Origin of the sequence: Inquilinus ginsengisoli (assembly GCF_031453975.1) — a bacterium.
GTDB classification, from domain to species: Bacteria; Pseudomonadota; Alphaproteobacteria; order DSM-16000; family Inquilinaceae; genus Inquilinus; species Inquilinus ginsengisoli_A.
Genome location: NZ_JAVDPW010000013.1, coordinates 56190 through 166811, shown reverse-complemented (window position 1 = coordinate 166811; position 110622 = coordinate 56190). Strand labels below are relative to the sequence as shown.

112 protein-coding genes (1 of these 112 cut by a window edge) are annotated in these 110622 nt (G+C 70.4%); 56 read left to right on the top strand and 56 right to left on the bottom strand.

What is annotated here, in order from left to right:
- From E9232_RS31175 to pnp, 13 genes are all read left to right on the top strand, one after another.
- On the top strand, positions 1-852 hold the 3' portion of the coding sequence (locus tag E9232_RS31175) for a hemolysin family protein (protein ID WP_309800940.1). It extends 3 nt beyond the left edge of the window; 852 of the gene's 855 nt are visible here — the last part of the coding sequence; the start codon falls outside the window, past its left edge; its stop codon occupies positions 850-852.
- Positions 788-2428, top strand: a complete 1641-nt coding sequence (gene lnt, locus E9232_RS31170) for an apolipoprotein N-acyltransferase (RefSeq protein ID WP_309800938.1) — start codon at positions 788-790, stop codon at positions 2426-2428. The genes E9232_RS31175 and lnt overlap by 65 nt, the downstream gene beginning before the upstream one ends.
- 176 nt (positions 2429-2604) lie before the next feature.
- Entirely contained in the window at positions 2605-3018 is a 414-nt protein-coding gene (locus E9232_RS31165; RefSeq protein WP_309800936.1) for a helix-turn-helix domain-containing protein, read from the top strand.
- A gap of 143 nt (positions 3019-3161) precedes the next feature.
- Positions 3162-4328: a methionine adenosyltransferase gene (gene metK / locus E9232_RS31160; RefSeq protein WP_309800934.1), complete on the top strand. Its 1167-nt coding sequence runs from the start codon at positions 3162-3164 to the stop codon at positions 4326-4328.
- Between the two features lie 4 nt (positions 4329-4332).
- Positions 4333-5049: a tRNA (guanine(46)-N(7))-methyltransferase TrmB gene (gene trmB / locus E9232_RS31155; RefSeq protein WP_309800932.1), complete on the top strand. Its 717-nt coding sequence runs from the start codon at positions 4333-4335 to the stop codon at positions 5047-5049.
- A 172-nt stretch (positions 5050-5221) separates the two neighbouring features.
- Complete coding sequence (gene rimP, locus E9232_RS31150) at positions 5222-5773, top strand: ribosome maturation factor RimP (RefSeq protein WP_309800931.1); 552 nt, start codon at positions 5222-5224, stop codon at positions 5771-5773.
- Positions 5774-5786: 13 nt separating this feature from the next.
- Positions 5787-7277 carry a transcription termination factor NusA gene (gene nusA / locus E9232_RS31145; protein WP_309800929.1) on the top strand — a complete coding sequence of 497 codons (1491 nt, stop codon included), beginning with the start codon at positions 5787-5789 and terminating at the stop codon, positions 7275-7277.
- Entirely contained in the window at positions 7250-7975 is a 726-nt protein-coding gene (locus tag E9232_RS31140; RefSeq protein ID WP_309800928.1) for an RNA-binding protein, read from the top strand. The genes nusA and E9232_RS31140 overlap by 28 nt, the downstream gene beginning before the upstream one ends.
- A 21-nt stretch (positions 7976-7996) precedes the next feature.
- Positions 7997-10693, top strand: coding sequence for a translation initiation factor IF-2 (gene infB / locus E9232_RS31135; protein WP_309800927.1), 2697 nt, complete (start codon positions 7997-7999; stop codon positions 10691-10693).
- Between the two features lie 123 nt (positions 10694-10816).
- Complete coding sequence (gene rbfA / locus E9232_RS31130) at positions 10817-11251, top strand: 30S ribosome-binding factor RbfA (protein ID WP_309800925.1); 435 nt, start codon at positions 10817-10819, stop codon at positions 11249-11251.
- Entirely contained in the window at positions 11241-12182 is a 942-nt protein-coding gene (truB, locus tag E9232_RS31125) for a tRNA pseudouridine(55) synthase TruB (RefSeq protein WP_309800924.1), read from the top strand. The genes rbfA and truB overlap by 11 nt, the downstream gene beginning before the upstream one ends.
- A gap of 13 nt (positions 12183-12195) precedes the next feature.
- The gene (gene rpsO / locus E9232_RS31120; RefSeq protein WP_309800923.1) at positions 12196-12465 is read left to right on the top strand and encodes a 30S ribosomal protein S15; all 270 of its coding nucleotides are present in this window, start codon (positions 12196-12198) and stop codon (positions 12463-12465) included.
- A 246-nt stretch (positions 12466-12711) separates the two neighbouring features.
- On the top strand, positions 12712-14838 hold the full coding sequence (gene pnp / locus E9232_RS31115) for a polyribonucleotide nucleotidyltransferase (RefSeq protein WP_309800921.1): 2127 nt from the start codon (positions 12712-12714) through the stop codon (positions 14836-14838).
- A 61-nt stretch (positions 14839-14899) separates the two neighbouring features.
- Here pnp and E9232_RS31110 read toward each other — a convergent pair whose 3' ends face one another.
- The 3 genes from E9232_RS31110 to E9232_RS31100 form a co-directional block, all read right to left on the bottom strand.
- Positions 14900-17107 carry a xanthine dehydrogenase family protein molybdopterin-binding subunit gene (locus E9232_RS31110; RefSeq protein WP_309800920.1) on the bottom strand — a complete coding sequence of 736 codons (2208 nt, stop codon included), beginning with the start codon at positions 17105-17107 and terminating at the stop codon, positions 14900-14902.
- Positions 17107-17586, bottom strand: coding sequence for a (2Fe-2S)-binding protein (locus tag E9232_RS31105; RefSeq protein ID WP_309800919.1), 480 nt, complete (start codon positions 17584-17586; stop codon positions 17107-17109). The genes E9232_RS31110 and E9232_RS31105 overlap by 1 nt, the downstream gene beginning before the upstream one ends.
- Before the next feature lie 171 nt (positions 17587-17757).
- Entirely contained in the window at positions 17758-18843 is a 1086-nt protein-coding gene (locus E9232_RS31100) for a DUF2218 domain-containing protein (RefSeq protein WP_309800917.1), read from the bottom strand.
- A 161-nt stretch (positions 18844-19004) separates the two neighbouring features.
- Here E9232_RS31100 and E9232_RS31095 point away from each other — a divergent pair, with 161 nt between their 5' ends.
- Positions 19005-20264, top strand: coding sequence for a lytic murein transglycosylase (locus E9232_RS31095; RefSeq protein ID WP_309800915.1), 1260 nt, complete (start codon positions 19005-19007; stop codon positions 20262-20264).
- A gap of 109 nt (positions 20265-20373) precedes the next feature.
- Positions 20374-23766, top strand: a complete 3393-nt coding sequence (locus E9232_RS31090) for an AAA family ATPase (protein ID WP_309800913.1) — start codon at positions 20374-20376, stop codon at positions 23764-23766.
- 26 nt (positions 23767-23792) lie between these two features.
- Here E9232_RS31090 and E9232_RS31085 read toward each other — a convergent pair whose 3' ends face one another.
- Positions 23793-24686, bottom strand: coding sequence for a LysR substrate-binding domain-containing protein (locus E9232_RS31085; protein WP_309800911.1), 894 nt, complete (start codon positions 24684-24686; stop codon positions 23793-23795).
- An 86-nt stretch (positions 24687-24772) separates the two neighbouring features.
- Between E9232_RS31085 and E9232_RS31080 the strand changes: the two genes are divergently transcribed.
- The gene (locus E9232_RS31080) at positions 24773-25681 is read left to right on the top strand and encodes a DMT family transporter (protein ID WP_309800910.1); all 909 of its coding nucleotides are present in this window, start codon (positions 24773-24775) and stop codon (positions 25679-25681) included.
- Between the two features lie 79 nt (positions 25682-25760).
- Here the strand turns inward: E9232_RS31080 and E9232_RS31075 are convergent, their stop codons facing one another.
- The 9 genes from E9232_RS31075 to hisB all read right to left on the bottom strand — a co-directional run bounded on the left by E9232_RS31075 (position 25761) and on the right by hisB (position 33981).
- Positions 25761-27719: an FAD-dependent oxidoreductase gene (locus E9232_RS31075; protein WP_309800908.1), complete on the bottom strand. Its 1959-nt coding sequence runs from the start codon at positions 27717-27719 to the stop codon at positions 25761-25763.
- A 92-nt stretch (positions 27720-27811) separates the two neighbouring features.
- Positions 27812-29677 carry an adenylate/guanylate cyclase domain-containing protein gene (locus E9232_RS31070; protein ID WP_309800906.1) on the bottom strand — a complete coding sequence of 622 codons (1866 nt, stop codon included), beginning with the start codon at positions 29675-29677 and terminating at the stop codon, positions 27812-27814.
- Positions 29674-30045 (bottom strand): histidine triad nucleotide-binding protein, encoded by a 372-nt coding sequence (locus tag E9232_RS31065; RefSeq protein WP_309800904.1) that lies wholly within the window; start codon positions 30043-30045, stop codon positions 29674-29676. Before E9232_RS31065 ends, E9232_RS31070 begins: the two co-directional genes overlap by 4 nt.
- Positions 30046-30197: 152 nt before the next feature.
- Positions 30198-30548, bottom strand: a complete 351-nt coding sequence (locus E9232_RS31060; protein WP_309800902.1) for a phosphoribosyl-ATP diphosphatase — start codon at positions 30546-30548, stop codon at positions 30198-30200.
- Positions 30545-31306 (bottom strand): imidazole glycerol phosphate synthase subunit HisF, encoded by a 762-nt coding sequence (gene hisF / locus E9232_RS31055; protein ID WP_309800900.1) that lies wholly within the window; start codon positions 31304-31306, stop codon positions 30545-30547. The genes E9232_RS31060 and hisF overlap by 4 nt, the downstream gene beginning before the upstream one ends.
- A 3-nt stretch (positions 31307-31309) precedes the next feature.
- The gene (gene hisA / locus E9232_RS31050) at positions 31310-32068 is read right to left on the bottom strand and encodes a 1-(5-phosphoribosyl)-5-[(5-phosphoribosylamino)methylideneamino]imidazole-4-carboxamide isomerase (protein ID WP_309800899.1); all 759 of its coding nucleotides are present in this window, start codon (positions 32066-32068) and stop codon (positions 31310-31312) included.
- Entirely contained in the window at positions 32065-32625 is a 561-nt protein-coding gene (locus tag E9232_RS31045; protein WP_309800897.1) for a GNAT family N-acetyltransferase, read from the bottom strand. Before E9232_RS31045 ends, hisA begins: the two co-directional genes overlap by 4 nt.
- Complete coding sequence (hisH, locus tag E9232_RS31040) at positions 32622-33260, bottom strand: imidazole glycerol phosphate synthase subunit HisH (RefSeq protein ID WP_309800896.1); 639 nt, start codon at positions 33258-33260, stop codon at positions 32622-32624. Before hisH ends, E9232_RS31045 begins: the two co-directional genes overlap by 4 nt.
- Positions 33261-33276: 16 nt before the next feature.
- Positions 33277-33981 carry an imidazoleglycerol-phosphate dehydratase HisB gene (hisB, locus tag E9232_RS31035; protein WP_309800894.1) on the bottom strand — a complete coding sequence of 235 codons (705 nt, stop codon included), beginning with the start codon at positions 33979-33981 and terminating at the stop codon, positions 33277-33279.
- 148 nt (positions 33982-34129) lie between these two features.
- On the opposite strand from hisB, the gene E9232_RS31030 reads away from it, so the two are divergent.
- From E9232_RS31030 to aidB, 5 genes are all read left to right on the top strand, one after another.
- Positions 34130-34387 carry a CopG family ribbon-helix-helix protein gene (locus E9232_RS31030; protein ID WP_309800892.1) on the top strand — a complete coding sequence of 86 codons (258 nt, stop codon included), beginning with the start codon at positions 34130-34132 and terminating at the stop codon, positions 34385-34387.
- The gene (locus E9232_RS31025; RefSeq protein ID WP_309800891.1) at positions 34387-34707 is read left to right on the top strand and encodes a type II toxin-antitoxin system RelE/ParE family toxin; all 321 of its coding nucleotides are present in this window, start codon (positions 34387-34389) and stop codon (positions 34705-34707) included. The genes E9232_RS31030 and E9232_RS31025 overlap by 1 nt, the downstream gene beginning before the upstream one ends.
- A 110-nt stretch (positions 34708-34817) precedes the next feature.
- Positions 34818-35366: an ATP-dependent protease subunit HslV gene (gene hslV, locus E9232_RS31020; protein WP_309800889.1), complete on the top strand. Its 549-nt coding sequence runs from the start codon at positions 34818-34820 to the stop codon at positions 35364-35366.
- A 52-nt stretch (positions 35367-35418) separates the two neighbouring features.
- Positions 35419-36735, top strand: coding sequence for an ATP-dependent protease ATPase subunit HslU (gene hslU / locus E9232_RS31015; RefSeq protein ID WP_309800887.1), 1317 nt, complete (start codon positions 35419-35421; stop codon positions 36733-36735).
- Positions 36736-36847: 112 nt separating this feature from the next.
- Positions 36848-37681, top strand: coding sequence for an AidB family quorum-quenching N-acyl homoserine lactonase (aidB, locus tag E9232_RS31010; RefSeq protein WP_309800885.1), 834 nt, complete (start codon positions 36848-36850; stop codon positions 37679-37681).
- 272 nt (positions 37682-37953) lie between these two features.
- On the opposite strand, the gene E9232_RS31005 is transcribed toward aidB, so the two are convergent.
- Together E9232_RS31005 and E9232_RS31000 are read right to left on the bottom strand one after the other, a co-directional pair.
- Positions 37954-39342 carry an esterase-like activity of phytase family protein gene (locus E9232_RS31005; protein WP_309800883.1) on the bottom strand — a complete coding sequence of 463 codons (1389 nt, stop codon included), beginning with the start codon at positions 39340-39342 and terminating at the stop codon, positions 37954-37956.
- 107 nt (positions 39343-39449) lie between these two features.
- Positions 39450-40106, bottom strand: coding sequence for an FMN-dependent NADH-azoreductase (locus E9232_RS31000; protein WP_309800880.1), 657 nt, complete (start codon positions 40104-40106; stop codon positions 39450-39452).
- A 110-nt stretch (positions 40107-40216) separates the two neighbouring features.
- Here E9232_RS31000 and E9232_RS30995 point away from each other — a divergent pair, with 110 nt between their 5' ends.
- The gene (locus E9232_RS30995; protein ID WP_309800879.1) at positions 40217-41143 is read left to right on the top strand and encodes a LysR substrate-binding domain-containing protein; all 927 of its coding nucleotides are present in this window, start codon (positions 40217-40219) and stop codon (positions 41141-41143) included.
- Here the strand turns inward: E9232_RS30995 and E9232_RS30990 are convergent.
- Positions 41115-41627 carry a Smr/MutS family protein gene (locus E9232_RS30990; RefSeq protein WP_309800878.1) on the bottom strand — a complete coding sequence of 171 codons (513 nt, stop codon included), beginning with the start codon at positions 41625-41627 and terminating at the stop codon, positions 41115-41117. The two genes, E9232_RS30995 and E9232_RS30990, sit on opposite strands and share 29 nt — an antisense overlap.
- A 133-nt stretch (positions 41628-41760) precedes the next feature.
- Entirely contained in the window at positions 41761-42447 is a 687-nt protein-coding gene (locus tag E9232_RS30985; protein ID WP_309800876.1) for a Tim44/TimA family putative adaptor protein, read from the bottom strand.
- A gap of 198 nt (positions 42448-42645) precedes the next feature.
- Between E9232_RS30985 and E9232_RS30980 the strand changes: the two genes are divergently transcribed.
- Both E9232_RS30980 and secB read left to right on the top strand, forming a co-directional pair.
- Entirely contained in the window at positions 42646-43176 is a 531-nt protein-coding gene (locus E9232_RS30980; protein WP_309800873.1) for an FxsA family protein, read from the top strand.
- A gap of 141 nt (positions 43177-43317) precedes the next feature.
- On the top strand, positions 43318-43821 hold the full coding sequence (gene secB, locus E9232_RS30975) for a protein-export chaperone SecB (protein ID WP_309800871.1): 504 nt from the start codon (positions 43318-43320) through the stop codon (positions 43819-43821).
- An 88-nt stretch (positions 43822-43909) separates the two neighbouring features.
- On the opposite strand, the gene dnaQ is transcribed toward secB, so the two are convergent.
- The 5 genes from dnaQ to E9232_RS30950 all read right to left on the bottom strand — a co-directional run bounded on the left by dnaQ (position 43910) and on the right by E9232_RS30950 (position 47753).
- On the bottom strand, positions 43910-44587 hold the full coding sequence (gene dnaQ / locus E9232_RS30970) for a DNA polymerase III subunit epsilon (protein WP_309800869.1): 678 nt from the start codon (positions 44585-44587) through the stop codon (positions 43910-43912).
- Positions 44587-45231: a dephospho-CoA kinase gene (coaE, locus tag E9232_RS30965; protein ID WP_309800867.1), complete on the bottom strand. Its 645-nt coding sequence runs from the start codon at positions 45229-45231 to the stop codon at positions 44587-44589. The genes dnaQ and coaE overlap by 1 nt, the downstream gene beginning before the upstream one ends.
- On the bottom strand, positions 45231-46076 hold the full coding sequence (locus E9232_RS30960) for a shikimate dehydrogenase (RefSeq protein WP_309800866.1): 846 nt from the start codon (positions 46074-46076) through the stop codon (positions 45231-45233). The genes coaE and E9232_RS30960 overlap by 1 nt, the downstream gene beginning before the upstream one ends.
- A gap of 250 nt (positions 46077-46326) precedes the next feature.
- Complete coding sequence (locus E9232_RS30955) at positions 46327-46923, bottom strand: Maf family protein (protein ID WP_309800864.1); 597 nt, start codon at positions 46921-46923, stop codon at positions 46327-46329.
- Positions 46920-47753: a pyruvate, water dikinase regulatory protein gene (locus E9232_RS30950; protein ID WP_309800862.1), complete on the bottom strand. Its 834-nt coding sequence runs from the start codon at positions 47751-47753 to the stop codon at positions 46920-46922. Before E9232_RS30950 ends, E9232_RS30955 begins: the two co-directional genes overlap by 4 nt.
- 366 nt (positions 47754-48119) lie before the next feature.
- On the opposite strand from E9232_RS30950, the gene hemE reads away from it, so the two are divergent.
- The 5 genes from hemE (at position 48120) to E9232_RS30925 (ending at position 52766) form a co-directional block, all read left to right on the top strand.
- On the top strand, positions 48120-49190 hold the full coding sequence (gene hemE, locus E9232_RS30945; RefSeq protein ID WP_309800861.1) for a uroporphyrinogen decarboxylase: 1071 nt from the start codon (positions 48120-48122) through the stop codon (positions 49188-49190).
- Positions 49191-49192: 2 nt separating this feature from the next.
- The gene (gene hemH / locus E9232_RS30940; protein ID WP_309800859.1) at positions 49193-50230 is read left to right on the top strand and encodes a ferrochelatase; all 1038 of its coding nucleotides are present in this window, start codon (positions 49193-49195) and stop codon (positions 50228-50230) included.
- Between the two features lie 14 nt (positions 50231-50244).
- Entirely contained in the window at positions 50245-50679 is a 435-nt protein-coding gene (hemJ, locus tag E9232_RS30935) for a protoporphyrinogen oxidase HemJ (RefSeq protein WP_309800858.1), read from the top strand.
- 264 nt (positions 50680-50943) lie between these two features.
- Positions 50944-52200: a transcription termination factor Rho gene (gene rho, locus E9232_RS30930; protein ID WP_309800857.1), complete on the top strand. Its 1257-nt coding sequence runs from the start codon at positions 50944-50946 to the stop codon at positions 52198-52200.
- A 206-nt stretch (positions 52201-52406) separates the two neighbouring features.
- Complete coding sequence (locus E9232_RS30925; RefSeq protein ID WP_309800855.1) at positions 52407-52766, top strand: hypothetical protein; 360 nt, start codon at positions 52407-52409, stop codon at positions 52764-52766.
- A 13-nt stretch (positions 52767-52779) separates the two neighbouring features.
- Here E9232_RS30925 and E9232_RS30920 read toward each other — a convergent pair whose 3' ends face one another.
- Complete coding sequence (locus E9232_RS30920; protein ID WP_309800852.1) at positions 52780-54372, bottom strand: DHA2 family efflux MFS transporter permease subunit; 1593 nt, start codon at positions 54370-54372, stop codon at positions 52780-52782.
- Positions 54369-55457 (bottom strand): HlyD family secretion protein, encoded by a 1089-nt coding sequence (locus tag E9232_RS30915; protein ID WP_309800850.1) that lies wholly within the window; start codon positions 55455-55457, stop codon positions 54369-54371. The genes E9232_RS30920 and E9232_RS30915 overlap by 4 nt, the downstream gene beginning before the upstream one ends.
- 129 nt (positions 55458-55586) lie before the next feature.
- On the opposite strand from E9232_RS30915, the gene E9232_RS30910 reads away from it, so the two are divergent.
- On the top strand, positions 55587-56231 hold the full coding sequence (locus E9232_RS30910; RefSeq protein ID WP_309800848.1) for a TetR/AcrR family transcriptional regulator: 645 nt from the start codon (positions 55587-55589) through the stop codon (positions 56229-56231).
- A gap of 159 nt (positions 56232-56390) precedes the next feature.
- Here the strand turns inward: E9232_RS30910 and E9232_RS30905 are convergent, their stop codons facing one another.
- Both E9232_RS30905 and E9232_RS30900 read right to left on the bottom strand, forming a co-directional pair.
- Positions 56391-56828, bottom strand: coding sequence for a DUF1801 domain-containing protein (locus E9232_RS30905; protein ID WP_309800847.1), 438 nt, complete (start codon positions 56826-56828; stop codon positions 56391-56393).
- Positions 56829-56913: 85 nt separating this feature from the next.
- Positions 56914-57570: a DsbA family oxidoreductase gene (locus E9232_RS30900; protein WP_309800845.1), complete on the bottom strand. Its 657-nt coding sequence runs from the start codon at positions 57568-57570 to the stop codon at positions 56914-56916.
- Positions 57571-57818: 248 nt separating this feature from the next.
- On the opposite strand from E9232_RS30900, the gene E9232_RS30895 reads away from it, so the two are divergent.
- Entirely contained in the window at positions 57819-58259 is a 441-nt protein-coding gene (locus E9232_RS30895) for a hypothetical protein (RefSeq protein WP_309800844.1), read from the top strand.
- A gap of 99 nt (positions 58260-58358) precedes the next feature.
- On the opposite strand, the gene E9232_RS30890 is transcribed toward E9232_RS30895, so the two are convergent.
- Positions 58359-58949, bottom strand: a complete 591-nt coding sequence (locus E9232_RS30890) for a TetR/AcrR family transcriptional regulator (RefSeq protein ID WP_309800842.1) — start codon at positions 58947-58949, stop codon at positions 58359-58361.
- A gap of 90 nt (positions 58950-59039) precedes the next feature.
- Between E9232_RS30890 and E9232_RS30885 the strand changes: the two genes are divergently transcribed.
- Positions 59040-59948 carry an SDR family oxidoreductase gene (locus E9232_RS30885; protein ID WP_309800841.1) on the top strand — a complete coding sequence of 303 codons (909 nt, stop codon included), beginning with the start codon at positions 59040-59042 and terminating at the stop codon, positions 59946-59948.
- A 9-nt stretch (positions 59949-59957) separates the two neighbouring features.
- On the opposite strand, the gene E9232_RS30880 is transcribed toward E9232_RS30885, so the two are convergent.
- The 3 genes from E9232_RS30880 to E9232_RS30870 all read right to left on the bottom strand — a co-directional run bounded on the left by E9232_RS30880 (position 59958) and on the right by E9232_RS30870 (position 61732).
- Positions 59958-60863 (bottom strand): aminoglycoside phosphotransferase family protein, encoded by a 906-nt coding sequence (locus E9232_RS30880; RefSeq protein ID WP_309800839.1) that lies wholly within the window; start codon positions 60861-60863, stop codon positions 59958-59960.
- A gap of 79 nt (positions 60864-60942) precedes the next feature.
- Positions 60943-61299 carry an ArsR/SmtB family transcription factor gene (locus E9232_RS30875; protein ID WP_309800837.1) on the bottom strand — a complete coding sequence of 119 codons (357 nt, stop codon included), beginning with the start codon at positions 61297-61299 and terminating at the stop codon, positions 60943-60945.
- Positions 61286-61732, bottom strand: coding sequence for an SRPBCC family protein (locus E9232_RS30870; RefSeq protein WP_309800835.1), 447 nt, complete (start codon positions 61730-61732; stop codon positions 61286-61288). The genes E9232_RS30875 and E9232_RS30870 overlap by 14 nt, the downstream gene beginning before the upstream one ends.
- A 110-nt stretch (positions 61733-61842) precedes the next feature.
- On the opposite strand from E9232_RS30870, the gene E9232_RS30865 reads away from it, so the two are divergent.
- The 4 genes from E9232_RS30865 to E9232_RS30850 all read left to right on the top strand — a co-directional run bounded on the left by E9232_RS30865 (position 61843) and on the right by E9232_RS30850 (position 64342).
- Positions 61843-62652, top strand: coding sequence for a helix-turn-helix transcriptional regulator (locus tag E9232_RS30865; RefSeq protein WP_309800833.1), 810 nt, complete (start codon positions 61843-61845; stop codon positions 62650-62652).
- Between the two features lie 74 nt (positions 62653-62726).
- Positions 62727-63611, top strand: a complete 885-nt coding sequence (locus E9232_RS30860; RefSeq protein WP_309800831.1) for a DMT family transporter — start codon at positions 62727-62729, stop codon at positions 63609-63611.
- Between the two features lie 45 nt (positions 63612-63656).
- Complete coding sequence (locus E9232_RS30855) at positions 63657-63947, top strand: DUF7684 family protein (RefSeq protein ID WP_309800828.1); 291 nt, start codon at positions 63657-63659, stop codon at positions 63945-63947.
- An 8-nt stretch (positions 63948-63955) separates the two neighbouring features.
- Entirely contained in the window at positions 63956-64342 is a 387-nt protein-coding gene (locus E9232_RS30850) for an ester cyclase (RefSeq protein ID WP_309800827.1), read from the top strand.
- A 14-nt stretch (positions 64343-64356) separates the two neighbouring features.
- On the opposite strand, the gene E9232_RS30845 is transcribed toward E9232_RS30850, so the two are convergent.
- From E9232_RS30845 to E9232_RS30830, 4 genes are all read right to left on the bottom strand, one after another.
- Complete coding sequence (locus E9232_RS30845) at positions 64357-64743, bottom strand: DUF1801 domain-containing protein (protein ID WP_309800826.1); 387 nt, start codon at positions 64741-64743, stop codon at positions 64357-64359.
- A gap of 15 nt (positions 64744-64758) precedes the next feature.
- Positions 64759-65220 carry a GNAT family N-acetyltransferase gene (locus E9232_RS30840; RefSeq protein WP_309800824.1) on the bottom strand — a complete coding sequence of 154 codons (462 nt, stop codon included), beginning with the start codon at positions 65218-65220 and terminating at the stop codon, positions 64759-64761.
- A gap of 164 nt (positions 65221-65384) precedes the next feature.
- Positions 65385-66359 carry a quinone oxidoreductase family protein gene (locus E9232_RS30835; RefSeq protein ID WP_309800823.1) on the bottom strand — a complete coding sequence of 325 codons (975 nt, stop codon included), beginning with the start codon at positions 66357-66359 and terminating at the stop codon, positions 65385-65387.
- Positions 66360-66368: 9 nt separating this feature from the next.
- Entirely contained in the window at positions 66369-67064 is a 696-nt protein-coding gene (locus E9232_RS30830; RefSeq protein WP_309800822.1) for a dienelactone hydrolase family protein, read from the bottom strand.
- A gap of 518 nt (positions 67065-67582) precedes the next feature.
- Here E9232_RS30830 and E9232_RS30825 point away from each other — a divergent pair.
- Both E9232_RS30825 and E9232_RS30820 read left to right on the top strand, forming a co-directional pair.
- Positions 67583-67828 (top strand): type II toxin-antitoxin system VapB family antitoxin, encoded by a 246-nt coding sequence (locus E9232_RS30825; protein WP_309800820.1) that lies wholly within the window; start codon positions 67583-67585, stop codon positions 67826-67828.
- Positions 67828-68229 carry a type II toxin-antitoxin system VapC family toxin gene (locus E9232_RS30820; protein WP_309800818.1) on the top strand — a complete coding sequence of 134 codons (402 nt, stop codon included), beginning with the start codon at positions 67828-67830 and terminating at the stop codon, positions 68227-68229. The genes E9232_RS30825 and E9232_RS30820 overlap by 1 nt, the downstream gene beginning before the upstream one ends.
- Positions 68230-68378: 149 nt before the next feature.
- On the opposite strand, the gene E9232_RS30815 is transcribed toward E9232_RS30820, so the two are convergent.
- A complete protein-coding gene (locus E9232_RS30815; RefSeq protein WP_309800816.1) occupies positions 68379-68870 on the bottom strand; it encodes a methylated-DNA--[protein]-cysteine S-methyltransferase in 492 nt (163 codons plus the stop codon).
- On the bottom strand, positions 68870-70894 hold the full coding sequence (locus E9232_RS30810) for a thioredoxin domain-containing protein (protein WP_309800814.1): 2025 nt from the start codon (positions 70892-70894) through the stop codon (positions 68870-68872). The genes E9232_RS30815 and E9232_RS30810 overlap by 1 nt, the downstream gene beginning before the upstream one ends.
- A gap of 119 nt (positions 70895-71013) precedes the next feature.
- Between E9232_RS30810 and E9232_RS30805 the strand changes: the two genes are divergently transcribed.
- Both E9232_RS30805 and mnmE read left to right on the top strand, forming a co-directional pair.
- Positions 71014-71262, top strand: coding sequence for a DUF6489 family protein (locus E9232_RS30805; RefSeq protein WP_309800812.1), 249 nt, complete (start codon positions 71014-71016; stop codon positions 71260-71262).
- A gap of 244 nt (positions 71263-71506) precedes the next feature.
- Complete coding sequence (gene mnmE, locus E9232_RS30800) at positions 71507-72826, top strand: tRNA uridine-5-carboxymethylaminomethyl(34) synthesis GTPase MnmE (RefSeq protein ID WP_309800809.1); 1320 nt, start codon at positions 71507-71509, stop codon at positions 72824-72826.
- A gap of 31 nt (positions 72827-72857) precedes the next feature.
- Here the strand turns inward: mnmE and E9232_RS30795 are convergent, their stop codons facing one another.
- Complete coding sequence (locus E9232_RS30795; RefSeq protein WP_309800807.1) at positions 72858-73415, bottom strand: SecDF P1 head subdomain-containing protein; 558 nt, start codon at positions 73413-73415, stop codon at positions 72858-72860.
- Positions 73416-73483: 68 nt separating this feature from the next.
- Between E9232_RS30795 and mnmG the strand changes: the two genes are divergently transcribed.
- The 4 genes from mnmG to E9232_RS30775 all read left to right on the top strand — a co-directional run bounded on the left by mnmG (position 73484) and on the right by E9232_RS30775 (position 77839).
- Complete coding sequence (gene mnmG / locus E9232_RS30790) at positions 73484-75367, top strand: tRNA uridine-5-carboxymethylaminomethyl(34) synthesis enzyme MnmG (protein WP_309800805.1); 1884 nt, start codon at positions 73484-73486, stop codon at positions 75365-75367.
- Positions 75368-75496: 129 nt separating this feature from the next.
- Positions 75497-76126 carry a 16S rRNA (guanine(527)-N(7))-methyltransferase RsmG gene (rsmG, locus tag E9232_RS30785; RefSeq protein WP_309800803.1) on the top strand — a complete coding sequence of 210 codons (630 nt, stop codon included), beginning with the start codon at positions 75497-75499 and terminating at the stop codon, positions 76124-76126.
- The gene (locus tag E9232_RS30780; protein WP_374710676.1) at positions 76119-76952 is read left to right on the top strand and encodes a ParA family protein; all 834 of its coding nucleotides are present in this window, start codon (positions 76119-76121) and stop codon (positions 76950-76952) included. Before rsmG ends, E9232_RS30780 begins: the two co-directional genes overlap by 8 nt.
- Positions 76949-77839, top strand: coding sequence for a ParB/RepB/Spo0J family partition protein (locus tag E9232_RS30775; RefSeq protein WP_309800801.1), 891 nt, complete (start codon positions 76949-76951; stop codon positions 77837-77839). Before E9232_RS30780 ends, E9232_RS30775 begins: the two co-directional genes overlap by 4 nt.
- Positions 77840-78177: 338 nt before the next feature.
- Here the strand turns inward: E9232_RS30775 and holA are convergent, their stop codons facing one another.
- From holA to E9232_RS30750, 5 genes are all read right to left on the bottom strand, one after another.
- On the bottom strand, positions 78178-79203 hold the full coding sequence (gene holA / locus E9232_RS30770; protein ID WP_309800800.1) for a DNA polymerase III subunit delta: 1026 nt from the start codon (positions 79201-79203) through the stop codon (positions 78178-78180).
- A complete protein-coding gene (gene lptE, locus E9232_RS30765) occupies positions 79200-79712 on the bottom strand; it encodes an LPS assembly lipoprotein LptE (protein WP_309800798.1) in 513 nt (170 codons plus the stop codon). Before lptE ends, holA begins: the two co-directional genes overlap by 4 nt.
- Complete coding sequence (gene leuS, locus E9232_RS30760) at positions 79699-82278, bottom strand: leucine--tRNA ligase (protein WP_309800796.1); 2580 nt, start codon at positions 82276-82278, stop codon at positions 79699-79701. Before leuS ends, lptE begins: the two co-directional genes overlap by 14 nt.
- Before the next feature lie 145 nt (positions 82279-82423).
- A complete protein-coding gene (locus E9232_RS30755) occupies positions 82424-82960 on the bottom strand; it encodes a DUF3576 domain-containing protein (protein ID WP_309800795.1) in 537 nt (178 codons plus the stop codon).
- Positions 82961-83034: 74 nt separating this feature from the next.
- Positions 83035-84207: a porin gene (locus E9232_RS30750; protein ID WP_309800794.1), complete on the bottom strand. Its 1173-nt coding sequence runs from the start codon at positions 84205-84207 to the stop codon at positions 83035-83037.
- A 364-nt stretch (positions 84208-84571) separates the two neighbouring features.
- On the opposite strand from E9232_RS30750, the gene E9232_RS30745 reads away from it, so the two are divergent.
- The gene (locus E9232_RS30745; protein ID WP_309800792.1) at positions 84572-85279 is read left to right on the top strand and encodes a YggS family pyridoxal phosphate-dependent enzyme; all 708 of its coding nucleotides are present in this window, start codon (positions 84572-84574) and stop codon (positions 85277-85279) included.
- Here E9232_RS30745 and E9232_RS30740 read toward each other — a convergent pair.
- Positions 85254-85766, bottom strand: coding sequence for a L,D-transpeptidase family protein (locus tag E9232_RS30740; protein WP_309800791.1), 513 nt, complete (start codon positions 85764-85766; stop codon positions 85254-85256). The two genes, E9232_RS30745 and E9232_RS30740, sit on opposite strands and share 26 nt — an antisense overlap.
- Before the next feature lie 56 nt (positions 85767-85822).
- Here E9232_RS30740 and E9232_RS30735 point away from each other — a divergent pair, with 56 nt between their 5' ends.
- The 3 genes from E9232_RS30735 to E9232_RS30725 all read left to right on the top strand — a co-directional run bounded on the left by E9232_RS30735 (position 85823) and on the right by E9232_RS30725 (position 88459).
- A complete protein-coding gene (locus tag E9232_RS30735) occupies positions 85823-86524 on the top strand; it encodes a winged helix-turn-helix domain-containing protein (RefSeq protein WP_309800789.1) in 702 nt (233 codons plus the stop codon).
- A 214-nt stretch (positions 86525-86738) separates the two neighbouring features.
- Complete coding sequence (locus tag E9232_RS30730) at positions 86739-87572, top strand: MBL fold metallo-hydrolase (RefSeq protein ID WP_309800787.1); 834 nt, start codon at positions 86739-86741, stop codon at positions 87570-87572.
- Positions 87569-88459: a class I SAM-dependent methyltransferase gene (locus tag E9232_RS30725; RefSeq protein WP_309800785.1), complete on the top strand. Its 891-nt coding sequence runs from the start codon at positions 87569-87571 to the stop codon at positions 88457-88459. The genes E9232_RS30730 and E9232_RS30725 overlap by 4 nt, the downstream gene beginning before the upstream one ends.
- Before the next feature lie 110 nt (positions 88460-88569).
- Here the strand turns inward: E9232_RS30725 and E9232_RS30720 are convergent, their stop codons facing one another.
- The 11 genes from E9232_RS30720 to E9232_RS30670 all read right to left on the bottom strand — a co-directional run bounded on the left by E9232_RS30720 (position 88570) and on the right by E9232_RS30670 (position 101437).
- The gene (locus E9232_RS30720; protein WP_309800783.1) at positions 88570-89757 is read right to left on the bottom strand and encodes an ABC transporter permease; all 1188 of its coding nucleotides are present in this window, start codon (positions 89755-89757) and stop codon (positions 88570-88572) included.
- Entirely contained in the window at positions 89754-90752 is a 999-nt protein-coding gene (locus E9232_RS30715) for an ABC transporter permease (protein ID WP_309800781.1), read from the bottom strand. Before E9232_RS30715 ends, E9232_RS30720 begins: the two co-directional genes overlap by 4 nt.
- 37 nt (positions 90753-90789) lie before the next feature.
- The gene (locus tag E9232_RS30710) at positions 90790-92703 is read right to left on the bottom strand and encodes an ABC transporter substrate-binding protein (protein ID WP_309800778.1); all 1914 of its coding nucleotides are present in this window, start codon (positions 92701-92703) and stop codon (positions 90790-90792) included.
- Entirely contained in the window at positions 92700-94586 is a 1887-nt protein-coding gene (locus E9232_RS30705; protein WP_309800777.1) for an ABC transporter ATP-binding protein, read from the bottom strand. Before E9232_RS30705 ends, E9232_RS30710 begins: the two co-directional genes overlap by 4 nt.
- A gap of 19 nt (positions 94587-94605) precedes the next feature.
- A complete protein-coding gene (locus E9232_RS30700) occupies positions 94606-95172 on the bottom strand; it encodes a hypothetical protein (RefSeq protein WP_309800774.1) in 567 nt (188 codons plus the stop codon).
- Complete coding sequence (locus E9232_RS30695) at positions 95169-95963, bottom strand: polysaccharide deacetylase family protein (RefSeq protein WP_309800773.1); 795 nt, start codon at positions 95961-95963, stop codon at positions 95169-95171. The genes E9232_RS30700 and E9232_RS30695 overlap by 4 nt, the downstream gene beginning before the upstream one ends.
- Before the next feature lie 125 nt (positions 95964-96088).
- A complete protein-coding gene (locus E9232_RS30690) occupies positions 96089-97243 on the bottom strand; it encodes a glycosyltransferase family protein (RefSeq protein WP_309800771.1) in 1155 nt (384 codons plus the stop codon).
- A complete protein-coding gene (locus E9232_RS30685; RefSeq protein WP_309800769.1) occupies positions 97240-97824 on the bottom strand; it encodes a histidine phosphatase family protein in 585 nt (194 codons plus the stop codon). Before E9232_RS30685 ends, E9232_RS30690 begins: the two co-directional genes overlap by 4 nt.
- A complete protein-coding gene (locus E9232_RS30680; protein WP_309800766.1) occupies positions 97821-98930 on the bottom strand; it encodes a glycosyltransferase family 4 protein in 1110 nt (369 codons plus the stop codon). The genes E9232_RS30685 and E9232_RS30680 overlap by 4 nt, the downstream gene beginning before the upstream one ends.
- On the bottom strand, positions 98927-100213 hold the full coding sequence (locus E9232_RS30675; RefSeq protein WP_309800764.1) for a glycosyltransferase family 4 protein: 1287 nt from the start codon (positions 100211-100213) through the stop codon (positions 98927-98929). Before E9232_RS30675 ends, E9232_RS30680 begins: the two co-directional genes overlap by 4 nt.
- Positions 100214-100234: 21 nt before the next feature.
- The gene (locus E9232_RS30670; RefSeq protein WP_309800762.1) at positions 100235-101437 is read right to left on the bottom strand and encodes a glycosyltransferase family protein; all 1203 of its coding nucleotides are present in this window, start codon (positions 101435-101437) and stop codon (positions 100235-100237) included.
- 295 nt (positions 101438-101732) lie between these two features.
- Here E9232_RS30670 and E9232_RS30665 point away from each other — a divergent pair, with 295 nt between their 5' ends.
- Genes E9232_RS30665 through E9232_RS30655 form a run of 3 tightly spaced genes read left to right on the top strand, consistent with a single transcriptional unit; the run spans position 101733 to position 105373 of the window.
- Positions 101733-104387, top strand: a complete 2655-nt coding sequence (locus E9232_RS30665) for an ABC transporter transmembrane domain-containing protein (protein ID WP_309800759.1) — start codon at positions 101733-101735, stop codon at positions 104385-104387.
- Between the two features lie 30 nt (positions 104388-104417).
- Positions 104418-104870, top strand: coding sequence for a cyclic nucleotide-binding domain-containing protein (locus tag E9232_RS30660; protein ID WP_309800757.1), 453 nt, complete (start codon positions 104418-104420; stop codon positions 104868-104870).
- An 8-nt stretch (positions 104871-104878) separates the two neighbouring features.
- Positions 104879-105373 (top strand): class I SAM-dependent methyltransferase, encoded by a 495-nt coding sequence (locus tag E9232_RS30655; RefSeq protein WP_309800755.1) that lies wholly within the window; start codon positions 104879-104881, stop codon positions 105371-105373.
- A 153-nt stretch (positions 105374-105526) separates the two neighbouring features.
- On the opposite strand, the gene E9232_RS30650 is transcribed toward E9232_RS30655, so the two are convergent.
- Entirely contained in the window at positions 105527-106321 is a 795-nt protein-coding gene (locus E9232_RS30650) for an exodeoxyribonuclease III (RefSeq protein WP_309800753.1), read from the bottom strand.
- Between the two features lie 100 nt (positions 106322-106421).
- Positions 106422-107705, bottom strand: coding sequence for an MFS transporter (locus E9232_RS30645; protein ID WP_309800751.1), 1284 nt, complete (start codon positions 107703-107705; stop codon positions 106422-106424).
- A 246-nt stretch (positions 107706-107951) separates the two neighbouring features.
- Between E9232_RS30645 and E9232_RS30640 the strand changes: the two genes are divergently transcribed.
- From E9232_RS30640 to E9232_RS30620, 5 genes are read left to right on the top strand one after another with little or no spacing between them, the layout of a single operon-like run.
- Positions 107952-108323 carry an AtpZ/AtpI family protein gene (locus E9232_RS30640; RefSeq protein ID WP_309800749.1) on the top strand — a complete coding sequence of 124 codons (372 nt, stop codon included), beginning with the start codon at positions 107952-107954 and terminating at the stop codon, positions 108321-108323.
- A gap of 3 nt (positions 108324-108326) precedes the next feature.
- Positions 108327-109049, top strand: coding sequence for a F0F1 ATP synthase subunit A (locus E9232_RS30635; RefSeq protein WP_309800747.1), 723 nt, complete (start codon positions 108327-108329; stop codon positions 109047-109049).
- A gap of 60 nt (positions 109050-109109) precedes the next feature.
- The gene (locus E9232_RS30630) at positions 109110-109337 is read left to right on the top strand and encodes an ATP synthase subunit C family protein (RefSeq protein WP_309800745.1); all 228 of its coding nucleotides are present in this window, start codon (positions 109110-109112) and stop codon (positions 109335-109337) included.
- 60 nt (positions 109338-109397) lie between these two features.
- Positions 109398-109889 (top strand): F0F1 ATP synthase subunit B family protein, encoded by a 492-nt coding sequence (locus E9232_RS30625; protein ID WP_309800744.1) that lies wholly within the window; start codon positions 109398-109400, stop codon positions 109887-109889.
- Positions 109886-110467: a F0F1 ATP synthase subunit B family protein gene (locus E9232_RS30620; protein ID WP_309800742.1), complete on the top strand. Its 582-nt coding sequence runs from the start codon at positions 109886-109888 to the stop codon at positions 110465-110467. The genes E9232_RS30625 and E9232_RS30620 overlap by 4 nt, the downstream gene beginning before the upstream one ends.
- The last annotated feature ends 155 nt before the right edge of the window (positions 110468-110622 follow it).

The following is a 110622-nucleotide window of genomic DNA, read 5'->3' as shown; positions in this document are numbered from 1 at the left end:
CGCAGCTGGCTGCGCAGCCTGCTGCGCGGCAAGAGCGAGGACGCCTGGCGCGAGACCATCGAGGAGCTGATCGAGGATGGCGAGGAGGGCGAGGACGACGCCTCGGTCGCCCGTCATGAGCGGGTGCTGCTGGGCAACATCCTGCGGCTGCGCGGCCGCACCGCGATCGACGTGATGGTGCCGCGCGCCGACATCGTCGGGGTCGAGGTCGACACCCCGCTGCCCGGCGTGCTGGACATCCTGGCGCGCGAGGCCCACAGCCGCATGCCGGTCTACCGCGACAACCTGGACGACGCGCTGGGCATGATCCACGTCAAGGACGTGGTCTCGGCCCTGAGCCGGGCCCGCGGCGGCGACGGCGACGCGCCGAAGTCGCTGACCGAGATCCTGCGCCCGGTCCAGATCGTCGCACCGTCGATGCCGGTGCTCGACCTGCTGCTGCAGATGCGCGAGAAGCGCCAGCACATGGCGCTTGTCATCGACGAGTTCGGCGGCATCGACGGGCTGATCACGATCGAGGACCTGGTCGAGGAGATCGTCGGCGAGATCGAGGACGAGCACGACATCGACGAGCCGCCGCAGCTGGTCGAGAAGCCCGACGGCACGTTGATCGCCGACGCCCGCCTGCCGATCGAGGCCTTCGAGGCCAAGGTCGGCGCGGTGCTGGAGGAGGATGAGCGCGACGACATCGACACGCTCGGCGGCCTGGTCTTCGCCCTGGCCGGGCGGATTCCGGCACGGGGCGAGCTGCTGACCCACCCCAAGGGGTTCGAGTTCGAGGTGATCGATGCCGATCCGCGCCGGATCAAACGCCTCCGCATCCGCCGCAAGGGCGGCGCCGACGCTGCCTGAGCCGGCGGCGGGAGAGCCCGTCCCGCACCATATCGCCAGGATCGCCGCCGGCTTCGCCGGGCTGGCGCGCTGGCGCCGCTTCGGCGCCGCGGTGCTGCTGGGCGCCATCGCCAGCCTGTCGGTGCCGCCGCTCTACGCCGTGCCGCTGCTGTGGATCGCCTTCCCCGGCCTGTACTGGCTGCTGGCCAGCGCCCGCGGCGGCTGGTCCGCCTTCCTGACCGGCTGGGCCTTCGGCTTCGGCTTCTTCGTGCCCGGCCTGTACTGGGTGTCCTGGGCGCTGACGGTCGATCCGCGCTTCTTCTGGCTGATCCCCTTCGCCATGGCCGGGCTGCCGGCGCTGCTGGGCCTGTTCACCGGCCTCGCCGGCTTCGCCTTCCACCGGCTGAACCGGATCGGCTGGGGCGGTCCCCTGGCCCTGGCCGCGACCTGGGCGCTGGCCGAATGGCTGCGCGGCCATGTCCTGACCGGCTTCCCCTGGAATCTCATCGGCTATGGCTGGGTCGGCTGGCTGCCGGTGCTGCAGGGCGTCTCGGTGGTCGGGATCTATGGCCTGAGCCTGCTGACCGTCGCCGCCGCCACCCTGCCGGCGACCCTGGTCGGGCCGCGCCGCCGTGGGCTGGCCGCCACCGCCGCCGGCATCGCCCTGTTCGTCGCGATCGCCGCCTGGGGCGGCTGGCGCCTGGCCGGCGACGACGGCGCCGTGGTGCCCGGCGTGACCCTGCGCCTGGTGCAGCCGAACATCGCCCAGGCCGACAAATGGTCCGGCGAGAAGATGCGCGACAACTTCCGGCAGCAGTTGGAGATGTCGCAGGCCCCCGGGCTGGACAAGGTCAGCGCCGTGATCTGGTCCGAGACCGCGGTGCCCGGCGTGCTGTCCTGGGACCCCGGGGCGCAGCAGGCGCTCGGCGCCATCCTGCCGCCCGGCGCGCTGGCCCTGGTCGGCGCGGTCCGCGCCACCCCCTATGGCAGCGAGCCGCTGGAGATCTGGAACAGCGTCTTCGCGATCGACCGCACCGGCACGGTCCTGTCGAGCTACGACAAGGCGCATCTGGTGCCGTTCGGCGAATACGTGCCGCTGCACGCCTTCCTGGCCCGGTTCGGGGTCGAGAAGATCACCGCCGGCTCGGTCGACTTCACCGCTGGCCCCGGGCCGCGGACGCTGGACCTGCCGGGCCTGCCGCCGGTCAGCCCGATGGTCTGCTACGAGGCGATCTTCCCCGGCGAAGTGCTGGACCCGGCGGGCGCCCGGCCGGGCTGGATGCTGAACGTCACCAATGACGGCTGGTACGGGCTGACCAGCGGCCCGCACCAGCATTTCGCCATCGCCCTCACCCGCGCGGTCGAGGAAGGGCTGCCGCTGGTGCGCGCCGCCAACACCGGCGTCAGCGGCGTGATCGACGCCTATGGCCGGGTGAAGGGCGAGATCGCCTTGGGGCAGCAGGGCATCCTCGACGCCGCCCTGCCCGCCGCCCTGCCGGCGACGCCCTATGCCCGCTGGGGCGAGGCCGGTTTCTGGCTGCTGCTGCTGGCCGGCCTGCTGGCCGGCCGGGCCTGGCGCACCGCACCACAGCAATAACCCAGCGGAGCGGAGCGCGATCACCGCCTTGAAGTTGCCCGGCCAGGGGCCTTAGGATGCGCGCCTCGCGAAACGATCGCACTCGGCCCCTTGCGAATTGCTGCGGAGATGATGTGGCCGCCTTCGACGCCCCGAAACGGCCCCGCGGTCGTCCCCGGAACGACGAGCCCAGCCCGTTGGACGTGCATATCGGCGGCCGCATCCGTTTGCGCCGGACCCTGCTGGGCTTCAGCCAGGCCAAGCTGGCGACAGCGGTCGGCCTGACCTTCCAGCAGATCCAGAAATACGAGCACGGCTCGAACCGCATCGGCGCCAGCCGCCTGCACCAGCTGAGCCGGGTGCTCGAGGTGCCGGTCGACTTCTTCTTCGAGGATGCGCCGCCGATCGCCGGGACACTGCCGCAGGGCCTGGCCGACGAGGCCGAGCCCTATGATGCCGGGCCGGACCCGATGCAGCGGCGCGAGACGCTGGAGCTGATCCGCGCCTATTACCGGGTCGAGGACCACGCCACCCGGCGCCGCGTGCTCGACCTGCTCAAGGCGATGTCCGGCGCCCGCACCGACGAGGCCGGCACCGACGGCGAAACCTGAGGCTCCGGCGCGCTTTGCCTCCCCCGGCGGCCGAGGCTGATTGCAGCTCCCCTTGACCGCATGCCGCACCCCTGCGAAAAGACCGGTCGCCGTCGCACGATATTTTCCGCAACTTTCCCTTCAGGGCAGCCCAGGGGTTCGACGTGGCCAAAGGCAATTACATCTTCACCAGCGAATCCGTCGCGGAAGGTCATCCCGACAAGGTTTGCGACCGGATTTCCGATTCCATCGTCGATCTGTACCTGGGCGCCGACCCTGAGGCGCGCGTCGCCGTCGAGACGCTGGCCACCACCAACCGCGTCGTGATCGCCGGCGAAGTCCGCGGTCCGGCCTCGATCACCCCTGACCTGCTGGAGCAGGCCGCCCGCGACGCCGTGCGCGACATCGGCTACGAGCAGGACGGCTTCCATTGGCGCAACGCCAAGGTCGAGGTGCTGGTGCACCAGCAGTCGGCCGACATCGCGGTCGGCGTCGACGCCGCCGGCAACAAGGATGAAGGCGCCGGCGACCAGGGCATCATGTTCGGCTATGCCTGCCGCGAGACCGACGCGCTGATGCCGGCGCCGATCCAGTTCTCGCACCAGATCCTCAAGAACCTGGCCGACGCGCGCCATTCCGGCCGCGCGCCCCAGTTCGGCCCCGACGCCAAGGCGCAGGTGTCGCTGCGGTACGAGAACCACAAGCCGGTCGCCGCGACCTCGGTCGTGGTCTCGACCCAGCATGCCGAAGGCCTGGACCAGGCCGAGGTGCGCGAGATCGTGCGGCCCTACGTCCTGTCCGTCCTGCCCGAGGGCTGGATGTGCGACGAGCCGCATTTCTACGTCAACCCGACCGGCCGCTTCGTCATCGGCGGCCCGGACGGCGATGCCGGCCTGACCGGCCGCAAGATCATCGTCGACACCTATGGCGGCGCGGCCCCGCATGGCGGCGGCGCCTTCTCCGGCAAGGACCCGACCAAGGTCGACCGTTCGGCCGCCTACGCCGCGCGGTATTTGGCCAAGAACGTGGTCGCGGCCGAACTGGCGGACCGTTGCGTCATCCAGCTCAGCTACGCCATCGGCGTGGCCCATCCGCTGTCGGTCTACATCGACACCCAGGGCACCGGCCGGGTCGACGAGGACAAGCTGTCGGACGTGCTGCAGCAGCTGGTCAACCTCAGCCCGCGCGGCATCCGCACCCATCTCGGCCTGAACCGGCCGATCTATGCCCGCACCTCCTCCTATGGCCATTTCGGCCGCGCCCCGGAGGCCGATGGCGGCTTCTCGTGGGAGCGGACGGACCTGGTGGACGAGCTTCGCTCGGCCTTCTGATCCCATGACCGAGACGGACGGCGCCGAGGGGACCTCCCCGAAGCGCCGCAACTTCCACGGCCGGCGCCAGGGGCGAAAGCTCCGCGCCGGCCGCGCCGCTTTGATCGAGACCCTGCTGCCGCAGCTGACGGTCGCGCTGCCCGCGGATGGCGGGGCGCTCGACCCCCTGTCGCTGTTCCCGCGCCCGGCCCGCGAGGTCTGGGTCGAGATCGGCTTCGGCGCCGGCGAGCACCTGGCCTGGCAGGCCGGCCACCACCCCGATGTCGGCATCATCGGCTGCGAGCCCTACATCAACGGCATGTCGACCCTGCTGGCGGCCGTCGCGGGCGAAGGGCTGGACATGGTGCGGCTGTGGGCCGACGACGCCCGGCCGCTGCTCGACCGCCTGCCGGACGGGTCGATCTCCCGCATCTTCCTGCTGTTTGCCGATCCCTGGCCGAAGGCGCGCCACAGCAGCCGGCGCTTCATCCAGGACGCCACCGTGGCCGACCTGGCCCGCCTGCTGCGCGATGACGGCGAGCTGCGCATCGCCACCGACGACGCCCCGCTGCTCGACTGGTCGCTGGAGCGTGTCCGCCGCAACCCGGCTTTCACTTGGACGGCACAAGGTCCGGGTGACTGGCGCGAGCGCCCGGACGACTGGCCGCCGACCCGATACGAGCAGAAGGCGCTGCACGGACGCCCCTACTACCTGCGATTCCGGCGCCACGCGCGAAACTAGACGCGAATCGGGTTGCGTATTGCGGGTGGATCGCTATATATCACCGCAGTTACCCATAGCGTTCGGCTCGAATGTTATTCGGTCGATCGGTCGATTAGGGTGGGCTGCGGCCCGCCTTTTTTGTTGTGGTGACGGCTTTCCATGGCTCTGGACGCGGGGAATGCCGGAGAGAATGACGCAAGTGGATCAAGTGCGCGCGATCGTGGCACCGTCGCTGGAAGCGATGGGCTATGAGGTCGTGCGCGTCCTGATGATGGGCAGCGAGCATCGGCCGCAGCTTCAGATCATGGCCGAGCGGGTCGACCGCCAGGGCATGACCGTGGAGGATTGCGCCGACATCAGCCGCGCCGTGTCGGCGATCCTCGACGTCGAGGATCCGATCAAGAGCGCCTACACGCTCGAGGTCTCCTCGCCCGGCATCGACCGCCCGCTGACCAAGCCCGCCGACTACGAACGCTTCCTCGGCCATGAGGCGCGGATCGAGACCCGGATCGCCGTCGCCGGCCGCAAGCGGTTCCGCGGTACCCTCACCGGGGTCGAGGGCGAGGCGGTGCTGCTTCGCCCGGAGAAGGAGGACGAGGTGGTTCAGGTGCCCTTCGCCGAGATCCAGCGCGCGAAGCTGATCCTCACCGACGCCCTGATCGAAGCCGCTGCGGCGGAAGCCGAGCAGGCCGCCGCCGTTGCGGCAGCCGCTGCCCCGCAGCCTGACGCACAAGACGCATAGGAACGCCCAAGGCATGGAACTCCTTCATGTTGCCGATGTCGTGGCCCGCGAGAAGAGCATCGATCGCGACGAGGTGCTGACCGCCATGGAGCAGGCCATCCAGAAGGCCGGTCGCTCCAAATACGGCCATGAGCACGACATTCGTGCCCACATCAACCGCAAGTCCGGCGAGATCGAGCTGCGCCGCTATCGCCAGATCGTCGAGACTGTCGAGGACGAGGCCACCCAGCTGGCCGCCCCCGACGCCGCCAAGCGCTGGCCGACCATGAAGGTCGGCGAGTTCGTCATCGACGACCTGCCGCCGATCGATTTCGGCCGCATCGCCGCGCAGACGGCGAAGCAGGTCATCGTGCAGAAGGTGCGCGAGGCCGAGCGTCACCGCCAGTTCGAGGAATACAAGGACCGGGTCGACGAGGTCGTCAACGGCGCGGTCAAGCGCGTCGAATACGGCAACGTCACCGTCGATCTCGGCCGCGCCGAGGGCGTCATCCGCCGCGACGAGCTGCTGCCGCGCGAGCATTTCAAGGTCGGCGACCGCGTCCGTGCCTACATCTACGACGTCCGCGAGGAAGCCCGCGGCCCGCAGATCTTCCTGTCCCGCGCCCATGGCCAGTTCATGGCCAAGCTGTTCGCGATGGAAGTGCCGGAGATCTATGACGGCATCATCGAGATCAAGTCGGTGGCCCGCGACCCGGGCAGCCGCGCCAAGATCGCGGTGATCTCGAAGGACAGCTCGATCGACCCGGTCGGCGCCTGCGTCGGCATGCGCGGCAGCCGCGTCCAGGCCGTCGTCGGCGAACTGCAGGGCGAGAAGATCGACATCATTCCGTGGTCGTCGGATCCCGCCACCTTCGTGGTCAACGCGCTGGCCCCGGCCGAGGTCGCCAAGGTCGTGCTCGACGACACCCAGAACCGCATCGAGGTGGTGGTGCCGGACGACCAGCTGTCGCTGGCGATCGGCCGCCGCGGCCAGAATGTCCGCCTGGCCTCGATGCTGACCGGCTGGGACATCGACATCCTGACCGAGGCCGAGGAGAGCGAGCGCCGCCAGGAAGAGACCCGGACGCGCAGCGAGCTGTTCATGGAGGCCCTGGACGTCGACGACGTCATCGCCCATCTGCTGGTGGCCGAAGGCTTCCGCCAGGTCGAGGAGATCGCCTACACCCCGCTGGACGAGCTGGCGGAGATCGAAGGCTTCGACGAGACCGTGGCCGGCGAGCTGCAGCAGCGCGCGCTGCGCTGGCTCGAGGAGCGCGACCGCAAGCTGACCGAACGCTACCGCGAGCTGGGCGTCACCGACGACCTGGCCGCGATCGAGCAGCTGACGCCGGCGATCCTGGTCAAGCTGGCCGAGACCGGCGTGAAGACGCTGGACGACCTGGCGGACCTGGCCGGCGACGAGCTGGTCGAGACGCTCGGCGAAAAGACAATCTCGCTCGATGAGGCCAACGCCCTGATCATGCAGGCGCGGGCCCATTGGTTCGAGGAGGAGACCAAGGCCTGAGCGACACGACCACCCTTCCCCCGGACGACGACGCGGCCGAGCCCGACGCGAACGGGCCGCTGCGCCGCTGCATCGCGACCGCCGCCGTGCGGCCGAAGGCGGAGCTGATTCGCTTCGTCGTCGGCCCTGAGGGGGAGATCGTGCCCGATCTGGCCGAGAAGCTGCCGGGCCGGGGACTGTGGGTCGCGGCCGACCGCGCGGCGCTGCAGCGGGCGGTGACCAAGAAGCTGTTCGCCCGGGCGGCGCGGGAATCGGTCAAGGTGCCCGACGATCTGGTCGAACGGGTCGAGGCCCTGCTGTTTCGGAACTGCATCGATCTCATCGGAATGGCACGCCGCGCGGGACAGGCGGTGGCCGGATATGAGAAAGTGCATGCTTGGCTGGTCGAGGGTCGCGTCGCGGTCCTGCTCGGGGCGTCTGACGGCGCCATGGACGGGCGGGGCAAGTTGGCCGCGCTGGCTTCGTCGATCCCGTCGCAACCTCGCCTGGTGGAGACGTTCTCTGCGGATACGCTGGGGATGGCCTTTGCCCGGGACAGAATGGTACATGCCGCGGTAGCGCGCGGTGGGTTGTCGAAACGGCTGCTCGCGGAAGCGCTGCGGTTGGACGGAATTCGTGGTCGAGCCGACGGACCGGCTGGACGTGGTGTGGTCGACGAGGCATCCAATGCCGCGCCGGCCTTCTCTGTACAGGGATAGCGGCGGATCACGCTGGACGATATGACGGATAGCAAGGAACAAGATCGCAAGACGCTGTCGCTGGGCAGTGCCAAGCCGAAGCTGACCCTTAGCGGGAAGCCGGGCGATTCAGGACAGGTGCGCCAGCAATTCAGCCACGGCCGTTCGAAGGCGGTGACCGTCGAGGTCAAGCGCCAGCGCGGCGGCACCAACACGGCCCTGGCCGATGGCGGCGCCGCAGCCCGGCGTGCGGCCGAAGGCGGCGGCCAGCCTGGCCGCAGCGGCCGCGGCGGTGGTGGCGGTGCCGGTGGGCGGGTCCTGTCGCAGGCCGAACGCGAGGCGCGGCAACGCGCCCTGCAGGGGGCCTTGCGCGAGGAGGAAGCCCGGCGCCTGTTGCCGGACGAGCCCGAGCAGGAGTTCGTCGAGGACTCGGCTGCGCCCGTCGAGACGGCGGCGCCCGAGCCGGCCGCCCCGCTGGATCCCGAATCCCTGCGTCGCCGCGAGCTCGAAGAGCTCAACGCGATCGAGGACGAGGCCAAGCGCAAGATCACCGAGGAACGCTTCCTGCTCGACGAGGAGCAGAAGCGCCGCGATGGCGAGCGCGCCGCCGAGGACGCCCGCCGCAAGGCTGTGGCCGACCGGTCCGGCCAGGCGGCCGCCGCCCGTGCCCCGGCCGAGGTGCCCGGCGCCCGCGTCGCGGCCACGGCCGATGACGAGGAAGATCCGCGCCGCAAGGCTGGCGGTGGTCGCGGGGCCCCTGCTGGCCGTGGCGCCCTGCCCGGCCGCGGTGCGCCGCCCAGCCCGCCCCGGCGTGCACCCGGCCCGGGCAAGTCCGAGCCGAAGCGCCGCTCCGGCAAGATGACCGTGGTCCAGGCCCTGAGCGACGACGGCGAGACCCGCGGCCGCAGCCTGGCGGCGATGCGCCGGGCCCGCGAACGCGAGCGTCTGGCCCAGCTGAGCCAGAACCAGGAGAAGTTCTCCCGCGAGGTGGTGATCCCCGAGGTCATCACTGTGCAGGAGCTGGCCAACCGCATGGCCGAGCGTGGCGGCGACGTCGTCAAGTCGCTGATGCGCATGGGTGTGATGGCGACGATCACCCAGTCGATTGATGCCGACACGGCCGAACTGGTGGTGGCGGAATTTGGACATAAGGTAAAACGCGTGGCCGAATCCGACGTCGAGATCGGCCTGCGGGGCGACGAGGACGAGGCGGAGCATCTCCAGCCGCGGCCCCCGGTCGTTACCATCATGGGCCATGTCGACCACGGCAAGACCTCGCTGCTCGATGCGCTGCGGCACACCAATGTCGTGTCCGGCGAAGCCGGCGGCATCACCCAGCACATCGGCGCCTATCAGGTTCAGGTCGCATCCGGCCAGCGCGTCACCTTCATCGACACGCCGGGCCACGCCGCCTTCACCGAGATGCGCGCCCGCGGCGCCAACACCACGGACATCGTCGTCCTGGTGGTCGCCGCGAATGACGGCGTCATGCCGCAGACGGTCGAGGCGATCCGTCATGCCCGCGCCGCTGGCGTGCCGATCATCGTCGCGATCAACAAGATCGACCTGCCCGACGCCAAGCCCGAGCGCGTGCGCACCGAGTTGCTGCAGCACGAGATCGTGGTCGAGGAGATGGGCGGCGAGACGCTGGACGTTCCGGTGTCGGCCAAGACCCGCGAAGGCCTCGACAAGCTGGTCGAGACCATCCTGCTGCAGGCCGAAGTGCTCGACCTCAAGGCCAACCCCGACCGCCCGGCCGAAGGCTCGGTGATCGAGGCGAAGCTGGAGCGCGGCCGCGGTTCGGTCGCGACCGTCCTGATCCAGCGCGGCACCGTCAAGGTCGGCGACATCTTCGTCGCCGGCGGCGAATGGGGCCGCGTGCGCGCCCTGCTCGACGACCGCGGCCAGAACCTGAAATCGGCCGGGCCCGCCCAGCCGGTCGAGGTGCTGGGCTTGAACGGCACGCCGCTGGCCGGTGACGACTTCGTCGTCGTCGACAGCGAAGGCCGGGCCCGCGAGATCACCGAGTTCCGGACCCGCAAGCGGCGCGAGGCCTCTCACGTCGCCACCGCGCGCGGCTCGCTCGAGCAGATGTTCGAGAAGATCCGCGAAGGCGAGGCGAAGGAGCTGCCGGTCATCATCAAGGGTGACGTGCAGGGTTCGGTCGAAGCCATCGCCGGGTCGCTGGAGAAGGTTGCCGGCGACAATCTCGAGGTGAAGGTCCGGGTGCTGCATTCCGCGGTCGGCGCGATCACGGAAAGCGACGTCACCCTGGCCGCATCGACCGGGGCCATGCTGATCGGCTTCAACGTCCGCGCCAACCCGCAGGCGCGCGAAATGGCGAAGCGCGATGGGGTCGAGATCCGCTACTACTCGATCATCTACAACGTGATCGACGACGTGAAGGCGGCCCTGACCGGCCTGCTGGCGCCGAAGATGCGCGAGAACTACATCGGCAACGCCGAGATCCGCGAAGTCTTCAACATCACCAAGGTCGGCAAGGTCGCCGGCTGCATGATCACCAGCGGCGTGGTCAAGCGCGGCGCCGGTGTCCGCCTGCTGCGCGACAACGTCGTGATGCATGAAGGCACGCTGAAGACCCTCAAGCGCTTCAAGGACGAAGTCCGCGAAGTCCGCGAAGGTTACGAATGCGGCATGGCCTTCGAGAATTACGACGACATGCGCACCGGCGACGTCATCGAGTGCTTCGAACTGGTCGAGGAAATCCGCCAGCTGTAAGGCCGGGCTTCCTGATTTCCTGCACCACCGCCGCCGATCGGGCTTACCCTCGGTCGGTGGCGGATGGATCCTTCCCCCCGGTCCGGCATCACTGCCGGACCGCGGCGTTTTGAGAACGACCCCATGCGACACACCACTCCCCAAGGCCCGAGCCAACGCCAGCTGCGCGTCGGCGAGGAGCTGCGCCATTCCATCGCCGCCATCCTGATGCGGGACGAGCTGCACGACCCCGACCTTGCCGGCATCTCGATCACCGTCTCCGAAGTCCGCCCCAGCCCGGACATGAAGCATGCCGTCGTCTTCGTCACCACGCTGAACGGCGAAAAGATGGACACCGTGCTGCCGGCGCTGCGCCGGGCCGCATCGTTCCTGCGCGGCCAGGTGGCCAAGACCGTGCGGCTGCGCCACACGCCGCAGCTGAGCTTCCAGGCCGACACCTCGTTCGACTACGCGCAGAAGATCAACACGCTGATGCACCGGGACGTGATCGCCCGCGACCTGACCGACGACGACGAAGAGCCGTCGAAGGACAGGACGGACGACACCGATGGCGCGTAAGAAAAGGGGCCGCCCGGTCCATGGCTGGGTGGTGGTCGACAAGCCGGTCGGCGTGACCTCGACCCAGGTGGTCGGCCGCATCCGCCGGCTGTTCGACGCCGAGAAGGCCGGCCATGCCGGGACCCTGGACCCGCTGGCCAGCGGCATTCTGCCGATCGCCCTGGGCGAGGCGACCAAGACGGTGTCCTACGCCATGGACGGCGAGAAGACCTACCGCTTCACCGTGCGCTGGGGCGAGGCGCGCGACACCGACGACACCGAGGGCAAGGTCACCGCGACCAGCGACGTCCGGCCCGACCCGGCCGCCATCGCCGCGATCGTGCCCCGCTTCATCGGCGAGATCAGCCAGGTGCCGCCGGCCTATTCCGCGATCAAGGTCGATGGCGAGCGCGCCTACGACCTGGCCCGCAGCGGCGAGACGGTGGAGTTGGCGGCCCGGCTGATCCGGATCGACGACCTGCGCCTGGCCGAGATCCCCGATGCCGACCACGCCACCTTCGACGTCCAGTCGGGCAAGGGCGCCTATATGCGCGGCCTGGCCCGCGACATCGCGCTGGCCCTTGGCACGGTGGGACACATCGTCGCATTGCGCCGCACGCGAGTCGGGCCCTTCGGCCTTGACGCGTCGGTCCCCTTGGCGCATATCGACGCGCTGGCCGAGCAATCGGCCCTCGACAGCATTCTGCTTCCGATCGCGACCCCGCTGGACGACATCCCGGCGGTGGCCTTGACGGAAGCTGAAGCGCATCGGATGCGGCACGGCCAACCGGTCGCGCTGCTACGACGCTCGGATCGGGAGCGGATCGCCGCCCTCGATCTCGATCCGGACAACCCGGACGCCATCGTGTTGGCCACCTGCGGGAACACTCCCGTGGCCCTGGCCCGCATCGACGGCGGCGAGATCCGGCCGGTGCGCATCCTCAACCTCTGATTAGGAGACCACGATGTCGATTACGCCGGAGCGCAAACAAGAGGTCATTGGCACTTATGCCCCCAAGGCCGGGGACACCGGTTCGCCGGAAGTGCAGATCGCCATCTGGTCCGAGCGCATCACGAACCTGACCGAACACCTGAAGACCCATCCCAAGGATTTCCACAGCCGCCGCGGCCTGCTGATCATGGTCGGCCGCCGCCGCAGCCAGTTGGATTATCTCAAGCGCAAGAACGTGGCGCGCTATGAGACGATCATCAAGAGCCTCGGCCTGCGCCGCTGATCCGACGCATGCCGGTCCACTGCCTTTGCCCGGGTCGCCAGATGATCGGGTTCCCACCGATCATGCGGCCATCCGCGGCGAAGGTTCGTGGCGGTCCAGCACCAGACGAAGATTCCGTTTCGTGACATCAGCGCCGCCGGCATCCGTGCCGGCGGCGCTTGTCGTATTTCGCCCCCGGGCCCGGCGTGGAGCGGCCCGACCCCGATAGGCACATCAAGGCACGGGGTGTCCGAGGAAGGAAAAGCGATGTTCAACATCTATCGCAAAGAGATCATCTGGGGCGGCCGCAAGCTGATCCTCGAGACCGGCAAGATCGCCCGGCAGGCCGATGGCGCCGTGCTGGTCACCTATGGCGAGAGCGTCGTGCTCTGCACCGCGGTCGGCTCGAAGCAGAAGTCGAAGTTCGATTTCTTCCCGCTGACCGTGAACTACCAGGAAAAGGCGTTCGCCGCCGGCAAGATCCCGGGCGGCTTCTTCAAGCGCGAAGGCCGCCCGTCCGAGAACGAGACGCTGGTCAGCCGCCTGATCGATCGCCCGATCCGCCCGCTGTTCCACCCGAGCTACCGCAACGAGACCCAGGTCGTCGCCACGGTGCTGAGCCACGATCTGGAGAATGATCCTGACATCGCGGCCCTGGTCGGCGCCTCCGCCGCCCTGACCATCTCGGGCATCCCGTTCCTGGGCCCGATCGGCGCCGCGCGCGTCGGCTACATCGACGGCCAGTACATCCTGAACCCGACGATCGCCCAGACCGCCGAGAGCAAGCTGGACCTCGTCGTCGCCGGCACGACCGAAGGCGTGCTGATGGTCGAGTCCGAGGCCAGCGAGCTGACCGAGGAGATCATGCTGGGCGCCGTCGCGTTCGGCCACGCCGCCGCCCGTGAGGTGATCCAGGCGATCATCGAGCTGGCCGAGCTGTGCGCCAAGGAGCCCTGGGCCCTGACCGAGGAGCCGGCCGAGGTCGGTGCCGTCCGCGGCAAGTTCCAGAGCGTCGCCGGCGAGCTGCGCGACGCCTACAAGATCGTGCGCAAGCAGGATCGCTATGCCGCCGTCGACGCGGTGAAGCAGAAGGCGCTGGCGCTGCTCGAGGGCAACGACGCCGAGCTGGCCGTCGGCTCGAAGGTGTTCAAGGATTTCGAGAGCGACATCGTCCGCGGCAACGTGCTGGACACCGGCCTGCGTATCGACGGTCGCGACACCAAGACGGTCCGCCCGATCGTCGCCGAAGTCGGTGTGCTGAAGCGGGCCCATGGTTCGGCCCTGTTCACCCGCGGCGAGACCCAGGCGCTGGTGGTCACCACCCTCGGCACCGGGCAGGACGAGCAGATCGTGGACGCGCTCGAGGGCGAGTACCGCGAAAACTTCATGCTGCACTACAACTTCCCGCCCTATTCGGTCGGTGAAGCGGGCCGCATGGGCAGCCCCGGCCGCCGCGAGATCGGCCATGGCAAGCTGGCCTGGCGGTCGATCCACCCGGTGCTGCCGTCGAAGGAGCAGTTCCCCTACACCATCCGCGTGGTGTCGGAGATCACCGAGTCCAACGGCTCGTCCTCGATGGCGACGGTCTGCGGCACGTCCCTGGCGCTGATGGATGGCGGCGTGCCGCTGTCCAGCCCGGTGGCCGGCATCGCCATGGGCCTGATCAAGGAAGGCGACCGCTTCGCCGTCCTGACCGACATCCTGGGCGACGAGGATCACCTCGGCGACATGGACTTCAAGGTGGCCGGCACCGAGCAGGGCATCACCAGCCTGCAGATGGACATCAAGATCACCTCGATCACCGAGGAGATCATGAAGATCGCCCTGGAGCAGGCCCGCGAAGGCCGCGTCCACATCCTGGGCGAGATGGCCAAGGCGCTGGCGGGTGCCCGCGGCGAGGTCAACAAGAACGCCCCGCGCATCACCACCTTCCAGATCCCGAAGGACAAGATCCGCGAAGTCATCGGCACCGGCGGCAAGGTGATCCGCGAGATCACCGAGACCACCGGCGCCAAGATCGACATCGAGGACGACGGCACCATCAAGGTGGCGGCGGTCGACGAGACGGCGGCCGAGGCGGCGATCAACTGGATCAAGGGCATCGTCGCCGAGCCCGAGGTCGGCAAGGTCTACAGCGGCAAGGTGGTGAAGGCGGTCGATTTCGGCGCCTTCGTCAACTTCCTGGGCAGCCGCGACGGCCTCGTCCACATCTCGGAGATGCGGCCGGGCCGTGTCGCCAAGGTGGCGGACGTGCTGAAGGTCGGCGACGAGGTCAAGGTCAAGGTCCTCGGCTTCGACGACCGCGGCAAGATCAAGCTGTCGATGAAGTTCATCGACCAGCAGACCGGCGCCGAGCTGCCGCGCGACGAGCAGCGCCAGGCCGACGCCAACTGAGGCTCGCGCTTCGGCGGACACGACAAGGGGCGGCCTTCGGGCCGCCCCTTTCCGTTTGGCCCTATGCCGGGCGCTTGAACCCGGCGGTGTCGATCGGCAGCTGGCGGATGCGCTTGCCCGTCGCCGTGAAGATGGCGTTGCACAGCGCCGGGATCACCGGCGGCAGCGCCGGTTCGCCCAGGCCGGTCGGCGGGAATTCGGTGGTCACGAACTCGACCTCGATCTCCGGCAGCCCCGGGGTCCGCGGCAGCGGATAGGTGTCGAAATTCTCCTGCTCGACCCGGCCGCCGGTCAGCCGGATCGCCAGCCCCCCGAGCGCCTGGCCGAGCCCGTCGATCACCGACCCCCGCACCTGGTTCAGCGCGCCGGACGGGTTGACGACCTGGCTGCCGATGTCGCCCGCCACCCAGACCCGCGGCACCCGCACCGTGCCGTCCTGCGCCACCGCGGCCTCGACCACCTCGGCGAAATAGCCCTGGTGGCAGAAGTAGAAGGCGAAGCCCTTGGCGCTGCCGGCGGCCGGCTTGGTGGTCCAATCCGCCATCGCCAGCACCTTCTCGATCACGCCGCGGGCCCGGCCGGTGTGGAACGGGGTCCGCGACCCCTCGCGCAACGGCAGCAACCGCGGTTCGCCCAGCAGGCCCAGCGTCAGGCCCGGCAGGTCGGTGCCGGCCGCGACCGCCACCTCGTCGAGGAAGGACTGGAACGCCCAGGCCAGGGCGTTCGAGCGCGGCGCCCGCATCGGGCAGGTCGGCACCACGCTGTCGATGCCGGACTGGGCGAACAGCAGATTCGGCACCAGCAGCGCCGGCAGCTCCTGGAAGTCGAACTCGCCGCCCGAGGTCGGCTTGCCGCCCTTCGTCAGCGTCACGAAGTGGTTGCTGAAGGCCACCGGCTTGTTGTCGGCGTCGAAGCCGGCGGTGAAGCGGTGCCAGCCGGCGGGGCGGTAGAAGTCGTGCTGGATGTCCTCCGTCCGGCTCCACAGCAGCTTGACCGGCGTGCCGGGCACCTGCTGCGCGATCGCCGCCGCCTGGACCACATAGTCGTTCATCAGCCGCCGGCCGAAGCCGCCGCCGATGCGCGGCATGTGCATGGTGATGGCATCGGGCTTCAGGCCCAGCGCGTCGGCCACCAGGCCGCGCCCGCGCTCCGGCATCTGGGTCGGGGCCCACAGCTCCAGCTTGCCGTCCTGGAACAGCGCCGTGCAGTTCTGCGGCTCCAGCGGCGCATGCGACAGGAACGGGTAGGCGTAGTCCGCGCTGATCCGCCGCGCGGCCCCGGCCAGGGCGCCGTCGACATCGCCGGCGCGATAGTTCTCGCCCTGCGGCTTGCCGTCCAGCAGCGCCTTGGCCTGGGCGTCATAGGCCTCGGTGCTCTGCGCCGCGCCGGCCCCGTCGTCCCATTCGGCCTGCAGCGCGTCGCGCGCCTGGTTCGCCAGCCACCAGTTGGTGGCCAGGATGGCGACGCCGTCGACCAGGCTTTCGGGCCGGCCGTTGCCCTTGACGGTGACGACGTGCTTCACCCCGGGCCGGGCCAGCGCCGCCTCGGCATTCGCCGATTTCAGCGTGCCGCCGAACACCGGGCTGCGCTCCAGCACCGCGTACAGCATGTTGGGCAGCCGGGTGTCGATGCCGAAGATCGGCTCGCCCCGCACGACGCGCGGGCTGTCGCAGCCGCCGGTCGGCTGGCCGATGATGCGGAACGCCGCCGGGTCCTTCAGCGTCAGCGTCTTCGGGTCGGGCGCCGGCAGCGCCGCGGCCGCCGACGCGATCTCGCCATAGCCCAGGCTGCGCCCACTGGCGGCGTGCAGCAGCCGCCCGGACCGGGTGGTGACGCTGTCGGCCGGGACGCCCCAGCGCTGCGCCGCCGCCGCGACCAGCAGCGCCCGCGCCGCGGCGCCGATCTGGCGCATCGGCATCCAGTTGGTCGGCGTGGCCTGGCTGCCCCCGGCCATCTGGGTGCCGTAGACGGCCTGGTCCGCCATCGCCTGGACCACGGTGACCTGGTCCCAGTCGACGTCGAGCTCGTCGGCGATGATCATCGACAGCGACGTCTTGATGCCCTGCCCGATCTCGGGGTTCTTGCCGGTGATCGTCACCCGCCCGTCCGGCGCGATGGCGATGAAGGCGCCGAGCGTTCCGCCCTGCCCGTCATCGGCCGTGGCCAACCCCGGCAGGGTCACGTCGATCAGCAGCCCGCCGCCGACCAGCAGCGAGGTCTTGAGGAAGGCGCGCCGGCCGATACCGGTCTCCGGAAGCACGTGGCCCATCAGCCGGCCCCCCCTGCCGCCGCCTTCCGCTCTGCCGCCTTCAGGATGGCGGCGCGGATGCGGGTGTAGGTGCCGCAGCGGCACAGATTGCCCGCCATGGCGTCGTCGATGTCGGTCTCGTCGGGCGCTGGTTTGGTGTTGAGCAGCGCCGCGGCGGACATGATCTGCCCGGCCTGGCAGTAGCCGCACTGCATCACATCGAGCGCGAGCCAGGCCTGCTGCAGCCGGGCGCCGATGTCGGTGTCGCCGATCGCCTCGATGGTGACGATCTTCGAGGGGCCGACATCGCCGATCGCGGTCTGGCAGGCGCGCACCGCCGCGCCGTCGAGATGCACGGTGCAGGCGCCGCACAGCCCCGCGCCGCAGCCGAATTTGGTGCCGACCAGCCCGAGCTCGTCGCGCAGCGCCCACAGCAGGGGCATCTCCGGCGGCGCCTCGATCCGTTCGGTCCGACCATTGATATTGAGTTCGACAGCCATGGACAGCTCCGTCACTACGACTGGCCGCGCACGGAGGGATCGCCGCCTGCGCGCCGAGTCCTGGGAGGTTACGATCCGTCTGTCGCAGAACTGTGCCAGGGTTTGTCACAGCCGTCACAGCCTGTCGGCCGGCTGGGACATTTGGTCCCTTATGGCGGCGGGGGATGCCTTTCAGGCGTCGCCGCGCTTGTCGAACTCGCCTTCGGCCTTGCCGCGACGCCAATAGGCCACGGCGAGGTGGCGGCTCTTGTCGAGGCCGTGATCCTCGCGCCAATGCGCCCGCAGCGTCCGGAAGGAATCGAACTCCACGCCCGCCCAGGCGAAGACCCGCCCACCGTCGCGCGGCCAGGCCACCCTGCGCACCGCATCCTGCAGCCGGGTGGTGGTGCCCGCCGCGGCGCCGCGGCGGTGCAGCCAGACCAGCTCGACCCCCGGCGGGCGGACGAGCGCCTGCTCCTCCGCCGCGTCGGCGACCTCGACGAAGGCGTGGCCGCGCGCGTCGGACGGCAGGGTCTCGAGGATGCGGCCGATCGCCGGCAGCGCCGTCTCGTCGCCGGCCAGGAGATACCAGTCGGCGGCGCCGACGGTGCCGCCGCCGGGGCCGAGCATGCCGACCAGGTCGCCCGGCTGGGCCCGTTCGGCCCAGGCGCTGCCCGGGCCCTCGTCGCCATGCAGGGCGAAATCGATGTCGACCCGCCCGGCGGCCACGTCGATGCGGCGGATGGTGTAGGTGCGCAGCGCCGGCCGCGCCGGGCCCGCGGGCCACACCGGCAGGCCGTTCGGACCCATGACCGGCCATTCCGGCGCGACCATCCCGGCCGGCGGGATCAGCAGCTTCACATGCAGCCCGCCCGAGGCGTAGCGGGCGAGGTCCGGCCCGGCCAGCGTCACCCGGCGCATATGCGGCGTAACCGCGGAGGCGCCCAGCACCCGCATCTCGCGGAAGTTCGGCGGCCGCGCCACCGCGGCGGCATCGCCGGTCCAGACGATCTGCGCTTCGGCCGCCAGCTCCAGCAGATGGGTGGCCAGGGCCATCTTCACCGTGACCAGCGCCGCCTCGTCCTCAGCCTCCGCCGCCAGGACCATCAGGCCGGGCTCGGCCCGCATGGTGGCGACGCCGGCGCCGAGCACGGCGCGGCCGGACCCCGCCGCCTCGCTGACCTCGACCTCGTGCCGCGCCAGGGCGGCGCAGAGGCGGGAGATGATCGGACCGGGCGCGTCCAGCCGGATCCGCGCCTCGGCCTTCAGCCTGGCCATGTCTCGCTGTCTCCTCGACTTCGGGGCCCCATGGCCGCCGCAAGCTGTAGGGCAGATAAGAATGATTCGCAAGAAAGGCAACATCCGATGCCTTCCGGCCTTGATCTCCGGCCGCTTTGCCGCGACCTTCACCCACTGATTCGGAAATTGCGGAGAGGCCCATGTCGATGACCACGCGGATGGCGATCCTGGGCGCGGCGATGCTGCTGGCCGGGTGCCAGACCTCGGGCATGAGCCAGACGGTCGTGCCGACCCCGGTGCCGGGCGGCACGCCGGCGACGTCGTCCCTGTCGGACGCCCAGGGCTTCCAGCAATGGGTCGCGGCGTTCCGCGCCGAGGCCGCCGGCCGCGGCATCAGCCAGGCCACCCTGGCCACCGCCTTCGACACGGTGCAGTTCCTGCCCAAGGTGATCGATTCCGACCAGTCGCAGTCGGAGTTCACCAAATCGGTGTGGACCTATCTCGACAGCGCCGTGTCGCCCGACCGCATCCGCAACGGCCAGGCGATGCTGGCGCAGTGGTCTTCGGCCGCCAATTCGGCCGAGCAGCGCTACGGCGTGCCGAAGCAGGTCATCGTCGCGATCTGGGGGATCGAGAGCAATTACGGCCAGAATTTCGGCAACATCGAGATCATCGATGCCCTGGCCACCCTGGGCTATGAGGGGCGGCGCCAGGATTTCGCCAAGACCGAGCTGTACGCCGCGCTGCAGATCCTGCAGCAGGGCGACATCAGCCGCGACCGCATGCTCGGCTCCTGGGCCGGCGCCATGGGCAACACCCAGTTCCTGCCCTCGGTGTTCCTGAGTTCCGCGGTCGACGCCGATGGCGACGGCCGCCGCGACATCTGGGGCAGCATCCCCGACGTGATGGCGTCGACCGCCAACTACCTCGCCCAGTCCGGCTGGCAGCGCGGCCAGCCCTGGGGCGTCGAGGTCACGCTGCCGCCCGGCTTCGACTATTCGGTGGCGGAGCTGACGACCAAACTGCCGGTGGCGCAATGGGCGGCGATGGGCGTGAAGCCAGTGTCCGGCCGCACCCTGCCGGCGCTGGGCGACGCCTCAGTGATCACCCCCGCCGGCGCCCGCGGCCCGGCCTTCCTGGTCGGCCCGAACTTCGGCGTGATCATGAAGTACAACGCCTCCACCAGCTATGCGCTGGCGGTGGGCCACCTGTCCGACCGGCTGGCCGGCGGCGGCCCGATCGCCGGGGCCTGGCCGCGGGACGAACAGCCGCTGTCGCGCAACGAGGTGATCGAACTGCAGACGCTGCTGGAGGCCAAGGGCTTCTCCACCGGCGGCACGCCGGACGGCCTGCTGGGCCCGGCGACGCGCAAGGCGATCCGTGGCTGGCAGGTGTCGAAGGGCCAGATCCCCGACGGCTTCGCCACCACCGCCCTGCTGCAGGCGGTCCGCGCAGGGTAGGGTCGGGCGCGAGGGGTAGGCCGGGCGCGTCACAGCCGGAACGCCCTCTTGCCAAACGCCCGGTTTACCGGCGGAGTGAGTCCGCCGGTTCCCTGACGACGACTCGCCCATGTCCGACCTGCTGCTGTACGCCCTTCTCGCCGGTGCCGTGGGCGGCATCCTGTCCAGCCTTGTGATGCGGTTGAAGCCGGAGGCGTCCCGCACGTCGCACGCCCCCGAACCGGTCCCCGGACCTGAGGCAACGGACCCAGCGGATGCGGTCGCCGCACCCGGGCCAGCGACGACGGCGGCCGCCATCCTCCAGCAGCTCAGCCAGGGGTTGGCCGATAAGGGCGAGGAGATCCGCAATCCGGGAGAATTGCTGGGTATCCCGGAGTTCCAGGTGGCTCTCGACGCGATGCGGCGCCCGGATGCCGATTTCGACCTGCTGCATCACCACGCATTGGGCCCCAACTGGCCACTCGCCTGCGCCGCATTCACGGTGCTGCAGGACCACCCGGACCGGCAATCGCTGGCCGAGGCGGTGCTGCGGCACGTGCCGCACACGCGCCCCTTCGTCCTGCCCGATGCGTTGCGGTTCCTGACCACGCTCGATCCCCGCCCTCTCATCGGGCAGGTGGTGATGGCCGTCCCGGAGTGGTGGGAGCGCAACCCGGTCATCCCCCGCTTCTTCGAGGCCTATTTCAACCGCAGCGCCGAACTCGGCGACACCCCGAGCTTCGGCGCTCTCCTCGGCCGGTATGCCGATCCCGACCTCGGACCCGTCCGGACCCTGCTGCATAAGATCCAGCACCCCTTCGCCGCGCGCCTGCTCGAGGAGCTCAGGACCTGGCAGGATACGCGGATCGACCGCGGCTTCCTTTCCGGCGTCGGCAGGTTGTGGAGCGAGGACGAGGACGACCGGTTCCTGATCTCGCCTGCCGTCTGGCAGGAGCAGCTTTCCGTCGCCGAAACCGCGATCTCCGCGCCGCGTCCGCGCTCGGTCCTGGTCAGCGGCCCCCCGCGCATCGGCAAGAGCTCGTTCCTGCGCCTGCTCGGCATGCGGCTGCACGACGCCGGCTGGCAGCTGTTCATGGCGAGCGGCCACGAACTGATGGCCGGCCAGATGTATATCGGCCAGCTCGAAGGACGGATCCGCCAGCTGGTCGAGGCGCTGCATGCCCGCCGCAAGATCGTCTGGTATGTGCGCGACCTCGGCCAGCTCGCCGGCAGCGGCACCCACAGAGGGCAGGCGGCCAGCATCCTCGACCAGATCATGCCGGCGTTGGTGGCCGGCGACCTGATCGTGGTGGGCGAAACCGGGCAGGCGGCCGCGATGCGGCTGTTCCAGGCCTACCCTTCGCTGCGTTCGGTGATCGAGACCGTCGCGCTGGAGCCGATGAATGAAGGCCAGACGCTGGAGCTGACGACGGAACTCGGCCGGCGCATTGCCGACACCGTCGGCGTGACCGTGTCGGAGCAGGCCGTCACCACGACCATGGAGCTTGCCCAGCACTATCTCGGCAACGGCCAGCTGCCCGGTGCCGTCCTGGAACTTCTCAAGCGCGCCACCGCCCGCTCGGTGCATGCCGGTGAAGAGACGCTGACCGCGGCCAGCGTGATCGCCACCCTGTCGCAGATCTCCGGCCTGCCGTCGGTGATCCTCGACACCAGCCAGCGCGTGGAACTGGCCACCATCCGCGACTATTTCAGCAGCCGCGTCATCGGCCAGGACGAGGCGGTGCAGGCGGTGGTCGACCGCATCGCCATGCTCAAGGCCGGCCTGACCGATCCAAGCCGCCCCATCGGCGTCTTCCTTCTGGCCGGCCCGACCGGCACGGGCAAGACCGAGCTGGCCAAGACGCTCGCCTCCTTCCTGTTCGGCGCGCCCGACCGGATGGCGCGGCTGGACATGAGCGAGTTCCAGACGGCGGAGTCCACCGGCAAGATCCTCGGCACGGGCGGCCAGGGCGACACCGATTCGCTGATCGCGCGCGTCCGCAAGCAGCCCTTCTGCGTGATCCTGCTCGACGAATTCGAGAAGGCCCATCCCAACTGCTGGGACCTGTTCCTGCAGATCTTCGACGACGGTCGCCTGAGCGATGCGGATGGGCGCGAAGCCGATTTCCGCCACAGCTTCATCATCCTGACCTCGAATCTCGGAGCGACGGCCCATCGCCGGCAGAGCTTCGGCTTCCTGTCGAACCCGCAGGCCTATGGCGAGGACCAGGTCCTGACCACCATCGGCCGGACCTTCCGCCCCGAATTCGTCAACCGGCTGGACAAGATCATCGTGTTCCGCCCGCTGTCGCGCGAGCTGATGCGCAACATCCTGCACAAGGAGCTCGCCCAGGTGCAGGAGCGCCGGGGCCTGCGCGAACGCAGCTGGGCGGTGGAATGGGAAGCGGGCGCCATCGAATTCCTGCTCGACCGCGGCTTCACGCCGGAGATGGGCGCCCGGCCGCTCAAACGCGCCATCGACCAGCTCGTCCTGGCCCCCCTGGCCGCCACCCTGGTGGAGCACCGGTTCCCCGAAGGGGACCAGTTCCTGTTCGTGCGCTCGGACGGCAAGGCCATCCAGGTGGAGTTCGTCGACCCCGACGCCCAGCCTGCAGGCGAGGCCTTGGCGGACACCGAACTCGACGACGCGCTGTCCTTGCCGGCGATCATGCTGCGGCCGAACGGCTCCCAGGCCGAACGGGCCTTCCTCGACGCCAGCTGGCTGGCCATTCGCCAGGAGATGGACGGCCCGGAATGGGCCGCGCTGGGCGACAGGTTGCGGTCCGAACTCGCCGATCCCGACATCTGGTCGCGGGACGACCGCCACGCCGTCTTCTCTCGCCTGGCACTGATGGATCGCATCCGGGAGGCCGCCCGCACCGGCGAAAGGCTGGACGGGCGCTACGCACACACCGCCGGGGCTGCGCAACGGGCGTCCCGGGAACTGGCGTCGCGGCTGGCGTTGCAGCTCTACAATCTGCGCGGGGGTCTCGACGATCTCGCCGCCGGCGCGCCCATCGATGCCCTGCTGCGCATCGAACCCGCCCTCGACGCCGGCGGTGGCAGCAGCCATGCGGACCAGTGGTGCCGGAGGCTGACCGACATGTATCGCGGCTGGGCCGACCGGCGCCATATGCAGCTGCTGGAATACGCCGCGCCCGGCGGCAAGGGCCGGCCCATTCTGCACATCACCGGTTTCGGGGCGTTTCGCATCCTGGCCGGCGAGAATGGCCTGCACGTCCTCGAGGACCCCGCCCCGGACAGCAGCCAGCGCACCGTGGCCCGCGTCTCGGTGGCTGCCGGCCCGGATCAGGACCTGCCGGACGGCAGGGAATACGACGCCGCCAGCAAGCGGCTGGCCGCGTTGCCGGGCACGGCGACCATCGTGCGCCGCTACCGCGACGGGACATCGCCACTGGTGCGCGATGTCACCGGCGGCTGGCGCAGCGGGCGGCTGGATGCCGTGCTCGGCGGCGATTTCGACCTGATGAGCGCGGTCGCCAGGAAACAGCCGGCAGAATAGGGAAAGATCCGGCTCGGCCGTCGCCGCTAGGTCCGGCTCGCCAGGGCCATCATCCGGTCGGCCAGCACCCCGGCCGCCGGGCGGGCCTCGCCCGGCCGGGTCAGCAAGTGGTAGGCGAGCGGGTTCGGCACCTCCTGCTCGCCGACCCGCACCAGGCCGTTGTCCTGCACCGCGCGGTCCGAGAACGGCGCCCGCGCCAGAGCGACGCCCAGACCGGCCCCGGCCGCCGCCAGCACCACCGTGTAGTCCTCGAAGCGCCGGTCCTGCAACCGCGGCTTCAGCGCGATGCCGCAGGCCGCGAACCAGGCGCGCCAGCCGGTGGCGTCGGAATCATGCAGCAGCGACGCCTGCAGCAGCGCCTCCGGTGCGGAGCCCAGCCGGCGCGCCAGGTCGGGATGCGCCACCGGGTACAGGCGTTCCGGCAGCAGCTTCGCCACCGCGACATTGCGCCAGCCGCCGGCGCCGTAGCGCACCGCCAGGTCGACCTCGCCACGCTCGACATCGGCGTTGCGGCCTTCGACCGCGATCTCGATCCGCAGCGGCGGCACGCCCTGCTCCAGCGCGGCCAGCCGCCCGAACAGCCAGAGCTTGGCGAAGCCCGGCACCACGCTGATCCGCACCACCTCCGGCCCGCGCCGCGGGCGCCAGCGGTCGGCCGCGTCGTCGATCAGCCGGAACGCCGCCTCGACCCGCGCCAGGAAGCGCTGGCCGTCCGGGGTCGGGCGCACGCCCCGGCCGTGGCGTTCGAACAGGCGCAGGCCGAGCCAGGCCTCGACCGCCGCGACCCGCCGGCTGACCGCGCCATGGGTCAGGCCCAGCGCCTCCGCCGCAGCGCTGAAGGAGGCGTGGCGGGCGACGACGCAGACGGTGTCCAGGCCATCCAGCGGCGGGCGTTCCGGGCGTGGAGAGCTGTGATCCATATGCACAGCTCGCTCTCGATCGGTGCCATATGTCAACAGCCCGGCGCGTGCCAGAACGGACGGCCTCCAACCGCCCCGGTGCCGCCGTGACCTTCCGCGCCCCCCTTGCCCATGCCGCCGTGGCGGTGACCGTGCTGTCCTGGGCCTCGGCCTTTCCGGCCATCCGCCTGGCGCTGCGCGAGCTGGCGCCGATCCCGCTGGCCTCCGCCCGCTTCGCGGTCGCCGCGCTGCTGGTGCTGGGCTGGCTGGCCTGGCGGCGCCCGGCGCTTCCGTCCCTGGCCGATGGGCTGCGCTTCACGGCCTGCGGCCTGATCGGCATCGCCGCCTACAACATCCTGCTGAACACCGGCGAGCAATCCGTGGCCGCCGGCGCCGCCAGCTTCATCGTCAACACCGCCCCGATCATCACCGCCCTCCTGGCCCTGCTGGTGCTGGGCGAACGCTTCGGTGCGCGGGGCTGGGCTGGGACGCTGGTCAGCTTCGCCGGCATTTCCCTGATCGCCTCGGGCCAGCCCGGCGGCCTGTCCTTTGGCGCCGGGGCCAGCCTGGTGGCGGGCGCCGCCCTGTGCATGGCGGTCTACGTCGTGGTCCAGAAGCCGCTGATCGCGCGGCACGGCGCCCTGGCCTGCACCGCCTACACCCTGCTGGCCGGGGCGGTGCTGCTGTCGCCCTGGCTGCCGCAGGCGGCGGACGAGCTGTCCGGGGCCAGCGGCATCACGGTCGCCGCGGTGGTCGCGCTCGGGGTGCTGCCGGCGGCGATCGGCTATGCCACCTGGACCATCGCACTGGGCCATTTCGGCGCGGCGCGGGCGGCGAACTTCCTCTATCTGGTGCCGCCGGTCGCCACCCTGATGGCCATACCGCTGCTGGGCGAGGTGCCGGGGCTGCAGACCCTGCTGGGCGGCGCGGTGGCGATCGCCGGGGTGGTCGTGGTCAACACACGGGGACGGGTCCGGGCCGTGGCCGGCTCACCGGCCCTCCCCGAACGGACCTGATCCTTCCCCGCCATCGCGAAGCGCCGCCTGGCATGGATTGCGTCGCTGCGCTCGCGATGACGGAGGGGGATTGGCTCCTTTACAGCCCGAGCTTGTCGCGCGGCGGCCCGGGGAAGTCGGCGAAGGCTGGGGCGCCGTCGGGGGTGCCGAGCAGTTCGCGCACCGCCCGCGTCGCCTGGTCGATCGCCGAATGAGCATAGGCGTAGGCGCCGGCGTCGGAATTGGCGATGGCGATCCGGCCCCAGGGCTTGCGCGAGGTCTGGATCGGCAGCGGCCCATCCGGCCAGAAGCTGTCCCACGGCCGCATGTACTCATAGGCATAGCCATGCGACCAGCGGTTGGCGGTGATCGCCTCGATGTCGCGCGCCGGGTCGAAGCCGCCGCCGGACAGGGCCCGGCCGAGCAGGTCGCGGATCTCGCGCTCCATCTCCTCGAAGGTCAGCTGGGTCAGCTGGATGCGGCCAGCCAGCGACTGCTCGCGCGTCGACAGGCCGGGCTGCAGCGGCATCTTGCTGAGGTGCAGCAGCACCGGGTCCTCCGGCTTGTCGGCGAAGCTGTAGCCGCCCATGGTGACGGGGTAGTCGATCTCCGCCCCCGACCAGAAATGGCCCGGCGAATCGAAGCCCTCGATGCCGAGCTTGGCGAAGGCGGTCCAGTTCCGGATCAGCACGTTGGTGTAGATCAGCGGCACCTTCTGCTGGTCCTGCAGCGCGGTGACCTGGGCGGCCGGCAGCTCGTCGGTCAGGAACGGGATCACCCGGTGCCAGCAGGCCAGCACGACATGGCCGGCCTCGACCGTGCGCAGCTTGCCGCCCTGGACATAGGCGATCTCGACCGACTTGGCCGAGGCCGGGTCGCCCTGGTGCTTCACCCGCACCACGGTCGAACCCAGCCGGATCCGCGCCGGCTGGCCGTCGACGTCCAGCTTGCCGTAATCGGCCTGGGCGAGGACCAGGTCCTCCATCGTGCTGCCCGGCACCGCGGCGGGGACCAGCGCCCGCACCAGCGCCCGGGCCACCCCGGCGTTGCCGTCGGGGAAATGGTAGATGTATTCGTCCGGATCGGTGCGGACCAGCCGGCCGCTGGGGCTCATGGTCGGATAGACGCCTTCGCCCAGATCCATCCCGTCGAAGCCGGGATTGCCGTTGGCCCAGGCGTCGAGGCAGGTGGCGCCGTCGATGCCGATGCCGAAATAGCCTTCGGTCGAGCCCTGGAAATAGGCGACCAGCTGCGGGTCGGCCTTGACCAGGTCGGTCAGGAACCTGGCGTAGGTGGTCTTCGACAGCCGGTCCAGCTTCTCCGCCCGCGACAGGCCGGGCAGGTAGTCGCCGGGTTCGTCGATCAGGGCGATCAGGTCCTGCTTGGCCTTGTCGGTCAGCGGCGTCTGCGGCACCCAGTCGGCGGCCTTATCGGCCTGCTTGACCAGCGCGTCGGCGCCGAACGTCTCCTTGCCGAAGAACACGGCGCGGGACAGCTCGCGCTTCTCGGCCCAGCCCTGGTCGTAATAGCCCTCGAACCGCTTCGGCTCGATGCCGATATCGGCCAGGAGCGCGTTCACCGCCGGGCTGAAATAGCTGGGCGTCTGCAGCGACTGCGACCCGCCATAGCCGATGATGGTGCGGCCGCCGGCGGTGGTGAATTCGTTGCGCTTGGCGTGGCCGCCGAAATCGTCGTGGTTCTCCAGCACCAGGATGCGGGCGCCCGCCCCGGCCTGCTTGCGGTACTGGAGCGCGGCGGCGAGGCCCGAGATGCCGCCGCCGACCACCACCAGGTCATAGCGCTCGCCGGTCGCCTCCGGCGCCCCGGCCTTGCCCCAGAAGGTGCCGTCGCGCACCGAATGCATGACGTTGTAGGAGCCTTCGTGATGGCCGCGCAGGCCGGTCAGCTTCGGCGGATAGGCGGCGGCGGGCGCGGCTGCGAAGGCGCTGCGGGTGACCGACCCGCCCAGCGCCGCGGCGCCCACCGTCAGGGCGACACCGTCGAGAAAGTCCCGCCGGGTGATGTTGCGGCCCATCCCGAGATCGCGTGCAGATGACATGGTTGTTCCCCCTCCCTGGCTGAACCCGATCAGACGGTGGCAAGGTGGCGGAAATGCGGTGCGAAGCGTGGCGGTGTGTGAGAGTCCGGCTCTCAGGCCGCGGGCTTCAGGCCGGTCAGGCGGAAGATCTCGACCTCGCCGTGGCGGCCGCGGACGCGGCGGGGGCCCAGGCTTTCCATCACGAATTCCGGACCCAGCAGCGCCGCGGTCTCGGCGCTGATCAGGATCGTGGTGTCGTCGTCGCGCGACAGCACCTTGCCCAGCTGCTCCAGCCGGTTGCCGATGTTCACGGTGTCGCCGACGATGGTGTAGTTGGTGCGCCCCGGCGCGCCGATGTTGCCGACCACGACCGGGCCGCTGTGCAGGCCGATGCGCAGCCGCAGCCGCGGCCGGCCGACGGCGGCCCGGCGGTCGTTCTCGGCCCGCATCGCCGCGGCGATGGCCAGCGCCGCCCGGGCCGCCCGCGGGGCATGGTCCTTCATCTTCTCCGGTGCGCCCCAGAACGCCATCAGGCAGTCGCCGATGAACTTGTCGATGGTCCCGCCCTCGGCCTCGACGCAGCGCCCCAGCAAGGCGAAATGCTCGTTGAGATAGGCCGCGATCCGCGCCGCCGGCAGCCGTTCCGCCGCGCCGCTGAAATTGGCGATGTCGGTGAACATCACGGTCAGGATGCGTTCGATCGAGACCACGTCCTCGCCGTCACCCTTGACGATCAGCCGTCGCACCAGGCTTTTCGGGACGTAGGTCTCGAGCCAGCGCAGCCCCACCAGCATGGTGTTGAAGGCCTGGGCGCCCTCGTTCAGCTCCTTGAACACGCTGCCGGGCAGCGGCTTCAGCTTGCCGAAATCGAGCGTCCCGACCGCCCGCGCCTGGTCGGAGAAGGCGCGCACCGGCCGCGCGATCATGCGGCCGACGAAGACGCCGACGACGATCGCCAGCACCATCACCGCCAGGCCGGCCAGCCCGGCCCGGAACACGCGCTGGACCTCGGCCCCGACCGCGTCGCCCGGCACATGGATGCCGAGGGTCAGGGGGGTCGGGCCGAAGCCGTAGATCTTGCGGTAGAGGAAGATCTCGTCCTTGTCGCCCATCTCGACCTCGCGGATCCGCACCCGCGGGTTGCGCACGGTGACCGGCGTGCCCTTGGTCCACAGCGCCGCCAGCAGGTCGTCGCCGATCTGGTCCAGCCGCGGCAGCGGTTCCGCCACCGAGGCGGGCGGCGGGTCGGCGGCCATGCGCGGATGGGCCAGGACCCGGTCGTCGCCATAGAGGATGAAGGGCACCTGCGACGGGTCGCTGGACACCCGCGCCAGGAATTTCGACAGGTCCTGGACCGTCACCACCGCGAACATCACGCCGACCAGCTGGCCATCGCGCCGCACCGGCTGGCGCAGGTTCAGCACCGTGGCGTGCGGCCCGTCGCCGAGATACAGGATCTCGCCCCAATAGGATCCGACCTTGCCGGCCGCCTCGGCCAGCGCCTCGCGGCCGCGGTCGCTGTCGTCCTTGTTGTCGAAGCTGTAGTAGGTGCCGTCCGGCTGGCGCGACACGCCGCGGACATGCATGTCCTCGGTCAGGTAGGCGATCGAGTTGACCTGGGGCGACGCCGCCAGCGCGCCGGTCAGTATGGTCGAGAACCGGCTGGCGTCGTCGGCGTCGAGCCGGTCCTGCTGCAGCATCAGGGCCAGGCTGCCCAGCGCGTTCGACACCGGCTCGAGATGCTGCCGCAGCTGCGCCTCGACCGAGGCAACACCGATTTCGGCCTGGGTGGTCAGCAGGTCGAAGGTGGTGCGCGCCGCGGTGGTCCAGTAGATCGCCAGCACCGCCGCGACCGCGATCGCCACCAGGCCGCCGATGGCGACGGCCAGCGTCCGCGCCAAGGTGATGGTGCGCTTGCGCCGCCCGGCGCGCTGGGGCGCCGCCGCGACGTCGGTGTCGGCGGGGACCGGCACGGTCATGGGGCGATGGCGGGATCCAGCATGCGGCCGAGCGGGCGGCCGCCGAAGATGTGGATGTGGAGGTGCGGCACCTCCTGGTGCCCGTCGCCGCCGATGTTCGACAGGATGCGGTAGCCGGGCTGGGCCAGGCCGAGGTCACGGGCGATCCGCCCGACCGCCCGGGTCAGCGCCGCGATCTCGGCATCGCTGGCCCGGTCCGAGAAGTCGTCCATCGAGACATAAGCGCCCTTCGGGATCACCAGCACATGCACCGGCGCCCGCGGGCTGATGTCGTGGAAGGCCAGGACATGCTCGTCCTCGTAGGCCTTCTTGCAAGGCAGCTCGCCGCGCAGGATGCGGGCGAACACGTTGCCGGGATCATAGGCCATTCTTCGTCCTCTTCACCGGTCCCTCTGTGCGGGCGAATCACGGCGAAATTCCGCGCGCGCCGCACGCGATCGACAACTGGAAAAAGACCAGGACGGCCGGCCTCATGACGTGGACGGCCCGCAACGATGCCGTCCAGCACGGCCGACGGCCGTCATTCCGTCGGTCGCGACGCTTTTTCCGCGAGCCCGCCGATCCCCTCGCGCCCCGCCAGCGCCGCCCACACCGCCGCGGGCGCCACCCCGGCATCCGCCCACAGCACCAGCAGATGATACAGCAGATCGGCGCTTTCCGAAGCGATGGCCGCCTTGTCGCCGCGCATCGCCTCGATCACGGTCTCGACCGCCTCCTCGCCCAGCTTCTGCGCGATCTTCGGCCGGCCGCGCGCGAAGAGCTTGGCGGTGTAGCTGGTCGCCGGGTCGGCGCCCTGGCGCGACCGGATCACGGCGAACAGCCGGTCGAGCACCCGGGCATCGGCCGCCGCCGCGTCGGGCACGCCTGTCATATCGGCCGCACCGGCAGCCCGGCCTCGGCCAGGCGCTGCTTGGCCTGGGCGATCGAATAGGTGCCGAAATGGAAGATCGAGGCGGCGAGCAGGCCGGTGGCGCCGCCGACCAGAGCGCCGTCGGCGAGGTGGTCGAGCGTGCCGACCCCGCCCGAGGCGATCACCGGGATGCTGACGACCTTGCGGATCGCTTGCAGCAGCTCCAGGTCGAAGCCCTCCTTGGTGCCGTCGCGGTCCATCGAGGTGACCAGGAGCTCGCCGGCGCCGATCGCGCCCATGCGGTCGGCCCATTCCACCGCGTCAATGCCGGTGCCGCGGCGCCCGCCATGGGTGAAGATCTCCCAATTGCCTGATGAAACCTGCTTGGCGTCGATCGCGACCACCACGCATTGCCGGCCGAACTGGATCGCGGCCTCGGACACCAGCTCCGGCCGGGCCACGGCGGCGGAGTTGATCGAGACCTTGTCGGCCCCGGCCAGCAGCAGCTCGCGGACATCCTCGACCGCACGCACCCCGCCGCCGACGGTCAGCGGCATGAACACCTGCTCCGCCGTGCGGCGGACCACGTCGAACAGCACGCCGCGGTTCTCATGGGTCGCGGCGATGTCGAGATAGACCAGCTCGTCGGCGCCCTCGCGATCATAGTGCCGCGCCTGCTCCACCGGGTCGCCGGCATCGACCAGGTTCTCGAAGTTCACGCCCTTGACCACCCGGCCGTCCTTGACGTCGAGGCAGGGGATGACCCGGACCTTCAGCATGGCTCAGGCCTCCACGGGGCCGAGTTGGACGGTTTGGGGGCCGGACAGGATGGCCAGCGCCTGCTTCGGGTCGATCCGGCCATCATAGAGGGCTCGGCCGCAGATCACGCCGGCGATGCCCGATTTCTCCTCGCGCTTGATCACCCGGAGGTCGTCGAGCGAGGAGGCGCCGCCGGAGGCGATCACCGGGGTGGTCAGGGCGAAGGCGAGGTCGGCGGTGGCCTCGACGTTCAGCCCCCCCATGGCGCCGTCGCGGTTGATGTCGGTGTAGATGATCGCGGCGACGCCGGAATCCTCGAAGCGCAGCGCCAGGTCGAGCGCCTTGACGGTCGAGGTCTTGACCCAGCCCTCGATGGCGACGAAACCTTCCCGCGCGTCGATGCCGACCGCGATCCGGCCGGGCCAGCGGCGGCAGGCCTCGCGCACCAGATCGGGGTCGCGCACCGCGACGGTGCCGAGCACCACCCGCGCCACGCCGCGCTCGATCCAGAACTCGATCCGCTCGAGGTCGCGGATGCCGCCGCCCAGCTGCACCGGCAGCGAGGTCGCCTTGAGGATGGCGCCGATCGCCTCGGCATTGGCCGGCCGGCCGGCGATGGCGCCGTTGAGGTCGACCACATGGATCCAGCTGAAGCCCTGCTCGGCGAAGGCCTTCGCCTGTTCGGCAGGGTCGAGGTTGAAGACCGTGGCTTCGCTCATCTCGCCGCGGACGAGCCGGACGCAGTGTCCATCCTTCAGGTCGATGGCGGGGTAGAGGATCATGGTGTCGGCCCGGTCAGCGGAATCAATGGTTTGTGGAAGTAGCAGCCGCCGATCAGGCGGCCGCCCACACGAGCATAATACGGATTTGTCGCCCAGCGGATGAATCCGAGGCTTTCGAAGAGACGGATCGCCGCAGCCTGGGTGTCGCGCACGTCGAGGGACAGCAGGCCGTAGCCGCGCGCCCGCGCCTCCGCCTCGCCCGCCTCCACCAGCATCCGGGCCAGGCCGTGGCCGCGGGCCCAGGGGGCGACGAAGATGCCGGTCAGGGTGGCGGCGAAGGCCTGCGCCTCGTTGTTGACCGGCGGTTCGACCAGCTGGATCGCGCCGGCGACCACCTCATCGAGCCGGCCGACGAACAGGTGGCGGCCCGGCATGGCGACGACGCCGCCCCAGTAGCGCTCCATGGTCTCGCGCGGCGGCGGGGCGACCCAGCCGAAGCCGCCGCCCTCGAGGATGGCGAGGTCGGCGGCGTCGCACAGGTCGTCCAGGTCGCTGCTGAGGAACCGCTCCAGCCGGCCGACCGAGACGGCGGGCGCCGAGGCTGACGTGTCGTTCATGGCGTCCAGGTCACGAAATTGCCCAAGAGCCGCAGCCCGGCCGCCTGGCTCTTCTCCGGGTGGAACTGAACGCCAATCCAGTTGCCGGACCCGACCGCGGCGGTCTGGGCGCCGCCATAGTCGACCGTCGCCAGCACATCGGCGGGGTCGGCCGGGACCATGACGTAGGAATGGGCGAAGTAGACGTCCTGGCCGTCGAGCCCGTCCAGCACCGGATGCGCCTCGCCCACCGCCAGGGTGTTCCAGCCCATCTGCGGCACCACCAAGTCCGGGTCGGCCGGGGCCAGCGGCACCACCGCGCCATGCACCCAGTCGAGGCCGAGGAAGTCGCCATGCTCATGGCCGACGCCGGCCATCACCTGCATCCCGACGCAGATGCCGAGGAAGGGAACGCCATCCTTGCGCACCCGCTGCTCCAGCACCTCGCGCAGGCCCGGCAGCGCCGCCAGCGCATCGCTGCAGGCGCCGAAGGCGCCGACGCCGGGCAGCACCAGCCGGTCGGCCCGGCGCACGATCTCGGCATCGGCGGTGACGACGATCTCCTGCGGCACGCCGCGTTCGGCGGCGACGCGCTCCAGCGCCTTGGCGGCCGAGCGGAGGTTGCCGGAGCCGTAGTCGATCACGGCGATGGTCATGGGCCGGTTCCCGGTGTCAGAGGCTGCCGCCGAGCGTGCCCTTGGTCGAGGGCACGGCGTCCGGGCGGCGGCTGTCGATGGCGGTGGCGGCGCGCAGGGCCCGCGCCAGCGCCTTGAAGCAGCTTTCGACGATGTGGTGGTTGTTCTCGCCGTAGAGGTTGGCGACATGCAGCGTCAGCCCGGCGTTCTGGGCGAAGGCGTGGAACCATTCGCGGAACAGCTCGGTGTCCATCTCGCCCAGCTTGTCGCGGGTGAAACGGACATCCCACACCAGATAGGGCCGGGCCGAGATGTCGACGGCGACGCGCGATAGCGCCTCGTCCATCGGCACATGCGCCTCGCCGTAGCGCTGGATGCCGCGGCGGTCGCCCAGGGCCTTGGCGAAGGCCTGGCCCAGGGTGATGCCGACATCCTCGGTGGTGTGATGGAAGTCGATATGGAGATCGCCCTCGGCCCGCACCGTCAGATCGAACAGCCCGTGCCGGGCCAGCTGGTCGAGCATGTGGTCGAGGAAGCCGATGCCGGTCCGGATGTCGGACCGGCCGGTGCCGTCGAGATCGACCGTGGCGCTGATCCGGGTCTCGCGGGTGGCGCGGTCGACCGTGGCCGAGCGGGCGGGCGGGGCCACACTGGCGAGGGCCGGGCGGCTGGCGGTCGCCGGCGCGGCCGCAGCCTTGCGGGCCGGGCTTTTTGGCGTTGGTTTGGATGCGGTTCCGTCCATGCCTCGTGTCTTATCAGGAACCCCGGCGCACCACCAGCCGCCGAGCCATGCCGGGACCGCAGGGGGCCTGCAGGCGGCGAGCAGGGAAAGCCCTTTCCGGCAGGGCCGGCTTCACCATATGGTTACATGTGAACACAAGGGATCACAGATGAGCCAAGCCCGCCCCACCGAGCCCATCACCATCCGCACCACGAAGGAAACGGTCGACGGGATCGACGCCCTGGCCGCGGCCACGGACCGGTCGCGCAACTACATCGTCAACCAGGCCCTGCGGCAGTATCTGGAGACGAATGCCTGGCAGGTCGAACGTATCGAGGAAGGCCTTGCCGCGGCGCGTGAAGGCCGAGTGCGGCCGGCTGCGGATGTGTTGGCCGGCATCGCCGCGAAGCACGGCTGGTCGCGCTGATGCGGCTGGTCTTCGCCGAGCCGGCGGAGCGCGATCTCGACAGCATCATCGACTATATCGCCCTGGACAACCCGGCGGCGGCCGAACGGGTCTATCGCGCCATCGTCGCCGCCACCGAGCGATTGGCCCGCTTTCCCGAGATCGGCCGCGCCGGCCGCCTGCCCGACACGCGCGAACTGACCGTCACCGGGCTGCCGTATCTGGTCGTCTACCAGGCCTCCGCCGACGTGGTGACGATCCTCGCCGTGTTTCATGGCGCCCGCGACCTGGCGCTGGCCTTGGCCGAACGGAAAGCCGGACTGAAGCCGCCGGACCAATAGCCACGGGCCCTTGGAGAAGCCACGAGACTTGATCCCTCCGCCGGACAGTCCAATCTAGGCGGAGCGGGCCGGACGGCCCGTTCATGACCCCTAGCGTTCCGGAAATTTGCATGTCGTCTTCCGAGAGTGCCGCCTGGCACGGCACCACCATCCTCGCCGTGCGCAAAAACGGCCATGTCGTCATCGCCGGCGACGGTCAGGTCACCGCCGGCAACACCGTGATGAAGGGCACCGCCCGCAAGGTGCGGCGCCTGGGCGACGGCAGCGTCATCGCCGGCTTCGCCGGGGCGACCGCCGACGCCATGGCCCTGTTCGAGCGGCTGGAGGCCAAGCTGGAGAAGCACCCGGGCCAGCTGGCCCGCGCCTGCGTCGAGCTGGCCAAGGACTGGCGCACCGACCGCTATCTGCGCCGGCTGGAGGCGATGATGGCGGTGTGCGACGCCCGGGTCTCGCTGATCCTGACCGGCACCGGCGACGTGCTGGAGCCGGATGACGGGCTGATCGGCATCGGCTCCGGCGGGCCCTTCGCCCTGGCCGCCGCCCGCGCCCTATTCGAGAATGCCGAGATGGATGCCGAGACGGTGGCGCGCAAGGCGATGAAGATCGCCGGCGACATCTGCATCTACACCAACCACAACGTCACGCTGGAAAGCCTGTGATCGCGGCCCTGCCCGCCTTCCGCACCGAGGCCCGAGCCGCGAAGGACCATTCATGACCGACACCGCCAATTTCAGCCCGCGCGAGATCGTCTCCGAGCTCGACCGCTTCATCGTCGGCCAGCACGACGCCAAGCGCGCCGTCGCCATTGCGCTGCGCAACCGCTGGCGCCGCCAGCAGCTGCCCGAGGCGCTGCGCGAGGAGGTGCTGCCGAAGAACATCCTGATGATCGGGCCGACCGGCGTCGGCAAGACTGAGATCGCCCGCCGCCTGGCGAAGCTGGCCAACGCCCCGTTCCTGAAGGTCGAGGCGACCAAGTTCACCGAGGTCGGCTATGTCGGCCGCGATGTCGAGCAGATCATCCGCGACCTCTTGGAGATCGCGATCAAGATGACCCGCGAGAGCCTGCGCAAGGAGGTCGCGGCCAAGGCCGAGATCCGCGCCGAGGAGCGGGTGCTGGACGCGCTGGTGGGCGACAACGCCTCGGCCGAGACCCGGCAGAAGTTCCGCAAGATGCTGCGCGAAGGCCAGCTGAACGACCGCGAGATCGAGATCCAGGTTGCCGATTCCGGCGGCGGGATGCCGACCTTCGACATTCCAGGCATGCCGGGCGCCCAGATGGGGATGCTCAACCTCAACGACATGTTCGGCAAGGCCTTCGGCAACCGCACCAAGCCGCGCCGGCTGAGCGTGCAGGAAAGCCATGTCGTGCTGATGGCCGAGGAGTCGGACAAGCTGCTGGACCAGGAGAAGGTGACCGCCGAGGCCATCCACCTGGTCGAGCAGAACGGCATCGTCTTCCTCGACGAGATCGACAAGATCACGGCGCGGTCGGAGCGCGGCGGCGCCGATGTCAGCCGCGAGGGCGTGCAGCGCGACCTGCTGCCGCTGATCGAAGGCACCCAGGTGGCGACCAAATACGGCACGGTGCGCACCGACTACATCCTGTTCATCGCCTCCGGCGCGTTCCAGCTGGCCAAGCCGTCCGACCTGCTGCCGGAGCTGCAGGGCCGCCTGCCGATCCGGGTCGAGCTGCAGGCCCTGACCCGCGACGATTTCCGCCGCATCCTGACCGAGCCGGAGCACAGCCTGGTCAAGCAGTACACCGCGCTCCTGGGCACCGAAGAGGTGACGCTGGACTTCACCGACGACGCCATCGACGCCCTGGCCGACCTGGCCGCGGAGGTCAACCGCGCGGTCGAGAACATCGGCGCCCGCCGGCTGCACACGGTGCTGGAGCGGCTGCTGGACGAGGTCAGCTTCACCGCCTCCGACCGCTCGGGCGAGACGGTGCGGATCGACGCCGCCTATGTCCAGGAGAAGGTGGGTGCGCTGACCCGCAACGCCGATCTGAGCAAGTTCATCCTGTAATAGCTGACCATCGGTCTCCGCGCCTTCCACTCGTCGTCATCGCCCGGTTAGCCTGGGCGGTGACGGGACGGGCCCGAGCGGGCAAGCAGTCCTTCTGCCAGGAGAGATCGACATGTCCGCTGCTGCCAGGCGCTTCGGCGCCTATGATCTCACCGTGCTGCTCGACGGCATCTTCGAGGCGCCGAAGACCGTGCTGAGCCACGCCGCCGGCGAGGACGCCACACGGCGGCTGGTCGATAGCTGGCCGGGCGACAAGATCAGCATCGACGTGAACTGCTATCTGCTGACCGGGCCGAACGGCGTCACGCTGATCGATGCCGGCACGGGCGACCATTGGGGCCCGATGCTGGGCAAGGCGCGCGCGGCCCTGGCGGCGGCCGGCGTGCGGCCCGAACAGGTCGACCGCGTGCTGCTGACCCATCTGCATGGCGACCACGCGCTGGGCCTGCTCGACGGCGACCGGGCCTGGCTGCCGCGGGCGGAGATCCTGATTCCGGAGCGGGACCTCGCCTTCTACGGCGACCCGGCCGTGGCCGAGACCTTCCCGCCGGCCCGGCGCGGCAACTTCAAGACCGCCGCCGACCTGGCCCGGGCCTATGCCGGCCGCGTCCGGACCATCGCCCCGGGGCCGGTCGAGGGCCTGCCGGATATCGAAGCCGTGCCGCTGCCCGGCCACACGCCCGGGCAGAGCGGCTATCGCATCGGCGAGGGCCGCGACAGCCTGCTGATCTGGGCCGACGCCATCCATCTCGGCGATCCGCAGATCGAGGACCCGGAGGTCGGCCTGACCTACGACCTCGATCCGGCGCAGGCCGTGCAGAGCCGCCGCGTCCTGCTGGAAGAGGCGGCCCGGCACGGCTGGCTGGTCACCGGCAGCCATGTCAGCCGGACCGGCCGGATCGAAGCGGGCGCGGGCGATCGGGGCTGGCGGTTCGTCGAGGACTGAGATTCCGCGGGCAGCACACGGTGCTGGAACGGCTAAGGTTAGCTTCACCGCCTCCGACCGCTCCGGCGAGACGGTTCGGATCGACGCGGCTTACGTCCAGGAGAAGGTGGGTGCGCTCACCCGGAACGCCGATCTGAGCAAGTTCATCCTGTAGCCGTCGGGGCTGACTCGTCGTGTCACCTCTCCCCGCGCCGCGGAGAGATCCTCCCCCTCCCCTCGCGGGAGGGGGCTGGGGGAGGGGGAGAGTGGAAAGGAGCGAGGCCTCGGAGGTCTTACTTCCCGTTCAGCAGCTCCGGCACGGTCAGCAGGACGAACTCGTTGTCGTCCTGCCGGTCGACGGCGCGGCCGGAGGAGAAGGGCAGGTTGTTGTCGTTGGCGACGATGATGTGGTCGGCATCGACCCGGGCCACGTTCTCGATGGTGACGAAGGGGAAGCTGAGCATGCCGCCACGCCCTCCCTGGCGCGCCTTGTGGTCGGGGTCCTTCATCGCCAGCAGGTCGATCGAGCCGATCTTGCGCAGCACGCCGTCCGCATCGGCCTGGGACAGGTCGACCAGGAAGACGCGCTTCAGCTTGGCGGGGGTGGCGAAGCAATCCGGCTTCGGGTCGCCCTGGCAGGCGCGGGCGGCGTCGCCCTCGCCCTGGTCGCGCTCGATGATCAGGCCGCGGGTGCCGCCGATCAGGTTGAAGTCGCCGATCGAGTTGCCGTTGGCCTCGAGCCGGTACTTCCAGCTCTTGCCGGTGAATTTCTTCGACGCGACGTCGAACTCGAAGATGCGCAGCAGTTCATGGCCCTGGGCGTCGGTTTCCGGCGCGCCCTTGGCCGCATCCCACAGCCCGCCTTCCAGCAGCGGGTACAGGGTCTTGCCGTCCTCGGAGGCGGCCATGCCCTCGAAGCCCTTGCTGCGCCGCGATTCGAAGGCGACCGGGCCAGGGGCGCCCGGCATGGTGATGTAGGGGTTGTCGGGCGACCGCACCGGCTTGCCGTCGGCCACCGTGTCGACCACGGTCAGCACCCGGCCGGCGGCGTCGGTCTCGATCAGGAACGGCCCCAGCTCGTCGCCGAACCAGAAATGGTCGCCGACCGGCTGGATCGATTCGATGTCGAAATCGGCGCCGGTGAGATAGCGCTCCCTGGTCGGCTCGGTGACGATCCGGAACGGGACCTTCTTGTCCGGGTCGCTCAGGAACAGGGTGTTCAGCACCGCGACCCGGCCGGTCTGCCAGTCCGGCTTTATCCGGTGCACCATCAGCATCGCGTCCGCGGAATTGGCCTTGGACCCGAAGCCGTTGTCGGTCAGCACGACATATTCGCCGTTGCCGAGCGGCTTGATGCCGCTGAAGCCCTGCACCGCCTGGCCGACGAAGGGGAAGGTCAGCCCGGTCTCGCGCACGGCGTTGCCGGAGCCGGTGGTGCCCATGACGCTGAACGGCCGGTCGATGCGGGCCAGGGTCGGGCCGGCGAACTTGCCCGAAGTGGCGAACATCGCCGGGGCATCGGCCGGCGGCACGGCGAAGGTCATCGCCGGCAGCACGGCATGGCCAGCCACCACCGCAGGGTAGGCGGCCGGGGCCGGGGCGTCGCCCGCCAGGGCACCGGCGGCGGACAAGGCGATGGCTAGGGCGGCCAGCGAAGCGGCGGCACGACGGAACGGATGCATGGGGTCCCCCTTCTCGATCTCGAAAGCGGCGAGAGAGTGGGGACGGGCGATGACGGCTGGATGACGGGCACGTGAAACTCTCGCGTCGGCGGCGTCAGCCCGTGGGATCAGGCCGCCTCGGCCCCTTCCGTCATCCGTACCACCAGCCGGTCGACCGCCGCTTCGGCCGCGCGCATCGAGGCTTCGATCCGCTCATCGGCGAATTCGTCGTATTCGGCGGCGATGGCGATGGCGTCGGTGATGCCGATATAGCGGAACACCGTGCGCAGATGCGGCTCGACATGGTTGAGGGCTTCCAGCCTCTCCCCCGGCCCGTAGCCCCAGTCGCCGCGGGCGCCGAGCGTGACCAGCCGCTTGCCGGCCAGCATCGGCCAGTAGGGTTCGCCCGGGCGGCTGCGGTCGAAGCCGAAGGTGCGGCCGACCCGGACGATGTTGTCGACCCAGGCCTTCATCCCCGCCGGCAGGCCGAAATTGTACATCGGCACCCCGGCCACGATCAGGTCGGCGCGCTCCAGCTCATCCACCAGCGCGTCGCTGACCGCGAGGGTGGCGCGCATCTCGTCGGTCCGGCGCTCGGGCCTGGTGAAGGCCGCAGCGATCCAGGCTTCGGTGACGGGCGGCGGCGGCGCCAGGCCGACATCGCGGCGGATCACCGTGTCGTGCGGGCGCCGGGCCAGCCAGCTCTCGACGAAGCGGGCGGACAGGCGGCGGCTGTGCGAGCGGCCAAGGCGGGCGCTGGCATCGATGTGCAGGATCGTGGTCATGGCGCGAACTCCGGACTGTCTTCGCCCCAGGAAATGTGCGCTTTCGGGCTTGCCGGCAAAGGCGAATCCCTCATCTTATGGCTGAGGTGAATTCATCTGCTGGAGAGGCCATGCGCCGCCTGCCGCCGCTCGCCGCCCTGCGCGCCTTCGAGGCGGCCGCCCGCCATCTCAGCTTCAAGCGCGCGGCCGAAGAGCTGCTGGTGACCCCGACCGCGGTCAGCCATCAGATCCGCCTGCTGGAGGAGACGCTCGGCCTGCGGCTGTTCGAGCGGCGGACCCGGCAGGTGGCGATGACCGATGCGGCGCAGCGCCTGTATCCGGTGCTGCGCGACGGCTTCGACGCCTTCGCCCGCACCCTCGACGGGCTGTCGGCCGAGGCCCGGCCCCGCGCGGTCACCCTGACCGCCACCCGCGCCTTCACCGCCCGGCGGCTGGTGCCGCGGATGGCGTCGCTGCAGCAGCGCCGGCCGGACATCGTGCTGCGCCTGCTGGCCGCCGACGAGCCAGTGGACCTGGCCGCCGGCACCGCCGACCTGGCCATCCGCTACGGCAGCGGCCTCTATCCCGGCCTGCGGTCGCAGCCGCTGGGCACCGACCGCATGGCACCGGTGGCGCATCCCAGCCTGGGGCTGACCGCGCCGGAGCAGCTGGCCGGCCACCGCCTGGTGCATTTCGAATGGCGCGTCGCCCATCCGGACAAGCCGAGCTGGCCGCGCTGGTTCGCGGCGGCCGGGCTGCTCGAGCCATCGGCCGGCGCGCTGCATTGCAGCGACGAGAGCCACGCCATCCAGGCGGTGGCGGCCGGGCACGGCGTCGGCCTGCTGAGCCTGACCCTGGTGGCGGAGGAGCTGGCCAACGGCACCCTGGTGCAGCCCTTCGGCCCGGCGATCGAGGGCATGGGCTTCCACCTGCTGCGCCGCCCGGGCCCGGAGAGCGAGCCGGTGGCGGCGGTGCGGGACTGGGTGCTGGCGGAGTTCGGTCAGGCGGCGGATCCCGCCGCGACGCAGGTCAGCCCTCCCGCCGCTTCTTCAGGATGACGTAGAGCGCGCCGGAGCCGCCATCCTTGGGATGGGCGGGGGTGACGGCGAGGATCTTGGCGCGCAGCGGCGCCTCGTTGAGCCAGACCGGCACATTCGCTCGCAGCACACTGTCGCCGCCGGAGAAGCTGCCCTTGCCGGTGATCACCAGCAGCGTCTTCTTGCCCGCCCGCTGGGCCGTGGCGACGAAGCCGATCAGCGCGTCATGCGCCTCGATCTGGCGCATGCCGTGCAGGTCGAGCCGGCCCTCGATCTCCTGCTTGCCGCGGCGGAGCCGGTCGGCGCGGTGGCCGTCGATGCCGGTGAGGTCGCCGGAGCGCAGGCGCTTCGGCGGTACCGCGGCCGGGTTCGGCTTCGGCGCCGCGGCGGCCGGCGTGCGGGCCGACGGCGGAGCGGGCTTAGGCTGCGGCGGCGGGGACGCCGCCTCGGGCGCAGGTGGTGGCGGCGCCGGCGCGAGCGGCCGCAACGGCACGACGTCCTGCATCACGAGACGCCAGAGTCGGCGCTCTTCCTCGCTCGGTTTTCGGGGTCTGGCCATGCCGGATCAGCGGTCGGAGTCCTTGACCGGACGGCCGCATCCCGGGCGCTGGCGGGTTGGGGCGGCCGTCATACCCGGCTCAGTGGGATTCGCGGGTCTCGACCAGCGCCCAGTTCGGGTCGGTGGCGCGAGTGTTGCGCGAGAAGGTCCAGATGTCGGTGACCTCGACCGTCTGGTCGGGGTTGCCGTCGATCACCGTGCCGTCGGCGTCGTGCAGCACCGTCTTCTGACGCGAGCCGATGCGGATGGTGACGAAGGCGGTGCGCCCGTCCATGCGGGCGTCGATGATCTCGGCCCGGTCGACCGATTCCACCGTCTCCTCGAGCGTGTGGCCGGCGGCCAGGCGCTCGCGGATCGCCTCGCTGAATTCGTCGTAGAGCTCGTCGGACAAGAGCGGCCGCAGTGTCGCGGTGTCGCCGCGGGCGAAGGCCTCGACGATCATCTTGAAGGCGGCGCGGGCACCGCCGGCGAAGCTGCTTTCGCTGAAGCTGCGGTCGGCGATCTTGATCTGGGTCAGGCCGTTGGCCATCCCGCCATCGCCGTTGGCGGCGCCGCGCGGACGGTCCGGCATGGCCACGACGTTGTCGGGGGCGCGGTCGGGCGACCGCGGCTCCGGCCGCGCCGGGGGCTGCTGCTGGGTGGCGAGCGGATTCGGACGCCGCTGCTCGGTCCCCGTGCGGCGGCCGAGCACGCTGCGCAGCCGCAGAATCAGGAATCCGGCGATCGCCGCCAGAACCAGAATATCGAGGAAAGAGCCTTCGCCCATCGGTCCCTTCACCTGTCGCGCGCCCTGCCTGGGCGAATGCGTCGCTCTGGACCCGGGCGCCGCGCGACATTACCTCTGTTGTCGGCCCGTCCGACGACCAAACCGGCGGACGGCCTTCCGGGCCAAGATGCGCGGATCAGGAACGACGCCTGCTCCCCGACAGATAGGCCGCCGACCCCCAAACGGCAAGGGAAACTCATGCCGCTGCTCGCCCTGCTGCTTCTTGTCCCGGTCCTGGCCGAGATCACCGTCTTCATCCTGGTCGGCCGCTGGCTGGGCGTTGCAGTCACCCTGCTGCTGTTCGTGGCCATCGGCGTGATCGGGTCGATCCTGCTCAAGCGCCAGGGGCTGCTGGCCCTGCGCGAGATGCAGTCGGCGCTGAGCCGGGGCGAGCCGCCGGCCGAGCCGGTGGCGCATGCAGCACTGCTGGTGCTGGCGGCGCTGCTGCTGATCTTCCCCGGATTCCTCAGCGACGCCTTCGCCCTACCGCTGCTGCTGCCGCCGGTGCGGCGCTTCGTGATCCGCTGGCTGGGAGCCCAGGCCAAGCGCCGCGGCGGCTTCACCGTCTGGCCCGGCGCCCGCGGCCCCGGGGCACGGGGCCCCGGCGGCCCGGTGATCGACGCCGACTACACCGAGGTCGACCCCAACGCCGCCGATCCCTCGCTGCCGCGGATCGAGCAGTCGCGCTGGGGAGAGGACCGCGGGTCGCACCGCGGCGACGACAAGTAGTCGCGCCGGGGTCACCGACCGAGCCGGGTCCCCTGCCCAACCCCGGTTGTCCCGGCTGCGGGTTCCGTGCTAGCGAGACGCCGTCTTTTCGCCGGCAGGAGCCCAGTCAGAGCTCCCCGCCCGAGTTTCAGGGAGATTTTCATGTCGGACGTCAACCAGCAGCCCGACGCGGCGCAGCAACTGCAGCCGTCGCTGCAGATTTCGGCGCAGTATGTGAAGGACCTGTCCTTCGAGAACCCGAACGCGCCGCGCAGCCTGACCCAGGCCGCCACGCCGCCGCAGGTGACCGTCAATGTCGACGTCCGCACCCAGCAGCTGGCCGACAACGCCTTCGAGGTGGTGCTGCACATCAAGGCCGAGGCCAAGACCGGCGACGCCGCGACCTTCCTGTGCGAGCTGAGCTATGGCGGCGTGGTCGCCCTGGCCAACGTCACCAAGGAGCAGACCGCACCGCTGCTGCTGATCGAAGCGCCGCGCCTGCTGTTCCCCTTCGCCCGGTCGGTCATCGCCGAGGCGACGCGCAACGGCGGCTTCCCGCCGCTGCTGATCCAGCCGATCGACTTCACCGAGCTGTTCCGCCGCCAGCTGGCCGCCCTGCGCGCCCGCTCGGAGGCCGAGGGCCAGCCGCAGCCGACCGTGAACTGACACGCGGCTTCGCCCGTGTGCTGAAAGGCCCCGCTCCGGCGGGGCCTTTTTGCTTTGGGCCGGGGGTGCCGGGAGCTGCCCCTTCCCCTCAGCCTTCCTTCAGCCACATCGGGTCGGCCAGGCCCTGGATGAAGGCGAGATGGGCTGCCAGCTCCGCTTCGGTCGGGGCGTGCGGCCGCGGCGGGCGGGCGACGCGCTCGATCGTGATCGTGGTCTCGGTGATCTCGACCGAGGTGCTGATGGCCAGGCCGGGCTCGCGCCCGCCGCACATCTCCAGCCAGACCTCGGCCAGCAGCTGCGCATCGAGCAGCGCGCCGTGCAGGGTGCGGCCGGAATTGTCGATGCCGAAGCGCCGGCACAGGGCGTCGAGCGAGGCCTGGGCGCCGGGGAAGCGCCGGCGGGCGATCGCCAGCGTGTCGGTCGCCCGCACCATCGGGATCGGCTTCAGCCCGAGCCGGCCGAGCTCCGCGTTCAGGAAGCTCATGTCGAAATCGGCGTTGTGGATCACCAGCTGGGCGTCGCCGATGAATTCGAGGAAGCCGTCCACCACCTCGGCGAAGACCGGCTTGTCCGCCAGGAACTCGTCGGTCAGCCCGTGCACCCGCTGCGCCTCCATCGGCACCAGCCGCTCCGGGTTGATGTAGACGTGGTAGGACGCACCGGTCGGGACGTGGTTGATCATCTCGACCCCGCCGATCTCGACCAGGCGGTCGCCGCCCAGCGCATGGAAGCCGGTGGTTTCGGTGTCCAGAACGATCTCGCGCATCACACCATATTCCCACGTTGATCGAGGGCCATCGAGGGCCGCCAGCGCCGCCCCGGCCGGGCCAAAGCCTGGCGCCGCACCGCCCGGAGGGCGAGCCGCGACGCCCTGCGGCCGAGGCCGGTCGGCACCACCCAATCCGCCCGCCGCTGTTTATCACGGTCCGGCATCTGTGCCGCCAGGATGGCGGCGAATTTCTCGGTCGTCATCCCCGGCCGCGCCAGCACCCGCTGACGCTGCAGCAGCCGCGGCGCGCTGACCACGGCGACGCCGTCGCAGAAGCGCTCGCCCCCGGTCTCGAACAGCAGCGGGATGTCGAGCACCACCAGCGCGTCGCCGCGCCGCCCGGCCTGCCGCAGGAAGCGGCGCAGCCGGCGGCGCACCAGCGGGTGCAGGATCGCCTCCAGCCGGCGCAGCGCTGCCGGGTCGCCGAACACCTGCGCCCCCAGCGCCCGCCGGTCGACCGCGCCGTCGCGCACCACCCCGGGGAAGGCCGCTTCCACCGCCGGCACTGCCGCCCCGCCACGGCGCAGCAGGTCATGCACCACCGCGTCGGCGTCGTGCACGGCGATGCCGTCGCGTCGGAACATCGCCGCCGCCGTGGACTTGCCCATGCCGATCGAGCCGGTCAGGCCCAGGATCCGCATCAGCCCTGTCCCGGTCCCAGCACCGCGGCCCGCAGCGCGGCATCGACCGCCGGCGCCACCCCGAACCAGGCCTCGAAGCCCGGCCGCGCCTGGTGCAGCAGCATGCCGATGCCGTCGACCACCTGATGGCCGCGGGCCCGCGCCGCCGCCAGCAGCGGCGTCTCCAGCGGGACATAGACGATGTCGTTGACCAGCGCCGCCCGCGGCAGCGCATCGAGCGGCAGGTCCAGCGCGGCGTGTCCCTGCATGCCCTCGGTGGTGGTGTTGACCAGCAGGGCGGCGCCGTCCAGCGCCGCAGCGCGATCGGCCCAGTCGATCACGGTGATCGGCCCGCCCAGCTCGGCCGCCAGCTTCTCGGCCCGGGCGCGGGTGCGGTTGGCCAGCCGGATCTCCGGCGCGCCGGCATCGGTCAGGGCGACGATGATGGCGCGCGAAGCACCGCCGGCGCCGATCACCACCGCCGGCCCCTGCCCGGCCGACCATGCCGGCGCCCCCGCTTGCAGGTTGGCCAGGAAGCCGAAGCCGTCGGTGTTGGTGCCGAACAGGCTGCCATCCTCGCGCACCACGATGGTGTTGACCGCGGCGATGCGGCGGGCCAGCGGGTCGAGCTCATCGACCAGGGCCATCGCCGCCTCCTTGTGCGGCACGGTGACGTTGCAGCCGCGGAAGCCGAGCGCAGGGAGGCCGCGCAGCGCCGCCTCCAGCCGGTCCGGCGCCACCGCCAGCGGCACATAGGCGCCGTCGATGCCGTGGCGCGCCAGCCAATGGCCATGCAGCTGCGGCGAGCGGGAATGCCCGACCGGCCAGCCGATCACCCCGGCCAGGCGGCCCTTTGCGGTCAGCATGGAAAATGTCCATCAGATTGCAGCAGCCGGCCGAAGCCATAGGAGTCCCCCCTCCCCTTGCGGGAGGGGGGTAGGGGGAGGGGGTTCTCTCGGCCCGATCCGGCCAAACCCATGGCATATGCGGCCATCCGCTCAATCGGACTTTTGCCGATACGCGCGCGGACGCGCGCAGACCCCTCCCCCAACCCCCTCCCGCAAGGGGAGGGGGGACTAGAAAAAGAAGGCCTGAACAAGGCCCGATCCTGTCCCCTCACGACGGCAGAACTCCCTGGTCGCGCAGGAAGCCGAGCAGCGGCAGCAGCGGCAGGCCGAGAATGGTGAAATGGTCGCCCTCGATCCGGGCGAAGAGCTGGGCGCCCCAGCCTTCGAGCTGGTAGGCGCCGACCGAGGACTGCACGGCCGGGCCGACCGCGTCGAGATAGGTCTCGAGGAACAGATGGCTGAACGATCGCATGGTCAGCCGCGCGGTGTCGGTGCTGTGCCACAGCCTTTCGCCGTCGCGCATCGCCAGCGCGGTCGAGGTCAGGGTGTGGGTGCGGCCGCGCAGCGCCAGCAGCTGGGCCCGGGCCGCGTCGCGATCCGCCGGCTTGTCGTACCAGACCCCGTCGCACTCCAGCATCTGGTCGGCGCCGATCACCAGGGCGCCGGGATGGCGCAGCGAGATCCGGCGCGCCTTCATGCCGGCCAGCATCTCGGCGACATCGCCCGGGGACGCGCCTTCGGCCTGCATCGAGGCCTTGACCTCGCCCTCGTCGATCGCGGCGGCGCTGACCGCCAGCGCGACGCCGGCCGCCTCGAGCATCGCCCGGCGGGTGGCGCTGCCGGAGGCCAGGACGATGCCGCTCACGGAATCCCCGCATTGCGGCCGCGGCGGGCCAGCAGCGACAGGATCTCCGCCGCCGTCTCCTCGATCGCGCGGCGGGTGACGTCGAGCACCGGCCAGCGGTGCTTGGCGAAATAGCGCCGGGCCTCCGCCACCTCCGACCGCACCTGCTCGGGGTCGACATAGTCGGTGGTCTGGGCCTGGTTCAGCATCTGCATCCGGTTGCGGCGCAGCTGCACCAGCCGTTCCGGGTCCTTGGTCAGCCCGACCACCAGGGGCCGGGTCACCTTGTGCAGATCCTCCGGCAGCGGCAGGCCGGGCACGAAGGGCACGTTCGCCGCCTTGACCCCGCGATTGGCGAGATAGAGGCAGGTCGGGGTCTTCGAGGTGCGGGACACGCCGACCAGGATGACGTCGGCCTGATGCAGGTCGCGCACCAGATGGCCGTCATCATGGCCCAAGGCATAGTCCATCGCCTCGATGCGGTGGAAATAGGCGGCGTCCATCATGTGCTGCCGGCCGGGCCGGCCATGCACCGCCATGCCCAGCTGCTGCGCCAGCGCCGCCATGATCGGGTCGAGCACCGAGATGCAGGGCACGCCCAGCGTGCCGCAGACATCCAGCAGGCGGTGACGCAGCCCGTCATCGACCAGGGTGAACACGACGATGCCGGGATGGGCGCGGATTTCCTCGACCACCAGGTCGAGCTGGCGGTTGGTGCGCACCAGGTTCCAGAAGTGCTCCACCGGCTCCGCCCCCTCGAACTGGGCGAGGCAGGCGCGGGCAACACTATGAATGGTGTCACCCGTCGAATCCGAAACGAGATGTAGGTGGAATGTCTTGGTCTGCGCCATAGCCCTGTTTTATCCCGAGGCTTGGGGATTGTCTGTGGGCAAAATGGGGATGGAACGCGTTTCAGGGGGGCTTGACGCGATTCCATGCCCGCTGACCGCTGATTCCTCGACTCTTCCATCAGGCTGGGGGCGAGAATCCCGACCGCTGTGCCGGGCCGCCGGGACGGCCGGATGCGACGTCGAGTCGTCCCGCACATTGTGGACAGGGGGAAGCGCGAGGGTGTAGCGAGTCGGTCGTGTCATCCCCGCTTTCCACAGGCTTTGCCGATCGGCTGGGGGCAACCCTGTGGATGGAATGGGGAAGAGTCACAATCCCCGTTATCCACAGCCATCCACTGCCTACCTCAATTCTAAAGGACTCTCTTCATGGTAAAGGATGGCCGCACCGGGGGAGAGACCGTGACCAGATCCGAGAAGCCGTTTTTGCGCGCCCTGGCCGGCGAGGCCCTGGCCCGCCCGCCGGTCTGGCTGATGCGCCAGGCCGGGCGCTACCTGCCGGAATACCGCGCCGTCCGCGCCCGGGCCGGCAGCTTCCTGGACCTGTGCTACAACCCGGAGCTGGCCGCGGAGGTGACGCTGCAGCCGATCCGCCGCTACGGGCTGGATGCGGCGATCCTGTTCTCCGACATCCTGGTGGTGCCGCACGCGCTGGGCCAGGCGCTGGACTATGTCGAGGGCGAAGGCCCGAAGCTGGCGCCGGTGACCGACGCCGCCGGCATCGGCCGGCTGTCCGCCGACCGCCTCCACGACGTGCTGGGACCGGTCTACGAGACCGTCGGCCGGGTCGCCGGCCTCCTCCCCCCCGAGGTGGCGCTGATCGGCTTCGCGGGCGCTCCCTGGACGGTGGCGACCTATATGGTCGAGGGCGGGGGCAGCAAGGAATACGCCGCGGTGAAGGGGCTGGCCTTCGGGGCGCCGGAGACCTTCGCCCGGCTGGTCGACCTGCTGGTCGACGCCACCAGCGCCTATCTGCTGCGCCAGATCGCGGCCGGGGCCGAGACGGTGCAACTGTTCGACAGCTGGGCCGGGGTGCTGCCGGCGGCGGAGTTCGACCGCTGGGTGATCGCGCCGACCCGGCGGATCGTCGATGCCGTGCGGGCCGGCGCCCCCGGCGTGCCGATCATCGGCTTCCCGCGCGGCGCCGGGCTGCTGTACGAGCGCTACCTCGCCGGCACCGGGGTCGATGCGGTCGGGCTGGACGGCAGCGTGCCGCTGGATTGGGCGGCGCGGGCGCTGCAGCCCAAGGCGGCGGTGCAGGGCAATCTGGACCCCGTCTTCCTGGTGACCGGCGGCGACCCGATGATCCGGGCCGCCGATGCGATCGTAGACGCCCTGGGCCGCGGCCCGTTCGTCTTCAACCTCGGCCATGGCGTGCAGCAGCGGACCCCGCCGGAGCATGTCGGAGCCCTGGTCGAGCATCTGCGCAGGAAGGGGTGAGCATGAGCCGGCGGATCGCCATCGTCCTGTTCAACCTGGGCGGACCCGACAATCCGGACGCGATCCGGCCGTTCCTGTTCAACCTGTTCGCCGACCCCGCCATCATCCGCCTGCCCAACCCGCTGCGGGTCATCCTGGCCTGGGCGATCGCCAGGAAGCGGACCCGGGTGGCCAAGGACATCTATGCCGAGATCGGCGGCGGCTCGCCGCTGCTGCCCAACACCGAGGCCCAGGCCCGGGCGCTGGAGGCGGAGCTGGCCGACCTGGGCGAGGTCAAGGCCTTCATCGCCATGCGCTACTGGCATCCGATGAGCCAGGAGACGGCGATGCTGGTGAAGGACTTCGCGCCGGACGAGGTCATCCTGCTGCCGCTGTACCCGCAGTTCTCGACCACCACCACCGGCTCGTCGATGCGGGTGTGGCGCGATGCCTGCAGGATCGCCCGGCTGGACGTGCCGACCCGGGCGGTCTGCTGCTATCCCACCGAAAGCCGCTTCATCGCCGCCATGGCCGCCGGGCTGCGGGCGGCCCATGCCGAGGCGGCGGCGCATGGCCGGCCGCGGGTGCTGTTCTCGGCGCACGGCCTGCCGGAGAAGATCGTCAAGGCCGGCGACCCCTATCAGTGGCAGTGCGAGCGCACCGCCGCGGCGCTGGCCGAGGCCTCGGGCATCCCCGACCTCGACTGGGTGTCGACCTATCAGAGCCGGGTCGGCCGGCTGAAATGGATCGAGCCGTCGACCGAGGCGGTGATCCATGAGGCGGCGCATGCCGGGCGGCCGATCGTGGTGGTGCCGATCGCCTTCGTGTCGGAGCATTCCGAGACGCTGGTCGAGCTGGACATCGAATACCGCAAGCTGGCTGACGAGGGCGGCGCGCCGTGCTACCTGCGGGTGCCAACGGTCGGCGCCGACGAGGGCTTCATCGCCGGCCTGGCCGACCTGGTGCGGGCCGGGCATCGCCGGGGATCGACATGCGAGGCCGGCGACGGCGGCCGGATCTGCCCGGCGGCGTTTTCGGGGTGCCCCAGCAAAGCGGCATAGGGAGCGAGAGACGGATGGCGGCTTACTACCTCTGGATCAAGGCGTTCCACGTCTTCTTCGTGATCTCGTGGATGGCCGGGATGCTGTATCTGCCGCGGCTGTTCGTCTATCACAGCCAGACCGCGCCGGGCACGCCGGAATACGAGCGCTTCTCGATCATGGAGCGGCGGCTGATGCGCGGCATCATGCTGCCCTCGGTGGTGCTGGCCCTGGTGTTCGGCATCGCCATGCTGACCATTGACCCGTCGCTGCTGCAGCAGGGCTGGCTGCATGTGAAGCTGACGGGGGTTGTGATCCTGCTGGTGCTGCACCATCTGTGCATGCGGTGGCGCCGCGCTTTCGCCGAGGGCCGCAACCAGCACAGCGAACGCTTCTTCCGCATCGCCAACGAGGTTCCGGCGCTGCTGCTGCTGATCATCGTGGTCATGGTGATCGTGCGGCCGTTCTGAACGGCCTCAGGCCGTCACCCTCCAATTCCCTTGCTCGTCATTCCCGCGAAAGCGGGAATGACGAAAATAGGACCGCCAAAGGGTCGCGTGATTGACTTGCGGCAGGTCCTTCGATAACCATCTGTTGTTCTCAACGGTCTTCCGGCGATCATCGATACGCCGACGCGGTCGAGCCCTTCGCGCCGCGAGATCGAGCTTCCTGCCGAGAAAACAATCCAAAGACGTCGCGACGCCGACGATCTGCCCACGCCCATCAGGGTCCCCATGCATCTGCAAGAACTGAAAGACAAAGCGCCCAGCGAGCTCCTGGCCTATGCCGAGGAGCTTGAGGTCGAGAACGCGAGCATGCTGCGCAAGCAGGACATGATGTTCGCCATCCTCAAGCAGCTGGCCGAAAACGACGTTGCCATTTTTGGATCAGGCGTTCTTGAAGTCCTGTCCGACGGGTTCGGATTTCTCCGCTCCCCGGAATCGAATTACCTGCCCGGCCCGGACGACATCTATGTGTCGCCGCAACAGATCCGCCGCTTCGGGGTGCGCACCGGCGACACCATCGAGGGCGAGATCCGGGCGCCGAAGGAAAACGAGCATTATTTCGCTCTGACCAAGGTCAACCAGATCAACTTCGAGGACCCCGACCGGGTCCGCCACCGGGTCACCTTCGACAACCTGACGCCGCTCTATCCCGACGAAGCGCTGCGGATGGAGCTGAACGACCCGACCAAGAAGAACGTCACCGGCCGGATCATCGATCTGGTCTCGCCCCTCGGTAAGGGCCAGCGCGCCCTGATCGTGGCGCCGCCGCGCACCGGCAAGACGGTGATGCTGCAGAACATCGCCAATTCGATCGCCGAGAACCACCCCGACGCCTTCCTGATCGTGCTGCTGATCGATGAGCGGCCGGAGGAAGTGACCGACATGGACCGGTCGGTGAAGGGCGAGGTCATCTCCTCCACCTTCGACGAGCCGGCGACGCGCCACGTCCAGGTGGCCGAGATGGTGATCGAGAAGGCCAAGCGCCTGGTCGAGCACAAGAAGGATGTCGTCATCCTGCTCGACTCCATCACCCGCCTGGCCCGCGCCTACAACACCGTGGTGCCGTCCTCCGGCAAGGTGCTGACCGGCGGCGTCGACGCCAACGCGCTGCAGCGGCCGAAGCGCTTCTTCGGCGCCGCGCGCAACATCGAGGAAGGCGGCAGCCTGACCATCATCGCCACCGCGCTGATCGACACCGGCAGCCGGATGGACGAGGTGATCTTCGAAGAGTTCAAGGGCACCGGCAATTCCGAGGTGATCCTGGACCGCAAGCTGTCGGACCGCCGGACCTTCCCGGCGATCGACATCGGCAAGTCCGGCACCCGCAAGGAAGAGCTGCTGGTCGACAAGGCCACCATGTCGAAGATGTGGGTGCTGCGCCGGATCCTGATGCCGATGGGGCCGACGGATGCGATGGAGTTCCTGATGGAGAAGCTGAAGCACACCAAGTCGAATTCGGACTTCTTCGACAGCATGAACCAGTAACGGGCGCCCCGGCGTTCGATGCCAGGCAGGCCGCCGGTCGCAGGACCGGCGGCCTTTTTGTTGTCCGCTGGCCGGTGGGGAACCCGCCTCGGGAAGAGATCTCCGCCGTGAAAACGGCCGGGCCCTGCGGTCATGCGATTGATTGGCGGGCGGGAACGCCCATCTAGGGAATGGTCCTAACCTTGAGGGTGGTTAGCGTGGCTTTCATGCGATCGATCCCGGCCGTCGCGATTCTTCTCGCCGGCACCGGCCTTGCCGCCTGCGTGTCATCCGGACCGGCGCCGGCGACGCCGGACGCCGCCCTGGTGCAGACCGTCGACCAGATGCTGGGCGGCAACCAGTGCGCGCCGCAGATCGCGGGGCAGCTTGCGGGCTACCGGCTGACCGCCGCATCGCTTGCCAGCATCTATCAGCAGCCGGTTCAGGATGCGTATATCCGGACGTTCTCGCAGCGGCAGATCTGGGTGAAGCTGGCGGGCCGCCCGGGCAGCGTGGTGGTGGTCTACGACCGTGAGAGCTGCCGCCTGATCAACAGCTACGGCGCCGACGGGGCGGTCTTCAGCTGACCGCCCGACCTTCTCAATGCGCCTCGGCCGGCGGCTTCGCCTGCTTCGGCATGCGCAGCAGCGGCATCAGCAGCAGCCCGGCATAGAACAGCAGCGCCATCAGCAGCAGGCAGTCGGCGAAGGTCAGCACCTGGGACTGCTGCAGCACCATGTTGTCGAGCGTCCTGACCGCCGCCAAGTCGGGGTTGCCGACCCCGGCCGCGGTGAACTTCTGGCTGAGATTGCCCACCATCGCCTGCACCTGCGGGTTGGTCATGGTGACATGGTCGGCGATGCGCGAGGTGTGGAACGCCGCCCGGTCGATCATCACCGTGTTGATGCCGGCCAGGCCGAAGGCGCCGCCGAGGTTGCGCATCAGGTTGTAGAGGCCGGAGGCGTTCTTGATCTTGTCCGGCGGCAGGGTGCCCAGCGCCAGGGTGTTGATCGGCAGGAACAGCAGCATCAGCGACATGCCGCGGATGGCCTGCGGCCAGAACAGCTCCCAGAAGCTCCAATCCGCGGTGATCCAGGTCATCAGGTAGACGCCGGTGCCGAAGGCCACCAGCCCGATGCCCAGCATCACCCGCAGGTCCAGCTTCTTCGACAGCATGCCGGCGATCGGCGCCGAGGCGAACTGGAACAGGCCGGTGACGAACATGATCTCGCCGATCTGCAGGCTGTTCAGGCCGCGGACGCGGGCCAGGAACAGCGGCACGATATAGACCGCGCCGTAGAGGCCGACGCCGATGATCAGGCTGAACAGGCAGCCGACGGCGAAGTTGCGGTCGGCGAAGGCGCGCAGGTCGACGATCGGATTCTTCGCGGTCAGCACCCGCAGGAAGAAGCCGATGCCGGCGAGGACGCCGATCACCGCGAAGGTGAAGATCGCGTGGTCCTCGAGCCAGTCGTAGCGCGGCCCTTCCTCGAACACGTATTCCAGGCTGCCGAGGAACGTCGCCATCAGGCCCAGCCCGGCGAAGTCGAACCCCTTGAACAGGCTGAAATTCGGCTTGTCGAAATCGACCAGGAACCAGACGCCGGCGGTGACGATCACGCCCGGCACGACATTGATCAGGAACAGCCAGTGCCAGGAGAAGGCCTGAGTCAGGTAGCCGCCGAGCGTCGGCCCGATGGTCGGCGCCATGGTGGCGACCAGGCCGATCAGCACCGAGACCCCGGCCCGCCTCTCGGGCGGGAACAGGATGAAGGAGGCGGCGAAGACGGTTGGGATCATCGCCCCACCGAGGAAGCCCTGCACGGCGCGGAACAGGATCATCGATTCGATGTTCCAGGCCATGGCGCAGGCGACGCTGGACAGGGTGAAGCTGGCCGCCGAGACGACGAACAGGATCCGGGTCGAGAACAGCCGCGACAGGAAGCCGGAGAGCGGGATCATCACCACTTCGGCGATGAGATAGGCGGTCTGCACCCAGCTGATCTCGTCCGGGCTGGCCGACAGCCCGGCCTGGATTTCGCTGATCGAGCTGGAGACGATCTGGATGTCCAGGATCGCCATGAACATGCCGACGACCATGGTGAAGAAGCCGAGGGTCTCGCGCGTCGAGGACCCGGCCTTCTTCGCCGCGGCCGGCACGGGCGCCGCCGCGGTCGCCGTCACCGCGGTCACTGACGCAGCTCGGCCGCCACCGCGGCGCCGAAGATGCCGCTGGCCAGGAGCGGGCCGGTCCCCTCCTCCCGCGTGTCGACTGAGACGCCGACCGACAGGCCGGGGCGCAGCAGGCCGCTGAGCTGGTTGTCGATCGGGAGGGCGATCCGCACCGGCACGCGCTGCACCACCTTGGTGAAGTTGCCGGTCGCGTTCTCCGGCGGCAGCAGGCTGAATTCGGCGCCGCTGGCCGGGGCGAAGCTTTCGACATGGCCGGTCAGCGACTTGCCGGGGAAGGCGTCGATGCTCAGCGCCACGCTCTGGCCCACCCGCATGTCGGAGAGCTGGGTCTCCTTGAAGTTGGCGACGACATAGACCTTCGGCAGCGGCACGATCGACAGGAGCTGGGTGCCGGCCTTGACATACTGCCCGACCTCGACCCCCTTGTTGCCGACCACGCCGTCGACCGGTGCGTGGATCACCGTGCGGTCGAGGCTGATCTGGGCCAGGTCGACCGCGGCGGTCAGCTTTTCGATCTGGGCCTGGGCCTGGCGGCGCGACGCCTCCAGGATCGCCGTCTGGCCCTGCTGGTTGGCCAGGGCGGCCTGGGCGCTGGCCAGGGCGGCGGTGGCGCGCTTCTGGTCGGTGTCGGCGGTTTCGAAGGCCTGCTGGCTGCCGTTGCGGGACTCCCACAGCCGGCGCGCGCGCTCCAGGTCGTTGCCGGACTGGGCCAGGGTCGCGGTGGCCTGGTCGACCGTGGCGGTGGCCTGGGCGATCATCGACCCCTGCAGCGCCAGCTGCTGCTCGATCGAGGCCAGCGTCGCCTGCTGGCCTGCCAGCTCCGCCTTCGCCTGCGCCACCTGGGCGCGGTAGTCCCGGTCGTCGATGCGGATCAGCGGCGCGCCGGCCTTCACCATCTGGTTGTCGGTGACCAGCACCTCGACCACCGAACCCTCGACCTGCGGGCTCAGCGTGGCGGTGTCGCTCTGCACATAGGCGTTGTCGGTGGTCTCGAGGAACCGGCCGACGGTCCACCAGTGATAGCCGAAATAGCCAGCGCCGGCGGCGGCGATCAGGGCGGCGACGACGATGATGGGCTTGCGCATGGGGGCAACCGGGCAGGGGTGAACTGAACCGTTCAGTCTTGTTGCGGGAAGGTGCGGATCGGACTATGTGTTGTCAAGATCAAACTGAACGGTTCAGTTTAGTTCAATCCCGGTGTATCCCTGAGAGCCATGACCCGCCCCCTTCTCGACACGCTTCCCCCGCCAGCCACGGCCAGCCGGAAGCCCGCCCAGATCCTGGAGGCGGCGTACACGGTCTTCCTCGAGCAGGGCTTCGGCGCGGCCAGCATGGACGCGATCGCGCGGGAGGCCGGGGTGTCCAAGGCCACGCTCTACGCGCATTTCACCAGCAAGCAGGAGCTGTTCACCGCCATGGTCGGCAGCGCCTGCCGGGTCTATGAGCTGCTGGCGGCGATGTCGCCGCCGCCGGACGACCTGCGCGCCGCGCTGATGGAGGCCGGCGGCACGCTGCTGCGCTTCATCCTCCACCCCGATGTGAACAAGGTGTACCGCAGCGTCATGGCGGAGGCCGCCCGGTTTCCGGAGCTGGGGCGGATGATGTATGACGCCGGCCCCGGCCAGGGCAAGGCGCACCTGGCCACGTTCTTCGCCGCCGCCACCGAACGGGGCCAGCTGGCGGTGCCGGACCCGGAGCTGGCGGCCGAGCAGTTCGGCGCCATGATCCTCGGCCACATGAAGATGCGTCTCGAGCTGGGCCTCGAGATTCCGAGCGAGGAGCGGATCGAGCGCGGGCTGCGCAGCGGCGTCGACGCCTTCCTGCGCGCCTACGCTGCCCCGGCCGTGCCAACACCTTAGAGGCCGTCTGGAACCACGCCGGCGCGGCCGCCTGATGGCGGTTGCTGCGCTTCCGGTGCTCACGGACCCAAACGTCCGCTGCGCGCCGGTTCTCGCAACCACCACCAGTCGACTCACGCCAACGCGGTTCCAGACGGCCTCTTCAGGCTCCCCTCTCCGTCATCTCCCGAGATGATAGGTCAGCGCGATCGCCAAACAGGCGGCCAGCGGGCTTTCCGGCAAGGGATCGGACGCGCCCAGCAGGATCGCACGGTTTCCCTCGAAGGCCAGCTCGTTGGAGAACAGCGCCCGGAATGTCGCGACCAGCGTGGTCCCGCAGTGGAAGTAGACCGCGCAGCGTTCGGGCGCGGCGCGCGGCCAGCCCAGCCTGATCGTGCTGCCGCTGCCGGTGGCCGCGGTCAGATAGGCCGGCTGGCCCCATCTGAGCGTCTCGGTGAGGGGGCCGACCCCCTCCGTCGCAGCCGCCGTCTCGAAGATCAGCCGCCGCACCGTCAGGAGCCGTGCCCGGATGGCGGGCGGACAGGCCTCGAACGCCGCTGGGACCCCGGGTGGCATCGCTGGGCCGGCGAGTGATGCGCGCTTCGGTGACGACGTCATCGCCTGCTCCCGACCTGCTGCGTCACCACTCTCTCGCACGGACCGATCTGATAAATCCTGCGGAGTTTCGGCTGAGGCCGGCCCTTCAGCCTTCCGTCGCGATCCGGCGCAGGGCCTGCTCGAACACCTCGACCGGCTGGCCGCCCTCGATCAGGTGGCGCTGGTTGAACACGATCGCCGGCACCGCGCGGATGCCGTGGTCCTGGTAGAACCGCTCCTGGGCCCGCACGTCCTCGGCGAATTCGCTGCCGGCCAGGATGGCGGCCGCCCGGTCGGCGTCCAGCCCGACCTCGCCGGCCACCCGCGCCAGCACGGCATGCGAGCCGACATCCTCGCCATCGGTGAAATAGGCGGCGAACAGCGCGTGCTTCAGCTCGCGCTGGCGGCCTTCCTGCTCGGCCCAATGCAGCAGCCGGTGGGCGTCGAAGGTGTTGTAGATGCGGCGGCGCTGGCCGAAGTCGAAGGTGAAGCCCACCGCGGCGCCGCGCTGGCGGATGCCCTCCTGGTTCTGCGCGATCTGGGCGGCGGACCCGCCGTATTTGTGGGTGAGGTGCTCGACCACGTCCTCGCCCTCGGGCGCCATTTGCGGGTTCAGCTCGAAGGGCTGGAAGTGCAGCTCGACCGCGACCTCGCCGTCCAGCCGCCGCACCGCCTGTTCCAGCGCGTTGAGGCCGATCGCGCACCAGGGGCAGGAGACGTCGGAGACGAAGTCGATCCTGATCGGGGTGGTCTGGGCCGGCATGGCAATCACTTTCCGGATGCGTCGCGCCGCCATGACCCGCATGGCGGCAGGGAGGGACAATCAGCGGAGAACAAAGCGGGCCCGCGGTCAAGCGGCGGCGGGGGATCGCATGGCTCGGATGCGCCGGTGACGGAGGTGGACGGCTCGTCCACCCGCTGGCCCCGGCATCTCGGCGCCCCGGGGAACAGGGCGGCCGGCCGCGAGTTGTGTGCTTGTCCAACGCGCCGCCATTCCGGGAGGACGAGAGCGTGACGGCTTCACTTCAGGTGGAACGAGATCATCCGGCGCGCAGGCGCCTCGGCCGCGGGGTCGCGGGCGCCCTGGCGGTGCTTTGCCTGGCCGCGCTGGCCGGCTGCCAGACGGACTATGGCGGCGGCGGATATTACGACCATGCGGCGGTCGACCCCTATCAGCCGCAGGGCTACGACGATTCGCAGCAGCAACAGCAGCAGCAGTTCTACCAGCAGGAGCAGTACCGCCAGCAGCAGGAGCAGATGCGGCGGCAGCAGGACGACGAGCAGGAGCGGCAGCGCCAGGCGCAGGACCAGCAGGAGCAGCAGGAATACTGGCAGCAGCAGCAGGACCAGCGCGAGCAGTGGCAGCAGCAACAGGAACAGCAGCGCCAGATGGAAGAGCAGCAGGAGCAGCAGGAGCGGTGGCAGGAACAGCAGCAGCAGCAATATCAGTGATCGCCTCGGGGTGCGGCCGCCGCCCGATCACGATCCGGGGGATGACGAAGCCGTCACCCCGGGGATGACGAAGCCGTCACCCCGGGGATGACGAAGCCGTCACCCCGGGGATGACGAAGCCGTCACCCCGGGGATGACGAAGGCGGCCACGAAGCGGTTGAGGCTGTCCTCGACGTAGCGGTCGACATCGCCCTGCGGGTCGAAGCTCCACCACAGCAGCGACCCCTGCCATTGCGACGCCATCAGCAGGCCGATGCCCGGCGGCGCATCGGGCACCTGCCGGAAGCAGTCCTCCAGGGCGTCGGACAGCGCGGCCTTCCAGGCGGCGCCGCGCGACCGCAGGGCGGGGTCGCGCAGATCCTCGCGCAGGATCAGCAGCCCGTCGGCATAGGCCTCGATCCCGCCATAGTCCCGCGACAGCGCCGACAGCATCCGCACCGCGCCGGCCGCGGTCCTGGGCACCGTCGCCGCCAGCCCGGCGGTCTTCTCGTCCAGCCGGTCCCAGGCCCGCATCAGCGTGCTGCGCACCAGTTGGGCCTTGCTGCCGAAGCGCTGCACCAGGGTCGAGGCCGACAGGCCGCAGGCCTGGGCCAGGGTGGCGAAGGTCAGCGCCTCCGGCCCGCTCTCGTGCATCAGCCTGTGCGCCGCCGCCAGCACCTCCTCGTCCGACAGGGTCTTGCGCCGAGGCATCTTGACTTCCGTTTATAACCGAACAATCGTTTATATACCACATCGGGCCGGGCTGCCAACCGGCCCGTGGCCCATATCCGGGAGGAATCGATGACGCTGTCGGGAAAGGTCGCCCTGGTCGCGGGCGGCACGCGCGGCGGGGGCCGGGGCATCGCGGTCGAGCTCGGCGCCGCCGGGGCCACGGTCTATGTCACCGGGCGGACGACGCGCGACCACCCATCCGAGTATGAGCGGCCGGAGACCATCGAGGAGACGGCGGAGATGGTCACGGCCCTGGGCGGCCAGGGCATCGCCGTCCAGGTCGACCATCTCGTCGCCGAGGATGTCGGCCGGCTGGTCGACCGCATCCGGGCCGAGCAGGGGCGCCTCGACATCCTGGTCAACGACATCTGGGGCGGCGAAAAGCTGATGGAGTGGAACAAGCCGGTCTGGGAGCACGACCTGCAGAAGGGTCTGCGCCTGCTGCGCCTCGGCATCGACACCCATCTGGTCACGGCGCACCACGCCCTGAAGCTGCTGATCGAGCGGCCGGGCGGCCTGCTGGTCGAGGTCACCGACGGCACCGCGGATTACAATGCCGACCACTATCGGCTGTCGCCCTTCTACGACCTGGTCAAGGTGGCGGCGACGCGGATGGCCTGGGCCCATGCCAGGGACCTCGCCCCGCATGGCGCCACCGCGGTCTGCGTCACCCCGGGATGGATGCGGTCCGAGATGATGCTGGACGCCTATGGCGTGACCGAGGAGACCTGGCGCGACGCCACCAAGGTCCAGCCGCACTTCATCATCTCCGAGACCCCGCGCTTCCTGGGGCGCGCCGTGGCGGCCCTGGCGGCCGACCCGGACCGGGCGCGGTGGAACGGGCAGTCGCTGTCCAGCGGCGGGCTGGCCCAGGTCTACGGCTTCACCGATCTCGACGGGTCCCGCCCCGACGCCTGGCGCTATGTGCCGGAGGTCCAGGATGCCGGAAAGCCCGCCGACGCCACCGGCTATCGCTGAAACGATGGCCTAAGCCAGCTCGGCATGATCGGCCAGCACGGCGTCGATCACCCGCCGGGACGTCTCCGCCTCGACCGGGTCGGGGGTGGTGCCGGGCAGCTGGGCGTAGACGATCAGGGCCTTCCACAGCGCCCAGCCGCGGGCCCGGGCCCAGGTCGCCTGGTCGCTGGGCAGGGCGGCGCGGAAGGCGGCGCGGCTGTCGCCGTCGAACAGGGTCCAGGCGATCACCAGGTCGCAGGCCGGGTCGCCCACGCCCGAGGTCCCGAAATCGATCACGGCGCTCAGCCGGCCGTCCTGCACCAGCAGGTTGCCGACGCTGATGTCGCCGTGGAACCACACGGGGTCGCCGCGCCAGGTCGCCGCCAGGGCCGCCTCCCACACCGCGGTCGCGGCGGCGCCGTCGATCCGGCCGCCGAGGGCGGCGATCGCCTGCCGGGTCTCGCCGTCATAGACGGCCAGCGACCCGCCGCGGAAGAAGTTGTGCGGCCCCGCCGGCGGCCCGCCGGTGGCATCGGCCCGCTTCAGCGCGACCAGGAACCGGCCGAGCGCGGTCGCGAACCCGCCGAGATCGGCGATCCGCCCGGCCGCCGCGGTCTCGCCGTCGAGCCAGCGATAGACCGACCACGGCCAGGGATAGCCCTCCCCCGGCGCGCCCTTGGCCAGGGGTGCCGGAATCGGCAGCGGCAGCACCGGGGCCAGCAGCGGCAGCCAGCGATGCTCCTTCTCCACCTGCAGGACATAGGCCGCGCTGCTCGGCAACCGCACGGTCATGCGGTCGCCGAGATGGAAGGTGCGGTTGTCCCAGCGGCCGAACCGCACCGGCCGGATCGGCAGATCCGCCCAATGCGGGAACTGGGTGGCGACCAGCCGGGCCACCAGGGCCTCGTCGATGCGAACCGCCTCTTCATCCGGCATCTGCGGCGACCTCGTGGCTGTGGACCGATCCACCCTGTATCCACGAGGGTCCGCGGCTTGGCAACGGCGCCGATCCCGCTCAGCCCTCCACCAGCGCGCGGAGCCGCGACAGGGCGTCGTCCCATTGCGCCGACACCGTGTCGAGATAGGACCGCGCCTCGGCGATCGGGTCGGGCCGGTAGGCGAAGCGGCTTTCGCGGCCGCGGCGCAGGCTGCTGACCAGGCCGGCATGCTGCAGCACATGCAGGTGCTTGGTCACGGCCTGCCGGGTCAGCCGGGTGTCCGCCGACAGCGCGGCGATCGACCGGCTCTGCCCGTCGCTGAGGGTCATCAGCAGCGACAGGCGGGTGGGGTCGCCCAGCGCCGCGAACACGGCGGCGGGGTGCGGGGCGGGGGCCGGATGTGGGGCGGGGGCCGCGACGCTAGGATTCGACATGGGCCCGGATGTTCCGGATCTGCTGCTCCCATCCGCCCTGGTTCATGCGCAGGGCTTCGGCCCGGCGGTGGGCCGGCAACGCACCGAAGCCGGATTCGACGATCACCAGCCGGGTCCCGGCCGCGGTCGGCGCCAGCCGGAACTCGACCAGGGTCGGCGTCTCCTGCGAATAATCCACCGCGGGATCGACGGCATAGGGATGCCAGGTGAAGGAGAACAGGCGCGGTTCGTCCATCGCCACCACCCTGGCCTCCCACACCACATGCTCGTAGCCGGGATGGGTGATGCGGCCGCGCGACAGCTGGCCGGGCACGAAGGGGCCCTCCAGCCTCACCCGGAACCAGGTGCCGAATTCGGTGGGGTCGGTCAAAGCGCGCCACACCCGCTCGACGGGCGCGCGCAGCTCGATGCTCTTCGTGATCCGATCGGTCATAAAGGCAACCTCCTTGTTGCCTATTCATGGCCGATGCCGGCCGAAAGCGCAACCGATAAGTTGCTATTCCGGATCGCGATCGCCGTCGCCGGATGCGCTAGGATCGCGGCATGCGCGCCCCCCGCACCCACCATGTCGAGCAGCACCGGTCGGCGGTGCCGGGCATCGATGCCATGACCCTGGCCTCGACCCACCATTTCCCGCGCCATTCGCACGACCAGTTCGGCATCGGCGTGATCGGCTTCGGCGCCCAGCGGTCGTGGAGCGGCATCGGCGCGGTCGAGGCCGGGGCCGGCGACGTCATCATGGTCAATCCCGGCGAGATGCATGACGGCGCGCCGGCCGGCGGCGCCGCCCGCGGCTGGCGCATGATCTATCTCGACCCGGCCCTGGTGGCCGGCGAGCTGGCCGAGGAGGCCGCGGGCCCGGTCGAGATCGTGCGACCGGTGGCGCAGGACCCGCTCTTGGCCCGGCACTTCGCCCGGCTGTTCGCCGGCCTGACCGCGGCGCGGCCGGACCGTCTGGCCGGCGAGGAGGCGCTGCTGCGCGCCCTGGCTCATGTCCAGCGCCGGCACGGCGTGGCCCCCGCCCCGTCCGGCGGCCCCGCCCCCAGCGTGGCCCGGGCCCTGCGGCGGCTGGACGGCGCGCCGGAGCTGCCGGCGACCCTGGCCGAGCTGGCGGCGCTGTCGGGCGTCAGCCGGTTCCAGCTGCTGCGCGGCTTCGCCCGCGAGGTCGGGATCACGCCGCACGCCTATCTGGTGCAGCGCCGGGTGCATCTGGCGCGGCAGCTGCTGGCCCGCGGCCGCACCCCGGCCGAGGCGGCGGCGGAGGCCGGCTTCGCCGACCAGAGCCACCTGACCCGCGCCTTCCTCCGCCAGCTGGGGGTCACGCCCGGCCGGTATCGTCGGGCTGTGGCCTGAGGGGCGGTCTCACCCACCCCGGCCTCCAATCCCGTTCAAGACGGCGGGCGGCACAGCCTGCGATAGCTGCGGCCATGACCCAGAGACTCTCCGGATATGCCTGCCTGACCCTGGCGATGATCGGCGTCGGCAGCACCGTGGTGGCCAGCCGCCTCGCCGGCGCCGGCCTGCCGCCCTTCACCGCCACCGCCCTGCGCTTCCTGATCGCCTTCCCGCTGTTCTGGCTGCTGCTGCGCGCCCGCCGGGTGCCGTGGCCGCGGCTGGGCCGGCGCGACCTGGCGCTGCTGGCGGTGCAGGCGGGGGCCGGCAGCGTCGGCTACACCGTGCTGCTGATCGCCGGCACCGGCCTGACCTCCGCCGCCGATGCCGGGGTGGTGCTGGGCACCCTGCCGGCCATGACCACGCTGTTCGCCGCGGTGGCGCTGCGCGAGCGCCAGGGCGGCCAGGACTGGGCCGCCACCGCCCTGGCCACGGCGGGAGCCGTCGCGGTCACGCTGGGCGCGCGCGGCGACGGTCCGGCCTCCACCCTCGCCGGCACCCTGCTGGTGCTGGGCGCGGTGGCCTGCGAGGCGGTGTTCATCCTGCTGAACAAGCGGCTGCACGTCGCCCTGCCGCCGCTGGTGCAGTCGGCGGTCATGACCGGGCTGGGGCTGGTGCTGTCGCTGGTCCCGGCGGTGCTGCTGGAGCGCGACTGGGCGGCGCTGGCGGCGGCGCCGACCGCCCTGGCCGCGGTGGCCTATTACGCGGTGGTGCCGACGGTGCTGGGCTTCCTGCTGTGGTTCGCCGGCACCGCCCGCACCACGGGGACGCAGGCGGCGCTGTTCACCGCCTTCGCCCCGGCCTCGGCCGTGGTCTTCGCCGTGCTGCTGCTGGGCGAACCGCTGACGCCCGCGCGGATCGCCGGCCTGACCCTGGTCCTCGCCGGCGTGCTGCTGGGCGCGACCGGGCGGCGAGGGTGAGGCGAGATTGCCGTCACCCGGACCATGCCGTAGCCTGAGAGCGCCATGCCTCTTTCGACGAAGATCGTCCTGCATTCCCCTGTCGGCGATCCCGCGCGGCTGGAGGCGTTCGTCGAACGCTGTCTCGCCGATGGAGTCCGCCTGATCGCCGTCGTCGGCGAGGGTGCCCCGGCGGTGGAGGATCTGATCGACGAGATCATCGTCGGGGACGGAACGGATCGCAGCAGATTCATCCTCACGACCTCGCATGCCGGCATGTCGGTCGCGGATGTGCTGGATCTGGTCTCGCGATGGGATATCGGGGGCGCGGCAGACGTCGAACAGGTGCAACTGTAGCGATCGCCATGACCAAAACCGAAATCTCCGCCCTCTACCGCGCCTACATCGCCTGCCTGAACGCGCAGGACTGGCCGACGCTGGGACAGTTCGTCCATGACGAGGCGAGCCACAACGGCCGCCGGATCGGGCTGTCCGGGTATCGCGAGATGCTGGAGCGGGATTTCCGGGAGATTCCGGACCTGCAGTTCACCATCCAGCTGCTGGTGGCCGATCCGCCCCATGTCGCGAGCCGGCTGGGCTTCGACTGCACGCCCAAGGGACAGTTCCTCGGCCTGCCCGTGAATGGCAGAAGAGTCTCCTTCACCGAGAACGTGTTCTACGAATTCCGGGACGGGAAGATCGCGACGGTGTGGTCCGTCATCGACAAGGCGGCGATCGAATCCCAGATCTGAAGCGCGGCCCTCGCCTACCGCGCCCCGTTCAGGGCGGCGGCCGCCCGGACCAGCGCTGCGAAGGCCTCCGCATCGATGTCCTCGCCCTCGCGCAGATCGATGGCGCGCCGGGTGTTGCCTTCGAGGCTGGAGTTGAACAGGCCCGAGGGGTCCGGCAGCGACGCCCCCTTGGCGAAGGTCAGCTTCACCACGCTCTTGTAGGTCTCGCCGGTGCAGATGATCCCGCCCTGGGACCACACCGGCACGCCCCGCCACTTCCACTCCTCGACCACATCGGGGACCGCCTGCCGGATCAGGCCGCGGACATGGGCGAGAGTCTGGCCCCGCCAGTCGCCCAGCTCCGCGATCCGCGCGTCGATCAGCCGGGAGGCGTCGCCCGTGGTGGTCGAGCAGTCCTTCATGGTGTCGCGGCTCCTTCAGAACAGCTTGCGGTAGACCACGAAGCCGGAGCGTTCGGCGAGTTTGTCGTAGAGCTGCATCGCCGTCTGGTTGGTCTCGTGCGTCTGCCAGTAGACGCGGGCGCAGCCGGCCGCCTGGGCCCGGTCGTAGACGCCCTGGATCAGCGCCCGGCCGACGCCCTTGCCGCGCGCCGCCTCGGTCGTGAACAGGTCTTGAAGGTAGCAGCTGGGCGCGATCGCGGTGGTGCTGCGGTGGTACAGGTAATGGGTCAGGCCGAGCAGCGCGCCGCCGCTTTCGGCCACCAGCGCATGCACCGGCTCATAGGCGTCGAAGAAGCGGTCCCAGGTCGTGCGGGTGATGTCGGGCGCCAGCGCGGTCGGGCCCGACCGGCCGTAGAACGCATTGTAACCGTCCCACAGCGGCAGCCACCGGTCGTAATCCTGCCGGGCCGCGGGGCGGATCGTGAGGTCGCCGGACATGCGGGGCTCCTGTGGTGGGTGGGTGCTGTTTGAGCCGCCCTTTCAGGCGCCGCCACCCCCCTTTCGTCATTGCGAGCGCAGCGAAGCAATCCATGGCGACGCCTGGCATGGATTGCTTCGTCGGCTGCGCCTCCTCGCAATGACGAAGGGGGGAAGGCCCTGCCTTACGGCAGCAGCACGGTCGAGCCGGTGGTCTTGCGCGCCTCCAGGTCGCGATGGGCCTGGGCGGTCTCGCGCAAGGGGTAGGTCTGGTTGATCGAGATCTTCACCGCGCCCTTGGCCACCACATCGAACAGCTCCGCCGCCGCCGCCTCGTATTCCGACCGGGCGGCGATGTAGGTGGCCAGCGTCGGCCGGGTCAGGTACAGCGACCCCTTCTGCGACAGCACCAGCGGGCTGATCGGCGCCACCGGGCCGGAGGCGTTGCCGAAGGTCACCATCATGCCGCGCGGCGACAGGCAGTCCAGCGAGCCCTCGAAGGTGGTCTTGCCGACGCCGTCATAGACCACCGGCACGCCCTTGCCGCCGGTGATGGCGCGCACCCGGGCGACGAAATCCTCGCTGGAATAGTCGATCACATGGTCGCAGCCATTGGCCCGGGCCAGGGCCACCTTCTCCGGCCCGCCGGCGGTGCCGATCACGGTGGCGCCGAGATGCTTGGCCCATTGGCAGGCGATCTGGCCGACGCCGCCGGCCGCGGCATGGAACAGGATGGTCTGGCCCGGCTGGACCGGGAAAGTGCGGCGCAGCAGGTACCAGCTGGTCAGCCCCTTCAGCATGATCGCCGCGGCGGTGCGGTCGTTCACCCCGTCGGGGATCTTCACCACCTTCTCGGCCGGGATCACCCGCTCCTCGGCATAGCTGCCGGTCGGGCCGTTGCCGTAGGCGACGCGGTCGCCGGGCTTGAAGCCGGTGACGCCGGGGCCGACGGCCAGCACCTCGCCCGCCGCCTCCTGGCCCAGGACCAGGGGCAGCTGCGTCTTGTACAGCCCGTCGCGGATATAGGTGTCGATGTAGTTCAGGCCGATGGCGGTGTGGCGGATGCGCAGCTCGCCCTCGGCGGGGGCCGGCACCTCGACCGCCTCCCAGCGCAGGATGTCGGGGCCGCCGGTCTCGTGGATGCGGATGGCGTGGACCATGGGGTGCTCTCAGCCGAGATGGGTCTTGAGGAAGGCGGCGGTGCGGCCGTTGGCCAGCGTGGCGCCGGCCGCGTCGTAATGGTCGCCGCCGACGCGGGCGAAGGCGTGGTCGAGGCCGGGATAGGCGTGCACCGTCACGGTCGGCAGCGACGCCATGCGGGCGCGGATCTGGGCCTGGGCCTCGGGCGGCACGAACTGGTCCTGCTCGGCGATGTGCAGCATCAGCGGCCGGGTGATGGCGCTGGCCTCGCCCAGCAGCTTGTCGATGCCGACGCCGTAGTAGCTGACGGCGCAGTCGGCATCCGAGCGCGTGGCCATCAGGAAGGCCAGGCGGCCGCCCAGGCAATAGCCCATGGCGCCGGCGCGGCCGCTGCATTCCGGCAGGTCGCGCAGCGCCGCGAGCGAGGCGATCAGGTCCTCGACCCCGGCGGTCTCGTTGAAGCTGCCGAACAGGGCGAAGGCCTTGTCCATCTCGGCCTTCGACTTGTCGGTGATGTCGATGCCGGGCTCCTGCCGCCAGAACAGATCGGGGCACAGCGCGACATAGCCCTGGGCGGCGAGATCGTCGCAGATCTGCCGCATCACCGCATTGACCCCGAAGATCTCCTGGATGACCAGGACGCCCGGCCCGGACCCCGAGGCGGGGCGCGCGAGATAGGCGTTGAAGCGGCCGCCATCGGCAGCGGTGATGGTGACTGTCGCCATGAATGCGCTCTCCCTCGAGCGTTACGGTGGACGAAGCGGTCGGTCGAAGCGGAAGGACGATACCCGGACGACGCCGCGCTTGTCACGGCGGCTGGAGGGCGGGGATCGGGAAGAGCCGCTCGCGGCCTGAACTGTCGCAATGAAGCTCAAAAGCTCGACATTTTTCCAGGTCGTGGTTGGTCTGATCCCACCTGTGCCCGGTTGAGATGGAAGCACGGACGACTGGAGAGTTTCAGGGCGCCGTTCCTTCCCTCATTTGTCATGCCACGGCTTGACCGTGGCATCCAGGGGCGGCCGGAGCGGCTCTTGAAAGCCCCTGGATTGCCCGGTCAAGCCGGGCAATGACAGGAAGAAAAGAGTACGCGCCCTTTACCCCTCGTCATTGCGAGCGGAGCGAAGCAATCCATGCCAGACCGCGGAGCCGGGCTATGGAGAGTCGCCACCCTGTCATCTTCGTGGTGAGTCGCATGCCGGGATACACTATATTGGATAGACGGATACACCAGCGAGGCTATACCGTGGCGTTCCACATCAAAAATCCGGACACCGACGCCCTGGCACGCAAGGTCGCGAAGGCCAAGGGCGTCGGGCTGACCGAGGCGGTCCATGAGGCGCTGGAGCGCGAACTCGCCCATGAGCTGGCGAAACCCCGGAAGGCCGATCTCGCGGTGCAGTTCTGCCGCAACCTGCGGGCGCTCGGCAACCCCGGAAAGGGGCAGCCGGCGGACAAGGCGTTCTTCGACGACCTCAGCGGGACACCCTGATGTTCGTCGACGCCTCCGCCCTGGTGGCCATGATGACTGACGAACAGGATGCCGCCGCCTTCGCCGACCGGCTGTCCAAGGCCGAGAAGACGCCGATCACCTCTCCCATCGCGGTGTTCGAGGCCGGCGCCGCGGTGGCGCGCATTCTCGCGCTGGACGTGGATGTGGCGGCGGACGCTGTGGCCAGGTTCCTGGACTTGATGGGCATCAACGTCCTGTCGATCCCGCCCTCGGCGGGACCGATGGCCCTGGCCGCCTTCGCCCAATACGGCAAGGGCCGGGGGCATCCTGCGCAGCTCAACCTGGGCGACTGCTTCGCCTATGCCTGCGCCCGCTACTATCGCTCGCCGCTGCTGTTCAAGGGCGACGATTTCGCGCTGACGGACATCACCCCGGCCTGAGCGGCGGACCCCCCATCGTCATTGCGAGCCCCGCAGGGGCGCGGCAATCCATGCGAGGCCGCGGGGCCGGGTGTGGCGGGGTCTGGCATGGATTGCTTCGCTGCGCTCGCAATGACGGGTGAGGAAGGGGCCTCTCCTCCAAGGCCGTCCTAGAACCGCCCCTCATACCCCTCGAACGCCAGCAGCCGGCGTTTGCGCTCCAGGCCGGAGGTGCTGCCGTAGCCGCCGAGGCTGCCGCCGGCGCCGATGACGCGGTGGCAGGGCACCAGCAGCACCAGGTCGTTGCGGCCGCAGGCCTGGCCGACCGCGCGCGGGCCGCTGTTCAGGATGTGGGCCACGCCGCCATAGGACGCCGCCTCGCCATAGGGGATGTCGATGATCGCCTGCCGCACCCGCGCCTGGAACGGGCTGGCGGCCAGCGCCATCGGCAGGTCGAAGCGGCGGCGCTTGCCGGCGAAATACTCCTCGATCTGCCGGATCGCCTTGCGCAGCAGCTTGTCCTTCGGCGGCGCGTCGTCGGGCGGATCCTGGGTGTGGTCGACCGCGGCCACCACCCCGCCGGCCACGGTGATGCGCACCGGCCCGACCGGGGTGTCGATGGTGGCGGTGGCCCGGTCTGCGGGGACGGCAGCGCGCTTCATCACCCGACCAGCTCCAGCAGCGTCTGCGGCGTGGTGACCGGCGCCTGGCACACCGGCCCGCGGCAGAGATAGGCGGTCGGCCGCCCGTCCAGCATCGTCTTGCCGGCGGCGGGATGGCCCTCCGGCAGCGCCGTGCCGGGGTCCAGCCGCAGCAGCAGCCGGCCGGGCAGCGACCGGCCGTGCACCGCGCGCAGCAGCGCCGCGGTCGCCGGGTCGTCCCGGGGGCCGATCACCACGATCTGCAGCGGTTCCATCCAGTCCTCGGCGTGGTTCAGCCAGGTGGCGAGCGGGATGAAGTTGCGCTGCAGCTCGCCGGCGAAGGCGGTGACCAGCGATTCCGCGCGCAGGCCGTAGAGGCGGTCGCCGGTCAGCAGGTGCAGCCGCGCCAGCACCCCGAGCATGGTGCCGTTGCCGGCCGGGACCGCCGCGTCGTAGACGGTCTTGGTGCGCACGATCAGCGCCTCGCCGTCATCCGCGGTCATGAAATAGCCGCCGCGCGAATCGTCCCAGAAATGGCTGTCGAGCACCGCGGTCCAGCGTCTGGCGTCTTCGAGATAGGCGGCATTCTCCGTCGCCTCGTGCAGCGCCAGCGCCGCCGCCGCCATGTCTGCATAGTCATCGAGCAGCCCGGGCGCGGTCGCCTTGCCGCGCCGCCACGCATGGGCGAGCCGATCGCCATCTCCGAGCTGCCGCACCACGGCGGCGAAGGCGGTCTCGGCCAGGGCGATCCAGTCCGGCCGGTCGAAGGCCTGGGCGGCACGGGCGAGGGCCGCGATCATCAGCCCGTTCCAATCGGCCAGCACCTTGTCGTCCCAGCCCGGCCGTACGCGTGCCCCACGGAGGTCGAGGAGTACGGCCCGGTCGGCCGCCAGCGCCGCCTCGGCCGCATCGTCGCCCAGGGCCGGGTGATGTCGGCGGTTGAGGATGTTTTTCTCCTCCCAATTGCCATGGGTCGAGACGTCGTACGTGTGCTTGAACACGGCCGACCGGTCGCCCAGCGCGGCGTCGATCTCGGCCTCGCTCCAGACATAGAAGCGGCCCTCCTCGCCCTCGCTGTCGGCGTCCAGCGTGGCGGCGAAGGCACCGCCCTCGGCGATCATCTCGCGCTCGATCCAGGCCACGGTTTCCGCCACTCTTGCGGCATAGAGCGGGTCGCGAGTCTCCTGCCAGGCCAGGGTCAGCAGGCCGACCAGCTGGGCGTTATCGTACAGCATCTTCTCGAAATGCGGCGCCAGCCATTCCTCGTCGGTGGAGTAGCGGGCGAAGCCGCCGCCGAGATGGTCGTAGATCCCGCCCTGGCTCATCGCGGTCAGCGTGCGCAGCACCGCGTCACGCCAAGACGTACGGCCCGACCCAGCATGACGCGTACGGCGCCAGCCGCGCCACAGCAGCTCGAGGATTCCGGGCTGGGGGAATTTCGGCGCGCCGCGCAGCCCGCCCCACACCGGGTCGATCAGGCCGGCCATCCGCTCCGTCACCTCGTCGAGCACGTCGCGGTCCAGCCCGGCGCCGGCGCGGTTCTCCGACTGCTTTGCCAGCGCCTCGGCCAAGGCGGTGACGTTGCCGGTCACCTTCTCCGGCTCGGTGGCATAGGTGTCGGCCAAAGCGCGCAGCACGTCGGTGAAGCCGGGGCGGCCCCAGCGGCTGGTCGGCGGGAAATAGGTGCCGCCCCAGAACGGCTCGCCATCGGCGGTCAGGAACATGGTCAGCGGCCAGCCGCCCTGCTGGCCCAGCAGCGCCAGCGCCGACTGGTAGAGGGTGTCGACATCCGGCCGCTCCTCGCGGTCGACCTTGATCGACACGAACAGGTCGTTCATCACCGCGGCCACCGCGGGGTCCTCGAAGCTCTCATGCGCCATCACGTGGCACCAGTGGCAGGCGGCGTAGCCCACCGACAGCAACACCGGCTTGTTCTCGGCGCGGGCCCGGGCGAAGGCCTCGGCCCCCCAGGGCTGCCAGTCCACCGGGTTGTCGGCGTGCTGCAGCAGGTAGGGGCTGGTCTCTTGGGCAAGACGGTTCGGCATGCGACCTGTTCCTGTGTGTGACGACCCTTGCGGCCAATCACCGGCTTCGTGGCTATACTCTCGCGGATTGCCGACGCCGCCAACCCGACCCGAAGGCATCCTATGCCCGGAGACATCAAATGAAAGTCACCGTCGATATCGACTGCACGCCGGAGGAGGCCCGCACGTTCCTCGGCCTGCCCGATGTCGCCCCGATGCAGCAGGCGCTGATGAAGGACCTGGAGACCCGGATGCGCGCCAACCTCGCGGCGATGGAGCCGGAGGCGCTGATGAAGACCTGGCTGCCGGCCAGCATCGAAGGCTTCGAGACGCTGCAGCGCGCCTTCTGGCAAGGCATGACCGGCGGCACCAAGGGCGGCAAGTCCTGATCACAGATACTCACGTGATGGACGATCAAATTAAGTCCCCCCTCCCCTTGCGGGAGGGGGTTAGGGGGAGGGGTCTGCGCGCGTCCGCGCGCGGAAACCTGGGCACCTGCAGGCGAGGAGTGCCGTTGCCGCCGATCCGCTCGGGCCGAGAGAACCCCCTCCCCCTAGCCCCCTCCCGCAGGGGGAGGGGGGACTCGTTATGGGATGTTTCACGTGAAACATCGCCCTCCCGGACCGCCACACCATGACCGCCCGCGACACCATCTTCGCCCCCGCTACCCCGGCCGGGCGCGGCGGGGTGGCGGTGCTGCGGCTCTCCGGCCCCGGGGCCGGGCCGGCGCTGGCCGCCCTGACCCGGCGCCCCCTGCCCGCCCCTCGCGTCGCGACCCTGGCCGAGCTGCGCGACCCGGCCGACGGCGCGCCGCTCGACCGCGGCCTGGTGCTGTGGTTCCCCGGCCCCGGCAGCTACACCGGCGAGGATGTGGCCGAGCTGCATCTGCATGGCGGCCGGGCCGTGACCCGCGGCGTCATCGAAGCGCTGTCGCGGCTCGACGGGCTGCGGCCGGCCGAGCCGGGCGAGTTCACCCGCCGCGCCTTCCAGGCCGGCAAGCTGGACCTGACCGAGGCCGAGGCGGTGGCCGACCTGGTCGATGCCGAAACCCGGGCCCAGCGGCTGCAGGCGCTGCGCCAGCTCGGCGGCGCGCTCGGCCGGCTCTACGAGGGCTGGCGCGCCGGGCTGATGCGGGCCCTGGCGATGACCGAGGCGGCGCTGGACTTCCCGGATGAGGGCCTGCCGCCCGACCTCGCCGCCGAGGCCGAGGCCCTCGTCGCCGAAGTCTCCGCCGCCATCGCCGACCATCTCGACGACGCCGGCCGCGGCGAGCGGCTGCGCGACGGCGTGCACATCGCCATCCTCGGCCCGGTCAATGCCGGCAAGTCCAGCCTGCTCAATGCCCTGGCCCGGCGTGACGCGGCCATCGTCTCCGACCGGCCGGGCACCACGCGCGACGTGGTCGAGGTCGCGCTCGACCTGCGCGGCTTTCCGGTGGTGCTGGCCGACACCGCCGGCCTGCGCGACACCGCCGACGAGATCGAGGCCGAGGGCATCCGCCGCTCCCACCGCCGCGCCGCCGAGGCCGATCTGCGGCTGGTGATCCGCGACGCCGCGGCGGCCGCGCCGTCCGACCCGGCGCTGGGCCCGGGGCCGGATGTGATTCGCGTCGCCAACAAGATCGACCGGGCACCCGATGCCGTGCTGGCGCCGGACGAGATCGCGATCTCGGTGCGCAGCGGCGCCGGCCTCGACCGCCTGCTCGACGCCTTGGCCGAGGCGGTGGAGCGCCGCCTGACCGGCGACGGCTCCCCCGCCCTGACTCGTGCCCGCCACCGCGCCGCCCTGCTCGACGCCGCCGACGCCCTGGCCCGGGTGCCGTCCGCGCCCTTGCCGGAGCTGGCGGCCGAAGACCTGCGCCTGGCCCTGCGCGCCCTCGGCCGCATCACCGGCCGGGTCGACGTCGAGGATATGCTCGACCTGCTGTTCGGCAGCTTCTGCATCGGCAAGTAGATGTTTCACGTGAAACATCGCCGGCGGCTCCCTACAACCCGAACCGCCCCCCCAACGCCTCAGCCAGCGAGCGCGGCTTGGCTGCGGCCCAGCCGAGCCTGTGGGCCAGGTCCTTGGCCTCCTCCAGGCTGTCCAGGCCGCTGATCTGCAGGCGGCCGGCCAGGATCGGCTCGCGGATGATCGGGGCGGTCAGCAGCGATCCGTTCACCACGATGGCGAGGGCCTGGCCGACATGGCCGGTGGTGATGCGGGCCAGCTGGTCGAGGCCGGCGGGGGTCAGCTCCAGCGAGACCACCGGCTGCCCCCACAGCGGCTCGACCTTCTGGTCGGCGGAGGCGATGTCCGCCGCGGAGATCAGGACTTCCGGGTGAAGGTAGACGGCCTGGCCCTGGCGGTCGAACCGGGTCAGCCCCGGCCCCGGCGCGGTCTCCGCCAGCCGGAACTCGATCTCCGCCGCGGGTGACGCCACGGCCGGCGCAGGACCGGCGATCGGCAGGGTCAGGGCGGTGCCGAGGGCGAAGGCGGCGCTGGCGAGGGCGGAGACGATGGACAGCACCGGGTGGATTTCCTCGAGTCCGCGATGTTTCACGTGAAACATCGGCTTTTTTCGTCGGGCGCATTTGACCCTGCCCCGCCGCCTCCGTAAAGTCCGCCGCCATGGAACGGCCCCTCAACAGATATGATGTGATCGTGGTCGGCGGCGGCCATGCCGGCTGCGAGGCCGCGGCCGCAGCGGCCCGGTTCGGCGCGCGCACCGCCTTGGTCACCCAGCGGCTCGACTCGATCGGCGAGATGTCCTGCAACCCGGCGATCGGGGGCCTGGGCAAGGGCCATCTGGTGCGCGAGATCGATGCGCTGGACGGCGTCATGGGCCGGGTGATCGACCGCGCCGGCATCCAGTTCCGCGTGCTCAACCGCAGCAAGGGCCCGGCGGTGCGCGGCCCCCGCGCCCAGGCCGACCGCAAGCTGTACCGCCAGGCGATGCAGGCGGTGCTGGCCGAGCAGTCGGATCTCGACCTCGTCGCCGGCTCGGTCGAGGACCTGGCCTTCGATTCGGCCGGTGCCGTCTCCGGTGTCGTCCTGGCCGATGGCCGCACGCTCGGCGCCGGCGCGGTGGTGCTGACCACCGGCACCTTCCTGCGCGGCCTGATCCACATGGGCGAGGAGCAGATCCCGGCCGGCCGCGTCGGCGACGCGCCGTCGATCGGCCTGGCCGACACGCTGCACCGGCTCGGCCTCACCCTCGGCCGGCTCAAGACCGGCACGCCGCCGCGGCTCGACGGCCGCACCATCGACTGGGCGGCGCTGGAGGAGCAGAAGGGCGACGACCCGCCGGTGCCGTTCTCCGACCTCACCGACCGGATCACGGTGCCGCAGATCTCCTGCTTCATCACCTACACCACCCCGGCCGGACACGACCTGATTCGCGCCAATTTGCACCGGGCGCCGATGTATTCCGGCCAGATCGACAGCGTCGGCCCGCGCTACTGCCCCTCGATCGAGGACAAGGTGGTGCGCTTCGCCGACAAGCAGCGGCACCAGATCTTCCTGGAGCCGGAGGGGCTGGACGACCCGACGGTCTACCCCAACGGCATCTCCACCTCCCTGCCCCGCGACGTGCAGGAGGGGCTGGTGCGCGCCATCCCGGGGCTGGAGCGGGCGGTGATCCTGCGCCCCGGCTATGCCATCGAATACGATTTCGTCGACCCGCGGCAGCTCGACCGGTCGCTGATGCTGCGGGCGGTGCCGCGGCTGTTCCTGGCCGGCCAGATCAACGGCACCACCGGCTATGAGGAGGCGGCGGCCCAGGGGCTGCTGGCCGGGCTGAACGCCGCCCGCGCCGTGGCCGGCAGCGACCCGCTGGTCCTCGACCGGGCCGAGGCCTATGCCGGGGTGATGATCGACGATCTGGTGACCCGCGGCGTGCCCGAGCCCTACCGCATGTTCACCTCGCGCGCCGAATACCGGCTGGTGCTGCGCGCCGACAACGCCGACCAGCGGCTGACCGCCAAGGGCATCGCCGCCGGCTGCGTCGGGGCCGAGCGCCAGGCGCTGTTCGCCCGCAAGAGCGCCGCGCTGGCGGCGGCGCGGGGCCGGATCCGGGAGCTGTCGCTGACCCCGAGCGAGGCGCGGCGCCACGGCCTGGCGGTCAACCAGGACGGGGTAAGGCGCGATGGCATGGACCTGTTGCGGCTGCCGGAGATCGACCTCGCCGCCCTGTCGGCGATCTGGCCGGAGCTGGCGGAATGGCCGGCGGTGGTGGCCGAGCAGGTCGAGATCGAGGCCAAGTATTCCGGCTATCTCGACCGCCAGGAGGCCGACATCCGCGCCTTCCGCCGCGACGAGGGGCTGGCCTTGCCGCCGGAGCTGGACGTCGACGCCATCGGCAGCCTATCGACCGAGATCCGCCAGATCCTGAAGCGCTCGCGCCCGCCGACGCTGGGGGCCGCGGCGCGGCTGCCCGGGGTGACCCCGGCGGCGCTGGTGGCGCTGCTGAAGCATGTCCGGCGAGAGGGGGATGACCGTCGTGCCAGGGCTTGAGCGCGGCCGTCTCCTCTTCCCTCGTCATTGCGAGCGCAGCGAAGCAATCCATCGTGCAGCCCAGAGCGGGCATGGATTGCTTCGTCGGCTTCGCCTCCTCGCAATGACGAAAGGGGGGCTGAGGGCATCATGACCGCCGCCCCCGAAGCCGCCCCCCTCCCCCCGGACCTCGCCGAAAAGCTCGACCGCTACGAGGCGCTGCTGCGCAAGTGGCAGGGGGCGATCAACCTGGTGGCGCCGTCGACGCTGGCCGATCTGCGGCGCCGGCATTTCGAGGATTCGCTGCAGCTGGTGCCGCTGATCCCGGCCGCGGCCCGCGTGCTGGTCGATCTCGGCAGCGGCGCCGGCTTTCCCGGGCTGGTGCTGGCGCTGGCCACCGGCCTCGAGACCCATCTGGTGGAGAGCGACCAGCGCAAGGCCGAGTTCCTGCGCGTTGTTTCACGTGAAACATCGGCGCCGGTCACGGTGCACGCCAAGCGGATCGAACAGGTCGCACCCTTCGTCGCCGATGTGGTGACCGCCCGCGCCTTGGCCCCCCTGCCCGTCCTGCTGGGCCATGCCGCGCGCTTCGCCGGGCCGCATACGGTCGCGATCTTCCCCAAGGGCCGCACCGCCGAGGCCGAACTGGCCGCTGCCGATTTGACCGGCGTTCATTTGACCGGCCCGGCCGCATCGCCGAAGATGACCGTCGACCTCCATCCGAGCCGGACCGATCCCGAGGCCGTGCTCATCCGCATCGAGGGGTTCGCCCGTGGCTGACGACGCGCACACGAAGACCGTAAGCGTGCAGGCCGATGGGCCGCGCGTCACCCGCACCATCGCCATCGCCAACCAGAAGGGCGGCGTCGGCAAGACCACCACCACCATCAACCTGGCCACCGCTTTGGCCGCGGTGCGCAAGCGGGTGCTGGTGATCGACCTCGACCCGCAGGGCAACGCCTCGACCGGCTTCGGCCTGCCGCGGGCCAAGCGCGGCCTCGGCTCCTATGACCTGCTGTTCGGCAGCATCGCCGTGGCCGAGGCCTCGGTTGCCACCGAGGTGCCGGGGCTGATGCTGGTGCCGGCCTCGGTCGACCTCGCCGGCGCCGAGATCGAGCTGGTCGAGGCGGTGCGCCGCGAATACCGGCTGCGCAGCGCGCTGCGGCCGGGCGCCGACGGCTACGACTACATCCTGATCGACTGCCCGCCCTCGCTCGGCCTCCTGACCCTCAACGCGCTGACCGCGGCCGATGCGGTGCTGGTGCCGCTGCAATGCGAGTTCTACGCGCTCGAGGGCCTCAGCCACCTGATCCGGACCATCGAGCGGGTGCGCAAGGGCTTCAACCCGGCGCTGGAGATGCAGGGCATCGTGCTGACCATGTACGACCGGCGCAACAACCTGTCCGACATGGTGGCGCGCGACGTGCGCCAGCATCTCGGCGCCAAGGTCTATGAGACGGTGATCCCGAGGAACGTCCGGGTCTCCGAGGCGCCGTCGCATGGCAAGCCGGTGCTGGTCTACGACCTCGCCTCGGCTGGCGCCCAGGCCTATATCCACCTCGCCTCCGAGATGCTGAAGCGCGAAGAACAGAGGAGTGCTGCATGAGCGCGGCCGAAACCACCCCCCGCCGCCGCGCCAGCCTGGGCCGCGGCCTCGACGCCCTGTTCGGCGAGGCCGACGAGGCCGACATCGCCGCCGCCGGCACGCCGGAGTCGCATCGGGCGCCGCGCAGCCTGCCGGTCGAGTTCCTGAGCCCCGGCCCGTTCCAGCCGCGACGGAAGTTCGACGAGGCCGAGCTGGACCGGCTGGTCGAATCGGTCAAGGCCCAGGGCGTGCTGCAGCCGATCCTGGTGCGACCGGTCGAGGGCAAGACCGACCGCTACCACATCATCGCCGGCGAGCGCCGCTGGCGCGCGGCACAGAAGGCCAAGCTGCACGAGGTGCCGGTGGTGATCCGGCCGATGTCGGACCGCGAGGCGCTGCAGTTCGCGATCATCGAGAACGTCCAGCGCCAGGATTTGACGGCGCTGGAGGAGGCCGAGGGCTATCAGCGGCTGATCGCCGAATTCGCGCTGACCCAGGAGGATGTGTCGCGCGAGGTGGGCAAGAGCCGCAGCCACATCGCCAACACGTTGCGCCTGCTCGACCTGCCGGACACGGTGCTGGCGATGCTGCAGGACGGCCTGCTCAGCGCCGGCCACGCCCGCGCCCTGCTGGGCTGCCCGGACCCGGAGGCGGCGGCGCGGAAGGTGGTCGCCAAGGGGCTCAACGTCCGCCAGACCGAGCAGCTGGCCCGCGACGGCCGCGACCAGCCCCCTGCCCCGCCGCGGCCGGTGCGCGACGCCAACCTGGTGGCGCTGGAGGAGGACATCCAGCGCCGGTTGGGCTTCAAGGTGGCGATCGACGCCACCACCAAGACCAGCGGCGTGATGCGCATCCACTACGCCGATCTCGACCAGTTCAGCGACCTGATGCGCCGGCTGCGGGGGTAGGCGGCGCCGTTCACGTGCCTCTCCCGCCAGGCGGGAGAGGCAATGCGTACGATCGATCCAGTCCGGACCATGCCCGCCCAGCCAGCCCCTCCGTCATTGCGAGGAGGCGCAGCCGCCGAAGCAATCCATGGTCCCGCACGAGCGGCCCGATGGATTGCTTCGCTGCGCTCGCAATGACGAGGGGAAGGACCGCGCTCCCCCTCCTTTGTCATGCCACGGCTTGACCGTGGCATCCAGGGGCGGCCAGAACGGCCCTTGGTGGCCCCTGGATTGCCCGGTCAAGCCGGGCAATGACAGGTAAGGGCGGAGAGGCCTTCAACACAACTAACTGAAACCGTTCAGTTTTTCCGTGCCGCAGCCCGTGCGATCGCCATCAGCGTGGCGGCGCAGACGGTCTCGGGCGGCCGGCCGGTGCGTTTGCATTCGGCTTCGGCGTCGATCAGGCGGCGCAGGGATTCGCCGAGCTGGGCCTGGTTCCAGCGCCGGGCCTGGCCGCGGATCGCCGCCTTGGCCTTGAAGAACACCGGCGGCCGCAGCGCCGCCATCGCCGCGTCCGGCGCGTCGCCGCCGTCGATCATCACCGCCAGCTGGTGCAGCCGCAGGAAGTGGCGCTGCACCGCGCGCAGGATGCCGATCGCCTCGCCGCCCTCCGGCGGCAGCTTGGCCAGGGCGCGGTCGACCCCCTCCAGGTCGCCCTCGGCCACCGCCATGGCGAGGTCGTCGAGCGAGCGCTCGGTGGCGTCGCCGATGCTGGCCCGCACCGCCTCCAGGTCGATGCGGCCGCCCTCCCCGGCGTAGGCGATCAGCTTCTCGACCTCGCGCCGGGCGATCTGGCGGTCGCCCACCAGCAGCGTCGCCAGCAGATGCTCGGCCTCGCCGTCGACCGCGACCCGGGCATCCGCCAGCTGGCGGTGGATGAAGCGGCCGATCGCCTCCTCATCCGGCATGTAGCAGGCGATGGTGGCGACCGTGTCCGCCCCCTCCCCCAGCTTGCGCAGGGCCGAGCGTGGGGTCAGCTCGTCGGCCTCCAGGACGATCAGGGTGTCGCTCTCGCCGCCCTTCAGCGCGGCCTCCAGCGCCGGCGCCACGGCATCGGTGGCGTCGCGCACCCGCACCAGGCGCCGCCCGCCGGACAGCGACATGGCGAAGACCTCGTCGACCAGCCGGGCCGGGTCGCGCCCGATCTCGGCCGAGGCCAGCTCGGCGACGCGGAACGGGTCGGTCGGCGGGTCGACCACGCCGCGCGCCAGGGTGTCGGCATAGTCGCGCACCGCCCCGGAATCGGGGCCGTACAGCAGCACCGCGCGGATGCCGGGCTCGGGCCGGCGGACGAAGCCGTCGATCCGGTTCGGCGGCAGTTTCACGGGTGGCGGTCGAAATACAGCGCGAGGCGGGTGCGGATGTCCTCGGCAATGGCGTGCAGCGCCCGCTCGCGCGCATCGCGCTCGCCGATCAGGGTGGTGTATTGGTCGGCCAGGATGTTGTAGCTGGTGATCTCGTTGACCGAATCCGAGAAGGCCGGCTGGCCGGTCTTGCGGTCGGTCAGCACGAAGCTGGCGGTCAGCGTCAGGTTCCTGCGGGTCGTGGTCAGGTCGCTGACGATGTTCACGTCCTGCTGGGTCTCGGCCACGCTGACGCCGAGGTCATAGGCCGGCTGGGCCGGCCGGCCCTGCGGATTCAGGGTGCGGATCAGCTCGGTGCGCAGGATCTGGCCGGTCCGGTCGCCGATGACGCCGACACTGATCGTCCCCAGCCGGTCGGACATCGCCGCGCCGACCGAGTTGGTGCCGTAGAGCGGCCGCAGCCCGCAGGCCCCGAGCGCGAGGATCAGCAGCAGCGGCGCTGCGCGTCTAGCCCAGTTAGCCCACGACATTGACGATCCTATTCGGGACGACGATGACCTTGCGGACGGTGCGGCCTTCCAGGGCGCGCGCGACATTGGCGTCGGCCAGGGCGGCGTCCCGCGCCGTCGCCTCGTCCACGTCGCGCGGCAGGATCAGGGTGGCGCGCAGCTTGCCGTTGACCTGGACCGCGACCGTGGCGGTGTTCTCGACCAGCAAGGCGGGATCCGCCTCCGGCCAGGCGGCGTCGGCCAGCAGCCCGTCATGGCCGAGATGCTGCCACAGCGCCTCGCCGATATGCGGCACCATCGGGCCGATCAGGCGGATGATGCCGTCGAACGCCTCGCGCAGCGCCCAGGCCTCGCCCTGCCCTGTCCCCTCAATCTTGCCGACCAGGTTGGTCAGCTCGCGGATGCGGGCCACGGCCTTGTTGAAGTGGAACCGCTCCAGGTCCTCGCCCATGGCGGCGATGGTCCGGTGCAGCGCCCGGCGCAGCCCTTCCGCCGCCGGGCTGAAGCCGTTCGGCACCGGGGTGCCGGCGGCCGGCAGCTCGACCGGGCATTCCGTCACCAGCCGCCACAGCTGCTGCAGGTAGCGCCAGGCGCCTTCGATGCCGGCCTCGGTCCATTCCATGTCCCGGTCCGGCGGGCTGTCGGACAGGATGAACAGCCGGGCGGCATCGGCGCCGTAGGTGTCGATGATGATCTGCGGGTCGACCGTGTTGCGCTTGGACTTCGACATCTTCTCGATGCGGCCGGCCGTGACCGGCCCGCCACCGGACAGCGTCGTCCAGGTGCCCGCCTCGTCGCGCGACACCTCGGTCGGGTACAGCCACGCGCCGTCGCGGTCGCGATAGGTCTGGTGCGTGACCATGCCCTGGGTGAACAGCCCGGCGAAGGGCTCGTCGACCCCGAGATAGCCGCAGCGCTTCAGCGCCCGGGTGAAGAAGCGGGCATACAGCAGGTGCAGCACCGCATGCTCGACGCCGCCGACATACTGGTCGACCGGCAGCAGCCGGTCGACGGCGGCGCGGTCGAAGGCCTGGTCGCTGCGCGGCGAGCAGAAGCGGGCGAAGTACCAGGAGGATTCGAAGAAGGTGTCGAAGGTGTCGGTCTCGCGCACCGCCTTGCCGCCGCAGCTCGGACAGGCCACGTGCTTCCAGGTCGGGTGCCGGTCCAGCGGGTTGCCCGGCTGGTCGAAGGTCACATCCTCCGGCAGGGTCACCGGCAGCTGGTCCTCCGGCACCGGCACGATGCCGCAGGCCTCGCAATGGATGATCGGGATCGGGCAGCCCCAGTAGCGCTGGCGCGACACGCCCCAATCGCGCAGCCGGTAGCGCACCGTGCCCTCGCCCGCCTTGCGCTGCTGCAGGGCGGCGATGGCGATGTCCTTGGCCTCGGCCACCGTGACCGGCTTGGCCGGCGTCAGCGGGCCGATGTCGTAGGCGAAGGCGCCGTCGGCCAGGACCATGGCCTCGGCCAGGGCGGCGCCGTCGGGCCGCGCCTCGCCGGCCGGCCACAGCACCGGGATGATCGGCAGGCCGTAGGCGCGGGCGAAGTCGAAATCGCGCTGGTCATGCGCCGGGCAGCCGAAGATGGCGCCGGTGCCGTATTCCATCAGCACGAAATTGGCGACATAGACCAGCACGGTGATCGTGGGATCCAGCGGATGCACCGCGCGCAGCCCGGTGTCGATGCCGCGCTTCTCCTGGGTCTCGATCGCCGCCTCGCTGGTGCCGCTGCGGCGGCATTCGGCCACGAACTCGGCCACCTCGGGGCGGGCGCGGCCGATCTCGTCGGCCAGCGGGTGGTCCGGCGACAGGGCGCAGAAGCTGGCGCCGAACAGCGTGTCCGGCCGGGTGGTGAAGATCTCCAGCCCGTCCTCACGGCCCTGCAGCGGGAAGGTGACGCGGGCGCCGACCGACCGGCCGATCCAGTTCTCCTGCATCAGCCGCACCCGCTCCGGCCAGCGCTCCAGCGTCGGCAGCGCCGCCAGCAGCTCGTCGGCGTATTCGGTGATGCGCAGGAACCACTGGTTCAGCTTGCGGCGCTCGACCAGGGCGCCGGAGCGCCAGCCGCGGCCGTCGATCACCTGCTCGTTGGCCAGCACGGTGTTCTCGACCGGGTCCCAGTTGACCCAGGAGTCCCGCCGGTAGGCCAGGCCCACCTTCAGGAAGTCGAGGAACATCTTCTGTTCGTGGCGGTAGTAGTCCGGATGGCAGGTCGCGATCTCGCGGTCCCAGTCCAGCGACAGCCCCATCGACTGCAGCTGGCCGCGCATCGCCGCGATGTTCTCATAGGTCCAGGCGGCCGGATGGGCTCCGCGCTCGATCGCCGCGTTCTCCGCCGGCAGGCCGAAGGCGTCCCAGCCCATCGGGTGCAGCACGTCGCAGCCCAGCGCGCGGCGGTGCCGGGCCACCACGTCGCCCAGCGTGTAGTTGCGGACATGGCCCATATGGATGCGCCCGGAGGGGTAGGGGAACATCTCCAGCACGTAGTATTTCGGCCGGTCGCCGAGCGTCTCGAGCCGGAAGGTGCCGCGGTCCCGCCACACGGCCTGCCACTGCGCTTCGGTTTCTCGGTGGTTGTAGCGGGACATCTCGATGCTCTGGTGCCGGAAGAGGCCAAAAACGATGCAGCTTTGCCTTGGCCGGGCCAAGGCAAAGCCGCCTAGGCATTTACAAGGAAAGGGCGCCGGGGATCAATCCCGCGGCGCCCTGATTCGAAACGACCTTGCGGCGGGGCTATTGCGGCGTCGAGTTCTCGAGACCGGTGATGCGCAGCTGGCGGGCCTTGGTCAGGATGGTGTCCTCCAACGCTGCCGACATGGTGTTGGGCGCCGGGGCGTCGGACCAGCCGCCCTTGCCCTGGACCTGGCGGAAGACGCTGACCCGCACGCCGTCGGAGCGCAGCTCGCGGCCGAGGATGTAGACGTTCAGCTTGTAGCGTTCGCCCGGGGTGGTGGGGGCCGTGTACCAGTCGGTCACGATGGTGCCGCCGAACGGGTCGGCGCTGGTGATCGGCATGAAGGACACGGTGTCGAGGCTGGCGCGCCACAGGAAGGCGTTCACGCCCAGGATGGCGCCTTCGCCGAGGTCCTTGGACTTGCTGGCGCCGGGGCCGAAGGTCAGCCCGTTCGGGCCGAAGGCGCTCTGGCCGGGTGGAGCGACCTTCTCGCGCCCGGGGCCGATATCCGGGGTTGGGCCCACCTTGATGTCGTCGGAGCAGGCGGCAACGGACAGGACGGCCGTCAGCAGGGCGATCAGGAGTCTCGGCGACATGCGGCACGCCAGATAGAAAAAGGGAGCGGCATCATAGCCGCTCCCTCGTTTTAGGCCAGAGGATTGTCAGCCGATCAGAACGACAGCTGCACACCCGTGCTCAGGACGGTGTTGTCCAGGCTGCTCTTCTGGACCAAGGCGCCCAGCTTGCGGAAGTTCTGACGCTCCCAGGTCAGATCGACCCAGGTGTTCAGGCCCGGCGCGATATTGTAGACGACCGTGCCGGACACGATGTGGTTGTCCTTCAGGTCGTTGGCGTCGTTGCTGAACGAGCCGGTCAGGTCGTTGTTCTTGTCGGCCCAGGTGTAGGCGTAGCCGAGGCCGAACTCGAACTGGTTCCACTGGTACGCCAAGCTGCCCGCGACGGTGTTGAACGACTTGTCGGTGGCGCCGCCAGCGAAGCCGCTGGAGGTGTTGACCCAGTTCACGCTGCCGGTGATGCCGCCGGAGCCGACCTGGGCGCCGAGGGTGTAGGTCTCGAGATCGAAGTGGCCCGAGCCCGGGGTGTCGTGAATGCCGACGCCGTTGCCGTAGGTCGCGGTGCCGGCGACGATGAGCGACAGGCCGCTGAAGTCGCCGGTGTAGTTGAAGGCACCGGTGACGACGTTCTCGAACAGCGTGGTGCCGTCGTTGGTCAGGTCGTTGATGCCGCCGGGGCCGGAATGGCTCTTGCCGCCGACGACCGGGGTGAAGTCGATGCCGAAGCTGAAGCCGGCGAAGGTCGGCGAGGAGTACTTGATCTTGGTGTCGTTGCCGAGGCCCGAGTGGTAGGTCGGGTCGAGCGACATGAAGTCAGAGCCGCCGTAGCTGTACCGACCGTCGAGGTTGTCGCCGAAGCTGCCGGCGAGGCCCATGCCCGAGACCACCGAGTCATGCGCGAAGATGTAGCCGAAGTCGCCGCCCGTGCCCGGCGCGTCGCCGAACACGATCGTGCCGAAGCCGCCCTTGACGTAGACATAGGTACGGTCGGTGTTGACGCCGTCCTTGCGGTTGATCGTGTTCAGACGGATGCGGGCGCCGTATTCCAGGCCCGAATCGGTCACGTTCTTGATGTCGAACTGCAGACGGCCGGTGGAGCCGAAATCATAGTCGCGATCACGGGTGCCGTCCGTGCCCGAGGTGTCCAAAATCGCGGCGGCCTCGAAGCCAACGAAACCGCTGATCTTCACTTCCAGTGCGGCCGAGGCCGGCACCGACGCCATCGCGGCGACGGCGAGCGCCGAACCACCGAGCAGAATCTTCTTCATTTCCAAACCTCCTAACGCGGCCGCAAGGCCGGATGTCCCTTAGATGTCCCCTCGAAGACGACACCACGGCCAGGGCGCGAATGGCGTCGATGTGCAGGTTATACGGGGCAGCCATGCCACCCGACAATCCGCAAGTTGCACAGAAGTCACAAAAGCCAGGAGCTGTGGTCCAATTGCAACAGAGTGATCAGAGGCTTAGAATGCATACCGGATCCGATCTCTCGCGGCGCAGCGAAAGCGGGCACCGCCGGGCGGGTTTCACGCCCCGGGCCGGCCGTCCCATGCGGTCCGTCCACAGCGGCGCCGGGTCGCAATCCGGCGGCCGGCGTTGCAAAGCAGCATCGTTGTGCTGGATTGTCGCACTATGACGACCATCACACTTGCCGAGAGCATTGCCGCGATCCGCTTGCGGATCGCCGCCGCCGCCCGCGCCGCCGGCCGCGACCCCGCCGCGGTCACCCTCGTCGCCGTCTCCAAGGTCCAGCCGGAGGAGCGGGTCGAGGCCGCGCTGGCCGCCGGCCAGCGGGTCTTCGGCGAGAACCGGGTGCAGGAGGCGCAGGCGCGCTGGGCCGAACGGCGGGCGGCGCATCCGGACCTGCAGCTGCGGCTGATCGGCCCGCTGCAGACCAACAAGGCGAAGGACGCGGTGCGGCTGTTCGACGTGATCGAGACGGTCGACCGCCCGAAGCTGGCGCGCAGCCTGGCCGAGGCGATGGCGGCGGCCGGGCGGCGGCTCGACTGCCTGATCCAGGTCAACACCGGCGAGGAGCCGCAGAAGGCCGGGGTGGCGCCAAGCGAGGTCGAGGCCTTCCACCGGCTCTGCGCCGAGGAGTGCGGCCTGTCGATCCGCGGCCTGATGTGCATCCCGCCGGTCGACGAGCCGCCGGCCCTGCATTTCGCCCTGCTCGCCGACCTCGCCGCGCGGCTCGGCCTGCCGGTGCTGAGCATGGGCATGAGCGACGATTTCGAGACGGCGGTGCGCTACGGCGCCACCCATGTCCGGGTCGGCACCGCCCTGTTCGGACTCCGCGTCAGTCCAGAGCGCCCTACCGATCGGCCGGCGGAGGCCTGACCACCAGCGAATCGCCCGGCGCGGCGGCCGCCAGCAGCTCGACCAGGTCGGCCCGGGCGAGGGCGACGCAGCCCTCGGTCGGGCCCCAGTCCGGCCGCGCCAGGTGGATGAACACGGCGCTGCCCAGCCCGGCGGCCGGCGGGTCGTCGTTGTGGCCGATGACGATCACCAGGTCGTACAGCGCGTCGTCGCGCCACAGCCGCTCGTGCCGGGCCGGGTGGGGCAGGGGGACCGGCCGGTTGTAGGCGGGGTCGGCGGGGTCGTCGCACCAGCCGTCGGCGGGCGCGATGGCCAGGGCGGGCAAGGCGGTGGCCGGGACCGGGCCGCGGTCCGGCCGGTACAGCAGGCGGCGCAGCGCGAACCGGCCGGCCGGGGTGGCGCCGTCGCCCTCGCGCTTGTCCACCCGTACTCCGCCTTTGCCCAGGGCGCAGCGCCGCCGCCCGGCGCCCCAATCGACCCAGCCCTCGGGCGAGACCTCGAAATCCATGTCGCCTCGCTCCATTCCGTCGCCATTGCCGCGCGGCATGTTAGATTGGCCCCGCCATGGCTGACACTCTCTCCGTCATCGCCGATCTCCGGAAGCCGCTGCTGGTCGCCTGCGGCAGCGCTGCGCTGCGCGCGCTGCTCGGCGAGCAGTTCGCGGCGTCGCCGGAGTTCGCCGCGACCGTGGTGGCCGAGGCGGCGGCGGCGCTGGCCGCGGTGGCGGCGGCCGATTTCGCCGCCGCGATCGTCGACGACGCCCTGGCCGACCCGACTCCGGAGACCCTGTGCGCCGGCCTGCGCGCGGCTGGCCTGGCCGGCCCGATCCTGGCGATCGGCGACCGGGCGGAGCCGTTCGCCGAGGCCGATGCGGTGCTGCGCCCGCCGATCCGGATCGGCGTCCTCCTGACCAGCCTGCGGGCCGCCTTGGCGCGGCGCGGCCAGGACCGGCCGGACCCGGATCTCGGGCCCTACCGCTTCGACCCCACCGGGCTGGGCCTGGTGCGCATCTCCGACGGGCGCGAGGTGCGGCTGACCGCCAAGGAGGCGGCGATCCTGCGCCATCTGCGCCGGCAGGACGGCGCCACCGTGTCGCGCGACGCGCTGCTCGATGCGGTGTGGGGCTATGCCTCGGGGGTGACGACGCATACGGTGGAGACCCATATCTATCGCCTGCGCCGCAAGATCGAGCCCGATCCGGCGCGGCCGGCGCTGCTGCTCACCGTGCCGGGCGGCTATGCCCTCGGCGCCGCGGCCGGCCCATGACAGGGAACCCCGGGGCCTGTGACGCCAGGGCCTGTGACGCCAGGGCCTGTGACGGACGACACAGACACAGACGGCTGGACGTGCTCCACCATAAATATGCCGAAAAGACCTTTTCCCTCGACTCGCGAGAGTCGGTGCGCGAGAGTTCCCTCCGCCGGCGTCCTCGGACGTGACGGAGATTTTCCCGCGCGCCGAGAGCCAGACTGACGCGCCGATGGCGAAGACAAGCGACCTGATGCTCCGGTTCTGGGGCGTGCGCGGCAGCATCGCCTGTCCTGCCTCCAGCAACATGCGCTATGGCGGCAACACCAGCTGCATCGAGATCCGGCGGGGCGACGACCTGCTGATCATCGATGGCGGCACCGGCCTGCGCGACCTCGGCCACCGGCTGATGGAGGAGGGGCGGCCGGAGGTCGACGTCTTCTTCACCCACACCCATTGGGACCATGTCTGCGGCGTGCCGTTCTTCAAGCCGGCCTACGTCAAGGGCCGCAAGGTGCGATTCTGGGCCGGCCACCTGAAGCCGCAGAACAAATCGATCTACTCGGTGTTGTGTGAGACGATGATGGCGCCGCTGTTCCCGGTGCCGATCGGCATCTTCCAGGACTGCGAGTATCACGATTTCGACTGCGGCACCCCGATGGAGCCCTTCCCGGGCCTCAAGCTCAACACCTGCTGGCTCAACCACCCGAACCTCGCCTGCGGCTACCGCATCGATGTCGGGGGCAAGAGCATCTGCATCATCACCGACACCGAGCATCGGCCGGACGGGCCGGACCCGGTCATCGTCGATTTCGTTCGCGGGGCCGACATCATGGTGTATGACGCCATGTTCACGGATGAGGAGTATCCGAGATTTGTCGGCTGGGGCCATTCCACCTGGCAGGAGGCGCTGCGCCTCGCCGATGCGGCGGGGGTCGGCCGGGCCGTCCTGTTCCACCACGATCCCAATCACGATGACGCGTTCCTGGACCGGATCGCGGATGCTGCCGACCGTCGGCGTCCCGGAACGCTGGTCGCCCACGAAGGCATGACGTTGCACCCTTGACCACTGTACCTCCTGATTTCGGCCGCCGCCTGCGACGCTGGCGCCTTGGCCTCGCCACGCTGTTCGGCCGCCGGCCGAAGGGCTTCTTCATTCCCTGCAGCTATGCCGACGAGGTGCCGGACACGATCCTGCCCTATGCCGGCTACGAGGCGCTGTTCCGCTCTTCCGAGCCGGTGTTCCAGGCCGTGCTCGACGTCATAGACGGCTATCGCGACGCGCTGCTGGCGATCGGCGAGACCGAGCGCGATTCGCCGCCGCCGCAGCCGCGCTGGTCCCAGGGCTGGTTCGCCCGGCTCGACGCCGCCGCCGCCTATTCCATGGTGCGGGCGCGGCAGCCGGCCCGGATCGTCGAGGTCGGCTCCGGCCACTCCACCCGCTTCATGGTGCGGGCGGCGATCGACGGCGACCTGGCGATGGAATTCACCGCCATCGACCCGGCCCCGCGGGCGGCGATCGACCAGCTCGGCGTCACCCATCTCGAGCAGACGGTGCAGGAGGCGGGGACCGAGCCCTATCGCGACCTCGCCGAGGGCGACATCCTGTTCATCGATTCCAGCCACATCGCCATGCCCGGCACGGATGTGGACTTCCTGGTGAACCAGGTGCTGCCCTGCCTGCCGCCGGGCGTGCTGGTGCATATCCACGACATCTGCCTGCCCGACCCGTACCCGTCGGAATGGGGCTGGCGCGGCTACAACGAGCAGCAGGTGGTGGCGCCGCTGCTGGCCGGGGGCGGCTTCCGGCCGGTCTTCGCCAGCCACTACGTCGCCACCCGCATGACGGCGGCGCTCGAGGCCGGCGTGGTCGGCAAGCTGCCGCTGCGGCCCGGCACGCCCGAGACCAGCCTCTGGCTCGAGAAAACCAGCCCGCCGCTGGCGTATCTGTAGCCAGCTCCTTCCTCGTCATTGCGAGCGTAGCGAAGCAATCCATGGCGCCGCCTGGCATGGATTGCTTCGTCGGCTTCGCCTTCTCGCAATGACGGAAGGGGGCGGCCGCCCTACCGGTAGGGATCCGCGGCGTCGCGCAGGCCGTCGCCGAAGAACTGGAACGCCAGCACCACCACGATCACCGGCACCACCGGCAGCAGCAGCCAGGGGTACAGCGCGACCACGTTGATGTTCTGCGCCTCGTTCAGCAGCACGCCCCAGCTGGTGACCGGGGGCCTGAGGCCGAGGTTGAGGAAGCTCAGCGCGGTCTCGCCCAGGATCATCCCCGGGATGGTCAGGGTGGCCGAGGCGATCAGGTGGCTCATGAAGCTGGGCAGCAGGTGGCGGAAGATGATGCGCCGCGGCTTGGCGCCCATCAGCTGCGCCGCGACGCAGAAATCCTCCTCGCGCAGGGCCAGCAGCTTCGACCGCACCGACCGGGCCAGCCCGGTCCATTCCACCAGGCCGAGGATGATGGTGATGCCCAGGAAGACCAGGATCGGGCTCCAGGTCACCGGCAGCGCCGCCGACAGCGCCATCCACAGCGGCAGCTGCGGGAAGCTCTGGATCACCTCGATCAGCCGGTTGACGACATTGTCGATCCAGCCGCCGTAATAGCCGGCGATGCCGCCGATGACGATGCCGAGCAGGAAGCTGACCGAGACGCCGATCAGGCCGACGGTCAATGAGATCCGGGCGCCGTAGGCGATGCGGCTGAGCATGTCGCGGCCCAGCCGGTCGGTGCCGAGCAGGAAGACGGTGCCGCCCTGGGCCGGGCAGACCAGGTGGAGGTCCGCCTCGAACAGGCCCCAGAACCGGTAGCTGTCGCCCTGGCAGAAGAAGCGCAGGCTCTGCACCTGGGTCTTGTCCTCGGTGTAGACCCGCTTCATCGAATCCATGTCGAGGGAATACTGGTAGCCGTAGACATAGGGGCCGACGAAGCTGCCGTCGTGGAACAGCCGGACCTGCTGCGGCGGCGCGTAGATGTAGCCGGTGTGGCGGCTGTCCAGCGCATAGGGCGCCAGGAACTCGCTGACCAGGATCGAGAGATAGGCCAGCAGCAGCACCAGGCCGGAGATCGCGGCCAGGCGGTGGCGCTTGAGCTTCCACCACATGATCCGCCATTGCGAGGCCAGGAAGTACCGCTCCTGCTGCTTGGTCAGCGGCGCTTCCTGGTAGGGGTCCCAGACGGCGGGGCTGACGTAATGCGTGGGGTCGCGGCCGGGGTCGCGCGGCGGGGGCGCCGGGATGTCGCTCATTTCACCGCGCCCCCCGACAGCCGGATGCGGGGGTCCAGCACCGCCAGCGCCAGGTCCGAGACCAGGGTGCCGATCACGGTCAGCATGGCCAGCCACAGCACGAAGGATCCGGCCAGGTACATGTCCTGGCTCTGCAGCGCCGACAGCAGCAGGGGGCCGGTGGTGGGCAGGTTCAGCACCACCGAGACGATGGTGGCGCCGGAGATCAGGTGCGGCAGGATGTTGCCGATGTCGGCGATGAACGGGTTCAGCGCCATCCGCAGCGGGTATTTCAGCAGCGCCCGGCGCCGCCGCATGCCCTTGGCCAGGGCGGTGACGTAGTACTGCTTCTGCAGCTCGTCCAGCAGGTTGGCGCGCAGCCGCCGGATCATCGCGGCGGTGCCCGAGGTGCCGATCACGATCACCGGCACCCAGAGATGGCCGAGCACCGACACGAACTTGCCCCAGCTCATCGGCTGGTCGAGATACTCCGGGTCCATCAGCCCGCCGATCGAGGTGCCGAACCATTTGTGGGCGAGGTACAGCATGACCAGCGCCAGCAGGAAGTTCGGCGTCGCCAGGCCGAGGAAGCCCAGCAGGGTCAGGCCGTAGTCGCCGATGCTGTACTGGTGGGTCGCCGAATAGATGCCGATCGGGAACGACACCAGCCAGATGAAGATCGTGGTGGCGAAGGTCAGCAGGATGGTCAGGAACATGCGGTCGCCGACCACCGCCGTCACCGGCAGGTTGTACTCGAAGGACCAGCCGAAATCGCCGCGCAGGGCGTTGCCCAGCCAGGACAGGTATTGCAGCAGGAACGGCTGGTCGAGGCCGTAGTTCTCCCGCAGGAACTGCATCTGGTTCGGGTCGAGCGATTCGCCGCGGCTTCTCAGCTCGTTGACCATGGTGGTCAGGTAGTCGCCGGGCGGCAGCTGGATGATGGCGAAGCTGATGAAGCTGATCGCGAGCAGGGTCGGGATCATCACCAGGATGCGGCGGGCGATATAGCTCAGCATCGCGGCGCCACCCTGTGGGTCATGTCCGTCCCCGCCGTCATGGGTCCACCCAGAAGGTGTCGGGGTGGTAGATGCCGAAATGCGCGCCGGGGTCCCAGGACAGGATGGCCTTCTTCGGCACGTTGTGCAGCCGGGTTTTGACCACGACCGGGGCCATCACGCCCTGGACCGTGCCGATCGAGGTCACCTCGTCGGCCTGGATCTTGATCATCTCGCGGATGATGGCGCTGCGGCGGTCGTCGTCGGCGGTGGTCTGCCATTCCCCGTACAGCGCCATCAGCCGCTGCGCGAAGTCGACGTCGGGCCTCTCGCCGGCGGTGCCCTTGGTCTGCACGTACTGCCCCCATTTCGGATACTGCAGCCAGTTCTGGTCCACCGGCGCCAGCTCCGACGGCACCGTGGTCGGGGTCACCAGGGCATTGTCGATGCCCTGCCACACCGACATCACCGCGTCGCCGGAGAACACCCGCTGCAGGAACACGTCACGCTGCGACTGGGTGGTGTAGAGGGCGACGCCGATCTTGGCCCAGCTGTCCTTGATCAGCTGCAGGATGTCGGCCTCGATGCTGCGCTCGCCGGTGCTCTCGACCACGACCTCCAGCCGGCGGCCGTTCGGCATCAGGCGGATGCCGTCGCTGTCCTTGTTGCCTAGCCCGGCCTCGTCCAGCAGGGCGTTGGCCTTGTCGAGGTCGAACTGGGTCCACTCCGTGGCCAGGGCGGCGTCGTAATAGGGCGATTCCGGCAGCACGGTGTTCTGGCTCGGCCGGGCCAGGCCGAAGAACACCACCTGGTTGATCTCATCGCGGTTGATCGCCAGCGACAGGGCGCGGCGGAACCGCACGTCGCGGTTCAGCGCCCGCCAGTCCTTGTCGTTGCAGTTCATGTTCGGGTACAGCGCGACCTCGGAGCCCAGCGCCGTCGGCCACAGCCGCACCTTGTACTGGCCGGACTCCTCGCCGGCCTTGAGGAAGCTGATGTTGTCGAAGCGCAGGCCGCGCTGCTGCAGGTCGGCCTCGCCGGCGCCGGCCTTGGCCGGGATCAGCGACCCCTCGGCGACGTTGACGATGACCCGGTCGAGATAGGGCAGCTGCCGGCCCTGGCTGTCGATGCGGTGGTAGTAGGGGTTGCGCACGAAGACGAAGCGCTCCGCCGGCGCCCGGGTGGTGTTGATCCAGGGCTCCAGCTCCGGCAGATCCGGATTGGCCGAATCGCCCAGCTTGCTGCGCAGGTTGTACAACGCCACCCAGTTGCGGGTGCCCGACTGCCTGACCAGAGCCTCCAGGGCCTTCGCATCGGCATATTTCTTGTGGAACTGCTTCAGGTAATGCGCCGGCGCGTAGATGTAGAGCGGCGTGGCCCCAGCCAGCCCCGGCAAGAATTCCGGGTTCGGCTTGGACCAGGAATAGCGCACCGTGGCCGCGTCGGGAAATTCGACCTTCGGCATCTCGCCGTCGACGATCAGCCGCGCATCCGGGCCGTAGGGCATCAGGTCCTTGTTCAGCTCCACGTCCTGCCAGGAAAAGCGGAAGTCGTCGCTGGTGAAGGGCTGGCCGTCCGACCATCTGTGGCCCGGCCGCAGATGCAGGGTGAAGGTCTTCTCGCCCTCGACGTCGATCGACTGCAGAATGTCCGGATACAGCTTGAAGTCGGTGCCGTAGCCGACCAGCCGGGCGTAGCTGTAGGTGTTCATGATGCGGATGTCGCGGGCCCGGCCGACCAACCAGGCGATCTCGCCGCCGGACCGGCCCGGCTCCTTGTTCTCCGCCGCCATGTCGACCACCGACGGCACCTGCGGCAGGCGCTGGGCGATCGGCGGCAGCTTGCCCTGGGCCACCGCCTGTTCGTAGATCGGCGTCTCGACCAGCGCCGGCAGCGCGCCGGCCGCCGCCGGGGCGGCTGCGGACAGTAGGGGGGCCAGAAGGACCGCGAGGGCTCCGAGGGTCCGGATCATGAGGCCAGTTCCAACGCAATGTCCTCGGTGGCCCGCACGAAATGGCCTTTGCCGATCTCGACCAGCCGGCTCGGCGTGTCGGGCCGCAGGGTGAAGGGGGCCGGCCAGGCCGCGGGGTCGGAGGCGCGGCCGTCCATCAGCGCGGCGAAGTCCAGGCGCCGCGTCGGGTCCGGCGCCGGCACCGCCGCCAGCAGCGCCCGGGTGTAGGGGTGGGTCGGCCGGGCGAACAGGTCGGCCCGCGGCGCGGTCTCGACCACCCGGCCGCGGCACATCACCATGATCCGGTCGGCGATGTAGTCGATCACCGCCAGGTTGTGGCTGATGAACAGGTAGGTCAGGCCCAGCCGGTCCTTGAGGTCCTTCAGCAGGTTCAGGATCTGGGCCTGGATCGAGACGTCCAGCGCCGAGACCGGTTCGTCGCAGATCACCAGGTCCGGCTTCAGCGCCAGGGCCCGGGCGATGCCGATGCGCTGGCGCTGGCCGCCGGAGAAGCTGTGCGGATAGCGCTGGAGGTAGCGGACGTCGAGTCCGACCAGGGTCATCAGCTCCTTGGCGATCGCCTTGCGCTCGGCCATCGAGCCCATGCCGTGGATGGTCAGCGGCTCGGTCAGGATGTCGAACACCGTCATCCGCGGGTTCAGCGAGCTGAACGGGTCCTGGAAGATGAACTGCATGCGCGGGCGGAAGGCCTTGAGATCCTCGCCCTCCAGCGCGCCGACGTCGACCGGCTTGCCGTGGTCGTTGAAGCGGATGGTGCCTTCGTCCGGCGTCAGGGCCCGCATCAGGATCTTCGACAGCGTGGTCTTGCCGCAGCCGGATTCGCCGACCAGGCCTAGGCATTCGCCGCGGCGGATGGTGAAGGAGACGTCGTCGACCGCCTTGATGGTCTCGGCCGGGCCGCCGCCGAACAGGCCGCTGTTGCGGATGGCGAAGGATTTGGTGATGTGCTCGACCTTCAGCAGCGGCCCGGCCGCCTCCGCCGCCGGGGTCCACACCCGCTTGCGCGCCGCCAGCATGTGGCCGTCGCCCTGCGCGATCTCGCGGATCGGCGTCAGCCGCTCCAGCCCCATGTCGAAGCGGGGCACGGCGCGCAGCAGGGCCTTGAGGTAGGGGTGGCCGGGATTGGCGAAGATCGCCTCCAGCGGGCCGGATTCCATGACCTCGCCGCGGTACAGCACCACCACCTCGTCGGCGATGTTGGCGACGATGCCGAGGTCGTGGGTGATGATCAGGATCGCCATGTCCAGTTCGGACTGCAGGTCCAGCATCAGCTTCAGGATCTGCGCCTGGATGGTGACATCAAGCGCCGTGGTCGGCTCGTCGGCGATCAGCAGGGCGGGGCGGCAGACCAGGGCCATCGCGATCATGGCGCGTTGGCGCAAGCCCCCCGACAGCTCGAAGGGATAGGTCCGCAGCGCCCGGGCCGGGTTGGGGAAGCCGACCAGGCGCAGCATCTCGCGGGCCAGGTCGCGGGCCTCGGCCGGGCCGGCCGGCCGGTGCAGCCGCACCGCCTCGACGATCTGGTTGCCGATGGTGTGCAGCGGCGACAGCGAGGTCATCGGCTCCTGGAAGATCATCGAGATCCGGCCGCCGCGGATGGCGCGGTAGTCGGGGCTCTCGATCGCCAGCTTGGCCAGGTCGACGACAGTGCCGGGCTTGTCGGGGTCGGAGAACAGGATCTGCCCGCCGGTGACGCGGCCGTTGCTGGGCAGGATGCCCATCACCGCCTGCGACAGCACCGACTTGCCCGACCCGCTTTCGCCCACCACGGCGACGGTCTTGCCCGCCGGCACCCGCATCGACACGCCGCGCAGCGCCTCCAGCATGCCGCCGGGCACGGCGAAGCCGATGCGCAGGTCCTTGAGGCGGAGGATATCGGTCATCGGTGCCGGCCCCGCCTCTTCACTCTTCGGGCCCATCGGCGGCGGTTCCGCTCGCAGCAGGCCCATTGACCGTCGGGCGCACGCCCCAGCGCTCGGCCAAGCCGGCGCTGGGGGCGACGACACCCAGCGACATCAGGTTGGCCTGGCTGGAATCGTCGATCGCCAGCCCCTTGGCCAGCGCCGCGTCATGGGCGGCGGAGGCGATCTCGTCGAAGCCGGAGATGCTGGATTCGATCTTCAGCCGCCGGCCGCCGCCGCGCAGCTCCAGCTGCATCCAGCCGCGCTGCCGGTCGCGCCGGACCGAGAAGTAGCGCATCCGGAAGCTGGTCAGGTCGCGCCACAGGATGCGGGTGCCGAGCGGCCCGTGGGCGACGATGCCCTGGTCGTCGGCCTCGATCAGGCTGCGGTGGCGCAGCCAGGTGCGGGCGAGGAAGGCCAGGAAGACCAGCGCCGCGGCGGCGAAGGCCGTGGTCACGATCCAGTGCATCGGCAGCGCGACCAGCGGGCCCGCGGTCAGCACCAGCCCGACCGCGCCGCGGCCGTAGTCGCCGGCCAGCTCGGACATGGCGTAGCGGTGGGCGGTCATGGCCGGGCTCCGAACAGGGCATCGGGATCGGGCCACGCCGCGGCCGGGTGGCGGCCGAGGGCGCTGAGCAGGGCGTCGAGGAAGATCCAGCCCTCCGGGTCGTGCACCAGGTGGTGGGTCAGCAGGCCGGTCGGCTCGTCCGGGTCGGCGCCGCCGGTGCGGCGTTCGGCCAGGTGCTTCAGGATCGGCGCCAGCACCCGGTCGACGCCGGCGAAGCCGCGGCCGCCGCGCCAGTCGATCGGGTCGGCATGGGTGTTCAGCCGCGTGAGGCCGGCCCCGGCCTCGCGCCGGCCGAAGCCCGACAGCACGGTCAGCCCGGCCTCGCCCAGCCGGGCGCTCAGGTGCGGTCCGATACGGTTCCAGGGCGGCGCCAGCGCCGGGCGGAAGCGGTCGCCGAACAGGGATGCCAGCCGGGTCCGGCCGGCGATCAGCTCGGCCAGGACCGCCTCGGCCGGCCGATGGTCGCCCAGCTCGGCGGTCTTCTCGCCGGCGGGGGCGTGCGACCGGTGCGCCCAGCCATGCTGGATCACCACGGTGGGTGTCCTGGCCAGGCGCGCGGCCAGCGCCGGGGTGGCCTCGGCGGGGATGACGGCAAGGGCGACCCAGCGGTCATGGCGCGCGGCCAGGGCCAGCAGCCGGTCCAGTTCCGGGCTCGGCGCCACCGCATCGTCGTCGCGCCACCAGAAGCTGGCCCGGCGGCCGAGTGCGGACCAGCGGTCCAGCTCGGCGCGCAGGTCCGTCCAGGGGTCGTTCGTGGCGGGCGGGGCAGGGGGTTCCAAGGGCACGGGCATCGACAGGGAAGGTCCGGGCGAAAGCGGCACTATAGCCGCAGGGCGCGGCCGGGCGGCAAGCCCCCCGCCGTCACAGCCCGGGGAAAGCCCGGATCTTTCGGCCGATGCGCACGCCCCGGTTCCGCTCATGCGGCGCTCCGCTTTCCCGCCGCGGCGTCGCGCAGCAGGCGGGCGGCGGCCTGGGCGCCGTCCAGCGCCAGGGTGGCGCGCGGTGGCGGAGGTGCTGCGACCGCGTCGTCCACCGCGCGGGCCAGCCGCTCCGATGTCAGTCCCTGTTCCGGCACCACCAGGCAATGGCCGCGGGCGGCGAGAAGTTCCGCCCGGCGGGTCTGCTCGGTCTCGCCTTCCGCGGCGAAGGGCACGAAGACGGCGCGGCAGCCGGCCCGCATCACATCCATCACGGTGTTGTAGCCGGCTTGGCTGATCGACAGCCGGCAGCGCGCCAGCAGGCTCGGGAAGTCCGGCCGGGCCGGTTCGACCACGACCCCGTTGGGCGCCACGGCGGCCAGCTCGGCCATGGTCCCGGCGGGCAGGTCGGGGCCGGCCAGCAGGCGCCAGCGGGCGTCGCGCTGGGCCGAGATCGCCCGGGCGCCCAGGGCGGCGCGCAGCAGCTCGGCGCCGACCGCGCCGCCGCCGACCGAGACCACGATCTCGTCGACGCCGTCGCCCGGCGGCGCCTCGCGGGTCGGCCGGGCGCCGACATAGCCGGTGTAGCGGATCAGGTCGGCGATGCGCGGCGCCGGCGGGAAGCTGGCCTCGAACGGAATCACCGCGGGGTCGCCATGCACCAGCACCAGGTCGAACAGGGCCCGTGCCGTGTCGGCCATGCCCTCGACCTTGGCCGGGTCGTTCTTGTCGACCAGGATGTCGCGGACCGAGCTGGCGATCAGCGGCCGCGGCACGGCGCGGCGGGCGATCTCCAGCAGCGGCACCAGCTCGAAGGCGAAGGCGCGGCGGCCGAAGGGGAAGGTCTCGATCAGCAGGATGTCGGGCCGCACCCGGGCGTGCAGCGCCAGCAGCTCGGCGGCGCGGCGCTTCTTCCAGCCAGTGTCGATCGGCCGGTCCTCGGCGTCCAGCAGGGTGCGGAAGCCGGTGTCGGCCGACCGCACCGGCGGCAGCGGCACCACCTCGGCGCCGCCCCAGTCGGTGCCGGGCACGGCAAAGCCGCCCTGGGCCACGGTCACGGCGAAGCCGGCCTCGACCAGGGCACGGGTGATCACCGCGGCGCGCCGGACATGGCCGATGCCGAGCAGATGCTGGACGTGGAACAGAAGCTTCATGCCGCCAAAGATATGTTCAGCCGGTCGATCACCGGCGCCCCTGTGCCCTCAAGCCGAAACAAGTGTCCGCAGCCCCACTGCAACCCATCCGGCGCATCGGAGATCATGGTCCATCCGGCGGCCCAGGCATAGAGCGCGAGGATGACGCCGCGATGACAGACGGCGACGGTATCCCGACCCGTGGCGGCACGCCGCAGCAGCAGCGGCGCCAGCCGGTCCTGGACCTCGCGGTAGGACTCGCCGCCGGGGGCACGGAAGTCGACGCCCAGGGCCTCGCGCTCGGCCAGCTCCGCCGGGTCGATGCGGGTCTTGTCGGACAGGCGCAGGCCCTCCCACTCGCCCCAGTCCAGCTCGGTCAGCGCCGGCTCCGGCACCGGGTCGAGGCCCAGCAGCCGGGCGGTCTCCAGCGCCCGGGCCAGCGGGCTGGCCAGCACGTCCCAGCCGGCCGCCCAGCCGGGCAGGCGCCACTGCGCCACCGCCGCGCGGCCGGCCTCCGACAGCGGGATGTCGGCATGGCCCTGGATGCGGCGCTGCGCGTTCCATTCGGTTGGCCCGTGGCGCAGGACGAGGAGGCGGGTCATGGCGTCACCTCGCGCCCGGTCACCTCGTGCAGCGTGCGGTCCAGGATCGCGGCGGCACGGTCGATGCCATGCGCCGCCACGGCGTTGGCGCGGGCGGCGTCGCCCATCGCCCGGCGCCGGGCCGGGTCGTCGAGCAGGGCGGCGACGGCGGCGGCGAAGCCGGCCTCGTCGCCGGCGGGGGCCAAGAGGCCGGTCTCGCCGTCGCGCACGATCGCGGCCACGCCGCCATCGGCGCCCCCGGCCGCCCCGGCCACCACCGGCAGCCCGGCGGCCTGGGCTTCCAAGAGCGCCATGCCGAAGGCCTCGTTGACCGCCGGCCACACCAGCAGGTCGGCCTCGGCCAGGGCGGCGGGCATCGCCTCGGGCGGCAGCGCCCCGCGGAAGCGGGTGCGGGCGGGGTCGAACAGCGGCTCGATCTGCGGCCGCGCCGGTCCGTCGCCGATCACGGTCAGGGTCCAGGGCCGGTCCTGCAGGTGGCGCAGCGCCCCGGCCAGCAGGGCATAGGATCGGGCCTTGTCGCCCTCCCGCATCATGCCGACGGCCAGCAGCCGCGGCGGCTCCGCCGGCTGCCGCGCGATCGCGGCGAAGGGCGTGGTGTCGAGGAAGGGCGGCAGCCGCACGATCCGCCCGGCCGGCGCCAGGGCCTGCAGCCCGGCGGCGTCCCGGGCGCTGAAGGTCAGCAGCGCCGCGGCCTGGCGGATCGCCGCCGCCGCCGCCCGGTGCCCGGCCGCCCAGGCCCCCTCGGCGCGGCGCGGCGCATGCGAGGCCTCGGCGGCGACATAGGGGATGCCGAGCGCGACCGCCACCGGCGGGCCCAGCCAGTCCGGCGCCTTGTGGTAGAGGTGGTAGGTGAACCAGACATCGGGCCGGTCCGCCGCCGCGCGCCAGCGCCGGACCAGGGCCTCGGCGATGCGGCCGCCCAGCGCCTGGATCCGCGCCGGCCGGGCCGGGTCCAGCCCCGGATCCCAGCTGCGCAGCCGGCTGGCGATGCGGACCTCGTGCCCGCCGCGCCGCAGCGCCTCGATCAGCAGCCGTGCCACGCGCCGGTCGCCCGAGGGCACCGGGTGCCCCGGCGGCTTCATCGGCGCGTAGAAGGCGACCCTCATCCGGAGGCGGCGGCCGGCGCCGGCAGGCCGAAGCGGCGGGCCAGCTTGGCCAGGCCGATGGCGAAGCCGAAATCACGGCGCACCCGGGCGGCGCCGGCGGCGCCCAGCCGGGCGCGGCGGGCCGGGTCGGCGATCAGCCCGGCCAGGGCGTCGGCGGCCGCCGGCACGTCGTCGGGCGGCACCAGCACCCCGGTCTCGCGGTCGCGGATCAGCTCCGGGATCGCCGAGACGGCGCTGGCCAGGCAGCACAGGCCGGTGGCCTGGGCCTCCATCAGCACATTGGGCAGGCCGTCGCGGTCGCCATCCTCGGCGATCCGCGCGGTCAGCACGAACAGGTCGGAGTCGAGCAGCGCGGCCAGCACCGAATCCTGGGTCAGGGCGCCGCGCCATTCGATCCGGTCGGCCAGGTGCAGCCGCGCCGCCTGGGCCTTGAGGTCGGCCAGCAGCGCGCCACCGCCGATATGGGTCCAGCGCCAGGCCAGGCCGGCCGGCAGGGCGGCGAAGGCGTCGAGCAGCCGGTCGAAGCCCTTCTTCTCGACGGCGCGGCCGACCGAAATCAGCCGCACCGGGTCGGCCGGGTCGCGCCCGTCACGCCGCGGCCGGGCGATCGGATCGGGGAAGCGGGCGAAGTCCAGGCCGTGATGCACCAGCGACACGCGGCCGGTCTCGGGCGCCAGCCCGGTGAGATAGCTGTGGTTCACCGCGGTGCAGGTCGCCGCCCAGCGGGCCTCGGCCAGCTTCTCCCGCAGCTCCCATTCCGGCGTGGTCCAGATGTCCTTGGCGTGGGCCGAGACGCTCCAGGGCAGGCCGCGGATCAGCGCGGCGTAGCGGCCGACCGAGGCCGGGGTGTGGAGGTAATGGACGTAGATCCAGCTGGTCTCCGGCGGCAGCTCGCGCGCCAGCACGCAGGCCTGGCCGAAGCGGCGCCAGCGGTTCGGGGTCGGGTCGCGCCGCAGGTCGCGGCGGAAGGCGGCGTAGGCGGCGGCGTAGCCGGGCTGGGCGCGGGCCCAGTCGCGCGCCGCCGCCACCCGCTCCGGCTCGTCATGCAGGTATTCCGGCAGGTACAGCACCGGCGCGGTGATCTGGCGGTTCAGCTCATGCACCAGCGTGTCGGTCGGGTGGCGCAGCGACACGATCAGCTGGCGCTGGCCCAGCTGCTGCAGCCCCAGGATCTCCTGCGCGATGAAGGTCTCCGACAGCCGGGGATAGCCCTTCACCACGATGGCCGTCAGGCCGCGCCCCGCCGGCGCGGTCGGGCCGCGCCCGGCCGGTTCACTCTGCATCCGCTCGATCATGCTGTGGACTCAGGCGCTCTGCCGGATCGAGGAGGACGGGGCGATCGCGGCCATCGCCAGCCGGTCGACGACGTCGAGCCCGTCGAGCAGGCCGGGCGGGAACCGGGTCGAGGGCAAGGGCTGGTCGGGCAACGCGCGCAAGGCCCGCACCATCACCGCCGGATCGCCGGGCCCGTCCTGGTCGAGCATGCTGACCAGGCCCAGCTCGGCGGCGCGCTCGGCCCGGATGTGCTGCTCCAGCCGCGGCCGCACCCGGGGCACCAGCAGCGCCCGTTTGTCGAAGGACAGGATCTCGCAGAAGGTGTTGTAGCCGCCCATGGCGACGACGCCGGCGGCGCGGGTCATCAGGTTCTCGATATGGGCGTCGAAGGTGATGACCGTGACGTCGCCCAGCTTGGCGGCGCGGGCCATGAACTCGGCCTGGCGCTCGCGCTGCATGAAGGGGCCCAGCACGATCAGCGCGCCGCAGGGCATGGTGCGGTCCAGCTCGTAGGCCGACAGCACCCAGTCCACCAGATCCTCGCCGTCGCCGCCACCGCCGGGGGTGACCAGGATGTAGGGGTCGCGCAGCAGCGGGAGGTCGGCCGGCATGTTGGTCGGCGCCCGCCGCCTGAGATAGCCGGTGTAGGTCATCCGGGCCCGCACCGAATCGGGCAGCTCGATCTCCTCCAGCGGGTCGCAGATCTCCGGCAGGCCGTAGATCCAGATGTGGTCGTACAGGCTCTCCAGCGCGGGGACGACGTTCTTGCGCTCCCATTCCGGGGCCAGCAGCGACGGCTCGTCCATCACGTCGCGCAGGCCCAGCACGGTGCGGGCGCCGCGGTCGCGCAGCATCTCCAGCGTCTGCTTGACCTCGCCGCGCAGGCCCAGCGGCTCCTTGTCGACGATGAACAGGTCGGGGTCGAAGATCGCCGCGGTGTGCTCGATGATCGAGGCGCGCATCGCCAGCGTCTCCTCGATGTCGATGTGCAGCGACAGCGAGGTGTAGTCGCCGTTGCGCAGCTTGATCACCCCGGGGATGCGGACGAAGTCGACCCGGCTGCGGAAATCGAAGCTGCCGATGATCGGCGATCCCGACAGGATCAGCACCGACAGGTCGCTGTGCCGCGCCACCAGGGAATGGGCGATGGTGCGGCACCGGCGCAGGTGTCCGAGGCCGAAGCTGTCATGGCTGTAGATCAGGATACGGGCCTGAGCGGTGCGCTTCGCCATGCAAGCCTTGTCGCGTGGGGACCCGGAGCGGGCCGGCACGGGCGACCCCTGCCGCCCCGCGCGCCTTTTAACACGAAGCTTTCCGGCCCGTCACCCGCGACGCCGTCGCAGGGGCGGGATTTGGGGAGGCGGGATGGCGGGCGGGGCGCATGCCGCCGACCATGACGGTGCGAGGGCGGAGGCCGCCGCGCGGGGTTGCCGCATGTCCCCGGCATGGCCATGTCAGCGGCTTTGCGGCGCGGGCGGTTCGGGCTATGGTCCTGCCGTTGCCGTGCGAGGCTGGACCTGGATCGCGATGGACTCGAATATCTTTAAATTCGTTCTGCGGCACAGCAGACGCGAACAGATCTATATCCTGATCATCACCCTGGTTTCGTTTCCCTTCGTCTACTACTCCCTCGACTTGCCGAAACAGATCGTCAACGGCGCGATCGACGACAAGGGCGCGAAGGATTTTCCAAAACTATTTCTCGGGTTCCAGTTCGACCGGATCGAATACCTGCTGCTGCTGTCGTTCATGTTCCTGGTTCTGGTGTTCGTCAACGGCGGGTTCAAGCTCTACATCAACGTCTACAAGGGCAAGCTGGGCGAGCGCATGCTGCGCCGCCTGCGCTATGAGCTGTACTGCCGCATCCTGCGCTTCCCGCTGACCCATTTCCGCAAGACCTCGCAGGGCGAGATGATCCCGATGATCACCTCCGAGGTCGAGCCGCTCGGCGGCTTCATCGGCGATGCGTTCGTGGCGCCGATCTGGGCGGCCGGGACGCTGATCGTCTACATCTACTTCATCTTCGTGCAGGACCCCATCCTGGGGGCGGCGGCGGTCTCGCTGTACCCCATGCAGGGGTGGCTGATCCCGCGGCTGCAGAAGCGCGTGAACCAGCTGGGCAAGGAGCGGGTGCGGACGGTGCGCAAGCTGGCCGACCGCATCGGCGAGTCCGTCTCGGGCATCGCCGACATGCACGCCAACGACGCCACCGCGACGCATCTGGCGGATTTTTCCGACCGGCTGGGGACGATCTACGACATCCGGTTCGAGATCTACAACCGCAAGTTCTTCATCAAGTTCCTGAACAACTTCATCAACCAGCTGACGCCGTTCTTCTTCTACGCGATCGGCGGCTACCTGGTGATCCGCGGCAGCATCCAGCTCGGCGCGCTGGTGGCCGTGCTGGCCGCCTACAAGGACCTGGCGTCGCCGTGGAAGGACCTGCTCGACTACTACCAGAACCAGGCCGACATCCGGATCAAGTACGAGCAGGTGGTGGAGCAGTTCCAGCCGCCCGAGCTGCTGCCGGTCGAGCGCCTCACCAGCGACGAGGTGATCGAGGGGCCGCTGCCGAAGGAGCTCAGCTTCTCCGCCGTCGCCCTGGTCGACGACAGCGGCATGACCGTGATCGAGGGGCTGACCGCCACCTTCCCGACCGACGGCCATGTCGCGGTGGTCGGTGCCGGCGTCGGCAAGGACGAGCTGATGCTGATGATGGCCCGGCTGCTGGCGCCGACCAGCGGCAAGATCCGCCTCGGCGACTATGACTTCGAGACGCTGAGCGAGGCGGTGGTCGGCCGGCGCATCGCCTATGTCGGCACCCACAGCTACATGTTCACCGGCACCCTGCGCTCGAACCTCTACTACGGCCTCGCGCACCGCCCGGTGCGCGAGAAGGAATACGAGGACGACGCGGCCAAGCGCCGCCGGGCGCGGCGGGCCAGCGAGGCGCGGGTGGCCGGCAACACCGACTACGACATCAACGCCGACTGGATCGACTACGCCGCTGCCGGCGTCGAGGGGCCGGAGGCGCTGGAGGACCGGGCGCTGGAGATCCTGCAGGCGGTGGACATGGAGCAGGACGTCTACCGCATCGGCCTGAACGGCACGATCGATGCCGACCGCGCCCCTGAGATCGCCGACCGGGTGCTGGCGGCGCGGGTCTCGGTGCGCAAGACCCTGGCCGAATCCGACCTCGGCGACCTGGTCGAGCTGTACGACGCCGACCGCTTCAACAGCTCCGCCTCGGTGGCCGAGAACCTGCTGTTCGGCACCCCGGTCGGGCCGGTCTTCGCCTATGACGCGCTGGCCGAGAACGAGTATGTGCTCGGGGTGCTCGAGCGCACCGGCCTGATGGAGGATTTCCTCAAGGTCGGCGCCCAGATGGCCGAGACCATGGTCGAGCTGTTCGCCGACCTGCCGCCCGGCCACGAGTTCTTCGAGCAGTTCAGCTTCATCGGGTCGGAGGACCTGCCGGAGTTCCAGCCGATCGTGATGCGAGTGAAGAAGGAGGGCACCGCCACGCTGCGGCCGGCCGACCGCACCCGGCTGCTGTCGCTGCCGTTCAAGCTGGTGCCGTCCCGCCACCGCCTCGGCGTGTTCGAGGCCGACCTGCAGGAGCGGCTGCTGCAGGCCCGCAAGGTCTTCGCCGCCGAGCTGCCGGAGGATCTGCGCCGGCACATCGAGTTCTTCGACGCCGACCGCTTCAACGAGGCGGCGTCGCTGCAGGACAACATCCTGTTCGGCAAGATCCGCTACGGCCGGCCGGACGCGGCGGAACGGGTGCAGACCCTGATCCAGACCGTGGTCGACGAGGTCGAGCTGCGCGACAGCGTGATCGCGGTCGGGCTCGACTTCTCGGTCGGCGTCGCTGGCAGCCGCCTGTCGTTGGTGCAGCGGCAGAAGGTCGGCCTCGGTCGGGCGCTTTTGAAGAACGCGGATCTGATGCTGCTGAACGAGGCCACCTCGGCCCTCGACGGCGCGGCGCAGAGCCGGGTACACCGCGCCATCCGCGAGCTGCGCGAAGGCCGCGGGTTGATCTGGGGCGTGCATCGGCCCAGCATGGCCCGTGAATACGCCGACGTGGTGGTGATGCGGCACGGCCGGATCGTCGAACGCGGCGAATTCCAATCGCTCAACAGCGACGGCAGCGCGCTGCACGAATTGCTGGAAGCGGAGTAGAATGCGAACAGGGAGCTGGAGGATGGATCGGTGAGCCTTGCGGAAGAAGTCGAACTCCTGAAGCGGATACCGCTTTTTGCGAATATCGACACGTCGAAGCTGAAGCTGCTGGCCTTCACCAGCGAACGCGTCCGCTTCCCCGCGGGTCAGGTGCTGTGCCGGCAGGGGGAGATCGGCCGCGCCGCCTTCATCATCATCGACGGCGAGGCCGATGTGATCGTCGACACCGCGAACGGTCCGCTGACCGTGGCGGGGGTCGGCCGCAACGACTTCGTCGGCGAGATCGCCATCCTGTGCGACGTACCCCGCACCGCGACGGTGCAGGCCAGATCCGACGTCACCGCGCTCGTCATCGCAAAGGACCAGTTCTTCCGCATGATCACCGAATTCCCCCAGATGGCGATCGAGATCATGCGCGTGCTCGCGCTCCGTCTCGAACGGACCACCAAGGAAGCGGCCCGCGCCCGCCAGACCGCGGCCTGATCCGAATCGTGAGTCGATTAGACAGCTTCATCCGCCGGATGCAGGCGCAGCGCGCCTGCCTCGACTGGGCGGTCCGCGCCATCGCCGGCCTGCCCGGCGACGTGCTGGAACTCGGCCTCGGCAACGGCCGCACCTACGACCATCTGCGCGAGAAGATGCCGGACCGGGCGATCTGGGTGTTCGACCGCCGCGTCGCCGCCCATCCCGGCTGCATCCCGCCGACCGACCGCATGGTGCTGGGCGACGTGCTGCAGACCATGCCGGTCTTCGCCGCCGCCCATCGCGACGGCGTCGCGCTGATACATGCCGATCTCGGCACCGGCGACGACGCCGCCAACCGCGGCCTGGCGGCGGCGCTGGCGCCCCTGCTGGCCCCGGTGCTGGCGCCGGGCGGCATCATCGTCGCCAATATCGGCTTCGACACGCCGGGCTGGGAGGAACTGCCGGAACCCGACGGGGTCTCGGCCGGGCGGTACTACCTGTACCGGCGGCCTCTGGCCTGAGGGGCGAGGGTTCTCAACCCCAAGCCGTCATTCCCGCGAAAGCGGGAATCTCGTCGGAATCGAGAGGAGATCCCGTGTCTGCGCAGCAGCACCTCGTGCCGCAGCGCGCACGGGATGACGGGTTATGTCCGGTAACGCGGTGCCTCAGGCCGCTTAAACCTCCACGTCGACCACGACCGGCACATGGTCGCTCGGCTTCGGCTCCCAGCCGCGGGCCTCGCGCAGGGTGCGGTGGGCCTTCAGCCCGCCGGCCAGGGCCGGGGTGACCCAGATGTGGTCCAGCCGGCGGCCGCGGTCCGACAGCTGCCAGTCGGCGGCGCGATAGCTCCACCACGTGTACAGCTTCTGGTCCGGCGGCACGAACTGGCGGGCGCTGTCGACCCAGCCCAGGGTCGACTGCATCGCCCCCAGCTTCGCGACCTCGATCGGGGTGTGGCTGACCACGTCCAGCAGCTGCTTGTGCGACCACACGTCGTGCTCCAGCGGCGCGATGTTCAGGTCGCCGACCAGGATCATCTTCTGGTCCGGCCGCCGGTTGGCCGGCCACCAGGCGGTCATCTCGTCCAGGAACTGCAGCTTGTGCTTGAACTTCTCGTTCACCGCCGGGTCGGGGATGTCGCCGCCGGCGGGGATGTAGAGGTTGTGGACCTCGGTGCCGTCGGGCAGGCGGACGGCGATGTGGCGGCAATCCTCCTTGCCGCACCAGTGCCGAATCTCGTGGCTCTCGACGGCCAAGCGCGAGATCACGGCGACGCCGTTGTAGCCCTTCATCCCGGCGATCGCGATGTGGGGATAGCCGCGGTCGATGAAGGGCTGGTGCGGGAAGCTGTGGTCGGGGGTCTTGGTCTCCTGCAGGCAGACGATGTCCGGCGCCGTCTCGTCGATCAGGCGCAGCACCAGCTCCTGGCGCAGGCGGACGGAGTTGATGTTCCAGGTGGCGATGCGCATGCGGGATCCTTGAGCGAGGGGCGGCCGCGACCCTAGCCGAGGCCGCCGCGGCTGACCAGACGGCCGCGCCTGACCAGAACCGGCGCGGCGGGCTACCGCCTCACCACGGCGGCGGCACGTCCTCGCAGTCGTCGGCGCCGGGCGCGGCCTCGTCCTCCGGCCGGATGCGGGGGTCCAGCTCGGCCGGGGCCGGGCTGCCGGCGGCGGCCAGGCCGACGAACTGCTCGGCCTCCTCGGCGGCGACGCGGCCGCGCCGGGCCATGCGCCACAGCACGAAGACGGCGAAGGCGCCGACCAGCACCGCGACATAGACGAACAGCGCGTCCGGCCCGAACCGGTCCATCGCCAGGGTGGCGATCAGCGGGCCGGCGGAGGACCCGATCGACCACAGGATCAGCAGCGTGCCGGCCAGCGAGACATAGTCCTGCGGCTTGGCGTGGTCGTTGGCATGGGCGACCGACAGCGGGTAGATCGCCTCGGCCATGCCGCCCCACAGCGCGAACAGCGCGATCAGCAGCGCCAGCGTGTGCTGGCCGGCGGCGATGCTGCCCAGCGCGGCGACGATGGTGGCCAGGGCGGCGCCCAGGATCACCCAGCGCCGGTCGATGCGGTCGGACAGCCAGCCCAGCGGCCATTGGCACAGCAGGCCGCCGATCTGGGTCGCCGCCATCAGGGTCGCGATCTCGGCGGTGGAGAAGCCGCGCTGTACCCCCCAGATCGGGGCGATGCCCTGCAGCGTCGCCGCGACCAGCCCGACCACGACGCAGCCGACCGCGCCGACCGGCGAGTTGCGGTAGGCCTTGCGCAGGATCGGGCGGATCGCGTGCGGCACGCTGGGATAGCGCGACCGGGTCAGGGTCACCGGGATCAGGGCCAGGGTGAAGGCGGCCGATGCCAGGACGAAGGGCAGGATGTCGCTGGTGTCGACCACGGTCAGCAGCGCCTGGCCGGCGCCCAGCGCCAGCATGATCACCACGACGTAGCTGGTCAGGATGCGGCCGCGCAGGTGCCGCGGCGTCAGCTCGTTCAACCAGCTCTCGGCGATCATGAACAGCCCGGCGGAGCAGAAGCCCATGGCCAGGCGCAGCGCGAACCAGCCGGGCAGGCCGACGGTCCAGGGCAGCGCCAGCCCGGCCAGGCAGGAGGCGGCGGCGAAGGCCGAGAACGCCCTGATATGGCCGACCAGCCGGATCACCCGGGCGACGAACAGGCAGCCGATCAGGAAGCCGAAGGCGCTGGCCGAGACCACCAGACCGACCCGGTCGGCCGACAGCCCGGCCTCGGTCAGCCGGATCGGCACCAGGGTGCCGAACACGCCCTGGCCGAGCGAGACGATGGTGATGCCGGCGAGGATCGCCGCAACGGCGAGAAGCGGGCTGAGCATGGTGATCCCCTGGCAGCGGCCGGCCCGATCCTAGCCTGTCGGCGCGCGCTGCCGCCAGGGCCGCCGGCGGTGCCTCGGACGGCGTTTTCGCGGGCCCCTCGCGCGGGGGTCGGGCGGGAAATCGCGCCATGGCGCAACGCCGCCGGAATCGGCCGGTTTTGTCGCCTTGACGGAGCCCCCTGCCGACACTAAGGTGCGCGCCGCTTGAGGTGGGGGTGGCCGCCGCCCGAAAGGGTGTCCGACATTGTGACCCAGAATGACCGAGACCCGCCGTCTTCGCCCGAGGAACTCGACCGTCGCCTGAGAGAGGCGAAGGCGAGATTGCCTGGGGCGGGGCGCGAGGCAAAGGGCTACGAGGGGCGTGATGTCGGCCGTGCTGGCATGGCTGCCGGCCTGCGAATCGCAGTCGAGTTGCTCGCTGCGATCGTGGTCGGCGCCGGGATCGGCTGGGGTCTCGACCAATGGCTCGGCACGCGGCCCTGGTTGTTGATTCTATTCTTCATCCTGGGGGCCGTGGCCGGCATGATGAATGTCTACCGGACCGGCGTCGAGCTGGACCGGGAGGCGAAGGCGAAGCGCATCGCCGACCAGGCGGAGCGCAACCGGGGCGGGAGATAAGGCGTGGCGTCGCCAATCGAGCAGTTCGAGATCCAGAAGATCCTGCACGTCGACATCGGCGGTCTGGATCTCTCCTTCACCAATTCCTCGCTCTTCATGGTGATCGCCGCGGCGGCCGCTTCGGCGGTGCTGTTCCTCGGGGGCAGCCGCCGGGCCCTGGTGCCGGGCCGCCTGCAGTCCTTCGCCGAGATGCTGTACGAGCTCGTGGCGAACATGATCCGCGAGAACGCCGGCAAGGAGGGGATGAAATACTTCCCCTTCATCTTCACGCTGTTCATCTTCATCCTGTTCGGCAACGTGATTGGGATCATTCCCGGCACGTTCACCTTCACCAGCCACATCATCGTCACCTTCGCCCTGGCCTTCGTGGTCTTCCTCGGCGTCACGGTGATCGGCTTCGCGCGGCACGGCACCGGCTACTTCAGGATGTTCTTCCCGCACGGCGCGCCGCTGTGGACCGCGGTGATCCTGATCCCGGTCGAGATCATCTCCTACCTCTCCCGGCCGATCAGCCTGTCGGTCCGACTGTTCGCCAACATGACGGTCGGCCACGTGCTGCTGAAGGTGATCGGCGGCTTCGTCATCGCCATGGGCGTCGCCGGCGTCGTGCCCTTCGCCTTCCTGGTCCCGCTGACGATGCTGGAACTCTTCATCGCCGCGCTGCAGGCCTACATCTTCGCCATCCTCAGCTGCGTGTACCTGCACGACGCGCTGCACCTCCACTGACGCTTCGCGAGCCCGCGAAACGTCCGTAGCAAACCGTATCCATCCACGAAGGAAGACATCATGGAACTCGTCGCTGCTGCCAAGTTCATCGGCGCGGGCCTCGCTGCGATCGGCATGATCGGCGCCGGCATCGGCGTGGGCAATGTGTGGGCCAGCTACATCGGCGCCCTGGCCCGGAACCCGGCGGCCAAGGAAGAGATCGGCGCCAGCATCTGGATCGGCTTCGCCGTGACGGAAGCCATCGCGCTGTTCGCCCTGATCGTCGCGCTGATCTCGCTGTTCGGCTGACGGTCTCACTGCCAACCGTCATGGGCCGGCCACGGCGGTCGGCCCGGCAGGGGGAGTCGGATGCCACAGTTTAATCCCGCATGGTTCGCCTCCCAGATCTTCTGGCTGGCGGTCGTCTTCATCGCGCTCTACTACGTGCTGTCCCGCGTGCTGCTGCCGCGGCTGGCCGAGACGCTCGATCTGCGCGCCGCCAAGATCGCCGGCGATCTGGAGCGGGCGGAAGCCGCGCGCGGCGAGACCGAAACGGTCGCCCAGGCCTATGAGGCCGCGCTCGCCAAGGCGCGGGGCGAGGCGCATGCCGCCGTCGCCGCCGCGAACCAGGAGATCGCGGAGCTGACGGCGCGCCGTCAGGCCGCCTTCGCCGCCGAGCTCGCGGCGCGGACCACCGAGGCCGAGGTCCGGATCGGCAAGATCCGCGCCGATCTCAAGGCCGACGCCCGCGACATCGCGACCGAGGTGGCCGGGGTGCTGGCCGCCAAGCTGACCGGCGGCGCGCCCGACAAGGCCGCGGTGTCTGCCGCGGTCGACGGCGCGCTGGGAGGAGTGCGATGAGCGTTCTCGACACCATCGCGAACCAGCTCTTCATCGGTGCCGCCTACGCCCAGGGCGAGGTCGCCCATGTCGAGCATGTCGAAGAGGACACGCACAGCGCGGTCGAGCTGGTGCTCGCCGCGGCGCTGCTGGTCCTCCTCGTCATCCTGGCGCTGAAGGCCCGCAAGGCCATCCTCGGCGTGCTCGACAAACGCACCGACCGGATCCGCGAGGATCTGGCCGAGGCGGAGCGGCTGCGCAGCGAGGCCGAGGCCTATCTCGCCAAGGCGCAGGCGCGCCAGCGCGAGGCGGCGGCGGAAGCTGCGGCGATCATCGAGCGCGCCAAGCACGACGCGGTGCGTCTGCGCGAGAAGGCGGCGGTCGACATCGAGGCGGCGATGAAGCGGCGCGAGGTCATGGCGCTGGAGCGCATCGCCCAGGCCGAGGCCCAGGCCGTGGCCGAGGTGCGGTCGACCGCGGTCAACGTCGCGGTCTCGGCGGCGCGGACCCTGGTCGGCGGCCAGCTCGCGGCCGACCCGGCCAAGGGCTCGGCCCTGCTCGACGCGGCGATCGAGGATCTCGGCGGCAAGCTGCACTGATCCGCGGCGGACCCGACGACACGGACAGGCCCGGTTTCGACCGGGCCTTTTCGTTTTGGGACGTCGGCTGTCACCCTGAACGCGGCTCGTCCTGATTGTCATTGCCCGGCTTGACCGGGCAATCCAGGGGCCACGAAGAGCCGCTCTGGCCGCCC

Excerpts from the sequence above, each read along its gene's own strand:
- E9232_RS30925 (WP_309800855.1), top strand. The coding sequence starts at position 52,407 with ATGCGATCGATCCCGGCCGTCGCGATTCTTCTCGCCGGCACCGGCCTT.
- E9232_RS30855 (WP_309800828.1), top strand. The coding sequence starts at position 63,657 with ATGCCTCTTTCGACGAAGATCGTCCTGCATTCCCCTGTCGGCGATCCC.
- E9232_RS30985 (WP_309800876.1), bottom strand. The coding sequence starts at position 42,447 with ATGGGCGAAGGCTCTTTCCTCGATATTCTGGTTCTGGCGGCGATCGCC.
- E9232_RS30960 (WP_309800866.1), bottom strand. The coding sequence starts at position 46,076 with ATGCTGACCGCAAAGGGCCGCCTGGCCGGGGTGATCGGCTGGCCGGTC.
- mnmE (WP_309800809.1), top strand. The coding sequence starts at position 71,507 with ATGACCGCCCGCGACACCATCTTCGCCCCCGCTACCCCGGCCGGGCGC.
- E9232_RS31065 (WP_309800904.1), bottom strand. The coding sequence starts at position 30,045 with ATGGCCTATGATCCCGGCAACGTGTTCGCCCGCATCCTGCGCGGCGAG.
- E9232_RS30755 (WP_309800795.1), bottom strand. The coding sequence starts at position 82,960 with ATGTCGCCGAGACTCCTGATCGCCCTGCTGACGGCCGTCCTGTCCGTT.
- hemJ (WP_309800858.1), top strand. The coding sequence starts at position 50,245 with ATGGCGGCTTACTACCTCTGGATCAAGGCGTTCCACGTCTTCTTCGTG.
- E9232_RS30670 (WP_309800762.1), bottom strand. The coding sequence starts at position 101,437 with ATGGCGAAGCGCACCGCTCAGGCCCGTATCCTGATCTACAGCCATGAC.
- mnmG (WP_309800805.1), top strand. The coding sequence starts at position 73,484 with ATGGAACGGCCCCTCAACAGATATGATGTGATCGTGGTCGGCGGCGGC.
- lnt (WP_309800938.1), top strand. The coding sequence starts at position 788 with ATGCCGATCCGCGCCGGATCAAACGCCTCCGCATCCGCCGCAAGGGCG.
- E9232_RS30730 (WP_309800787.1), top strand. The coding sequence starts at position 86,739 with ATGGCGAAGACAAGCGACCTGATGCTCCGGTTCTGGGGCGTGCGCGGC.
- E9232_RS30705 (WP_309800777.1), bottom strand. The coding sequence starts at position 94,586 with ATGACCGATATCCTCCGCCTCAAGGACCTGCGCATCGGCTTCGCCGTG.
- E9232_RS31005 (WP_309800883.1), bottom strand. The coding sequence starts at position 39,342 with ATGCATCCGTTCCGTCGTGCCGCCGCTTCGCTGGCCGCCCTAGCCATC.
- E9232_RS30980 (WP_309800873.1), top strand. The coding sequence starts at position 42,646 with ATGCCGCTGCTCGCCCTGCTGCTTCTTGTCCCGGTCCTGGCCGAGATC.
- E9232_RS30850 (WP_309800827.1), top strand. The coding sequence starts at position 63,956 with ATGACCAAAACCGAAATCTCCGCCCTCTACCGCGCCTACATCGCCTGC.
- infB (WP_309800927.1), top strand. The coding sequence starts at position 7,997 with ATGACGGATAGCAAGGAACAAGATCGCAAGACGCTGTCGCTGGGCAGT.
- E9232_RS30620 (WP_309800742.1), top strand. The coding sequence starts at position 109,886 with ATGAGCGTTCTCGACACCATCGCGAACCAGCTCTTCATCGGTGCCGCC.
- E9232_RS30865 (WP_309800833.1), top strand. The coding sequence starts at position 61,843 with ATGCGCGCCCCCCGCACCCACCATGTCGAGCAGCACCGGTCGGCGGTG.
- hisF (WP_309800900.1), bottom strand. The coding sequence starts at position 31,306 with ATGCTGAAGGTCCGGGTCATCCCCTGCCTCGACGTCAAGGACGGCCGG.
- leuS (WP_309800796.1), bottom strand. The coding sequence starts at position 82,278 with ATGTCCCGCTACAACCACCGAGAAACCGAAGCGCAGTGGCAGGCCGTG.
- E9232_RS30630 (WP_309800745.1), top strand. The coding sequence starts at position 109,110 with ATGGAACTCGTCGCTGCTGCCAAGTTCATCGGCGCGGGCCTCGCTGCG.
- E9232_RS30830 (WP_309800822.1), bottom strand. The coding sequence starts at position 67,064 with ATGGCGACAGTCACCATCACCGCTGCCGATGGCGGCCGCTTCAACGCC.
- E9232_RS30650 (WP_309800753.1), bottom strand. The coding sequence starts at position 106,321 with ATGCGCATCGCCACCTGGAACATCAACTCCGTCCGCCTGCGCCAGGAG.
- E9232_RS31025 (WP_309800891.1), top strand. The coding sequence starts at position 34,387 with ATGCGGCTGGTCTTCGCCGAGCCGGCGGAGCGCGATCTCGACAGCATC.
- E9232_RS31095 (WP_309800915.1), top strand. The coding sequence starts at position 19,005 with ATGTCGATGACCACGCGGATGGCGATCCTGGGCGCGGCGATGCTGCTG.
- E9232_RS30875 (WP_309800837.1), bottom strand. The coding sequence starts at position 61,299 with ATGTCGAATCCTAGCGTCGCGGCCCCCGCCCCACATCCGGCCCCCGCC.
- rsmG (WP_309800803.1), top strand. The coding sequence starts at position 75,497 with ATGACCGCCGCCCCCGAAGCCGCCCCCCTCCCCCCGGACCTCGCCGAA.
- E9232_RS30815 (WP_309800816.1), bottom strand. The coding sequence starts at position 68,870 with ATGAAGCGCGCTGCCGTCCCCGCAGACCGGGCCACCGCCACCATCGAC.
- hisB (WP_309800894.1), bottom strand. The coding sequence starts at position 33,981 with ATGGACGGAACCGCATCCAAACCAACGCCAAAAAGCCCGGCCCGCAAG.
- secB (WP_309800871.1), top strand. The coding sequence starts at position 43,318 with ATGTCGGACGTCAACCAGCAGCCCGACGCGGCGCAGCAACTGCAGCCG.
- lptE (WP_309800798.1), bottom strand. The coding sequence starts at position 79,712 with ATGTCGTGGGCTAACTGGGCTAGACGCGCAGCGCCGCTGCTGCTGATC.
- E9232_RS30750 (WP_309800794.1), bottom strand. The coding sequence starts at position 84,207 with ATGAAGAAGATTCTGCTCGGTGGTTCGGCGCTCGCCGTCGCCGCGATG.
- pnp (WP_309800921.1), top strand. The coding sequence starts at position 12,712 with ATGTTCAACATCTATCGCAAAGAGATCATCTGGGGCGGCCGCAAGCTG.
- E9232_RS30880 (WP_309800839.1), bottom strand. The coding sequence starts at position 60,863 with ATGCCGGATGAAGAGGCGGTTCGCATCGACGAGGCCCTGGTGGCCCGG.
- nusA (WP_309800929.1), top strand. The coding sequence starts at position 5,787 with ATGGAACTCCTTCATGTTGCCGATGTCGTGGCCCGCGAGAAGAGCATC.
- E9232_RS30900 (WP_309800845.1), bottom strand. The coding sequence starts at position 57,570 with ATGCCGGCCCAGACCACCCCGATCAGGATCGACTTCGTCTCCGACGTC.
- E9232_RS31075 (WP_309800908.1), bottom strand. The coding sequence starts at position 27,719 with ATGTCATCTGCACGCGATCTCGGGATGGGCCGCAACATCACCCGGCGG.
- E9232_RS30735 (WP_309800789.1), top strand. The coding sequence starts at position 85,823 with ATGGCTGACACTCTCTCCGTCATCGCCGATCTCCGGAAGCCGCTGCTG.
- trmB (WP_309800932.1), top strand. The coding sequence starts at position 4,333 with ATGACCGAGACGGACGGCGCCGAGGGGACCTCCCCGAAGCGCCGCAAC.
- E9232_RS30990 (WP_309800878.1), bottom strand. The coding sequence starts at position 41,627 with ATGCAGGACGTCGTGCCGTTGCGGCCGCTCGCGCCGGCGCCGCCACCA.
- E9232_RS30915 (WP_309800850.1), bottom strand. The coding sequence starts at position 55,457 with ATGCGCAAGCCCATCATCGTCGTCGCCGCCCTGATCGCCGCCGCCGGC.
- E9232_RS31045 (WP_309800897.1), bottom strand. The coding sequence starts at position 32,625 with ATGAACGACACGTCAGCCTCGGCGCCCGCCGTCTCGGTCGGCCGGCTG.
- E9232_RS30675 (WP_309800764.1), bottom strand. The coding sequence starts at position 100,213 with ATGCAGAGTGAACCGGCCGGGCGCGGCCCGACCGCGCCGGCGGGGCGC.
- E9232_RS31110 (WP_309800920.1), bottom strand. The coding sequence starts at position 17,107 with ATGGGCCACGTGCTTCCGGAGACCGGTATCGGCCGGCGCGCCTTCCTC.
- E9232_RS30625 (WP_309800744.1), top strand. The coding sequence starts at position 109,398 with ATGCCACAGTTTAATCCCGCATGGTTCGCCTCCCAGATCTTCTGGCTG.
- E9232_RS30840 (WP_309800824.1), bottom strand. The coding sequence starts at position 65,220 with ATGTCCGGCGACCTCACGATCCGCCCCGCGGCCCGGCAGGATTACGAC.
- truB (WP_309800924.1), top strand. The coding sequence starts at position 11,241 with ATGGCGCGTAAGAAAAGGGGCCGCCCGGTCCATGGCTGGGTGGTGGTC.
- E9232_RS30820 (WP_309800818.1), top strand. The coding sequence starts at position 67,828 with ATGTTCGTCGACGCCTCCGCCCTGGTGGCCATGATGACTGACGAACAG.
- E9232_RS30775 (WP_309800801.1), top strand. The coding sequence starts at position 76,949 with ATGAGCGCGGCCGAAACCACCCCCCGCCGCCGCGCCAGCCTGGGCCGC.
- hisH (WP_309800896.1), bottom strand. The coding sequence starts at position 33,260 with ATGACCATCGCCGTGATCGACTACGGCTCCGGCAACCTCCGCTCGGCC.
- E9232_RS30665 (WP_309800759.1), top strand. The coding sequence starts at position 101,733 with ATGGACTCGAATATCTTTAAATTCGTTCTGCGGCACAGCAGACGCGAA.
- rimP (WP_309800931.1), top strand. The coding sequence starts at position 5,222 with ATGACGCAAGTGGATCAAGTGCGCGCGATCGTGGCACCGTCGCTGGAA.
- rho (WP_309800857.1), top strand. The coding sequence starts at position 50,944 with ATGCATCTGCAAGAACTGAAAGACAAAGCGCCCAGCGAGCTCCTGGCC.
- E9232_RS30910 (WP_309800848.1), top strand. The coding sequence starts at position 55,587 with ATGACCCGCCCCCTTCTCGACACGCTTCCCCCGCCAGCCACGGCCAGC.
- E9232_RS30885 (WP_309800841.1), top strand. The coding sequence starts at position 59,040 with ATGACGCTGTCGGGAAAGGTCGCCCTGGTCGCGGGCGGCACGCGCGGC.
- E9232_RS31030 (WP_309800892.1), top strand. The coding sequence starts at position 34,130 with ATGAGCCAAGCCCGCCCCACCGAGCCCATCACCATCCGCACCACGAAG.
- rpsO (WP_309800923.1), top strand. The coding sequence starts at position 12,196 with ATGTCGATTACGCCGGAGCGCAAACAAGAGGTCATTGGCACTTATGCC.
- dnaQ (WP_309800869.1), bottom strand. The coding sequence starts at position 44,587 with ATGCGCGAGATCGTTCTGGACACCGAAACCACCGGCTTCCATGCGCTG.
- hemH (WP_309800859.1), top strand. The coding sequence starts at position 49,193 with ATGAGCCGGCGGATCGCCATCGTCCTGTTCAACCTGGGCGGACCCGAC.
- E9232_RS30700 (WP_309800774.1), bottom strand. The coding sequence starts at position 95,172 with ATGACCGCCCACCGCTACGCCATGTCCGAGCTGGCCGGCGACTACGGC.
- E9232_RS30890 (WP_309800842.1), bottom strand. The coding sequence starts at position 58,949 with ATGCCTCGGCGCAAGACCCTGTCGGACGAGGAGGTGCTGGCGGCGGCG.
- hslU (WP_309800887.1), top strand. The coding sequence starts at position 35,419 with ATGACCGACACCGCCAATTTCAGCCCGCGCGAGATCGTCTCCGAGCTC.
- coaE (WP_309800867.1), bottom strand. The coding sequence starts at position 45,231 with ATGCGGATCCTGGGCCTGACCGGCTCGATCGGCATGGGCAAGTCCACG.
- hslV (WP_309800889.1), top strand. The coding sequence starts at position 34,818 with ATGTCGTCTTCCGAGAGTGCCGCCTGGCACGGCACCACCATCCTCGCC.
- E9232_RS30710 (WP_309800778.1), bottom strand. The coding sequence starts at position 92,703 with ATGATCCGGACCCTCGGAGCCCTCGCGGTCCTTCTGGCCCCCCTACTG.
- E9232_RS30810 (WP_309800814.1), bottom strand. The coding sequence starts at position 70,894 with ATGCCGAACCGTCTTGCCCAAGAGACCAGCCCCTACCTGCTGCAGCAC.
- E9232_RS30745 (WP_309800792.1), top strand. The coding sequence starts at position 84,572 with ATGACGACCATCACACTTGCCGAGAGCATTGCCGCGATCCGCTTGCGG.
- E9232_RS30685 (WP_309800769.1), bottom strand. The coding sequence starts at position 97,824 with ATGACCCGCCTCCTCGTCCTGCGCCACGGGCCAACCGAATGGAACGCG.
- E9232_RS30740 (WP_309800791.1), bottom strand. The coding sequence starts at position 85,766 with ATGGATTTCGAGGTCTCGCCCGAGGGCTGGGTCGATTGGGGCGCCGGG.
- E9232_RS30715 (WP_309800781.1), bottom strand. The coding sequence starts at position 90,752 with ATGCTGAGCTATATCGCCCGCCGCATCCTGGTGATGATCCCGACCCTG.
- E9232_RS30860 (WP_309800831.1), top strand. The coding sequence starts at position 62,727 with ATGACCCAGAGACTCTCCGGATATGCCTGCCTGACCCTGGCGATGATC.
- E9232_RS31000 (WP_309800880.1), bottom strand. The coding sequence starts at position 40,106 with ATGACCACGATCCTGCACATCGATGCCAGCGCCCGCCTTGGCCGCTCG.
- E9232_RS30995 (WP_309800879.1), top strand. The coding sequence starts at position 40,217 with ATGCGCCGCCTGCCGCCGCTCGCCGCCCTGCGCGCCTTCGAGGCGGCC.
- E9232_RS30950 (WP_309800862.1), bottom strand. The coding sequence starts at position 47,753 with ATGGCGCAGACCAAGACATTCCACCTACATCTCGTTTCGGATTCGACG.
- E9232_RS31100 (WP_309800917.1), bottom strand. The coding sequence starts at position 18,843 with ATGGCCAGGCTGAAGGCCGAGGCGCGGATCCGGCTGGACGCGCCCGGT.
- hisA (WP_309800899.1), bottom strand. The coding sequence starts at position 32,068 with ATGATCCTCTACCCCGCCATCGACCTGAAGGATGGACACTGCGTCCGG.
- E9232_RS31090 (WP_309800913.1), top strand. The coding sequence starts at position 20,374 with ATGTCCGACCTGCTGCTGTACGCCCTTCTCGCCGGTGCCGTGGGCGGC.
- hemE (WP_309800861.1), top strand. The coding sequence starts at position 48,120 with ATGGTAAAGGATGGCCGCACCGGGGGAGAGACCGTGACCAGATCCGAG.
- E9232_RS31085 (WP_309800911.1), bottom strand. The coding sequence starts at position 24,686 with ATGGATCACAGCTCTCCACGCCCGGAACGCCCGCCGCTGGATGGCCTG.
- E9232_RS30805 (WP_309800812.1), top strand. The coding sequence starts at position 71,014 with ATGAAAGTCACCGTCGATATCGACTGCACGCCGGAGGAGGCCCGCACG.
- E9232_RS30645 (WP_309800751.1), bottom strand. The coding sequence starts at position 107,705 with ATGCTCAGCCCGCTTCTCGCCGTTGCGGCGATCCTCGCCGGCATCACC.
- aidB (WP_309800885.1), top strand. The coding sequence starts at position 36,848 with ATGTCCGCTGCTGCCAGGCGCTTCGGCGCCTATGATCTCACCGTGCTG.
- E9232_RS30695 (WP_309800773.1), bottom strand. The coding sequence starts at position 95,963 with ATGCCCGTGCCCTTGGAACCCCCTGCCCCGCCCGCCACGAACGACCCC.
- E9232_RS30720 (WP_309800783.1), bottom strand. The coding sequence starts at position 89,757 with ATGAGCGACATCCCGGCGCCCCCGCCGCGCGACCCCGGCCGCGACCCC.
- E9232_RS30905 (WP_309800847.1), bottom strand. The coding sequence starts at position 56,828 with ATGACGTCGTCACCGAAGCGCGCATCACTCGCCGGCCCAGCGATGCCA.
- E9232_RS31070 (WP_309800906.1), bottom strand. The coding sequence starts at position 29,677 with ATGACCGTGCCGGTCCCCGCCGACACCGACGTCGCGGCGGCGCCCCAG.
- E9232_RS30845 (WP_309800826.1), bottom strand. The coding sequence starts at position 64,743 with ATGAAGGACTGCTCGACCACCACGGGCGACGCCTCCCGGCTGATCGAC.
- E9232_RS30680 (WP_309800766.1), bottom strand. The coding sequence starts at position 98,930 with ATGAGGGTCGCCTTCTACGCGCCGATGAAGCCGCCGGGGCACCCGGTG.
- E9232_RS31060 (WP_309800902.1), bottom strand. The coding sequence starts at position 30,548 with ATGACAGGCGTGCCCGACGCGGCGGCGGCCGATGCCCGGGTGCTCGAC.
- E9232_RS30835 (WP_309800823.1), bottom strand. The coding sequence starts at position 66,359 with ATGGTCCACGCCATCCGCATCCACGAGACCGGCGGCCCCGACATCCTG.
- rbfA (WP_309800925.1), top strand. The coding sequence starts at position 10,817 with ATGCGACACACCACTCCCCAAGGCCCGAGCCAACGCCAGCTGCGCGTC.
- E9232_RS30690 (WP_309800771.1), bottom strand. The coding sequence starts at position 97,243 with ATGAAGCTTCTGTTCCACGTCCAGCATCTGCTCGGCATCGGCCATGTC.
- E9232_RS30870 (WP_309800835.1), bottom strand. The coding sequence starts at position 61,732 with ATGACCGATCGGATCACGAAGAGCATCGAGCTGCGCGCGCCCGTCGAG.
- E9232_RS31105 (WP_309800919.1), bottom strand. The coding sequence starts at position 17,586 with ATGGCTGTCGAACTCAATATCAATGGTCGGACCGAACGGATCGAGGCG.